The sequence below is a fragment of the Pseudomonas sp. genome (assembly GCF_030698175.1).
Lineage (GTDB): Bacteria > Pseudomonadota > Gammaproteobacteria > Pseudomonadales > Pseudomonadaceae > Aquipseudomonas.
Map to the genome: position 1 here is coordinate 107,302 of NZ_JAUYNT010000005.1, position 91,424 is coordinate 198,725.

The following is a 91,424-nucleotide window of genomic DNA, read 5'->3' on the forward strand; positions in this document are numbered from 1 at the left end:
GGGCCTGGCCGGGATGAATGCCGGCACGCACATTATGAAATAAGCAGGGGCCTGCTTACAAAGCCTTTACGGGGTTTTTCAGGTTATGCGTCGGTTGAGCACTCCCCGCTCAACCCCACTCCCTACTTCCCACTCCCCACTTCCCACTTCCTACAAACTGGCAAAGGCCCGTTCGGCGGCATCCAGAGTCAGTTGCAGCTCGGTTTCGCCGTGCACGATGGAGGTGAAGCCGGCTTCGAAGGCGCTCGGCGCCAGGTACACACCGCCTTCCAGCATCAGATGGAAGAAGCGCTTGAAGCGCTCGGCGTCGCTGGTCATTACCTCTTCGAAGCTGGCAATGCTGTTAAGCGGACTGAAATACAGGCCAAACATGCCACCCGCCTGGGTGGTGACGAAGGGGATGCCGGCAGCTTCGGCGCGTTGCTTGAGGCCGGCCAGCAGGCGGCTGGTGTAATCGGTCAGCTCGGCATGAAAGCCCGGGCGACTGATCAGTTTGAGGGTGGTCAGGCCGGCGGCCATGGCCAGCGGGTTGCCCGACAAGGTGCCGGCTTGATAGACCGGGCCGAGTGGGGCGATCTGCTGCATGATCTCGCGCTTGCCGCCGAAGCAGCCGACCGGCATGCCGCCGCCGATAATTTTGCCGAAGGTCGACAGGTCCGGCGTCACGCCATAGAGGGCCTGGGCGCCGCCGAGGGCGACGCGAAAGCCGGTCATCACCTCGTCAAAAATCAGCACTATGCCGTGCTGGTCGCAGAGTGCGCGCAGGCCTTCGAGAAAGCCCGGCGCGGGCGGCACGCAGTTCATGTTGCCGGCCACGGGCTCGACGATGATGCAGGCGACGGTGGAGCCCGCTTCGGCCAGCAGGCGTTCTACGGCGTCGAGGTCGTTGAAGGCGCTGGTCAGGGTGTGTTTGGCAAAGTCGGCGGGAACCCCGGCGGAGCTGGGTACGCCCTGGGTCAGCAGGCCGGAGCCGGCTTTTACCAGCAGGCTGTCGGAATGCCCGTGGTAGCAGCCTTCGAATTTCAAAATATTGTCGCGGCCGGTAAAACCACGGGCCAGGCGGATGGCGCTCATGGTGGCTTCGGTGCCGGAGCTGACCATGCGCACCATCTCCATCGACGGCACCAGGGCGCAGACCAGGTCGGCCATTTCTACTTCCAGCGCAGTTGGCGCGCCAAACGACAGGCCGTGTTCGAGTTGCGCGCGCACGGCGCCGAGCACTTCGGGATGGCTGTGGCCGAGGATCATTGGGCCCCAGGAGCCGACGTAGTCGACGTAGCGTTTGTCGTCTTCATCGGTGATGTAGGCGCCCAGGGCGCTCTTGATAAACAGCGGCGTGCCGCCGACGCTTTTGAAAGCGCGCACCGGCGAGTTAACGCCGCCGGGGATATGTTGTTGGGCGTTGGCAAATAGGGTTTCGGAGCGGGACATGGGTGGCCTCATCGTCTGGGCAAAGTATTAATTGGTAAACAACTCGCTGAAGGCGCGGGCGCGGCGTTCTACGGCGCTGGCATCTTCAGCGGCAAACAGGTCGTTAATCACCGCGAGCAAGTTGGCGCCGTTGGCTATCAATGCCGGTGCGCGCGCAAGCGTTATGCCGCCAATCGCGGCCAGTGGCAGGGCGAAGCGGTTGCGGGCTTGCTCTAGCAGCTCAAGGGTCGCGGTCGGCACGCCGGGCTTGGTTTGCGAGTTAAAGAAGCGGCCGAAGGCCAGGTAGCTGGCGCCATTGGCGGCGGCCGCAGCAGCCAGTTCCAGCTGGGCGTGGCAGGTGGCGCCAATAATTGCCTGCGGGCCCAGGCGCTGACGTGCGGCCAGTAGCGAACCGTCGCCTTGCCCTAGGTGCAGGCCAACGCCCAGGCGTGCGGCCAGCTCCAGGTCATCGTTAATGATCAGGCTGGCGTCGTAGCGGGCACAAAGTTCTTGCAGGGCTTGGGCGTCGTGCAGGCGTCGGGCGGTGTCGCTGGATTTGTCGCGGTATTGCAGCAGTTGTGCGCCGCCTTTGAGCGCCGCTTCGACATAGGGCAGCAGCTTGCCGTCGGCCAGCAATTGGCTGTCGGTAATGGCATATAGGCCGCGCAGTAAACCAGTGCTCATCAAAACAACTCCAGCGGTAAGCGGCGTGGCAGGTATTGGCCGTGGCCGGGTTGTTCGGCGTCGCGCAGGGTGCGCCAGCAGTAATCCAGCGCCGTGCGCACGGCGCTGACCAGTCCTTCGCCCTGAGCCAGGCGGCCGGCCAGGGCGCTGGCCATTGTGCAGCCGGAGCCGTGATAACTGCCGGGCAGGCGCACGCAGGTGAAGTCGTGCTGGCTGCCATCTTGGCAGTACAGGCGATTGTGGATGTCGCACTCATCGCCATGGCCGCCGGTGATCAGCAGGTGTTGGCAGTAAGCTCGCAACAGAGCTGCGCATTCGTCCGCGCTGCCCTCCGGCAGACCGGCCAGAATGCGCGCCTCAGGCAGATTGGGGGTGGCGATGGTCGCCAGCGGCAGCAGCCGTTCGCGCATGGCGCCGGCTACATCGTCACCGCCCAGGGTGCCGCCACCACCGGCGCGCAGCACCGGATCGCAGACCACCGGTAAATCTGGCTGTTGCTCGCGCAGTTGTTGAATGATTTGCCGGGCGGTTTCGACCATCTCGGTCGAGCCGAGCATGCCCAGTTTGATCGCCGCAATCGGCAGGTCGGCGATCACCGCATGGGCTTGGGCTAGCACCCAGTCGCGGTCGAGCACGCGAAAGGCGCTGACGTTGCGGGTGTCTTGCACCGTTAAGGCGGTGACCGTCGGCGCGGCATGGCAGCCTTGGGCGAGCAGGGCTTCGATATCGGCTTGCAGGCCGGCACCGCCGCTGGGGTCGTGGCCGGACAAGCAGAGAACAACTGGGCGTGAAGAGGGCATATTCATGGCGCGCGAGCTTATCACTTAGCGTCTTTGCCGCCTATTGAGGTCGAGTCGCAATCGACCTCAATAGGCGGCAAGCAAAGTGTTAGAAGCGCCAGGTCGCCTGGCCGGCGAGGGAGTGGGCGGCGTTATTGAAGTCGGCCTGGTAGCGGCCTTTGCCGGCTTCACTGTTGTTGACGCTGACTTCTTCCTCTTGCAGGTATACATAGGCCAGGTCGAGGGTCAGGTTGTCGGTTGGGCTGTAGCCGGCGCCCAGGGCGAACACGTATCTGTCGCCGCTGGGAATGCGTGGCGAGCGGTCGGTGTTGTTGCTGGGCGTGGGGTCGAAGGCCAAGCCGCTGCGCAGCACCCATTGGTTGTTGAGTTGATAGGACAGGCCGGCGGCGTAGCTGCGGGTGTCGTGCCAGTTTTGCTCTTCGACGACTTCCTGGAAGATCGGCGAGCCATTGCCTGGCGATTTGATCACCACCTCCTGGAAGCGGCTCCAGCGCGTCCAGGTGTAGCCGGCGTAACCGGTCCACTGCGAGTCGAATTGGTGGGTCACCGACAGCTCGAAGGTTTCCGGGGTGGTCAGTTCGAGTGAGCCGTCGTATTTGCCGGCCGGGACTATGCCGTTGGCGATGTCGGTGTTTTTCACGTCGCCCTCCAGCGTGTAATCCACTTTTGAGCGGTAGCTCAGGCCCAGGCGGGTGCTGTCGGTGGCTTGAAACATCACGCCGAGGTTGTAGCCGTAACCCCAGTCGTCGCCGCTGACTTTGTACTCGCCGTCGCGAAACACTGCAGGCGCTGGGTTGACCGCGCTGGAAAGCGTGCCTTCGGCGTGGTTGGCGCTGATGCCGGCACCGAACGACCACTGCTCGTTAAGTTTGTAACTCAGGGTTGGCTGGATCGAGACCACGCTCAGATCGCTGTCTTTGGCGAAGCGCCGGCCCTCAAAGTTGTTTTCGTATTCGGTGGCTAGGCCGAAGGGGGCGTACACGCCGATACCGAAGTGCCAGTTGTCATCCAGGGGTTTGACGTAATAGCCAAAGGGGATGGCGGTGAGCGGCACCATGTCGCCGTGGTTACTGCCGTTGAAGTTCGATGAGGCGTTGCTGATATCGCTGCTGGCGCTGATCAGTGCCATGCCGCCGGACACCTGCTCGCCCAGATAGCTCATGCCGGCCGGGTTGCCGTATACCGTTGAGGCGTCCAGGGCGCTGGATGAGCGGCCGGAAAAAGCGGTGCCCATGGCGCTGGCGCTTTGCTCGTTAAGGGCAAAGCCGCCGGCAAAGGCTGGGCTGCTGAGCAGGGCAAAAACTGCAGAAATGCTTAGGCGAGTGGTGATGCAGGCTGGCTTGGTCAAGGCGCTGTCCGTTGTTTTTAATGGACGTGCAAGCCTAATAAGATCGAGACGGATGTCTAGCTATAATGATTTTTCGGGCGGTTTTTGCCGAGGTTTTATTGATTTAATTCCGGCTAATGTCGTCTAATTTCTTTAAATTCCGACAAATTTCTGTAATTGCTGGATATGCATCCTGAAACATTTTACTGGCCGATTGGTCAGCTAGCGGCTCGACTAAAAGTTTTTTTAGCGCGGCTAGCGACCGCCTCAGGCGGTTTTTTGCCGGCCTGCGGCTGTCTCTGACGGGCAATTTAAATGGCCGTTGTGGTTGCGTTCGATTGTCGCTATCGACAGTATTGGCGGGCCTTGGCGCCCAGTCGGAGGCTGCTAGGCTCAGGGTCTTTTGGATTAATTTATGTTGCGTTGCAGCAATCATTCGGGCGCGGTCCTGGTGAATGCTGGCAATGTTGTGAGTGGGTTTGATGCGTTATTTTTTGTTCTTACTGTTAAGCCTGTCGCCGGTGTTTGCCGGCGCTGTTGATTTTGATGAACACACCCGGCAGCTGCCGCTCGGGCAGCAGATGGCGGTGTTTGAAGACGTGCGCGGCGACGTCAGTATCGAGGATGTCAGCTCGCCAGCGCTGGCCGAGGCTTTTCATCGTCATCAAAAGCCGGTGCTGAATGCCGGCTATTCGCGCTCGGTGTACTGGCTGCAACTGGACCTGAATTACCGCCCGCAAACCCGCAGCGGTCAGCAACCCTGGCTGCTTGAAGTGGCCTATCCGCCGCTCGATCAAATCGAGTTATACCTGCCCAATGGGCGCGGCGGTTTTCAGTTGGCCCAGCGCACTGGCGACTCGCTGCCGTTTGCCAGTCGGCAGATCGCGCAAAACAATTATCTGTTCGAGCTCAACCTGCAACCCAATCAGCCGCAGCGCCTGTATTTGCGGGTGCAAAGTCAGGGCTCGGTGATAGTGCCGTTGACGTTGTGGTCGCCCACCGCCTATTTGGAGGAGTTGCCGGCGCGCATCTATGTGCTCGGTATCATCTACGGCGTGCTGTTGGTGATGCTGATCTACAACCTGTTTATCTTTCTCAGCGTGCGCGACAGCAGTTACTTCTATTACATCGTCTATATCGCCGCCTTTGGGCTTTATCAGGTCTCGGTGAATGGCGCCGGCATCGAGTATTTCTGGCCCAATAGCCCCTGGTGGGCGAATGCCGCGACACCGTTTTTAATTGGCTTGGCGGCCCTGTCTGGTTGCCAGTTCGCCCGCAGTTTCTTGCACACCCGCGAGCACAGTCCTTGGGTTGATCGGCTGTTGTTGCTGTTGATGGCGACCGGCCTGCTGGTGATGCTGCTGGCCTTGTTTGCCAGCTACGCCCTGGCCCTGCGTTTGGCCACCGGCTTGGCGCTGCTGTTCGTGGTGGTGATCTTGCTGGCCGGCGTGCTCGCCTGGCGGCGCGGCTTGCGGGTGGCGCGTTACTTTATCTTCGCCTGGAGCGCGTTTTTGCTCGGTGGCCTGGTCAATACTCTGATGGTGCTGGGCTTGCTGCCCAACTCGTTTTTGACCATGTACGCCAGCCAGATCGGCTCGGCGCTGGAGGTCGGCTTGTTGTCGCTGGCCCTGGCCGACCGCATCAATGTGATGAAGGAGGAGCGCGCCGGCTTGCTGCAGCAAAATGCCCGCGAGCTGGCGCAGCTCAACCGCGAGCTGGCCAACAGCAACCGGCTCAAAGATGAGTTTTTGGCCACGGTCACCCACGAGCTGCGCACGCCGATGAATGGGGTGATCGGCTCCCTTGAGCTGATGCAAACGCTGCCGCTGGACATTGAACTGGCGCAATACCAGAAGACCGCCGCCAGCTCGGCGCGCGACATGATGCGCATGGTTAACGATATTTTGGCCTTGACCGAGTTGCAGGCCGGCAAGCTGTACGCACAAAACAGCATGTTCAGCTTGCGCGCCTGGCTGAACAGCTTGCGGGTCAGGTACGCCCCGCAGGCCGAAGAAAAAGACTTGAACCTGCGCCTGGAACTGGATGAAAAACTCCCCGATACCCTGCAGGGCGATGCCGGCAAACTGAGCCAGTGCGTCGGTTATTTGCTCGATAACGCCCTCAAGTTCACCGCTGCCGGCAGCGTCACGCTGCGAATCAAGCGGCGGCCGAGCAAAAACGGCGTATTGGGGCTGCATATCGAGGTGCAAGACAGCGGCATCGGTTTCAATCCGGCGACGGCGGCGCCCCTGTATCAGCGCTTCCAGCAGCTCGATAGCTCGCTAACCCGTGAGTACAGTGGGCTGGGAGTGGGCTTGGCAATTTGTCGGCAGCTGATCGAGTTGCTCGGTGGTAGCCTCAGCCATCAGTCGCAGCCGGGGCAGGGCAGTTGCTTCTTGCTCACGGTGGAATTTGATTTGCTCACCCAGTCGCGCTCGTCTGTCGCGCCAGTGCCGCGCACGCCGGGGCCGCAAGTGCGTCAGCCGGCCGAGTGCAAGGTGCTGATCGTCGAAGACAACGCGATCAATCAGCTGGTCTTGCGCGGTATGTTGCTCAAGCTCGGCTATCAGGTGCGCTGCGCCGACAACGGTGCCGCCGCATTGGATCTGCTGCGTGGTGAGGCGGTCGATGCGGTGCTGCTCGACTGCCAGATGCCGGTCATGGATGGCTTTGCCACCTGCCGCGCCTTGCGCTTGTTGCCCGATTGCAGCGAGCTGCCGGTGCTGGCGGTCACCGCCCATAGCCATAGCGGTGATCGTGAACGCTGCCTGGCCGCCGGCATGAGTGATTACCTGACCAAACCGCTGAAGTTCGACACCCTGCAAGTGGTGTTGCACGACTGGCTGCTGTGCCAGGCCCCCTTGCCTCAGGCCACGACATGAACGGCGTGGCGCGGCTGCTTGGCCGGCGCTTGAATGCTTGGCTGTTGTTGTTGCTGCTGGGGCTGCCATCGTTGGCGGCGGCGGTTAGTTTTGATGAGTACACGCGCAAGCTGCCGCTGGGCTCTGAACTGCAGTTTTTTGAGGATGTTCGTGGCAGCGCGACCATTGCCGATGTCAGCTCGGCGGCGCTTGACGACAGTTTTCGCCAGTCAAAAGCCGCGGTGCTGAATGCCGGCTACACCCGTTCGGCCTACTGGCTGCGGGTTGATTTTGACTATCAGCCGCAGCAGGCCCAGGGGCAGAAATCCTGGCTGCTCGATTTGGCCTACCCGCCGCTCGATCATGTCGATCTCTACGTCCCTGACGGCCAGGGCGGTTATCAACTGGCCAGTCGCAGCGGAGATTTCTGGCCATTTAGCCAGCGACAAATCAAGCAGAGCAGTTTTTTGTTTGATTTGTCGCTGCAGCCGGCGCAACCGCTGCGGGTCTATATGCGAGTGCAAACCGCCGGCTCGCTGCAGACTCCCCTGACCCTGTGGGCGCCCACCGCCTACCTGGAAGACCTCACGGGGCACACCTATTTGCTCGGCATCATCTATGGCGTGATGCTGGTGATGTTGCTCTACAACCTGTTTATTTACCTCAGCGTGCGCGACGCCAGCTACCTCTATTACATCTTCTATATCGCCGCGATTGGCCTCTATCAGGCCACCTCCAATGGTGTTGCCGCACAGTATCTGTGGCCCGATAGTCCGGGCATCGCCAACGCCGCGCCGCCGTTTTTGCTCGGTGCCACGGCGCTCTGTGGTTCGCAGTTTGTGCGCAGCTTTCTGCATACGCGGGCCTTCAGTCGCGGCCTCGATCTGGCGTTAAAGCTGGTGATGTTTTGCGGTTTTAGCCTGATCCTGCTGACCCTCAGTATCGGCTACGCCACGCCGCTGAAGTTGGCGCCGTATGTGGCCTTGCCCTTTTTGCTGGTGTGCTTGACCGCCGGGGTGAGTGCCTGGCGTCGCGGGCTACGAGTGGCACGCTATTTTTTGCTGGCCTGGAGTGCGTTTTTAATTGGCGGTTTGATCTACACCCTGATGGTGCTGGGCTACTTGCCGAATATGTTTCTCACTCTGTATGCCAGCCAAATTGGCGCGGCCATGGAGGTGGCGCTGTTGTCGCTGGCCCTGGCCGACCGGATCAACGTGATGAAGGAGGAGCGCGGGCAGATTCTGCAAGAGTCCAGCCGCAAACTGGAGGGCCTGAACCGACAACTGGCGGTCAGCAATCAGCTCAAGGACGAGTTTTTGGCCACTGTCTCCCATGAGCTGCGCACCCCCATGAACGGGGTAATCGGCTCGCTGGAGTTGATGCAAACCCTAGAAATGAGTACGGAGCTGGCGCAGTACCAAAGCATCGCCGCCACCTCGGCGCGTGACATGCTGCAGATGGTCAGCGACATGCTGATGCTCACCGAGTTGCAAGCCGGCCGGCAGTATTGCGGTCATGCGCCGTTCAGCTTGCGCGGTTTGATCGAACACCAGCGCACCCAGTTTGCCGCCCGCGCGGCGGCCAAGGGCCTGACCTTTAAGGTTGAACTCAATCACCGGTTGCCCGATACCCTGGAGGGCGACGCCAGCAAACTGGGTCAGTGCATCAGTTATCTGCTGGATAACGCGATCAAATTTACCCGCGAGGGTGGCGTTAGCCTGCAGGTCGAGGCGCTGCAGCGCAGCGACTCGGGCCTGCAGCTGGAGATTCAAGTCAGCGACAGCGGCGAGGGTTTTGACACCCCGCCCGACGGCAAGCTGTACCAGCAATTCCTGCAACTGGATGGCTCGCTAACCCGTGAGCATGGCGGCTTGGGCATCGGCTTGGCGATTTGCCGGCAACTGATCGAGTTGCTCGGCGGCACCTTGACGCACCAGTCGACCCCCGGCCGTGGCAGTCAGTTTCAGTTGCGACTGCCGCTGGGTTTGCCCGGCAGTCAGCCGAGTGTCGCCAGTCTCAGCGTATTGCCGCAAGCGCTGCGCCCGCAGGGTCTGGCGTTGCGTACACCGGCAGAGTGCCGGGTGTTGTTGGTGGAAAACCAATTGATCGACCAGCTGTTGCTGCGCGGCATGCTGCTCAAGCTCGGCTATCAGGTGCGCTGCGCCGAAAATGGCGCGGCGGCCCTCGAGTCATTGCGCAAAAGTCCAACCGATGCGCTGCTGATCGATTGCCAGATGCCCCAGGCCGATGCGTTTGCCATCTGCCGGGCGCTGCGTAAATTGCCTGGTTGCGTGACCTTGCCGGTATTGGCAATCAGCCAGAATGCCCAAGGCGGCGAGCGCGAACGCTGCATCGCGGCGGGCATGAGCGAGGTGCTGAGCAAGCCGGTGAAGTTCGACGCCTTGCAAGACTGCCTGCACGACTGGTTGCTGTGTCGCCCGGCGGCACTGCCCGAGCCGCCCGAGCCGCCCGTCACGCCGGCTTAAAACATGGCTCTGTACCAGTTACCTGTTGGATGTCACACACTTCGTAGGAGGGGCTTTAGCCGCGACCAAAGCCATCGCGGCTAAAGCCCCTTCTACAAAAGCTGTAGCCTGCGCAACGCATAACTGGGACATAGCCTAAATCATCGTCCTGGGAGCCTAAAGAGGCGGCTCTTTAGGCACTTATGGCGCTTTTCGTTGCCGCGCAATCCGGTTTCACTGGTTTAACTACTAGGTCAGTACTCAGTGTTGGGGGGCTGGCCAGATTTAATCCTTTGCCGAGGTCGCCATGAGTCTGCAGCCGTTTGCCGAAACCCATGAAGTGTTCAATCAGGTGCCATCGTTGGACGGCGCCAATCTCTACCGTATCGACCTGCCGTTGCAGGAGTGGACTAAGCGCTTCGGCGGTGGCTGGGCCGAACAGCGCCTGGATGCCTATGGCGCCTTGGCCGGTGGCCCGCTGATGGCGGCCGGGTTTCTCGCCAACGAGAACAAGCCGGTATTCAAAAGCCACGACCGTTACGGCAACCGGATCGATCTGGTGGAGTTCCACCCGGCCTATCACCAGCTGATGAGCCGCGCCATCGAACATGGTATTCCGTCTCTGCCCTGGACCGACCCGCGCGATGGCGCCCAGGTGGCCCGCGCCGCACTGAATTATCTGCACAACCAGCCGGAGGCCGGCAATGCCTGCCCGCTGACCATGACCTACGCCAGCGTGCCGGCCCTCAAGCTGCAACCCGAGCTGGCTGAAATCTGGCTGCCGAAGATTCTCTCCGGCCAATACGACCCACGCAATCTGCCGATGGAGCAAAAGACCGGGGTCACCATCGGCATGGCCATGACCGAGAAGCAGGGCGGCACCGATGTGCGCGCCAACACCACCAAGGCCCATCCCGTCGGTGCGGGCGGGCCGGGCCAGGCCTATGAGCTGGTGGGGCACAAGTGGTTCTGCTCGGCGCCGATGTGCGATGCGTTTTTGACCCTGGCCTACACCGACAAGGGCCTGACCTGCTTTCTGCTGCCACGGCATAGGCCGGACGGTACGCGCAATGAGTTCTATATCCAGCGGCTGAAAAACAAACTGGGCAACTGGGCCAACGCCTCCAGCGAGGTGGAGTTCCGTGGCGCCCTGGCCTGGATGGTCGGCGAAGAAGGCCGCGGTGTGCCGACCATCATCGAGATGGTATCGCTGACCCGTTTCGACTGCATGATCGGCTCCAGCAGCCTGATGCGCCAAGCCCTGACCCAGGCCACTCACCACTGCGCCCATCGGCAAGTCAGCGGGCGGCGACTCACTGAGCAACCCTTGATGCAAAACGTGCTGGCCGATCTGGCCCTGGAAAGCGAAGCGGCGCTGGCCCTGACCATGCGCCTGGGCCGCGCCCTGGACCACCCGCAGGACGAGCAAGAGCAAAAGTTCACCCGGCTGGTCACGGCGATTGGCAAGTATTGGATCTGCAAGCGCGCGCCGGCGATGATCAACGAGGCCGCCGAATGCATGGGCGGCGCCGGCTATGTCGAGGACAGCATACTGCCGCGCTTGTACCGCGAAGCGCCGGTCAACTCGACCTGGGAAGGCTCGGGCAATGTGCAATGCCTGGATGTGTTGCGCGCCCTGTCGAAAGAACCTGGCGTACTTGAGGTGTTGTTTAACGAGTTGGGCGATGGCCACGGCGATGCACGCCTGCAAGCACAGATTCGCACGCTTAAGCGCGCCTTCGCCGACCAAGACGACATCCAGTACCGCGCCCGCCAATTGACTGAAGACGTAGCCATCGCCCTGCAGGCCAAACTGCTGCTGGAGGCCGGCAACAGCACCGTCAGCGACGGCTTTATCGCCAGCCGTTTGGAGCACGGCGGCCGCGTTTACGGCACCCTTCCGCGTGGCGTCGATGCCGTCGCCTTGTTGGCGCGCAGCAGCCCACAGTTGGCGTAGGGCGGAGAACCGCGCAGCCGTTGCCCACCGGCTTTGTAGGGGGGGGGCTTTAGCCGCGACCAGCGCAGCCGCAGGTGTTGCTCGGCAGCGCAAAAAGCATCGCGGCTAAAGCCTGTCCCACGTATCCATTTCGCCAGGGCCCACGCATTTCTACGGCGTCGCCAGCTGCCGCCGACGCATCAACCAATACGCCGCCGGGATCACCAGCAACGACAGCAGCGGTGCGCTGAGCATGCCGCCGATCATCGGCACGGCGATGCGGCTCATGACTTCGCTGCCGGTGCCGCCGCTCCAGAGGATCGGCAGCAGGCCGGCGATGATTACCGCCACCGTCATGGCCTTGGGCCGTACCCGTTGCACCGCGCCCTCGCGGATGGCGTTGCGCAGTCCGGCGGGCGAGGCGTCGCCGGCATCCTGTTGTGCCGTCCAGGCGTTCTTCAGGTACAGCAGCATGATCACGCCGAACTCGGCGGCCACCCCGGCCAGGGCGATAAAGCCGACCCCGGTGGCCACCGACAGGTTAAAACCCATCAGGTACAGCAACCAGACGCCGCCGGTCAGGGCGAACGGCAGGGTGAGCATGATCAGCAGGGCTTCATCGAAGCGGCCGAAGGTCAGGTACAGCAGCACGAAAATAATCAACAGGGTGGCCGGTATCACCAACTTCAGTCGCGCATTGGCGCGTTCGAGGAACTCGAACTGGCCCGAGTAGCCGAGGCTCATGCCCGGCGCCAGGGTCACGCTGTTATCCACCGCCAAGCGTAAGTCCGCCACCACCGCCGCCAGGTCGCGGCCGCGCACATCGATATAGACCCAGCCAGAGAGCCGCGCATTCTCGCTCTTGAGCATCGCCGGGCCGGTGTTGATCTGCACCTTGGCGAGCATGCCGAGGGTGATCTGCTGGCCCTGGGCGGTGTAGATCGGCAACTGCTCCAAGGCGTTGAGCGAGTCGCGCCATTCCCGTGGGTAGCGCAGGTTGATCGGGTAGCGCGCCAGGCCCTCGACGGTTTCGCCGATGTTTTGCCCACCGATGGCGCTGGCCACTATGGCCTGCACATCGCCGATGTTCATCCCGTAGCGGGCGGCGGCCTGACGGTCGATATCGATGTCGATATAGCGCCCACCCGTGAGCCGCTCGGCCAGCGCCGAACTGACCCCCGGCACGCTCTTGGCGGCTTGCTCGATCTCCTGGGTGACGCGGTCGATTTGCGCCAGATCGCTGCCAGCCACCTTGACCCCGATGGGGCTCTTGATCCCGGTGGCGAGCATGTCGATACGGTTGCGAATCGGTGGAATCCAGATATTGGTCAGCCCCGGCACCTTGACGGTACGGTCCAGCTCCTCGATCAGCTGCTCCGTGGTTAAACCTGCGCGCCATTGGTCTTTGGGCTTGAACTGAATGCTGGTCTCGAACATCTCCAGTGGCGCCGGGTCGGTGGCGGTTTCGGCGCGCCCGGCCTTGCCGAATACATGGGCCACCTCGGGAATACTCTTGATCAAGCGGTCGGTTTGCTGCAACAGCTGCGCGGCTTTCTGCGCCGACAATCCCGGCAGCGCCGAGGGCATATAGAGCAGATCGCCCTCATCCAGCGCCGGCAGAAACTCGCCGCCCAGGCGCGTTAGCGGCCACAGGGTGGTGAGGAACACCAGCAGCGCCAGCAGCAGGCAGCTCTTGGGATAACGCAGCACGGCTTCCAGTGCCGGCCGGTACAGGCGGATCAGCCCACGGTTGAGCGGGTTGCGCAGCTCATCGGGAATCCGCCCGCGAATCCAGTAGCCCATCAGCACCGGTACCAGGGTCACCGACAGCCCGGCAGCGGCGGCCATGGCATAGGTCTTGGTGAACGCCAGCGGGCCGAACAGCCGGCCTTCCTGGGCCTGCAGGGTAAACACCGGAATAAACGACAGGGTGATGATCAGCAGGCTGAAGAACAGCGCCGGGCCGACTTCCACTGCCGCCTCGGTGAGGACCTGCCAGCGTGTCTCGCCCTCCAGCAATTTGTCGGGATGCTGGGCGTGCCAGGCCTCGATGCGCTTGTGGGCGTTTTCGATCATCACCACCGCCGCATCGACCATGGCGCCGATGGCGATGGCGATGCCGCCCAGGGACATGATGTTGGCGTTAATGCCCTGATAACGCATCACCGCGAACGCCAGCAACACTCCCACTGGCAGCGCGACTATGGCCACCAGGGAGGAGCGCAGGTGGCCGAGAAACAGCAGGCAGACCAGCGCCACCACGGCGAATTCCTCAATCAGCTTGTGGCTGAGGTTCTCCACCGCCCGCTCAATCAGCTGGCTGCGGTCGTAGGTGGTGACTATCTCGACGCCCGCCGGCAGGCTCTTCTTCAATTCCTCCAGTTTGCTTTTGACCGCCGCTATGGTTTCCCGGGCGTTCTTACCACTGCGCAGTATCACCACGCCGCCGACGGTCTCACCCTCGCCATCCAGCTCGGCAATCCCTCGGCGCATCTCCGGCCCCAGCTGGATGCTCGCCACATCGCCGAGGCTAATGGGCGTGCCGGCTTCGGTGAGCTTCAGGGGGATGGCGCGAAAGTCGTCGAGGGTTTTTAGATAGCCCGAGGCGCGCACCATAAACTCGGTCTCGGCCAGCTCCAGCACGCCGCCGCCGGTTTCCTGGTTGGCATTGCCAATGGCCTCGATCACTTGCGCCTGGGTGATGCCCAAACTGCTCAGGCGCAGTGGGTCGAGCAGCACCTGGTACTGCTTGACCATGCCGCCGATGCTGGCGACCTCGGCCACGTTGGCCAGGGTTTTCAGTTCGAACTTGAGGAACCAGTCCTGCAGGCTGCGCAGTTGCGCCAGGTCGTGCTGGCCGCTGCGGTCGATCAGGGCATATTGATAGATCCAGCCGACCCCATTGGCATCCGGGCCGAGCGCCGGTTTGGCCGCCGCCGGCAAGCGGCTCTGCACCTGGCTGAGGTATTCGAGCACCCGCGAGCGGGCCCAGTACAGGTCGGTGCCGTCCTCGAACAACACATAGACGAAGCTGTCACCGAAGAACGAATAGCCACGCACGGTCTTGGCCCCCGGCACCGCCAGCATGGTGGTGGCCAGCGGATAGGTGACCTGGTTTTCGACTATCTGCGGAGCCTGGCCGGCGAAGGGCGTGCGGATAATCACCTGCACGTCGGAGAGGTCGGGCAGGGCGTCAATCGGCGTGGTGCGCAGCGACCAAAGCCCCCACGCGAGTACAAACAAGGTGGTCAACAGCACCAGAAAGCGATTGGCCACCGACCAGCGAATGAGTGCGGCGATCATGGCTGGCGCTCCTCTGGTTGAGTGGTTGAGTGGGGAGTGGAAAGTGGGGAGTGGGGAGTGGGGAGTGGCTGAATAGGAAGTGGGGAGTGGGCAGTAGGGAGTGGGGCTGCTGGCAATGGCGTGGCTTGCAGGCCGGTCAGGCTGGCCTCGGAGTCGAGCAAAAACTGCCCGGAGGCGACCACTTGCTGGCCTTCTTGCAAACCGGCGAGTACCGCCACCTGGCCGGCACTTTCGGCGCCCAGTTGCACCTGTACCGGGCGAAAACGTCCGCCGGCCTCGGCCAGCATTACCAGGGCGCGCTTGCCGGTGCGGATCACCGCTTCGCTGGGCAGCAGTAACACCGCTGCGCTGCTCGGCAGGTTGAGCTGCACCTGGGCGCTCATGCCGGGGCGCAAGCGCCCGCTCGGATTGGCCAGTTCGACGCGCACCCGCAGGGTGCGACTCTGGGCATCGGCGGCGGGCAGCACGCTGGCCACGGTGCCGGTCAGCCGCTCACCGGGAAACGCCGGCAGCTGCGCCTCGGCGGCTTGTCCAAGCTGCACGGCGCCGGCCTGGGCTTCCGGCAGCGCCAGCTCCAGCCAGACCGGATCAAGGCCATTGATGCGGGCCAGCGTGGTGCCCGCGGCCAGGGTCATGCCGGAACGTGCATTCAGCTCTGTAATGACTCCGGCAATCGGGCTGCGCAGGATGGTCAGTGGCTGGGCACGGCCGCTGCGCTCAACCTGGGTGATCAAGTCTGCCGGCATACCGAGTAGGCGCAAACGTTGTCGCGCCGCCGCCAGCAGTTCGGGTTCGAGGCTCGGGCGCAGGGCGAGAAACTCGGTCTGCGCGGCGACCCACTCGGGTATTAACAGCTCGGCCAGTGGCGCGCCGGCCACGACTAAATCGCCGGGGGCATGCTGGTAGGTGCGCTCGACGAAACCGCCCGCGCGGGTTTGCAGCAGCGCCACATCGCGCTCATTGAAGGCCAGCACGGCGCTGGCTTGCAGGCTTTGCGCCAGTGGGCCACGGGTGACGGTTGCCAGGCGCATGCCGAGATTTTGCTGAGTGCCCGGTGCAACCTGCATGCTCGGTTCGGCGGCCACGGCGCCGGCCGTGTTAGCGGCCGCTTGCTCGGCGTAGCGCGGCACCAGTTGCATGTCCATAAAGGGCGACTTGCCGGGGGCGGGGAAGTGCTGTTGCGGGTACATCGGGTCGTACCAATAGAGCACTTGGCGCTCGGCTTGGGTTGACGGGCTGCTTGCTGGCGCGCCTGTGGTCGCGGGGATGGCCTGGTTTTGCGCCGCTAACCAGTAGCCGGCCGTGGCGCCGCCGAGCAGCAACAGGGTCATTAGCAGCGGGGTCTGGTAACCGGAGCGGTTCATAGGCGCTGCTCCCCGGCATTCAGCTCGGCCGTATTGGACTCGCCGTAATTAAACTGCAGGCGCGTTGCCGTCAGTGCCCTGAGGCCTTGCAGGTCGAGCTGTTTCAGCTTGGCCTCGACCCGCTCGCGGCGCGCGCCGATTACGCCGGTCAGATCGCTTTTGCCGGCGCGGTAGCTGGCCAGCGTGAGCCGGACTTTTTCCTCGGCCAGGGGCAGCAGGGTCGACTGGCTGCGGCTGACCGCCCGTTCGAGGCGCTGGTACTCGGCCAAGTCCTCCTCCAGCTGTTGCCCGTGCTCGCGCGCCAGGGCCTCGCGCTCGGCCTCCAGTTGATTGACCTGAGCCCGCCTGGCGGCGATCTTCGGGTCTTGCCGCGAACCTGGAAACAGCGGCAGGTCGAAGGTCAGCTGCAGGCTGACCATGTCGCCAAAGTCGCGGCCGCGCTTTTGATAGTCGACTTCCCAGCTCCAGTCGGAGCTTTTCTCGGCCAGGGCCTCGCGTACCTGCGCCTCGGCCTCCAGGGTCTGGGGCCCGTAGGCGGCGAGTTCTGGATGGTGCTGCAAGGCCTGGGAATAATCGCCGCTGGTGATCGCCCAGTGGGGAAGACTCCCGGTCAACGTCTGGCTGGCGTCCGCGCCTATCCAGCGCTTGAGGGCCGCCCGTGCCTGGGCGCTTTGTTGCAGCAACTGGTCGCGCTGTTCGTCCAGTAACGCCGCTTCTTGCAGGGGGGCAAGCACGTCACTGGCTTGGCCGCGGCCGCCGGCCAACTGGGCGCGGACGGCGGCGGCGAACAGGCGGTTCTCGGCGTTAAACGCCTCGAATTGGGCCAGCTTGCGCTGCTGGGTATAGCTGGCAATCCAGGCTTGGGCGGTGGCCAGGCGCACGCGCAGGCGTTCGACCCGCCCCTGGGCCGCAGCGCTGTCGATGGCCGCCTGCGCCGTGGCCACGCGGGCCTGGCGCTTGTCGCTATTGGGCATTTCCTGCATGAGCCCGACCACCTGCATGGTCATAAAGTCGCGCTCCAGGCTCCAGCGATCCTGCCCCTCGGTGGGCAGGTTCTGCACCCCGAGGATCAGTTTCGGGTCGGGCAATTCGCCGGCGGCAATCGCGGCGCTGCTGGCCGCCTCCAGTTTGGCCGCTTGGGCGCTCAGGCTCGGGGCGTTACGCGCCGCCAACTGCAGCGCCTGCTCAAGCGACAGCGACAGCGCCAGCGCCGGGCTCGGCAGGCTGGCGCACAGGCTGGCGGCGGCTGCCAACAGCGGCCAGGCGCAATAGTGTTGCTGGGATTTCATCGGGACTACTCCGCGGCTATACCGCTACAAACTGCGCACAGCCATAGGCGTGCGCGGACGCCATCCGCCAATTAACGGATGGGGTTTAAGTTAGTGCAGGAGTTAGTTACGCGGAGGTCGCCAGACGCCGTTAGGGCTCTTGGTCGGGAGAAATGCGCTGCTGGCCGTGGCCAGCAAGGGGCTGGTCAGCGGCGCTGCTGCCGGCGTGGCCAGCGACACCAGCAACAGGTTGCTGGTCTGACACTGCTGGCCAGTTTTGCAGCTTGGTTTGTCGCTCTGGTTTTGCTTATCGCAGCAGTCTGGGTTTTGCAGCGGATTGGTCATCGTCATGCCGGCGGCTTGCATCGGGCAAGGCATGCGGGGCGCGGCCAAGCCGGCCAGCGCGTTTAACGGCAGCAGCAGACAGAGCAGCAGAGTCAGGCAGCGGCGACTAATGAGGTTCATGCCCAGCAGTCTAGTCCTTGCCGTGGACGCCGGGCAATTAGCTGTCGTGGACATGTTGACGCAGGACGATTAGCCGCTGATCGTACGGCCAGGATTGTCTGATACTTAACGCGCTGGAGGGCGCTGGCGCGGGTTGGTCGAGCGCGCCGCTATCGCTGTCACACAGGCGCAGGCAAGATAAGGCCATAGGTTGGCTGGAGATAGGGTTATGGCAGTTGCAACAGGTGCTTTTGTTCAAGTTCACAGCCCCAATGAGGCGGTGGATCGTTTGGCTGCATTGCACACTCAGGCCTGCACGGCGCTGAGTCAGGCGCTCAAGCGCTATTTGAAAACCCGTGAGCAGCCCAGCGCTGAGCAGTACCGCGAGTTTCGCTACCCGCTGCTGCGGCTGATTTACCAGTGCGTGGGCGAGGTGCCGAGTACTACTCGCGCCTACGCCAAGGTGCAGAACCCCGGCACTTACAGTGTGACCGTGACCTATCCGGAGGCGTTTCGCGGCTACTTGATGGATCAACTCGGGCCGCTGATGGCGGACTTTACCGTGACGGTCGAGGTGGGCCTGAGCGAGCAAAACATTCCCTATCCCTACGTGGTCGAACATGGCGATGAGTTGGCCGGCTCCGGGGTGACGGCGGCCGAATTGGCGCGGGTGTTCCCCAGCACCGACCTGTCGGCGGCCACCGATGGCGTGGCCGATGGTTTGTATGACTGGCAGGACGCCGACCCGATGCCGCTGGCGCTGTTTGACGCGGCGCGGGTCGACTTCTCCCTCAAGCGCCTGCAGCACTACAGTGGCAGCGACTGGCGGCATGTACAGCCGTGGATTCTGCTGACCAACTACCACCGTTACGTGGACCAGTTCATCCTGCATGGCCTGCACCTGCTGCGCGACGACCCGCGCTATGTGCGCATGGTGTTGCCCGGCAATGTGCTGGTCGAGCGTGGCATGGCCGAAGGCGAGATGCAGGCGATCATCGGCGGCGTGGTCTGGCATCGTTACCAGATGCCGGCCTATCACTTGATTGCCGCCGACGGCCATGGCGTGACCCTGGTGAATATCGGCGTCGGCCCCTCCAACGCGAAAAACATCACCGACCATCTGGCGGTGTTGCGCCCCCATTGCTGGCTGATGATTGGTCACTGCGGCGGCCTGCGCCAATCGCAGACCATCGGCGACTATGTGCTGGCCCACGCCTATATGCGCCGCGACGGCATTCTCGACCGGGTGCTGCCGACCAATATCCCCATTCCGGCCCTGGCCGAGGTGCAGCAGGCGTTGCAGGAAGCGGCGGCGCAGGTCACCGGCGAGCGCGGCGAGGCGCTGAAAAAACGTCTGCGCACTGGCACAGTACTGACCTACGACGACCGTAACTGGGAGCTGCGCTGGGCCCAGGAACGGCCGCTGATCAACCTGGCCCGGGCGGTGGCGGTGGACATGGAAAGCGGCACAGTCGCCGCCCAGGGTTATCGTCTGCGGGTGCCCTACGGCACGCTGCTGTGCGTGTCGGACAAACCGCTGCACAGCGAAATCAAACTGCCCGGCGCGGCGGGCGCCTTCTACGAGCGGGCAGTCAGCCAGCACCTGCAGATCGGTCTGGCCGCGCTGGAATTACTGCGCAGCCAGCTCGACACCCTGCACTCGCGCAAGCTGAGGAGCTTCGACGAACCGCCGTTTCGCTGATCGGGGTGGTGGTGAGTGGGTAGTGGGTAGGATGGGTTAGCCGCGTAGCGGCGTAACCCATCAAGCGCGCCCGGTGTCTTGATGGGTATCGCTGCGCTCAACCCATCCTACGTTTTTGACGAGATTGCGCGTTCAATCGAACTCGCCCGCGCCGCCGCTGTTCAGTGCAACTTCAGCCGTGGCCCCAGCACTTTGTTGATCCGGTCGCTGAGCCAGATCAGCCCGGTGCGCAGCGCGCCGTGCAGCGCCAGTTGGTGCATGCGGTACAGCGACAGGTACACCAGGCGCGCCAGCCGGCCCTCGATAAACAGGCTCTTGCCGGCCAGTTTGCCCATCAGACTGCCGACGCTGCTGTAGCGGCTGAAGGAAATCAGCGAGCCATAATCCTGATACAGATAAGGCCGCGCGCTGCCGCCCTGCAAACGCTGGCGCACGCTGAGCGCCAGGGTCGTGGCTTGTTGGTGGGCCGCCTGGGCGCGCGGTGGCACCGGCTTGTCGCTGCCCGGTTGCGGGCAACTGGCGCAGTCGCCGAAGGCGAAGATATTAGCGTCGTCGGGGCAGGACAGGTCCTGGTTGACGATCAGCTGGTTGATTTTATTGGTGGCCAAACCATCCAGCCGAGTCAAAAACTCCGGCGCCTTGATGCCGGCGGCCCAGACCCGAATGTCGGCGGCCAGGTGCTGGCCATCCTTGAGTAACAGACCGTCGGCTTGCACTGCGGCGACCGGCTGACCGAGCGCCAGGCGAATGCCGAGGCGCTCCAGCTCGCGTTGCGCCGCCGCCGACAGACGCTCGGACAAGGCCGGCAAGATGCGCTCGGCCGCCTCGATCAGGGTGATCTCGACATCCTCCGGGTTGATCCGTTGCATGCCGTAAATTGGTAGCAGTTGCGAGGATTGCCGCAGCTCGGCGGCCAGCTCCACCCCGGTGGCGCCGGCGCCAATAATGGCGATGCGCAACTTGCCGTCATGGCTGCCGATGGGGTCGTAGTTGATATGTAAAAAGGCATTCAGCAGCAGCCGATGAAAGCGCCGCGCCTGTTGCAGGCTGTCGAGAAACAGGCAGTGCTGTTGCGCGCCGGGGGTGCCAAAGTCGTTGGCGGTGCTGCCGACGGCGATGACCAGAGTGTCATAGCTAATCGCGCGCTCGGCGACCACTTGCTGGCCTTGCTCATCGACAATCGCCTCCAGCAGCACCTGACGTTGCTCACGCTCCAGGGTGTGCATGCGCCCCAGTTGAAACTCAAAGCCATGCAGGCGCGCATGGGCGCGAAAATTCACCGCGTTGGCCTCGGCGTCCATGGCGCCGGTCGCCACTTCGTGCAGCAACGGTTTCCACACGTGGGTGAGCACGGCATCGATCAAAATAATCTGCGCCAGTTTCTTGCGCCCCAGGCTGTGGCCCAAACGGGTGGCCAGCTCTAAACCACCGGCGCCACCGCCGACTATCACTATGCGTTGCAGTTGTTCGCTCATCTCGGCGTTCCTTAAATATCGACAGCCAAACCCGCGCTAAAACTACTGCGCTCGGTTATGCGGCGTTGAAAACAGGCTCGGACTGCTCATTTACAACGCGTAAACTCCGCGTCCTCGCCTGTTTTCGCCTTGCCTAACCTTCGCTCGCTACGTTTTCACATGGCCTGCACGGGCTTGGCTGTCCAATACTCGATGATTTATTCAGGTGCTATTTGCCGGTGGAAACGCCGGGGGCGTTCAGCGTTGTGTAGATGCGACGAGGCCGTCTAACGCCAAGGCACGTAGGATGGGGTGAGTGTAACGATACCCATCGCGCAAGCCTGCGTCGCTTGCATGGCCGCTTAATTGGGCGGGTAGCTGCTCAGTGCCTGTTGAATGGTTTTGCGCAGCAGCTTACTGCGTTCAGCTTGGTCGTCGACGCTGATGTTCTCCGCGCTGTTACTCCAGATAGTCTGGCCGCTGGCGGCTTCGGTCAGCTGCAGAGTAACGATCAGCATGTTTTGGGTGTAGGTGCGCCGCAGGGGCACGCTGCCGCCCATGCCGTAACTGTTGCCGTAGGGGCTGTTGCCATAGTAGATGTCACCACGGTCGTAGTCCTGTACCTGGCGACGCTCCATGCGCACGCTGCCGCTCACCAGCAGGTCGGCTTTGGCGCCGCCTTGGGCCGGGCGCAGGCCTTGCTGGTCGAGGCTGCTGGTGAGCATCTCGGCGATTTGTGCCGAGTCCGCCCAGCCAGCACCGCTGGGTAATTGCCCGGCCTGCCAGGCCCAGCTGTGGTAACGACCGTAATCGCGAGCGGCGGCCGGGTAACCACTGCGGTCGAAGGTTTGCGCGGCGGCGGCTGGCGCCGGCGGCATCGGCAGCGATTGGGCGCTGTACGGGTTTTGGCTCTGCCCTTGGCAGGCGGCCAGCGTCAGGCTGCCCAGCAGTAGCGCCATCGATCTGTTCATTAGCCCTCCAATGCGCGCGGCCGGCACAGCCAATGCAGGTAGCGACCCAGGCCGGCAAAGCTCGGGTGACGGCGGTAGGCCAACTCCATCTCGATCAGTTGCGCCAGGTTATTGCTGGCAGCTTTGACTTGAAAGTCGTGGGGCATGTAGTCGTGAAAGACCCGCACGCCACTGTGTGTTTCGACTGTCCAGAGGCCGCTAAGTTGCTCGGCCAATTCGCGCGGGTCGAGGGGTTGTTGCGGGGTCAGACTTTGTTTTTCACCGGCAAAACTCTGCTCGCGCAATTTGCGGAAATGGCCCTTGAGCAGGTTGCGGTAAATCAGCGCGTCCTTGTTGTAAAAGGCCAGGGACAACCAGCCATCGCTGGCGGTGAGCTGGTGCAGCAGCGGCAGAATGCTCTGGGGTTCGGCCAGCCATTCGAGCACCGCGTGGCAGAGCACCAGGTCAAAGGGCTCGCTCAGTTGCGCGCTGAGTTCCTGCCAGGAGGCCTGGATAAAGGTGGCGCTTTGTCCGGCGCCGGCAAAGCGCTCGCGGGCCCCGGCGAGCATCGGCGCGGCGGGCTCGCTGAAGGTGACCTGATGGCCCTGTTCGGCCAGCCACAACGACATATGGCCCAGACCGCCGCCAATATCCAATACCCGCAGCGGGCGCTGGGGTAGCACTTCAAGCAAGTCGGCCTGCAGCACCGCGAGGCGAATCGCGCCCTTGGCGCCGCCGTAGATCTTCTCGGCGAAACGGGTCGCCAGTTGGTCGAAATGCCGGTCGTCTGGCGTGCTCATACCGCGAACCTGCGCTCGTTATCCGCCAGCTTGGCAGCGAGCGCCTGTTCCATATCGATGCCCAGTTCGCTGCACAGCAACGTCAGGTACATCAGGATGTCGGCCACTTCCTGGCCGGCGTGCTCGCGCTGGGCGGCGGACAGTTCACGCGCTTCGGCGGGCTCCAGCCACTGGAAAATTTCCACCAGTTCGGCCATCTCCACACTGGCGGCCATGGCCAGGTTTTTCGGGTTGTGAAAACGCTGCCAACCGTTCTGGTCGCGGATTGCGTGCAGGCGCTGGGTTAATTCGCTGAGATTCATGCGGCACTCCTTGGTGTCGCATAGCTTCAAGCCTTGATCGTCGCGCTGCAAGTTTTCGCGTACGGGTGCAACTCGCGCGGGTTACTAATTGAGCGGCTGCCATTGGCCACTCATATGCACGCCGCCATCGGCGCCCTGCAAGCTCAGCTGGCCATTGGGGGCCTGCGCGCTGGCCAGCAAGCTGACGGCGCCGGGTAGCAACAGTGGTTTTTGAAAGCGCACGGCCAGTTCATAACCGCTAATAGGCAGGTGTTTGGCCAGCTCCTCCGTGGCGCGGGCCTTGTGCCACAGGCCGTGGGCGATGGCGCGGGGGAAGCCAAACAGCTTGGCCGTGGCCGCGTATAGGTGGATCGGGTTGTAGTCACCGGCCACCCGTGCGTAACGCCGGCCCGTATCGGCGGGGGCGCTCCAGGTCGCCAGTTCCTTAAGGGGCAGCGGCGCCGCAGTTGGCTGGTGCGCGGCGACGCCCGGCAGCTGTAAGCCACGGCAGAGCATGCGGCTTTCGCCTTCCCAGAGCAGCCCGAGCTGGTCTTCCAGGCGGGTGATCAGGCTGAACACCGCGCCTTTACTGTGGGGCTGCAACTGGCCCAGGTGCACGCTGACGCTGAACGGCCCCAGACCGCCGAGCGGGCGCAGCACGCGGATGCGGTTTTCCACATGCACCAGGCCCAGTAGGGGCAGTGGAAAGGCCGGGTCGGTGAGCAATTGCATCTGCAGCGGGAAGGCCAAAATATGCGGGTAGGCCGCCGGCAGATAGGCGCTGTCGGCCAGCCCGCAAACCTGGCGATAGCGAGCCAAGTGCTTGGGGTCGACGCTGAGCTCACAGCGCAGGCCCAGGTCGGGCAGTTGCTTGCCACGAATTCCACGGCGCAGGGCTGCGCGCAGAAACAAACCGGGTAAGGCGGGTGGGCTGGCAAGGTCGCGCCATTGGCTGGGCATAGATAAGTTCCTGGGGAAATGTCGCTTGCAGCTTAGCGACTTGCACTGCTGCGGCATTGGCCGTGGGGCTGGGACGATTGGCAAGCCAGTCAATCTGCCGGCAAAGCCAATCGGACCTTGAGCCGTGGCCTTATGCTGCATAAGATGGCCGCGCCTTAGCCAAAACAAGAATTTTTAGCATGCGTGATCTGACCGATGATGTGGCGCTGATGCGTCTAGCGTTCGACGCACTGCGCGCCAGTGGCGCCAATCCCGACCGGGTGCTCAAACGCCTCGGCCTGGCCGATGGCGTATTGCCCAGCGGGCGTTACCCGCACATGGCGCAGGTACTGTTTTGGAAAGCCGCCGCAGAGGAATGTGGCGAGGAACATGTGGGGCTGCACCTGGCCCAGCACCTGCCGGCGTTCCACGGCCTGCTGCTGGAATATATGTTTCTCTCCAGCGAAACCTTCGGCGATGGCCTGCGCCATGCCCTGCGCTACGTGCGCCTGTTGTCCGACGGCCTGAGCGCCAAGCTGGAGGTCGACGGCGAGGTGGCGACCTTGGTGCTGGGGATGAGTGCGCAGGTGCCCCGGCATTTCCCGGAGATGCTCGCCGGTGCGGTGATCCGCATGTTCAGCGCGCTGACCGAAGGCGATTTTATCCCCCAGCAGGTGCAGTTTATGCACGCCCAGGCGGCGCCCACTGAGCGCTATCAACAGGCCTATGGTTGCCCGGTGGCCTTTGAGCAGTCGCGCTACAGCTTGATCTTCGCCGCCAGCGTGCTGCAAAAAGCCTCCCGGCATGCCGCGCCGGAGTTGTTGCAGATGCACGAGTCGATGGCCCGCCGCCAGCTCGCCGAAGTCGAACGGCTGGATCTGGTGCGTAAAGTCCGTGATCTGATCGCCGAGTTGCTGGTCGACAGCGGCGCCACGCTCGAACAAGTGGCGGCGCGCCTGAATATGCCGGCACGGCGCCTGCGCGAGCGGCTGGCGGTGGCCGGCGTGCGCTTCAACGACCTGATTACCGACTACCGCTGCCGCCTGGCCAAAGACCTGCTGCTCAACACCGACGAGCGCATCGAAGTGATAGTCGAACGCACCGGTTTCTCCGAGCCGAGCACCTTCTACCGCGCCTTCAAACGCTGGGTCGGCGAAACCCCGGTGGAGTTCCGCCGCCGTGGGCGGTTACCTAAGGCGCAATGACGCCGAAGGGTAGGGCGGGTGCAACTCGCCGGACTCTGTTGGGCTGAACATAGAAGCGGGTTTCACCCGCCCTACATGATTGTCGAATCGGTGTCGTTCTCTGGCTGGCTTCGCGGCTAAAGCCCCTCCTACAACAGCCCAGCCGCCGCGATTTAACCGGCAACCACTCAACCCGTGGGAGGGGCTTCAGCCGCGATAGGCCCTTGCCGGCAACGCAACTATCGAGACTGGCATTACGCCCCCAACAAACTCTGCCCGCAAACCCGCAGCACCTGGCCGGTGACCGTACCTGAGGTCGGTTGGGCGAACCAGGCCACGGCTTCGGCGACGTCTTGAGGTTGGCCGCCTTGGCTCATGGAGTTCATCCGCCGGCCGGCTTCGCGAATGCCGAAGGGAATGGCGGCGGTCATCTGGGTTTCGATAAAACCCGGCGCCACCGCATTCAGGCTGATGCCGCGCTTGGCCAGCGCCGGTGCCCAGGCGGCGGCCAGGCCGATCAGTCCGGCCTTGCTCACCGCGTAGTTGGTTTGGCCCATATTGCCGGCGATCCCGCTGATGGAGGCCAGCAGCACCACGCGGCCGTTGTCGCGCAGTTTGCCGGCGTCCAGCAGGGCTTGGGTCAGCACTTGCGGGGCGCGCAGGTTGACGTTGATCACCGAGTCCCAGAGCGAATCACTCATGTTCTTCAGGGTTTTATCGCGGGTGATGCCGGCGTTATGTACCACGATATCGACGCCATCGGGCAGGGCTTCAACTAACTGCGCGGCGGCATCCGGGGCGCAGATATCCAGCGCCACGCCTTGCCCGCCGAGGCGGGCGGCCAGGGCATTGAGGGCGTCCTTGGCTTGCGGCACGTCCAGCAGCACCACCTTGGCGCCGTCGCGGGCCAGCACTTCGGCAATCGCCGCGCCTATGCCGCGGCTGGCGCCGGTGATCAAGGCGGTCTGGCCGGCCAGTGGCCGGGTCCAGTCTTTCACTTCTACGGCGCAGGGCGTCAGGCGCAGCACTTGGCCGGAGACGTAGGCGCTTTTCGGCGACAGAAAGAAGCGCAACGCGCCTTCCAGTTGTTGCTCGGCGCCCTTGCCGACATACAGCAGCTGCACGCTACCGCCGCGACGGATTTCCTTGCCCAGAGAGCGGCTGAAACCTTCCAGGGAGCGCTGCACGCTAGCGGCGACCGGGTCTTTCAGCGACTCCGGTGGGCGCGCCAGAATCACCACCCGTGGACACTTGCCCAGGCCTTTAAAGGCCGGCTGGAAGAAGTTACGCAGCTCAATCAGTTGTTCAAAGCTGGTCAGCGCGCTGGCGTCGAAGATCAGCGCCTTGAGCTTGGGGCCGTGCTCGGCGGTCCAGCGTGGCAGGCCAAAGGCGCCCTCGACGGTGCTGAAGTTGTCGCTGGTGAGTTTGTTCAGGCAGCTGCTGGCGGCAGTCGCCAAGGGGCCTTCACCGCCCAGCAACAAGGCGCCATCTACCGGCTTGGCGCGACCGGCTTGCCAGCGCTCCAGACGCAGCGGCGCCGGCAGACCGAGGGCGCCGACCAGGCGGCGGCCAAAGTTGGAGTTGGCGAAGGCGAGATAACGGTCGGACATGCTCGGGCACTCAAGGTGAATGTAGGAAAGTGGCGCCACTCTACGCAGCTAGCCGCACTGCGCAATTGACCGCGCTGACCACCAAGTCGGCGAGCCGGCCAATGCCCGAGCGGCCAAGCCAGCTAGTCTGCTCGGCAGTTAACCAACGATATTCTGCAGGAGTTAGTCATGACCCAGCTGCGTCGGGTCGCCATTGTTGGCGGCAACCGTATTCCTTTCGCCCGTTCCAATACGGTGTATGCCACGGCCAGCAACCAGGAGATGCTCACCAGTGCGCTGGATGGCTTGGTCGAGCGCTTTAATTTGCATGGCGAGCGGATCGGCGATTTCGTCGCCGGCGCGGTGCTCAAGCATTCCCGCGATTTCAACCTGGCCCGCGAGTGTGTGTTGGGCTCGCGTTTGGCGCCAGAAACCACCGCCTATGACCTGCAGCAAGCCTGCGGCACCGGGCTGGAGGCGGCGATTCTGGTGGCCAATAAGATCGCCCTCGGGCAGATCGATTGCGGCATCGCCGGCGGGGTGGACACCACCTCGGACGCGCCGATTGGTGTGCATGAGGAGCTGCGGCATATTCTGCTGGAAGCCAATCGCGGCAAGACCACCGGCGACAAAATCAAAACCATGCTGAAGATTCGCCCACGGCATTTGGCCCCGTCGATCCCGCGCAATGGCGAGCCACGCACCGGCCTGTCGATGGGCGAATCCTGCGAGTTGATGGCGCAGCGCTGGGCCATCCCCCGCGATGAGCAAGACCAGTTGGCGGTACTCAGTCACCAGAAATTGGCCGCCTCCTATGCCGAGGGCTGGCACGACGATTTGATCACGCCGTTCCGGGGTCTGACTCGCGATCAGAATCTGCGTGGGGAAATCAGCCTGGAGAAACTCGCCAGCATCAAACCCTGCTTCGAACGTGGCCCCCATGGCACCCTGACCGCCGCCAACTCGACGCCGCTGACCGACGGCGCCTCGGTGGTGTTGCTGGCCAGCGAGGAGTGGGCCAAGGCTCGTGGCTTGCCGATTCTGGCCTACTTCAAGGACGGCGAAGCGGCGGCGGTGGACTTCGTCAAAGGCGCCGAAGGCCTGCTGATGGCGCCGGTCTACGCGGTGCCGCGATTGCTGGCGCGCAACAACCTGACGCTGCAGGATTTTGATTTTTACGAGATTCACGAAGCCTTCGCCGCGCAAGTGCTGTGCACGCTCAAGGCCTGGGAAGACCCCGATTACTGCCAGAGTCGCCTGGGCTTGGCGCAGCCGCTGGGCGCCATCGAGCGCAGCAAACTCAATGTCAAGGGCAGCTCGCTGGCCGCCGGACACCCCTTTGGCGCCACCGGCGGACGCCTGGTGGCGAACCTCGCCAAGTTGATTTCTGTGGCCGGCAAAGGCCGTGGTTTGATCTCGGTGTGCGCCGCTGGCGGTCAAGGTGTGACGGCAATCATCGAATCGGCATCCAACTGAGGTAATCGCCAGCGGTCTTGCTGCGGGCGCTCACAAGTTACATCGCAATTCCGTGATTTTAAGGTGGCCCACTTTGCTGGTGCCGCCTTTTTTTTGCCTGGGATTTGCTGTGGCTGGCGCTTTTTGGGCGCGGCGGCGCAATGTCGATACTTTTGGCCTGCCAGTAACGCTCATAATCAAGCCTGCGCTGGCGCCCGCAAGTGCGCCCCGACGGCCCGCTTTGCCTTTGGGCTTGCCAAGGGCAGTGACGCTGGCACAATGGCGAGCTTAATAGGCTGTATGAAAACTGCTGCGCGCGGTTATGCGGCGTTTCACCCAGCCTGTAAAGCACCTCGCCTAAGGGCGTCGAGCGAAGAGTTAGGCAGCAGCTATGGCTGATCTGCATCGCCACATTTCAGTTGCACAGGAGCCCCGGTAAAGCCCGATGAAGACGCCAAAACGCATTGAACCCTTGATCGAAGATGGTCTGGTTGATGAGGTGATTCGCCCACTAATGAGTGGCAAAGAAGCGGCTGTATATGTGGTGCGCTGTGGTGAGGAGCTGCGCTGCGCAAAGGTTTACAAAGAAGCTAACAAACGTGGTTTTCGTCAGGCGGCCGAGTATCAAGAAGGCCGCAAGGTGCGCAACAGCCGTGACGCCCGGGCCATGGCCAGTGGCTCCAAGCACGGCCGTAAAGGACAGGAAGAAGCTTGGCAAAATGCCGAAGTGGCGGCCCTGTTTCGCCTCGCCAGTGCCGGCGTACGGGTGCCCAAGCCCTATGACTTCCTCGAAGGCGTGCTGCTGATGGAGCTGGTCACCACCGAAAATGGTGAAGTGGCGCCACGCCTGAATGATGTCGATCTGCACCCGGACGATGCGCGTGAGTTTCACGCCTTTATGATCGAAGAGATCGTCAAGATGCTTTGCGCGGGTCTGGTGCATGGCGACTTGTCGGAATTCAACGTGCTGCTCGGCCCCGAAGGCCCGGTGATTATCGACCTGCCGCAAGCGGTGGATGCGGCGGCGAATAACCACGCCTTCAGCATGCTCGAGCGCGATGTGCGCAATATGGCCGAGTATTTCGGTCAGTTCGCCCCGGAGCTGAAATTCACCAAATACGCCAAAGAAATGTGGGCGCTGTTTGAGGAAGGCAAGCTCACCCCGAGCAGCAAGCTGACCGGCGAGTTTGCCGAGGAAGAAGACGCCGCCGACATCGACGCGGTTATGCGTGAAATCAAGGCCGCCCTGGCCGATGAAGCGCGGCGTATCGCGGTATTGAATGCCGACGACGCGCCCAACGACGAGCCGCCACCGCCGCCTTGGATGCAGTAACCCCCGCCTCAGCATCGCAGTAAATACGTGGTGCCTGGGATCAGCCCAGGCACCACTCAGCAAGCCTTTATCCTTATCCTGAACTCATCGCCTCCGGTCAGCTTTGATCGCGCCAAACACAGTTTTTGTGGCCTTTGCAGCGTCGCAAAACTGCACCATTGTGTCCCCTCAAACCCTTGCCTAAGCGCCGCCTCGGTGCATGTCTGAGGCGGGATTTTCTGTGTTCTTACGCATAGCGCTCAGCTATGTATTGGATAACAAATATACATTTGATAAATGCAAAGCCGTGGCGGATTCTAATTCCGCAACCGCGCCACGGCCCGTATTTATGCGGGGTGGTACGCCTGGTTCCTTCAGTGCGAAACCTGATCCAGAGGAAAATAATATGAATAAGACTCTACGTTCCTTGCTCCTGTCCGCCATGGTCGCCGCCCTGCCGGCTGCTGCGGTCATGGCGAATGAAACGCCCACCTTGCGCATCGCCACGGAAGGGGCGTACCCACCGTTCAACTACTTCACTGCGGACGGCCAGCTGGCCGGTTTTGATATTGAGATTGGCCGCGCCTTGTGCGCAAAAATGCAGGCCAAGTGCTCCTTCGTCGCCCAGGACTGGGACGGCATCATCCCGGCCTTGTTGGCGAACAAGTACGACGTCATCATCGCCTCGATGTTCATCACCGCAGAACGCCGGCAGAAGGTCGATTTCACCGACCCCTACCAGAAATCGGCAATGACCTTCGTGGTGCCGAAAGACTCCACACTTACGGATTTCTCGCCCGCCGCCATGGCCGGCAAAACCATCGGCGCGCAAGGCTCCACCACCCAGGCCGATTATCTGACCGCGGCCTTTCCCGACTCCGACGTGCGCCTGTATCCCACCCAGGATGCAGTGAACCTGGACCTGGTGTCCGGGCGCCTGGATGCCCAGGTGGGCGACATGATTCCGATGCTCGACTGGACCCAGAAATCCGACGACGGCAGCTGCTGCAAACTGGCCGGCGAGCCAATCAGCGATCCGAAATATGTCGGTGAGGGCGTCGGCATGGCCCTGCGCCAGGACGATGACCAGCTGCGCGAATCCCTCAATGTGGCCCTGGCCGCCCTGATTGCCGACGGCACCTACAAAGCCATCAACGACAAGTTCTTCTCGGTCAACTTGCTGACCCTGCAGAAGTAAGGTCGCGCCGCTTGGGCGGCGTGCGTTCTTGATCGTTAAGAGGATGTCCTATGGAGTGGCTCAACTACCTGAGCTTCAGTGATGGCGGGTGGGGCGATGAGTTGCTGAGTGGCCTGGGGGTCACGCTGTCGCTCGCCGTGGCGACCTTGCCGGTGGGTTTGCTGCTGGGCCTGTTGGTGGCTGCGGTAACCATTTTCGGCCGGCCCGTGCCGCGTGCGCTGGCGGTGACTTTCACCACCACCATTCGCGGTCTGCCGGAACTGCTGACGCTATTCATCATTTATCACGGCGTCGGGCTGGGGCTTAACAGCCTGTTGAAGTGGTACAGCCCGCAGTCCGGTTATTTTGAATTGAGCCCGTTTCTGGCCGGCGTACTGGCGCTGGGCATGGTCTTCGGTGGCTATGCCAGTGAAGTGCTGCGCGGCGCCTGGCAGGCGCTCGATCAGGGTCAACTGGAGGCCGCCCAGGCGTTGGGCGTACGGCGCTTCACCATCTTCCGGCTGATCGAGTTGCCGCAGATGTTGCGCCTGGCACTGCCGGGGCTGGGCAACCTGTGGATCAACTTGTTGAAGGATACCGCGTTGGTCTCGGTGATTGCCCTGAATGACTTGATGCGCATGGCCAATGTGGCGGTGGGCACGACCAAGAAGCCATTCGTGTTTTTCCTGACCGTATGCCTGATTTACTGGGCGATTTGCATCCTGTTCGAGTGCTGCCTGGCGCGCATGGAAAAACGGGCCAACCGCGGCTTGCGCGCGGCATAACGGCAGAGGGTAAGCAGCATGTTTGAAATTCTAACCCGCTACGCCAGCCAGTTTCAGGCGGGCGCCAGCATGACTCTGCAGATCACGCTGATTTCGGTGTTGATCGCCTGTTCGCTGTCGTTGCCGTTGGCCATTCTGCGTCGTAGCGAGCACCGCTGGGTGCGTTGGCCGATTCGTCTGTATGTGTCGTTCTTTCGCGGTACGCCGTTACTGGCGCAGTTGTTCCTGGTGTATTACGGCTCCGGGGAGTTCCGTGCCGAGCTGAATGAGCTCGGCCTCTGGTGGTTTTTCCGCGACCCCTACTACTGCGCGTTGTTGACCTTCGTTTTGAACTCCACGGCCTATCAGTTGGAGATTCTCCGTGGCGGCTTGAAGGCGGTGCCTTTTGGCCAGATCGAGGCGGGCGTGGCGTTAGGGCTGAGCAAGTTTCAGCAATATAAAAAAATCATCTTGCCGAATGCCTACCGCATTGCCTTCCCGGCCCTAGGCAACGAAATCATTTTGTTGTTGAAAGGCAGCGCGGTGGTCAGCGTGATTACCGTGCTGGATGTGATGGGGCAAACCCGGCGGATATTTTCCCAGACCTTCGATTTGTCGGTGTACTTCTGGGCGGCGGTTATATATCTGGCCATGACCACGGTATTTGTTTTGCTCTGGCGCCGGCTGGAGAAGTGTTTGACCCGGCATATGCGTTGTCGAGTTGCCGAACCACGTAAAGACTTACCACTCGCTGCGCGGGTATCAACAGGGGTTTCATCATGAACGCAGTTAACAATAACCATGCAGCGTTGCAAGTTGAGGATTTGCATAAGTCCTTTGATGGTGTCGAAGTGCTCAAGGGCGTTTCACTAACGGCGCAAAAGCATGATGTGATCAGCATTATCGGCTCCAGCGGCTCGGGCAAAAGCACCTTGTTACGCTGCATGAACCTGCTGGAGTTTCCCGACAGCGGCAAGTTGCGCGTGCATGGTGAGGAGTTGGACCTGGCGCCGAACTTGCGCGGCGGCCGCTCGCGACGCTTTCAGCGGCAAATCGAGCGGGTGCGTTCGCGTCTGGCCATGGTCTTTCAGTCGTTCAATCTGTGGCCGCATATGACGGTGTTGGAAAACGTGATGATGGGCCCCTGCATCGTCCTCAAACGCCCCAAGGACGAGGTCGAGGCCCAGGCCAAGACCCTGCTGGCGCGGGTCGGCATGCTGGAAAAATGTCATGCGTACCCGGAGTGCCTGTCCGGCGGGCAGAAGCAGCGGGTCGCCATTGCCCGCGCCCTGGCCATGGACCCGGAAGTGATGCTGTTCGATGAGCCGACCTCGGCCCTGGACCCGGAGCTGGTCAACGAGGTGCTGCTGGTGATTCGCGAACTGGCCGAGGAAGGCCGGACCATGATCATGGTCACCCATGAAATGCGCTTTGCCCGCGAAGTGTCGTCCAAGGTGGTGTATTTGCACCAGGGACGGATCGAAGAGCAGGGCAGCCCTGAACAATTATTCAATGCACCGCAATCAACACATTTGCGTCGCTTATTGGCCACACAACACTAATTAGTTAAACAACTATTTAGGCACTGCCCAGGTTATGGATTGCAGGTGTGAGTGGGCTTTTGTAGGAGCGGATTTATCCGCGATGCCGTTTGCCTTGAAAGCATCGCGGCTGAAGCCGCTCCTACAGTGGAACGCTTGCACCGCAACAGTTAGCGGATAGATAGCCAAAATTTAATACTGCCCTTGCATAAGTGAGTAATCAATTATGAGTCAAGTCGTCTCGTTGCACCCCTGGAAAAGAAAACAGCATTTGCAAAGTGCCAATAATCAATTGCTGATCGATGGGGTTAATGCCACCGAATTGCTGGAGCGCTATGGCTCGCCGTTGTATGTCTACTCGCAAACCAAGTTGCGCGAGAATGCCCTGGATATACTCGGCAACTTCCGCCGCGAACATGCCAATACCCGTGTGTGCTTTGCCAGCAAGGCTTGCGCCAATCTGGCGGTGCTCAAGGTGTTCAAGGACTGCGGTCTGTCGATTGAGGTCAACTCCGGCGGCGAGTTCTTCAAGGCGCGGGCCGCCGGTTATGCCCCGGCGGACATGGTGTTCAACGGCGTGGCCAAACAGGTCGGCGAACTGCGCGAAGTGATAGGCGCCGGGATCAAGGCGATCAACGTCGACTCGCTGTCGGAGCTTTCGCGCATCCTCGCCGTGGCCAGTGAGTTGCAGCAGCAAGCGCGGGTGACTCTGCGGATCATTCCGGAAATCCAGGGCGGCGCGGCGGCCGGCTGGCAGACCGGCACCTCGACCTCCAAGTTCGGCATGACCAGCCTTGAACAGGCCGAAGCCATAGCCCTGATAGTGCAGCATCCGGCGGCGCTGAAGATGGTCGGCATCCACGCCCACATTGGCACCCAGGTGAACGACATCGCCGTGTACGAGGCGGAGGCGGACTTTCTGATCGGCTATTTCAAGCAGGTGGCCGAGATGCTGCCGTACCCGCTGGAGCATGTGAATCTGGGCGGCGGTTTTCCGAAAAACTACAGCAGTGCGCCGGATAACTTCGACAAGGTCGCTGCTCACTATTGCGAGAACTATCGCACCAGCATCGACTTCGCCCTGCTGTCCAAACACCTGATCAAACCGATTGGTTTGGCGCTTGGCGAGCAGATCGAAATCATCGTCGAGCCGGGCCGCAGTATGGTCAGCGACACGGCCATTCTGCTCACCCGTATCGAGGCCGAGAAGCAGCGTCAGCAGCGCCCGGTGTATTACCTGGATGCCGGCTACAGCGTGCTGTTCGATATCTATAACGGCTGGTATTTCCACATGCTCAACGCCTCGCGCGCCGATGATGTGCTGACCAAACAATGCCGCATGGTCGGACCGCTGTGCGACAGCAGCGACACCTATTACGACATCGAGGGCGAAGGCGCGCTGAACTCCCTGCTGAATGCCGAGCCGGCGTTGTTGGCGCACCGCGGCTTGCTGGAAGAGGTGTTGGTCAACCAGCCGAACATGCGCGAACTGCCGGCCGATACCACCATCGGCGATGTGATTGCTTTGCTCGATGTGGGTGCCTACGCCCTGGAAAACATGACCGAGTACTGCGGTCGCCAGGCCGCCGCCGCAGTGCTGGTGGACTTGCAACAAGGCAGTCGGCTGATCCGTCGGCGTGCCGAGTACCAGGACCTGCTGGCGTATGACGTCGATTGAGGTTGTTCCGCGTCTGCTGCAGGTTGCCGAGCTGGGTAGGATGGGTTGAGCCTGCGATACCCATCAGGCATTCGCGCGGATCAACCCGGTGATGGGTATCGCTGCGCTCCACGCCATCCTACGGCGTGCGAGCGCGCCAGTGCTATGTTGTGCCCGGAGCGCAGGCCATGACGGCGTGCCTGGGAGAAAATTGTATGTTGTCGCCGCGTGAGCGCTTGTTGCGCAATCTGGACTGGAACCTGCTGTACACCTTTCTGGTGATTGTCGAGGAAAGCAGTATCACCGGTGCGGCGCGCAAACTGGCGCTGAGCCAGCCGAGTGTCAGTAATGCCCTCAAGCGCCTGGAGGGGCATCTGGGCATGCGTCTGATCAATCGCAAGAAAGGCATGTTTTCCCTCACCGAGCAGGGCTTGCGGGTCTACGAATACGTGTCGTCGGCCGGCAGCATCATCGACAATATGGCCGAGCAGTTTGCCGGCGAAGCCGACGCGGTGCTGGGCGAGCTGAACATGCAGGTCGCCAGTCATGTCAGTTGTCAGTCGTTCGATGACAGTCTGGCGCAGTTCCATCGCCTGTACCCCAATGTGCTGATCAGCCTGAATGCCCAGCCCAGCGCCGATATCGTCAATGCAGTGGCCCAGGGGCAGTTGCACATCGGCATCAGCAACAAGAAAACCGCCCAGACCGGCCTGCATTTCGATTTGCTCGGCTATGAACAGATGGCTTTCTACTGTGGGCCTCGGCATCCCCTGTTCGGGCGCAGCGAGCTGACGGCCGCAGATTTGCGCGGCCTGGCCTATGTATCCTTTGAAAGCGACCAACCGGGGGAGGGGCTGAGCGCAGTCAGCTCGGTGCGTGCCGAGCAGCAGTTCTGGGGTCGCCTGGTGGCGGTGTCCTCGAACGAGGAGGAGGTGCGCCGCCTGATTCTGGCGGGCCTCGGCTTCGGTGCCCTGACGGTCGAGGGAGCCAAGCCCTTCGTCAAGCAGAACATCCTCTTTCAGCTGCCGCCCTATGAAAACCTGCCAGTCAACGAGGTGTATCTGGTGACCCCGGAAAACCTGCTGCTCAGCGATGTCGAGCGGCTATTTATCGGGATGCTCAGGGCGGCTGCGGTGGCCGCCGTGCGGGAGAAATACTTCAGCCCATAAGGCCTGCGCTTGAGCGGACGAATTGGCGCTGATCAGCACTCAAACCATTGGCTTAACACTGCTGGCGGCGCGATGGCCATCAGCGCAGCAACCGGACGCCAGTTCTTGCAGGATTGGGCAGTCCGGTTGCGCGTCGCCCTGACAGCTGTGTACCAGCTCTTGCAGGCTGTCGCGCAGGCCGATCAGTTCGACGATCTTCTGATTCAGCTCGCTAATATGCTCGCTGGCCAAGGCTTTTACGTCGCTGCTGGCGCGTTGGCCGTCTTGCCATAACGCCAGTAGTTTGCCGACTTCCTCCAGGGTAAAACCCAGCAGTCGGGCTCTTTTGATAAAACTCAGTTGCTGCAACTCTTGTGGGCTGTAGTGCCGATAACCATTGGCGCTGCGCCCGGCAGCGTGCAGTAAGCCAATCGATTCGTAGTAGCGGATCATCTTCGCCGAAAGGCCGCTGGCCTTGGCGGCTGCACCGATATTCATCAGCTTCCCCCTTAAAAGAATTTTAAAACTTTGTTCAAATTCGTAGCGAGTGCAGTAGAGGTTGGACGAACGGTTATGGCTTCCAGCGTTTTAACAGCAGTGCATTACTGACCACGCAGACGCTCGAGAGTGCCATGGCCGCGCCAGCCAGTACCGGATTGAGCAGGCCGAAGGCGGCCAGCGGCAGGCCGATCAGGTTATAGACGAAGGCCCAGAACAGGTTCTGGCGGATTTTATGGTAAGTCCGCCGGCAGATGGCCAGCGCCGCCGGCGCCAGCCGTGGATCACCGCGCAGCAAGGTAATGCCCGCGGCGTGCATGGCCACGTCGGTGCCACCGCCCATGGCGATACCGATGTCGGCGGCGGCCAGTGCCGGGGCGTCGTTGATGCCGTCGCCGATCATTGCCACCCGGCCGTGCTGCTCGCGGGCGCTTTGTTTGAGGGCGTGGATACGCGCGAGCTTGTCCGCCGGCAATACGTTGGCTTGGCGATCATCGATCTGCAGCGCATCGGCCACCGCATTGACGCTGCCCAGATTGTCGCCGCTGAGCAGGTGGCACTGGATGCCGAGCTGCTGCAGTTGCGCGATGGCGGCGCCGGCGCCGGGCTTCAGGCTGTCGCCAAACGCCAGCAGGCCGAGCACTCGCGGTTGCGGCGCCAGCTCCAGCAGCCAGGCCAGACTGCGACCCTCCGCTTCCCAAGCCGCGGCGCTGGCGGCGAGTGCGCCGGGCGTCAGCGCGTGCTCGTTGAGCAAACGTTGATTGCCCAGGGCCAGTTGCCGTTGCTGCAACTTGGCTTGGGTGCCTTTACCCGGCAGCGCCTGGCTGTCGGTGATGGCGCTGAGGCTTAGCGTGCGGGCCTGGCAGGCGGCTAATACGGCGTGCGCCAGCGGGTGTTCGCTGCCTTGTTGCAGGCTGCCGGCCAGTTGCAGCAGCCTGTCCTCGTCGCCGTCGAGAGCCTGCAGGTGCACGACCTGTGGCTGGCCCGAGGTCAGGGTGCCGGTTTTGTCGAACACCACATGGCGGACCTTGTGGGCGATTTCCAGTGCTTCGGCGTCCTTGATCAAAATGCCGTGGCGGGCGCCGACGCCGGTGCCGACCATGATCGCCGTCGGGGTGGCGAGGCCAAGGGCGCAAGGGCAGGCGATCACCAGCACCGACACGGCATTCAGCAGCGCCACCTCAAGACCAGCACCTTGCAGCAGCCAGCCGAGCAAGGTCAGCAGGGCGATGCCGAGCACCACTGGGACAAACACCTGGCTGACGCGGTCGACCAGCTTTTGCAGCGGCGCCTTACCGGCTTGGGCGTTCTCCATCAGCTGGATAATTTGCGCCAGTTGGGTTTCGCCACCCAGCGCGCCGATGCGGATCAGCAGGCGTCCTTCGCCGTTGATGGCGCCAGTACTGACGGCGTCGCCGGGGTGCTTGGCCACCGGCAGGCTTTCGCCGCTGAGTAAGGCTTCATCGGCATGGCTTGCGCCTTCCAGCACTGTGCCATCGACCGCAAAGCGCTCGCCGGGCTTGACCACGATCAGCTCATTGAGTTGCAGGGCGCTGATCGCCACTTGCTCTTCATGGCCGTCGCGTTGGCGAGTGGCAAACTCCGGGCGCAAGGCTTCGAGGGCGCGCAGGGCGCTGCTGGTCTGGCGTTTGGCGCGGCTTTCGAGGTATTTGCCCAGCAGCACCAAGGCAATCACCACCGCCGAGGCTTCAAAGTAAAGATGGGGCATGCCGCCGGCGGGCGTGATCCACCACAGGTACAGGCTCAGGCCATAACCGGCGCTGGTGCCCAGCGCCACCAACACATCCATATTGGCCCCGCCTGCGCGCAGGGCGCGGTAAGCGGCCCGGTAAAAACGTGCGCCGAGGATAAATTGCACCGGGCTGGCCAGGGCAAACTGCAGCCAGGCCGGCAGCATCCAGTGCACGCCCAAAGGCTCCAGCAGCATCGGCAGCAGTAAGGGCAGCGCCAGGGCGATGGCCAGCAGCAGGCGCCAGCGTTCGTGCTGCAAGGCTTGCGGGTCGGCGGCGATTGGCGGCTCGTTGGCCGCAATTAGCGCGGCCGAATAACCAGCGGCTTCGACTGCCGCGAGCAACTCGGCGCTGCTGACGTCGCTGATTAGCTGCAGGTGCGCCCGTTCGCTGGCCAGATTGACCGCCACGCTCGCGACGCCGGCCACTTTAGTCAGTGCGCGCTCGACGCGACCGGCGCAGCTGGCGCAGGTCATGCCGCTGATGTGCAGCTCCAGGCTGTGGTTGGGGACGCTGTAGCCGGCGCTGCTGATGGCGCTGATCAAGGCGCTGGCTTCGACGCCGCGGCCTTGTACCAGCACGCGCTCGGCCAGCAGGTTGACGCTGGCGCTGAGCACTCCGGGAACTTGCGTCAGGGCCCGTTCGATGCGGCCGGCGCAACTGGCGCAGGTCATGCCGCTGATGGGGAGGTCGATTTGCTCGGCGCTGGTCATGGCTAACTCCTAGAGGACTAGCGCACAGCATCAACCTTGACCTCGCGGTAAGGTCAAGCCCCTATGGTGCGCTGGGGATGGCGACTAAATAGAGGCCGTTACCACCGAGGGCAATGCGGTATTTGCGGATTTCGCCCGCTTTCAGCTCGATGTGTTCGCCGCGAATTTGTTCGAAGGCCGGAATGCAGCCGGTGCCGCCCAGCATGCCCATGCGGATCGACAGCGGGCCAGCGGGCAGGTTGAACGAGGCCGACTGGCCCTGATACAGCCGCGACACCAGGTGGTTTTGCAGGTAAATACCAATGTCGCAGGGGGTCGCCACCTCGAGGCGCTCGCGGGAAATAATCAGCACGCCGTAGTTCATCAATGGTTCGCTGTTGGCGTGCCAGGGTGCGGCGAGCAGAGCCAGTAACAGCAGACGTAAGCTAGGCATGGATGACCTCGCGGTAAATAAGCGGTTAGCAGGCCGTTGAAAAACTACTGCGCTAGCCGTCGCTCGCTACATTTTTCAACGGCCTGTTAGGCGCTGAGCTTGGCTGCTGTTACGCGGGCCGGCAAGTGCTGGCGCGGTCGATTAGCTGGGGGTTGTTGACGACGTAAAACTGGCGCCGCGGCACGCTTGGGCGCAGCGGGCAATATCAGCTTAAACAAAGACGGTTCCAAAGCACTGTCCAGCCCAGTAGCATTCGGCCCATTAGTGCTTTAATTAGCTGAATTTAGCTGTCACGGAGATGACTTTTATGCGTGTGAACCCTCTCCCCTTTGCGCTCAGGGCCGTCGCCCTAGGATTGCTGCTCAGCGCTACCGTCCAGGCCGCCGAACCCGGCGCGGGCACGCCGCCACCACCGGCCGTCAGCGTGGAGTTGGTTAAAGTCGCCACTCAGCCCTTGGTGCTGGAATACCCGGCACTGACCGCCGGCTACCGGCAGGTGCAGGTGCGCGCGCAGGTCAATGGTATTTTGCGCGAGCGCAGTTATGTCGAAGGCAGCAAGGTCAAGCAAGGCCAGGTGCTGTTTGTCATCGACCAGAAACCCTATGAGGCGGCCCTGGCTCGAGCCAAAGGTGCGCAAGCCCAGGCGCAAGCGCGGTTATGGCAAACCGAGCGGGAAATGAAGCGGATTCGCGAGTTGCAAAAACGCGGTTTTGCCAGTGAGAAAGAACTGGATGACGCCACCTCCAACTTCGAGCAGAGCAAGGCCAATATCGAGTCGGCCAAGGCCGATGTGCAGTCACGGCAGATCGATCTCGACTACACCACGGTGGAAGCGCCTATTAGCGGCGCCAGCAGCCAGGAAACCGTCTCCGAGGGCAGCTTGATGGTGGCCGGCGATCCGAATGCCAGCTTGCTGACCAGCATCACCCAGCTCGATCCCTTGTATGTGAACTTCTCTTACCCCGACTCCGACGCCGAGCGTTTTCGCCGCGAGCTGCAGGCCGGCAGCGTGGCGTTGCCCGACGGCAATAAACTGACCGCCGAGCTGAAAATGGGCGATGGTTCGCTGTATCCGATCAAGGGCACGGTGGACTTTATCGACAGCCTGATTAACGCCGGCACCGGCAGCGTCAGTGCGCGGGTGGTGATTCCCAATCCGGACTTGAAGCTGTTTCCCGGCCAGTTTGTGCGGGTGTTGATTGAAGGCTTGAGCATCCCCAACGCCATCTCGGTGCCGCAACGGGCCATCTCGCAAACCGCCGGCGGCACCTCGGTATTTGTGCTTGATGAGCAGAACGTCGCCCAGGTGCGGCCGGTGGTGCTCGGTTCAACCGTCGGCGATCGTTGGATTATCAACTCCGGTCTCAAGGCCGGCGAGCGGGTGATTATCGAGGGTTTGCCCAAGGTCCGCCCGGGCATGCCCGTGAGCGTTAGTGCTGCAGCGGCGGCCCCCGCTGCCGCTAAGCCATAAGGAGCCTTGCCTGTGATTTCGCGCTTCTTTATTGACCGGCCGATCTTCGCCACGGTCATCTCGGTGGTTATTACCCTGGCCGGCCTGGTCGCGATCAAGCAGTTACCGGTCGCCCAGTTCCCGGAAATTCTGCCGCCGCAAGTCTCGGTTACCACCAGCTATCCGGGTGCCAGCGCCCAGGTGATTGCGGAGACCGTAGCGGCACCGCTGGAGCAAAAAATCAACGGCGTGCCGGGGATGATTTACCAGCTGTCGAACTCCTTTAGCAGCGGCGCCATGAGCCTGCAGGTCTACTTCGAGGTGGGCACTGACCCGGATCAGGCCACCATCGACGTTAACAACCGCGTGCAGCAAGCGCTGGCGCAGTTGCCCGAGCAGGTCAGCCGGCAGGGCGTGGTGGTGAAGAAAAAATCCTCCAGCATCCTGCAAGTGGTGACGCTGTATTCACCGGACAATTCGCTGACCCCGACCTATATCAGCAACTACGGTCTGATCAACGTCATTGATGAGTTGGCGCGGCTACCTGGCGTCGGTGATGTCAGCCAGTTCGGGGCGAAAAACTACTCGATGCGGGTGTGGCTCAAACCGGACAAGTTGGCCCAGTACAACCTGACGCCAACTGACGTGGCGGACGCCATCAAGAAGCAGAACTCGCAGTTTGCCGCCGGCTCTTTTGGCCAGGAGCCGATGGCTACGCGGCAAGATTTCACCTACACGGTGACCACCGAGGGACGTTTCTCCGAGCCTGAGCAGTTTGAAAATATCATCCTGCGTACCGATGCCACCGGTGCCAGCCTGTTGCTCAAGGATGTCGCGCGGATTGAGTTGGGCGCCCAAGATTACGGCATGGTCACCGCGATGAATGGCCAGCAAAACGCCGCCTTCGGTGTCTACCTGGCGCCGGGTGCCAACGCGCTGGACACCGCCAAGGCGGTGAAGGACACCATGGAGCGTTTATCCAAGCGCTTCCCGCCGGGGATTACCTACAGCGTGCCCTATGACACCACGGTGTTTGTCAATGTATCGATCGAGGAAGTGCTGCATACCTTTGTCGAGGCGTTGTTGTTGGTGGTGCTGGTGGTCTTTGTGTTCCTGCAAAACTGGCGTGCCACGCTGATTCCGCTGTTGGCGATTCCGGTGGCGCTGGTGGGTACTTTCGCCGGCATGTATGCGCTGGGGTTTTCGATCAACTTACTGACCTTGTTCGGTTTGGTGCTGGCCATCGGCATCGTGGTGGACGATGCCATTGTGGTGATCGAGAACGTCGAACGGGTGATGCGCGAGGAGAAACTGCCGCCCCGCGAGGCCACCATCAAGGCCATGGAAGAAGTCACCGGGCCGATCATCGCGGTGGTGTTGGTGCTCTGTGCGGTGTTTATTCCGGTTGGCTTCCTCGGTGGTCTGGCGGGGCAGATGTACAAACAGTTCGCCATCACCATCGCCATTTCGGTGGCGATCTCCGGCGTGGTGGCCTTGACCCTGTCGCCGGCGCTCTGCGCGATTCTGCTCAAGGCCGATCACGCGGACCATGAGCCGATTGCGCCGTTCCGCTGGTTTAACCGCTTCTTCGCGCGAATCACCGAAGGCTATGGCGCCGGGGTGAGCTTTTTCCTCAAGCGCTCGTTGCTGGGGGTGGTGATGTTCGGCGGCATGCTGGCGCTCATTGTGCTGTTGTTCGGTAAGGTGCCCAGCTCCTTGGTGCCCGATGAAGATCAGGGCTATGTGCTGAATGCCTACTTCCTGCCACCGGCGGCATCGCTGTCACGCACCAGTACCCTGACCGCCGATTTCGACCAGAAACTGCTTAAGCACCCCGCAGTGGCGAACGTGGTGACCTTTGCCGGTTACGATATTCTCACCTCTGGTAATCGCAGCGATGCCGGTGTGTCTTTCGTGACCCTCAAAGACTGGAAGGAGCGCGAGACGCCAGAGCTGAATGCGATGAACCTGACCCGCACCTTTATGGGCATGGGCCAGGCAGAGAAAGACGGGCTGGTGCTGTCGTTTAACCCGCCGGCGATTACCGGCATGAGCACCACCGGTGGTTTTGAGGGCTATATCCAGGACCGCAGCGGCGCTACCGCCCAGCAATTGGCGGCCAAAGCGGCCGAGTTTGTGGCCGCCGCCAAGTTGCGCCCGGAGTTGGTCGGGGTGCGCACCACCTTCGATGTTAGCGTGCCGCAGTATCACGTGGAACTCGACCGCACCAAGGCCCAGGCCCAGGGCGTGCCGATTGCCGATGTGTTTACCGCCATGCAGTCGACCTTTGGTAATTACTACGTCAACGACTTCAATAAATACGGCCGCACCTGGCAGGTGACCTTGCAGTCGGAGTCGGAGTTTCGCAGCAAGCCGGAAGACTTGGGCAAGGTCTTCGTGCGCTCGGTTTCCGGCCATCTGGTGCCCTTGTCGGCACTGATTACGCAAAACCGGGTGCTGGGCCCGAACGTGTTTACCCACTTCAATATCTACTCCTCGGCCAAGGTCATCGGCGGGCCGGCTCCGGGCTTCAGCTCCGGGCAGGCGCTTGAGGCCATGGAGGCGGTGGCGCGGGAAGTGCTCGGCAGTGATTACCAGTTGGGCTGGGTCGGCTCGGCTTACCAAGAGCAAGCGGCGTCGGGCTCCAGCAGTACGGCGTTTATCTTCGGCTTGATTATGGTGTTCCTGATTCTGGCCGCGCAGTACGAGCGCTGGAGCTTGCCGTTGGCGGTAGTCACCGCAGTGCCTTTTGGCGTGTTTGGCGCGGTGCTGGCGGTCTGGCTGGTGGGCCTGAGTAATGACGTGTACTTCCAGGTTGGCCTGTTGGTGTTGATCGGGCTGGCGGCGAAGAACGCCATTTTGATCATCGAGTTTGCCGTGCAGTCACGGGCCGAAGGCATGCCGTTGCTGGAGGCGGCGCTGCACGCGGCGAAGATGCGTTTCCGGCCGATCATCATGACCTCCCTGGCCTTTATCCTCGGCTGCTTGCCGCTGGTGCTGAGCACGGGCGCCGGTAGTAACAGCCGGCATTCGATCGGTACCGGGGTGATTGGCGGCATGTTGGCGGCCACGGTGCTGGCGATCTTCTTTATTCCGATGTTTTACGTGTTGGTGGAGAAGTTTTCCGCGCTACTGAGCCGTAAAAAACCTCAGACGCCCGCCGCCACCGAACCCTTGCACGGCGAATAACCGCCACCAAACAACGCCGCCCAGCACACGCTTGGCGGCGTTGTCGTTTCTGCTGGGTAATCTTTCAATCTTGGCCGTGAGTGTGACGATGAATTTACGAATTTTATTGCTGCTGGGTGCGCTTTGCGCTTTTGGGCCTTTGGCCATCGACTTTTATCTACCGAGTTTTCCGGCGCTGGCGCAGGCGTTCGCCACCGATGTTGAACGGGTGCAACTGACCCTGGCGGTGTATTTCATTGGTTTGGCCGGCGGGCAGCTGATTTATGGGCCGCTGGCGGATCGCTTCGGTCGGCGCCGGCCGCTGATTTTTGGCGTGCTGTTGTTCAGCGTGGCCTCGGCGGTGTGTGCCTTGGCCACCAGCTTGGAGTGGCTGATCGCCGCGCGTTTTTTGCAGGCGCTCGGCGGCTGCGCCGGGATGGTCATTTCGCGGGCGGTGGTGCGCGATCTGTGTGATCCGCTGGCCTCGGCCAAAGTCTTTTCCCAGTTAATGCTGGTGATGGGCTTGGCGCCGATCTTGGCGCCCTTGGCCGGCGGAGTGCTGTTGACGCACTTTGGTTGGCAGTCGATTTTCATCAGTCTGACGCTGTTCAGCGGTCTCTGTGCTTTGGCGGTGGCCTGGTGGTTGCCCGAGACCTTGACTCGGCACTCAACGCCGGCGTCGCTGCGGGCGGCGCCCAGGCAGTATTTACGCTTGCTGGCCGACCCGCAGTTCGTCGGCCATGCCCTGACCGGCGGGTTGGTGATGGCGGGGATGTTCGCCTATATCGCCGGCTCGCCTTTTGTCTTTATCGAACTCTACAAGGTGCCGGCGCAGAGCTATGGCTGGTTGTTTGGCAGTAATGCGGCCGGCTTTATTTTGTTTGCGCAGATTAACTCTCGGCTGCTGCGCCGCCATGGCCCGGCTTACTGGCTGCGCCGCAGCGTTTGGGTGTATTTGGCCGGCGCCTTGGTTTTGTTGGCGATCAGCCTGGCGCAACCCACGCAGTTGTGGCCGCTGCTGTTGCCCCTGTTTGTGGTGGTGGCCAGCTTGGGCTGCATACTGCCGAATGCCTCGGCCTGCGCCATGGCCGGGCAAGCCGCCCATGCCGGCAGTGCCTCGGCGTTGCTGGGGTTTATCCAGTTTGGCTTGGCGGCAGGCGCCTCGGCGTTAGTCGGTGCGCTGCATAATGGCACCGCGCAACCGCTGGCGTTGGTCGTTAGCCTGTGCGCCGCGCTGGCGGTCATTTGTGCGCTGGTTACCGCTCGTTCGCCGCGGGTGGTTTAGCCTGCGGCGCGTTGTTCTACACGGGGTAAAAAATGCGGGGCATGCAAGCGCGCTTCAAGGGTGGCGACGAAGTTGCGCGCCTCACCTTCAGTGCGAAAGCTCACGGCGTGTTGGTCCATGCGCACTTGCCAGCAGGTGCCTTTGGCCATGGTTAGTGGGCGAATGAGAATATTCATAAAGGCCACCTCGTAAATAAGAGAGTGCAGTGTAGGCCCGCATGCTTGCACTTCCATGATCTGGATCAAGCGACCGACTGACGGTGGTTAATAAGCCAGTCGTGCAAATTTTCCAGGCTGAGGGGGCGGCTAAACAAATAGCCCTGGGATTGCTCGCAACCCAATCGGCGCAAGGCCGCCAGCTGGCCGCTGGTTTCCACGCCTTCGGCGATGATGGTCAGATTGAGGCTGCGGGCGAGGGTAATGATGGTGGCGACTATCTCGAGGTTGCCGTGATCCTCGGGTACCCCGTGCATAAAGCTTTGGTCGATTTTCAGCTTATCCAGCGGGAAGCGCCGTAGATAGGCCAGTGACGAATAGCCGGTGCCGAAGTCATCCACCGCCAAACGTAAGCCCAGGCTTTTCAGCGCGCGCAAACTGGCCTGGGTTTGCGCCACATCGTCCATTAGCGCGCCTTCGGTAATCTCCAGCTCCAGGCAACTGGCGGGCAGACCGCTGTCATTCAGGGCGTCGCGCACCTGCTTGAGCAGGTCGGGCTGGCGAAACTGCCGAGGCGACAGATTGACCGCCACGGTGTCCAGCGCCAGTCCTTGATTGCGCAGTGCTTGCGCCTGACGACAGGCTTCGCGCAGCACCCAGGTGCCAATTGGCACAATCAGCCCGGTGTCTTCGGCGAGCGGGATAAAGTCCGCCGGCGAAATCATCCCCTCTGGGCTGTTCCAGCGCACCAAGACCTCGACGCCCAGCGGTGCCCCGCTGTGGGTATCGACCAGCGGTTGGTAGTGCAGGATAAACTCACCGCGCTTGATCGCCTGGCGCAGCTTGCTCTCCATGGTCAGCCGACTGTGGGCGCGGGCGGTCAGTTCTTGGGTGTAAAAGCGGTAGGTGTTGCGTCCTTCGGCCTTGGCTTGATAAAGCGCAGCGTCGGCATTGCGGATCAGCTCGTCAGCGCTCTGGCCGTCGTCGGGGTAATAGCTGATGCCAATGCTGGCGCCCAGGTAGGCGTCGCGCTCATGGTCCAGCGGCAGCGGGCGCTCAAACAGTTGAATCAAGGCTTGGGCAATTTGTGCGGCCTCTTCGGGGCGGGCTAAATTCTCCAGCACCACCAGAAACTCATCACCGCCCAAGCGTGCCAGGGTGTCCTCATTGCGCAGGCGTTGCTGCAGGCGCCGGGCCACGGTGATCAGCAGCTCATCACCGATCGCATGACCGAGGCCATCATTGATGGTTTTGAAGTGATCAAGGTCGATAAACAGCACCGCCACCCGTTCGCCATGCCGTTGGGCGCGCTCCAGGGCGTGACTGAGGCGCTCATGGGCAAACAGGCGATTGGGCAGGTCGGTGAGTGGATCGTAGTGGGCCAGGTGGGCGAGCCGCTCTTGGCTGTCTTTGAACATGCTCAGGTCGGTGAAGGCCAATACATAGCGTGGCTGCGCCGGGTCACAGTCGCGCACCCGACTGGCGTTCAGCCACAGCGGGCAGAGCGAGCCGTCGGCGCGGCGCGCGGTGAGTTCGCCCTGCCAATCATCTTGGGCTTTCAGGCTGCGCCAGATGGTGCGATAGCGACTGCGCTCGGCCGGGGTGCTGAGTAGTAAGGGTAGGCGGTTGCCCGCCGAGGCCTCGGCGGGTTGCCCGGTGATGGCGCTATAGGCCGGGTTACTGGCCAGAATACGCCGCTGTCCATCGACGATCAGCACCGCCTCGCGGGTGCTCTCAAACACCGTGGCGGCTTGGCGCAGCGCCTGCTCCTGTTGTTTGCGTTGACCGATATCTTCAATCAGCGAGATAAAATAGTGCGGCTCGCCGTTGGCATGGCGAATCAAGGTGACGCAGAGATTGGCCCAAAGCAGGCTGTGGTCGGCGCGTAAGTAACGCTTCTCCATGTGATAGCTGCGAATCTGGCCGGCCAACAATTGCTGCATTTGGCTGAGGTCGGTGGGCAAGTCTTCGGGGTCGGTCAGCTCCTGGACGTGCAGCCCAGTCAAGCGCTCCTCGCTGTAACCGAGTAGCTCACAGAGCTGGCGGTTGACCCGCAGCAGTTCGCCGCTGGGTGATACGTGGGCGATGCCGAGGGCGGCATGTTCGAAGGTGGCGCGAAAGCGCAGCTCAACTTCTTGGCGCGCCGCCTCACGCTGCTGTTGCTGCAGGGCGAGTCCGGCGAGGCGGGTGAACTCAGTTACCAGGGCGATGTCGTCGTCACTGGGTAGACAGCACTCACGATAATAAATACCAAAGGTGCCCAGCACCTGACCGCTGTCATTTTTGAACGGCAATGACCAGCACGCCTGCAGGTCGGCGGCGCGGGTGAGCGCGCGGTAATTTTGCCAGTTGGGGTGGCTTTGCAGGTCTTCGGCGATCACCAGTTCACCGCTGGCGGCCGCGGCGCCGCAGGAGCCAACGTCCCATTGCGCGCTGATGCCGTCGACGGCGGTGCAATAGTCGCTGGGCAGGCTTGGGGCGGCAACCAGCTGCAGTTTGCCGGCATTAAGCAGCATGATCGACACGCGCATCTGCGGGTTCAACGCCTCCAGACGCTCGGCGATGCTGCTCAGGGTGTTGTTGAGTGGGGCGTGCATAAGCAGTTGATCGAGCACCAGGTTGCGTGCCAGTTGCAGCTCTTGGGCCTGATGCTGGGCATGGATGTCGCTCAGGCTGCCTTGCAAGCCGCGGCCGCCATTCGGGCTCAATTGCAGCTCGACCCAATGCAGGCGGCCATCGGCGCGGTGCAAGCGGCATTCACCGCTCCAGCCGCTCAGCTGGCCGCTGAGTATTTGCGCGCCGTGGTGGCTGACGTTGACGGCATCTTCGGGGTGCAAAAAACTTGGCAGGGCTTGGCCGAGGCTGCTGCGTTCGGCGTGCCCGGTGATAATCGCCCAGGCCGGATTAAGGAAACTTAACTGCAGTTGCGGGTCGCAGAGGAAAATCGCCTCGTCGAGCTGATTGAGCAGCTGCCGGTAGCGCGCCTCGCTGTTGTGCAGGGCTTGGTGGGCGGCTTTTTGCGCGCCCAGGTCGATATCGACACAGTACAACTCGACCTGTTCATGGCTATTGCGCAGCAGTAAGTGGCTGGAGTAGACCCACACCAGTTCGCCGTTTTTACGCTGCAATTGCAGTTCGGCGGCCGGAATCGGCGCGCCACCGGTCAGCATCTTTTGCACATCGCTGGCCACTTGTGGACGTAGCGGCGGCGGAATAATCAGATTTTCCAGCTGCTGGCCGAGCGCTTCAGTGCGTGAGTAGCCATACAGGTCGCAGCTGGCCTGGTTCCAGTAAATCACCCGGCGTTGGTGGTTGTAGCCCTGCACGGCAATCCGAGGGGTGTGTTCGAACAATTGCCGAAAGCGTTGTTCGCTCTCGCGCAGCGCCTGTTCGTCCCGATGTTGCTGGCTGATGTCCTGCAGACTGCCATAGGGCGCGCCATCTTCATCGACTTCGCCACGTAGCAGCAGCCAGCGGAAATGCTCATCAGCAGTCGGTAGCAGGCGCAGGTCGATCAGCAGGGGCGCATGGCCGTTGAGGAAACGTTGCCAGGCCTGCTCGACGGCTTGGCGGTCGGCTGGGTGCAGCCACTCCAGCAGTGCGGCAAAGCTGTTGGCCTGGCACTCTGGCGGCTGGCCGAGCAGAGCTAAGGCGGGCGCCGACCAGATAAATTTGCCTGGATATTGCCAGTTGCCCAGCTTGGCATTGCGCTGCGCGAGCTCTAGTTGGCGGTTGCTGGTGCTTAATGCGTCGAACAAGCGCCGCTTGGCGTGTTGTTCGCGCAGGCTGAGCACGCCGATCAGTAATGCGCTGAGCAGCACGAAGGCCAGGCCTTTGTAAGTTTGCAGCAGCTGGGTGGCGGCGCTGCCTGGGCCGAGCGAGCCGAGCACGCGGTCGCTGAGCAGAATCCATGTGGAACTAAACAAGATGTAGATGCCGGCTAAGCGCAGCGGCTGGTGCAGATCGGGTTGCATCCTTACCCCCTGGACACAAAAGGCAGGCGGCGGCTGGGCTGCAGCGGCCTACTCAATGGCGACCTGCTGCAGTTTAGTTCCTAGGAGAAAAACGGCGGCAATTCAGTAGAAACATCTGGCTCTGTTGCGGCGCTTATTGCGTGACTATGGGCATAAGGCGCAGCGCCTGAGTCGGGGGCGCTGCGTGTTCTTGGCTTTAGGCCAGCCGTGCATCCAGGCTGTTTTGCGCGAGCTTTTGCGCTTGCTCGCGGCTCATGCCGAGGCCGTCGTAGAGCGCCATAAAGTTCTCGGTGACGTAGCCGCCAAAGTAGGCCGGATCGTCGGAGTTGACCGTGACCTTGACGCCCATTTTCAGCAGTTTGAGGATGTTGTGCTGGCCCATGTGCTCGAACACCTTGAGCTTGGTGTTGGATAGCGGGCAGACGGTCAGCGGGATCTGCTCATCGATCAGCCGTTGAATCAAGCGAGGGTCTTCGGCGGCGCGCACGCCATGGTCGATGCGGCTGACCTTGAGCAGATCCAGTGCCTGCCAGATGTACTCCGGCGGGCCTTCTTCACCGGCATGGGCGACGGCCAGCAAGCCTTCGCTGCGGGCCTTGGCGAATACCCGCTCGAATTTGCTCGGTGGGTGGCCCAGCTCCGAGCTATCGAGGCCGACGGCAATAAAGGCATCGCGAAACGGCATGGCCTGTTCGAGGGTCTTGAAGGCTTCTTCTTCACTGAGGTGACGCAGAAAACTCAAAATCAGACCGCTGCTGATGCCGAGTTGTTGCTGACCGTCTTTGAGTGCCTGCTGGATGCCGGTCAGCACCACTTCGAAGGGAATGCCCCGGTCGGTGTGGGTTTGCGGGTCGAAGAAGGGTTCGACGTGAATCACGTTCTGCGCTTGGCACTTTTGCAGATAGGCCCAGGTCAGGTCGTAGAAGTCCTGCTCGCTGCGCAGCACATCAGCGCCCTGGTAATAGAGGTCGAGGAACTCCTGCAGGTTATTGAAGGCATAAGCCTTGCGCAGGGTTTCCACATCCGCCCAGGGCAGGGCGATCTGGTTGCGCGCGGCCAGGGCAAACAACAGCTCGGGTTCGAGGGAGCCTTCCAGGTGCAGGTGCAATTCGGCTTTGGGCAGGGCATTGAGCCAGTCGTACATGGCGGCCTCTCATCGGCGGGCGGAAAACGCCGAGTTTAACTCCCTGGTCAACAATCTGGCAGCTGCAGTTGTTGGTGAATAAATGATCAGTTCGAGCCGGGCCAAGGCTGGGCTGGCTTTGGCTGAGTAGTGCAGGGCTTATCCACAGCCTTGTCCACCGTCGCCGTGGACAACTAGGGTGGCGGGATAAAGCCTCGATAGAGGCGCTGAAAACGCCGGTATAAAACTGAAAAATTCAATAAATACAGCTTGTTATCTGCAGATTAGGTTTTTTCTTAGGAGCTTGTGCAAAAACTGAACAATAGTCTACAGGCCGCGTCTGGGCAGGGCTGGAGGTGGCTGTCCAAGGTTTATCCACAGCACTGTGCACAGAAGTTGTGGGTTAAGTTTTGGCTATGTACCCGTTACGTGTTGATACCCGCCAAGTTGTTAATTACCTGAGGCTGGGCATTCGTAGGTTGGGTTAGCGGCAGGTGGCGCGCCCTAAGCAGCGCTACGGTTTAAGCCGCCGCGTAACCCAACATCGGGCCTATGTCGCGCTAATTTCGCAAAGAGTCTGAAACCGCTCGGTGGGTTACGCAGCGCACTGACTGTGAGCAAAGGTTTGAGTCTGCGTGGCGCCGCTAACCCACCCTACGAACTGCATTTCCCACATCCATGTGGGTCACCGCTGGCTCTTGCGGATGGCTGCGCGCTGTTAGCCCTTGACCGGCGGCGTCAGGCCGCAACCCTTGAGGATGATTTGCGTCAGGTTGGCGGTGGCCTTGGCGAAGTCTTCTTTGGTCTGGCGCGAACGCCCGCTGACCCGGCAGATCGAGCTGGAGAAGTCGGCGTAATGCTGGGTGCTGCCCCACAGCAGGAAGATCAGGTGCACCGGGTCGATGGGGTCCATCTTGCCCTGGTCGATCCAGGCCTGAAACACCGCCGCCCGGCCGCGAAACCATTCCTGATAGTTCTGGTTGAAGTGCTCGGCCATGCATTCGCCACCGCTGATCACCTCCATGGCGAAGATCTTCGAGGCTTGCGGTTGGCGGCGGGAGAACTCCATCTTGGCGCTGATATAGGCCGCCAGAGCGCTGGCCGGATCATCTTCGGCGCGCAGGTTGCTGAAGGCGCTGTCCCAGAGCTCGAGAATATTGCGCATCACCTCGACATAGAGCCCCTGCTTGCTGCTGAAGTAATAGTGCAGGTTGGCTTTGGGCAGGCCGACCCGCTGGGCGATGCTGTTCATGCTGGTGCCTTTGAAACCGTGGCAGGCGAACTCCTCGGCGGCGGCGGCGAGTATCGCTTCTTGGTTTTTTAGGCGGATGCGGCCGGTGGTTTTTTCAGTTGTAGCGAGGGTGTTGTTGTCGATGCTCATCAGTCTTTCCGTGGCGGTTTTGAGGCGTGCGCATTGATACCGCAGCCGCCTAGACGGGGCAAGCCGGCAGCCGAAAAAACCTGACCGTTGGCAGGCTATAAGTAAAAATAGTCAGGTTTTTTGCTGCTGTGCGCCATGTTGGCGCACTTATGGGCGCGGCTTTAGTTGCTGCTGCTGGCCAAGGCTTCGAGAAAGCTTTCCAGTACCAGGTGCGGGCGCCGACCTTTGCGGGTGACGGCCGCCAGGCTGACCTCATAGAAACACTCGCTGGGTTTGAGGACTCGCAGCCGACCCTGTTGCAGCCATTGCTGGGCGTAATGGTCGGGCAGGTAACCGATATAGCGGCCGGTCAAAATCAAAAAGGCCATGCCTTCGCGGTCCGAGGCGCTGGCGGTGCAATTGAGGGCTTGGTAGCAGGCTTGCGCCTCGGGCGGCAGGCGAAAGGTCGGGGCTATGGCGTCTTGCAGATGCAGGCGGGCATCTGCCAGCTCGCGGTCGTCAACGTAGAACAACGGGTGGCCGACCGCGCAATAGAGTTGCGAGCGCTCGCTGTACAGCGGTTGGTATTCCAGCCCGGCTAGGGCGCTGGTTTGCGGCACCACGCCAACGTGTAGGCTGCCATCCAGCACGCCTTGCTCGACTTCGCTGGGCGGGGTCATGCGGATCTGGATGCGCACGTCCGGGCCGCGCTCTTTCAGTCGTGCCAAGGCATGGGTGATGCGCATGTGCGGCAGGGTGACCAGGTTATCGGTCAGGCCGATATTCAGCTCGCCGCGCAAATGCTGGTGCAGGCCGTTGACCTCGGTGCGAAAACTTTCCAGCGCGGTGAGCAGTTGCCGGGACGATTGATAAACCTCGCGACCTTCTTCGGTCAGGGCAAAGCCGGCGCGGCCGCGCTGGCACAGGCGCAGCCCGAGGCGTTGCTCGAGATCGCTCATTTGCTGGCTGATGGCCGAGCGGCCAATGCCCAGCGCGCTTTCGGCGGCGGAGAAACCACCGCACTCGACCACGCTGCGAAAGATGCGTAACAGGCGGATATCAAAGTCGCTGACTTGGGCCAGCGGGGCGGGGCGACGAGTACTCATTGTTTAGTGCTTGGTTATCTAATGATCGTAAGAGTTGAATTTTACTGACTTTATGCCTGTGGCACCTTTATCTGCAACAGCTGTAGGAGCGAATTTATTCGCGATCCCCGGATAACGGCTCGCGAATAAATTCGCTCCTACACATAAGAACACTGCTCTTCGCCATGAGATCGCCCAATGAATATGCCGCAGAACACCCCTTCGCCAATGGCCAGCCAGCTCAAGTTGGACGCACATTGGGCGCCGTTTTCCGCCAACCGCAACTTCAAGCGCGACCCACGGATCATAGTGGCGGCGGACGGCAACTACTTCACCGACGACAAGGGCCGGCGCATCTTCGACAGCCTGTCGGGTCTGTGGACCTGTGGTGCCGGGCACTCGCGCAAAGAGATTCAAGAGGCGGTGGCCAAACAACTGGGCACCCTCGATTACGCGCCGAGCTTTCAGTACGGTCATCCGCTGTCCTATCAGCTGGCCGAGAAAATCATCGAGCTGACCCCGGCCGGCCTCGACCACGTGTTCTACACCGGCTCGGGTTCCGAGTGCGCCGACACCTCGGTGAAAATGGCCAAGGCTTACTGGCGTTTGAAGGGGCAGCCGAGCAAGACCAAATTTATCGGCCGCGCCCGTGGCTATCACGGCGTGAACATCGCCGGTACCAGCCTCGGCGGCATCGGTGGCAACCGTAAAATGTTCGGCCAAATGATGGACGCCGACCACCTGCCGCACACCCTGCAAACGCATTTGCCTTACACCAAAGGCATGGCGGCCACCGGTGGCGTGGAGCTGGCCAACGAACTGCTGAAACTGATCGAACTGCACGACGCCTCCAACATCGCGGCGGTGATAGTCGAGCCAATGTCCGGTTCCGCCGGTGTGATAGTGCCGCCAGTTGGTTACCTGCAGCGGCTGCGCGAGATCTGCACCCAGCACAACATCCTGCTGATCTTCGACGAAGTGATCACCGCCTTCGGCCGCATGGGGACATGGACCGGCGCCGAATACTTTGGCGTGACTCCAGACATCATGAACACCGCCAAGCAGATCACCAACGGCGCCATCCCGCTGGGTGCGGTGATTGCATCGAGTGAGATCTATCAGACCTTTATGAATCAGGCGATCCCCGAGCACATGGTCGAATTCGGCCACGGCTACACCTACTCCGGTCACCCGGTGTCCTGCGCTGCCGGCTTGGCGACGCTGGAGCTGCTCAAACGCGACAACCTGATCGAGCAATCGGCCAATCTGGCGCCAGTGCTGGAAGAGGCGATTCATGGCCTCAAAGGCAGCAAGCATATTGTCGATATCCGTAACTGCGGTTTGACCGGAGCTATCCAGATCGCCCCCCGTGACGGCGATGCGGTGATCCGCCCATTCGAGGCCGGGATCAAGTTGTGGAACGCCGGTTTCTACGTACGCTTCGGTGGCGACACCCTGCAGTTCGGGCCAACCTTCAACACCAAGCCCGAAGAGCTGGACAGCCTGTTTAACGCCGTCGGCGACGTGCTGAATAATCTGGATTGATCGCCCGTAGGGTGGATGACGCTTTATCCATCCACCGGCTTGAGCCAATACCGCAATGGTGGATGAAAACAGCGTCATCCACCCTACACCTACAGAATTTTATTTGCGAGACATAGCCATGACCCCCATCAAGCACCTGATCAACGGCGAGTTTGTTAACGACAACGGCCGTACCGCCGACGTGTACAACCCGTCCACCGGCCAGGTTATTCATCAAGTCGCACTGGCCAGCCGCGCCACCGTGCAGCAGGCCATCGACGCCGCCCAAGCCGCCTATCCGGCCTGGCGCAAGACCCCGCCGGCCAAGCGCGCGCAGGTGATGTTTCGCTTCAAGCAATTGCTGGAAGCCAACGAAGCGCGGATCGCTCAGCTGATCAGCGAAGAGCACGGCAAGACCCTCGAAGACGCCGCCGGTGAGTTGAAGCGCGGCATCGAAAACGTCGAATTCGCCTGCGCCGCCCCGGAAATTCTCAAGGGTGAATACAGCCGTAACGTCGGCCCGAACATCGACGCCTGGAGCGACTTTCAGCCGCTCGGCGTAGTCGCCGGCATCACCCCGTTCAACTTCCCGGCCATGGTGCCACTGTGGATGTACCCGCTGGCCATCGTCTGCGGCAACTGCTTTATCTTGAAGCCGTCCGAGCGTGACCCAAGCTCCACCCTGTTGATCGCCGAACTGCTGCTGGAAGCCGGCTTGCCAAAAGGCGTGATGAACGTGGTGCACGGCGATAAAGAAGCCGTGGATGCCTTGATCGAAGCGCCGCAAATCAAAGCCCTGAGCTTTGTCGGCTCCACCCCTATCGCCGAGTACATCTACAGCGAAGGCAGCAAACGCGGCAAGCGCGTACAGGCCCTCGGTGGCGCCAAGAACCACGCGGTGCTGATGCCCGATGCCGACCTGGACAACGCGGTCAGCGCCTTGATGGGCGCGGCTTACGGTTCGTGCGGTGAGCGCTGCATGGCCATCTCGGTGGCGGTCTGCGTGGGTGATCAAGTCGCCGATGCGCTGGTGGCCAAACTGGCGCCACAAATTCAGGCACTGAAAATCGGTGCTGGCACCTCTTGTGGCCTGGACATGGGCCCGTTGGTGACTGCCGCGGCCCGTGACAAGGTCAGCGGTTATGTCGACGACGGCGTGCAAGCCGGCGCCAAGCTGGTGGTCGATGGCCGTGGCTTGGTAGTACCGGGCAATGAAGAGGGCTTCTTCCTCGGTGGTTGTCTGTTCGACTTCGTGACCCCGGAGATGCGCATCTACAACGAAGAGATCTTCGGCCCAGTGCTGTGCATCGTCCGCGTTAATAGCCTCGAAGAGGCCATGCAGCTGATCAACGATCATGAGTACGGCAACGGCACCTGCATCTTCACCCGTGACGGCGAAGCGGCGCGCTTGTTCTGCGACGAGATCGAAGTCGGCATGGTTGGCGTCAACGTACCGCTGCCGGTGCCGGTGGCTTACCACAGCTTTGGCGGCTGGAAGCGCTCGTTGTTCGGCGACTTGCACGCCTACGGCCCGGACGGTGTGCGCTTCTACACCAAGCGCAAAGCCATTACCCAGCGCTGGCCACAACGGGCCAGTCACGAAGCGTCCCAATTTGCCTTCCCTAGCCTGTAAGCGGCTAGGTTGAGTCAAACAAAAAGGCCCGTCTTGAGACGGGTCTTTTTGCCTGGAATTTCAGTGCAGCACCGTAGGATGGGTTGAGCGCAGCGATACCCATCAGCAGTAGCTTTACGCAGTAAACCAGCCGCGCGGGCGCGGCGTTGGTGCAGTGACTCGGTTCGCCGGTTGCGGCACCCCTTTGGTCAACGGGCTTGTGGCGCAAAACCGCGAGTTGTCGAGGCCGCTGACCCAAGGGCAGCCCACTTCAACCCACTATGAAGAGGACACCCTTGCAATGAGCAAACCCCTGATTGGCCTTCCCCTGTGCCGCTGGCAGCTGACCGACCGTGATATTGGCTGGTTTCATCTGGTCGGCGAAAAGTACATCAGCTCGGTCACCGGCTATGGCGCCTTCCCGCTGATGATCCCGGCGTTTGCCGATGAGCTGGACATGGACACCGTACTGAACAGCGTCTCGGGCATTATGTTCGGCGGCTCGCTGTCCAACGTGCACCCAAGCTTCTACGGCGACGAGCATCCGGGCCTGGGTCTGGCCGACAAACCGCGTGACGCCACCGTGCTGCGGCTGATGCACGCCTGCCTGGAGCGCGGCATTCCCTTTATCGGCATCTGCCGTGGCGTACAGGAAATGAACGTGCTGTTTGGCGGCACCCTGCACCGCGAAGTACACGCGGTAGCAGGTCGCCTCGATCACCGCGAAGTGAAAGAGGTGCCGGACGACGTCGCCTACGGCCCGATCCACAACGTCACCCTCACCGCAGGCGGCCTGTTGCAGCAGGTGATCGGCGCCCAGCAAATGGCGGTCAACTCGCTGCACGGTCAGGGTATCGACCGCCTCGGCGAAGGTTTGCAAATCGAGGCGGTGGCCGAAGATGGGCAGATCGAAGCCGTCAGCGTAATCGGCGCCAAAGCCTTCGCGCTCGGTGTGCAATGGCACCCGGAATACCGCTACTGGGAAAACCCGCAGTACAACGCATTGCTGCAGGCCTTTCATGATGCGGCCAAGGAGTATCAGGCCAGCAAGGTGGAGAAGGGCGGGGTGGTGGCCTGATTAAAACGCTGCGCTAGCTGTTGATTGAAACAATAAGGCCTGTCGAATGACGGGCCTTTTGCTTGATTGGGTATTGATGGGTATCGCTGCGCTCCACCCATCCTACGGATTGCTGTCATGCAGGTAGGATGTGGTTGAGCGCAGCGATACCCATCAACGGCTGAATACCAATCTCAATCCGATCCACGCTCCCCCGTTCCTATCTCCGCATCTTCACCGCCCGCCCAATCCCCCGCCAATAACCCCGCCCGCACATAGTGGTGAAACGACGACCACGGCCAATCGGCCACGCGCTGTACATGGCCATGCTTGCGTGGGTTGTGGTGGATGTAGTCAATATGCCGGTTGAAATCCGCTTGGTCGCGAATGCGGTGTTCCCAATAACGACGTTGCCAGATAGCGCGTTCGCCCTTGCTCAGACGGCTGGCGCCAATGCGCTCATTGCGGGGCAGGGCGCGGGAAAATCCGGTCTTGATCAAACGCCAGCGCAGGGCGTAATTGGCATCACCGGGAGGCAGGGTGCAGAGGGCGTGCAAATGGTCGGGCAGGATGACAATGGCGTCGATGCGCCACGGGTGTTCGCGCATCACTTTAGTAAAGCTGGCCCGCAGTACATCGATCTGCTCGGTCAATAACGCCTGGCGGCGGTCGGCCAGGTTGAGGGTGAAAAACCAGCAGGCGCCTGGGATGTGGTCGCGGCGGTAGGCGGTCATGGCTACAGTCCTTTGCAGAGCGGGGTTGGTTGAGTGTAGTGGTTGCAGATTGGTGGGGTGCCGGTGATGGGTATCGCTGCGCTCAACCCATCCTACGGGGTGGCGGAGTGCAGGCATTTGTAGGATGCGGTTGAGCGCAGCGATACCCATCACCACGCAGCGTTTGTCACCTCGCGTCATCCACAACCTACGATTTAGTTGATCTGCGCCGGGGTGGGGGCGGGGGCATGTCCTTATAGTCGCCGCTCTAATTCCCGCCCGCTTCAGATATCAGGAAAAGGACTGCCGTCATGCGTTTGTTTGTCTTCGTGTTGTTCAGTCTTCTCGCCGCCCAGGCCTTGGCCAATGAGGAGGCGATGCAGCATTTCAATCAGCTGAATGCCGACCCTATTTTGCGTCAGCAGGCCTATGCCGCCGGGCAGGAGCGGATTCTGTTCTGTGGCAACTGCCATGGGGTGAACGGCAACAGCAAGCGCCCGCATATTCCCAATTTGGCCCAGCAGAATCCGGTCTATCTGTTCAATGCCTTCGAGAAATTCGCCAGCGGTGAGCGTAAGGACTTTGTCATGTCAAAGCTGGCGCCAAGGCTGACGGCGGTGGATCGGGTCAATATCGCCATCTATTTCGGTCAGCAAAAGCTCTTGCCGCACACCGAGCCGGTCGATCCGGCGTTGTTGGCCCAGGGCGAGATCAAGTTCAAAACCGTCTGCACCGGCTGTCATGGTGCCAATGCCGAAGGGCGCGATAACACCCCGCGCCTGGCCGGTCAGCCTGGCGAGTATGTGCGCAAGGCGCTGACCCGTTTTCGTGACCAAGACCCCAGCCGCGCCGGTTCGGTGATGATGACCATCGCCGCCGATTTCAGCGATCAGGAGATCAGCGCTTTGGCTGCGTACCTGCAGCAGTTGCAGCCCTGAGGTTTAGACGCGGCTTGGCTTAAGCGCGCGTCGCTAACGCTTGCCGGCGACGGGTTATTCGGCGTCTGGCTCGGCGGCCAACTCCTGCCAGTCGATTACCCCTATTGAGTCATTGGCGAATACCCCGAGGGTTTTTCCATCACGGCTGCGTTGCAGTATCGAGTGGCCTGCGGAGATGGCTTCGCCGGTGTGGCGGTTGTTGGCCTTGGAGTCTCGGGTTGGGCTGAACAACCAGCTGTGCGGGTTTTGCCAGCGCACCGCGGTGCCGGCGGGGTAGTGCCAGTCGCCGAGGCTGAGTGGCGCGCCCAATTCGCCCTCCCAGCGGCGTAACTGCCTGGTCTCATTGAGTTCTATGCGCAGTTCGCGCAGGGTTAAACCGAGAAAGCTCAGCGGCGGTTCTGCCGGGTTGTCATTGCTCAGCTGCCAGCCCGATTCGTCGGCGTACACCTGGCTGTTTGCCGGCCAGACAACGCCAGCCACCAAGCTGTGAGCCGTCAGGTCGCACTTGGTGAATTGCCATTGGCTGGGTTGCAGGCGGGTTTCAATTTCACGCTTGAACTCCACCCAGCCGCCGGCACCGCAAGGCCAGCCGGCTACCTGCGCATTGTCAGTCAAACGCAAACGCGAGAAGTAGTGATGGGGCGGCAGGTCGATAGCATCCACCCGCAAAGCGAGCACCTCGATTGGCTGGCTCAGTTCGGCATAGACCAGGCTGTCCAGGCCATGCAGCTGTGGCTGCTCTTGCCAGTCGAGCGGTTCGAGGCTGTCGAGTTTGACCTGGCTGCCGGCCGGGAAGCGCAGTTCGCCGAGTTGCAGTTGTTGTTCGAGACGCGGATTCAGCGCCTGCCATTGCGCCTGGGCGACGGCCAGACTGCGCTGGTGCTGCCACTTTATCAGCGCGCCTGGCATCAGCAGTAGCAACAGCAGCAGACTGAGGCCGATATAGCTTTTGGGATGACGGCCCAGATGCTGACGCGAACGGCCAAACAGCAGCGCCAGCAGCATCAGCAACAAACCGCTGGCGGCCAGCAGGCTCAGCAAGATCAGCAGACCTAGCAGGATAAACAGGTCTGGGGAGGGGGCGGGAATCATCAGCAGCGCCGTGGCAGGGCAGCGCAGGCATTGCGCTGGACGAACCTAAGCTAATGCCAATAGCGCAATAAGTCTGCCGGGCGCTGGAGGATTTGTGCGCGGCGGCGGGTTAAACCTTACGGACGAACTCGGATTTGAGCTTCATGGCGCCGATGCCGTCGATTTTGCAGTCGATGTCGTGGTCGCCGTCGCACAGGCGGATGTTTTTCACCTTCATGCCGACTTTCACCACCAGGGAGGTGCCTTTGACCTTCAGGTCTTTGATCACGGTGATGGTGTCGCCATCTTGCAGCACGTTGCCAACTGAATCTTTGATCACGCGGGCGTCATCGCCGGCGGCTTCAGTGGCGGCGGTCGCCGACCATTCGTGGGCGCATTCCGGGCAGATCAGCATGGCGCCGTCTTCGTAGGTGAATTCGGAATTGCATTTTGGGCAGGCTGGCAGAGTGCTCACTAAGTGTCCTCGGGGGTTCAGAAACTAGAAAGCCGCAGATTGTATAAGGTTTTCACCGCTTTGCGGTTTTGCCCGGTCGCGCGGTCGGAGCGCGTCGGGCGATTGGCGACGCCGTACAGGCTATCTATTTAATCGAATGGGGCTTTCAGTATTTAGCATTTGTTGAGGTTAGGTTCGCCCTCTAGTCTCTGGCCGTTGCTAATTTTGTAAAAATTGCTGTACGCAGTATTCAAAATTATGCACGTGATAGTCGGCGGACTCTGCACGTTGCACCGCAGCTGTGCCCAGGGCGAAGTCAGCCGCAACCTAGCGTTCTATACATTCCGATAATAATTACAATGGAGTTTGATAGATGGCACGTACACCTTTACTTCGTCGTTTGATGGCTCTCAGCCGGCTGGCGGGATCGACAGAAAATTCAGACCTGGATTATTCGGCCGCCGTTGCCGCGCAGCATTCACGCCGCGACCTGCTTAAGGCTGCCGGCGTTGTCGGCGCCCTGGCGGTAGGTGCCAGCCTGCCGCGGCTGGTCAAGGCGGCTGCCGCTGGAGGCGGCGCTGCCACGGCCAATATCTGCGTGATAGGCGGTGGTTTGGCCGGGCTGGCCTGCGCCTACGAGCTGAAAAAGTTCGGCATTGATGCGGTTGTTTATGAGGCCGCGACTCGCCTGGGCGGCCGCTGTTTTAGTAACCGCACGACCTTCCCCGGCCAGATTGCCGAAAACGGTGGCGAGTTGATCGACACCTATCAGGTGGAGATCCAGCGTCTGGCCAAAGAGCTTGGTTTGGTGCTCGATGACCTGGCGGCCTATGACCAGGCGGCGGGCGGCGAGGATATTTACTGGTTTCAAGGTGTGCGCTACCCACTCGCCGACGCCTATAACGATTTCAAGGCGATTCAGGCGCAGCTCGACGCCGAGGTTAAAGCGGCGCCCTTTCCGACTCAGTGGAATAACTTTACCGCCCGTGGCCAAGCGCTCGACCGTATGAGCATTACCCAGTGGATCAATGCCTATGTGCCCGGTGGCAGCACCTCGCGCCTCGGTCGTCTGCTCGATGTGGCCTACGAGATCGAGTACGGTGCGGCCTGCAATCAGCAGAGCGCGTTGAACCTGATTTACCTGCTCGGCTACTCGAATAAACGCTCACTGGAGCTGTTTGGTGAGTCCAACGAGCGTTATCACATTCGTGGTGGCAACGATCAGCTAGTTAGCGGCATGGCGGCGCACTTGAATAGCAGCCAGATCAAGCTCGGTCATGAGCTCAAAAGCATTCGGCTCAACCCCGACAGCACTTACACCTTGGTGTTCAACTGCGCCGGTGTGAGCGTCAGTGTGCTCTGTGCGCATGTGGTGATGGCCATGCCGTTCAATATTTTGCGCGGCAGCGTGGATTACAGTGCAGCGGGTTTTGATGCGCGCAAACTCACGGCCATTCGTGACATCCCCATGGGCAACAACAGCAAATTTCAATTGCAGTTTCGCAACCGTATCTGGCGCCAACAGAACAGTAACGGCGCGGTGAACAGCGACGCCAGCTTTCAAGATACCTGGGAGGTCACCCGTGCCCAGGCGGGCCGCGAGGGCATCATCAATAACTTCACCGGCGGCGCCACTGCGGTGGCGATGAACAAGGGGTCGTTGGAGCAACAAGCCGCGCAGTTCTTGGGGCAGTTTGAACAGGTCATTCCGGGTATCACTAACGAGTGGAACGGCAAGCTGATCCTCAATTACTGGCCGGGTTACAAGTGGACCAAGGGCGCTTATGCCTACTTCGCGCCCGGTAACTACACCAGCTTTGTCGGCTACGAAGGGGTGCGACAAGGCAATTGCCACTTCTGTGGCGAGCACACCTCGGTGGAGTCGCAGGGCTATTTGAATGGCGCGGTGGAGACCGGTCAGCGTTGCGCAGCTGAGATCACGGCCGACCTGAAGGCGCGGGCGGTGGCCTAAGCGGCACCGGCTAAAAGCAAAAGGCCAGTCGCGAGACTGGCCTTTTTGTTTTGGCTTTGATGGGTATCGCTGTGCTCAACCACATCCTACTCGGTGGGGTGTGGTTGCGCGGTTATTGGCCGTTTTGCGCATCGCGCCGGCACTGGGCTTGCAACGCGGCCCAGCCCTCGGCGCCGAGGCTTTCGAGTTTTTCGATATTGGCTTCGAAAATCTCCTCGGCCTCCGGGAAGGCAGCCACGGCGCGGTCGATGCTGGCTTCGCGAATCAGGTGTAGGGTTGGGTAGGGCGAGCGGTTGGTGGCGTTGCTGAGATCATCCACTGCGGTGTCGGCGAACTGGAACTGCGGGTGAAAGCTGGCGACTTGCAAAACGCCCTCCAGGCCCAGCTCTGCGACCGCCGCGTCGGCCACTTCGAGAAAATCATTGAAGTCGAGAAAGTCATTCAGCACGCCTGGGTGAATCAGCAGCGTGGTGTCGGTTTTGGTCGGCTCGGCCTTGGCCAAATAGTCCAACTCGTCGCACAGCGCGCTGAGGAGTTCGGCGGTGTCTTTGGCCTCGCACAAGACGTAGCGGACCTGGCCTTTGACCTGCACCGCCTTGGCGAACGGGCAGAGGTTCAGGCCGATGACGGCGCGGTCCACCCAGGCGCGGGTGTGGGCGATGGCGTGGCTGGTGCTGTTGTTGCTGCTGCTGGTGCTCATGGGCGGGCTCGGCTTAACGGTGACAGGTGCCCGCACAGTGCAGGTTGGTGTTACGGCTGTGGCTTATGGCTGCCACGACTCGACTTTGCCCTTGGCTTCGAGAAAGTCGATGACCTGCTCGGCGCGGCTGAGTTTCAGCACTTTGATCATGATCATCGCGTCGAGGTAGCAGTGGATAAAGCAGCGCTTGTACAGGTCGCGGTATTCGGGGATCTGCTCGTGAATCATCACCACCGTGCCGCAGGCGTGCTGGAACATTTTTTCGGTCTGGTCTTCGTCGTCGATGCCACGAAAGTAGGCGGCAATCGCCGGGGCCATTTTGAACAGGTCTTGCTCTTCGATACCGGGGCTGTCGGCGCGGATGGCTTCGGCTTCTTCGAGCGCGTTCAGGGCTTCGCGGGCCCAGGCTTTGAGGGTGTTGGGTAGAGCCTGTCGAGCGGACATAAAAATAACCTAGTGCGAGGGTCGATAAAAAGGCGGCGATTGTAGCGCCGAACAATAGCGCCGGCACGGCTCGTTGGTCGCCGGGCCGAGGCTCACCTTGGAAGTGGGCGCTGAATACCTGTCAAAAATAAACTACTACCCATGGGCGTGAGCATTTTATTAGCCGTCTTAAATCATGTGGTTAGCGTTTGCGTGTGGTGCAAACAATGACCGTCTGTAATTTTTATCCGCTCAAAACACGGTATTTGTTTGACATATTTTACGGCTTAGGCAGACTGCGCCCCCGTAGTGTCCGGCAAGTGGCGTATGCGTTAGGGGGATTTGCCTTGTCCCTGTATCCGCCAGCCAGCCCTTCGTAACTAAAAACAACAATTTCGCCTGTTGTATTGCTCTGCCTCGCGGCCTTACTGGCGCAGGCGCAATCCGACAGGCTCGAGCTTCTGGAATCAAACACATGCTGATCTGGTTTGTTGTCGGTTATCTGCTGATTACGGTGGGTATTGGTCTTTACGCGTCGACGCGCGTACACAACTCCAAAGACTTTGCTGCCGGCGGGCGCAGCATGTCGTTCCCGATTGTGATGGCGATGGTGTTTGCCACCTGGTTTGGCTCGGAAGCCGTGTTGGGCATTCCGGCGACCTTCATTCAGGAAGGTTTCGCCGGCATCGTCGAGGACCCGTTCGGCTCCTTCGGCTGCCTGATGCTGGTGGGGATTTTCTTCGCCCGTAAACTCTATCGAATGAACCTGCTGACCCTCGGCGATTTCTTCCGCAAACGCTTCGGACCGAACGTCGAGCTGATTACCAGTCTGGTGATTATGGCCTCCTATCTGGGTTGGATCGCCGCGCAGCTGACCGCCCTTGGGGTGGTGTTCAATGTGCTGTCCGATGGCGCCATCAGCACCACCCAGGGCATGTTTATCGGCACCGCGATTGTGCTGATCTACACCCTGTTCGGCGGCATGTGGTCGGTGGCACTGACCGATACCTTCCAGATGACCATTATTGTGGTCGGCCTGGGTTATCTGACCTGGTTGATTGGTGACATGGCCGGCGGCCCGCAGAAGGTCATTAGCCAAGCGGCCAGCGAGGGTAAGTTCACCTTTATTCACAGCTTCACGGCCAAAGAGGTCGTCGCCTTTATTGGTGCGGCGGTGACCATGATGCTCGGCTCTATCCCGCAGCAGGATGTGTACGCTCGGGTGATGTCGGCCAAGACCGAAACAATTGCGGCGCGCGCCACCATTGCCGGCGGGATTTTTTACCTGGCCTTTTGCATGCTGCCGATCTTTCTCACCTACGCCGCCTCGATGATCGACCCGGCCATGGTTAGTCAGTTTCTAGAAAGTGATGCGCAGATGATCCTGCCGCAGCTGATCCTTGAGCGCACCCCGGTGTTTGCCCAGGTGTTGTTCTTCGGTGCGTTGTTGTCGGCGATTATGTCCACTGCGTCCGGCACCTTGATGGCGCCGTCCGTGACCTTTACCGAGAACGTGCTCAAACGCTTCCGGCCGAACATGAATGACCGTGAGTTCCTGTTGGCCATGCGGGTGACTATCACCGCTTGCGCCATTATTACCCTGACCTTTGCCCTGTATTCCAATGCCAGCATCTACGAGATGGTCGGCAGTGCTTACAAGGTGACCCTGGTGGCTGCGTCGGTGCCGTTGATTGCCGGTTTGTTCTGGTCGCGCGCTACCACCCAAGGCGCGCTGCTGGCGATAGGCTTTGGTTTGTTGTCATGGTTGAGTCTGGAATACAGCTACCAAGAGACGGACTTCTGGCCGCCACAGTTGGTCGGTTTACTGATGAGCACCTTAGGCATGCTGGCCGGCTCGCTCTTGCCGCAAGTGATCGGCCTCAAACGTGAGCAGGCGGTGCGCAATGCCAGCGGCGCGCAGAATGCCTGAGTGCGTGCTTGGGCGTTAAGCCAATCGCGGGCATGCTGCCTGTTTAGCTAAACCCAAGGGCCAGTCGAGAGACTGGCCCTTTTGGTTGGGGCGTTCTTTACCGCGCTGCGCGGGCAAAAAAAGCCCGGTGTTCAATCCATATCGAGAGTCGCGGTCACGACATTCTCGTGGCTGATGCGGCGGTTTGGTTGGCGCTCGACAAGGGCCTCTGCTGAGGCGCTTGGGGCGTGCAGCCATAAGGGTTTTGCCGTCAATTGAGCGGCGGTCGGCCAAACTTTGGCTGGGTGTTAATTGTTGTTCGGCTTGTGAGCCGTCTTTCGAAACTGTGTCCGCTGCGGTACCTTTGTCGAACAAAAAACCCATCCAGCACGCTGACGGTTCGAGCGACACCGTGCAGTCTTGGGCGTCCCCGGCGTATTTTTCGGCATGTATGTGAGGCAGATTGAGCGTAGAGCGTATAGAGCCTGAGCTGGTGCTCAAGGTCACGCCGCCGAGAGGGCAGAAGTCTGCTTTGGTGCGTCCACGTTTAAGTTTTACTAGTCCGCAATTGCTCGACAAGATGGCCGTTGCGGTGCAAGCCCCGGCCGGTTTCGGCAAAACCCTGCTGTTGGCGCAATGGCGCCGCGAGAGTCTGTCGCGCGGCGCCATAGTGGCGTGGTTGACCCTGGATGCTCGGGATAACGGCATGCGTTTTGTCCAGGGCCTGGCCGCTGCCATGGCCGTGGGCAGCGGCCGCCCGGCGTTTGCCCAATCGGTCGAGCGCCTACTCGGCCACACCAGTGATGAGCTGGAAGCATTGACCGGTTGGCTGGCCGATGTGGTCGATCTGGGCAGTGAAATAGTGCTGATCCTCGACGATGTGCATTGCTTGCCGGAGCAGACTGTTCGCCATTCCCTGACCTATTTGCTGCATAACGCCCCGGCTAATTTGCGGGTGGTGATGGCCTCGCGCGGGCGCCTGAGTTTGCCGGTTGGCGACTTGCTGGCCCATGCGCAATATGCCCAGCTGGGTGTTGATGAGCTGCGTTTTCAACCCGAGGAAACCTTGGGCTTATTGAGCGCGCGCTTTGCTGGACGGGTCGATGCCGACCTGAATATGCGCCTGCATGAAATTACCGAGGGCTGGCCGCTGGGCTTGCAACTGGCGCTCGCGGCCTTGGAAAAAAGCACCGATCTGGCCGCTGCGGTGCAGTCACTCTCAACCTGTCCGGGGAATATTCAGCAGTATTTTGTCGATAGTCTGATCGCCCGTTTGCCGCGCGAGCAGGTGGATTTTTTGATCCGCATAGCCCTGCTCGACATGCTGCATCCGCAGTTGTGTGCGGTCTTGGTGGATAACCCGGCGGCGGGCGAATGGCTGCAGCAGTTGTGTCTGCTGACGCCGATTTTTGTCGAGGGTCTGGACTCCGACTGGCTGCGCATTCATCCCTTGGCGCTGGAGTTTTTACGTGGGCATTTTGTCCGCCTGCCGCTCGCGGAACGCCAGCAGTTGCACCAAAAAGCCGCCGGCTGGCTGGCGGAGCATGGCTTGTTTGAGGAGGCTGCCCGCCAAGCACTGATGGCGGGCAGTGCCGAGCAGGCGCATCAGTTGGTCGAGCACTGCCTCTACGACATCATGCTGCGCGGTCAGTTTGGCCGGGTGCTGGAGTGGATCGAAATTCTGCCGACCCTGGAAGTCGGCGCGCGTCCTGGGCTGCGTCTGGCGGCCGCCTGGGCGTTGTCGATCAGTGCGCGGCATGCCGAGGCGGCGGGCCTGATTGCGCATATTCAAAATGATCCGCAGGCCGAGCCGAGCAAACGCTGTGAGGCGGATGCGATTGCCGCGGCGGCGGCGATGTTTGCCGACCGGCCCGATGAGGCCTACCGCATCATCGCCCCCTGGCTGGACCAGCCAGCCTTCGGCTCGGCGCGCTTGCAGTCGATAGTCGCGGGCCATCGGGCGCGCTTCAGTCTGTTCAGTGGGCAGCCGGAGAAGGCGCGCCATCTTTGCCAGCATGCGCCGAGCTATGAGTGCTCCTACGGCCTGGATGCGATTCGCGGTTTCAATCAGTGGTGCTTTGGCGGCTCCTACCTCTGGGAGGGGCGCATGTTGCCGGCGCAAAAAGCACTGCGTGCCAGCCTGGAGCGGGCCGAGCAGGATATCGGTCGGCGCAGCGCGGTGGCGGTGTCTATTGCGGCGGGCTTGGCGGCGGTACTGCTGGAGTGCGATGAGGTGCAGGAAGCCCATAGCGTGCTGGCCAATCGGCTGGACGCCATTGATCGCGGCGCGGCGCCAGAATCGATTGCGTTGGGCTACGTCACCCTGGCGCGCCTGGCGGTGTTGCAGGGGCAGTTGCAGCGCGCCTATGAACTGCTGGATGCGCTCTTTGCTCTAGGCGAAATACGCCACACCCCGCGCTTTGTGATCGCCTCGCTGTTCGAGCAGATCCGCATGCACAGCCTGCGCGGCCATGGGGATACCTGTTTGGCGTTGTGGCGGCGCTTGGATGCCTTGGTGCCGGACTCGGTGCGTGAGCAGCGCGGTTTGCTCGGGCCGGAGTTGGCGGTGCATGTGTTGCTGGCCAAGGTCTATGTCTGTCTGGCGCGGCGCGACTGGCCGGGCATGCTGTCGGCTGTGGAGCCGGCGGCGCTGCTCGCCGAGCGTTTGCGCCGCGGCCGCGAGAGCGTGCAGATTAAATTGCTCAAGGCGTTGGCGCTGCGCAACGCCGGTGACAACGGGCTCGACATGCTGCGCGAGGCCGTTGGTCTGGCGGAAGACTACGGCATGCGCCGCTCTTTGGAAGACATTCATCCAGAGATTGCCGAGTGGATCAGGGCGCTGCGGGCCGAGGAAGGACAGGCCGCTCTGGCCGTCTCCTTGACCTTGCCGGCGGCTCCTGCGGCACGCAATGAGCAGGGCCATGCGCAGGTGGCGGCCAGTCGCCTGCTGACGCCCAAGGAGCGCGAAGTGCTGCAATTGCTGGCGCGTAATCTGTCCAACAAACAGATAGCCCAGGCCCTGAGCGTTGGCGAGGAGACGGTGAAATGGCACCTGAAAAACCTCTTCGGCAAGTTCCAAGCCGGTACCCGTAAGCATGTGGTCGATCGCGCCTATATGTTAGGGATTCTGCACGCCGCGGATTGACCGGCATGTTAGATGTTAGGGATTCTGCACGCTGCGGATTGATCGGCATGTTAGATGTTAGGGATTCTGCACGCCGCAGATTGATTGCGCCTTTTGTCTCGCTCCAGGGTTAACCCCCCTGCGATTCCCCCCCCAACGAAGGGGGTTCCGATAGCCCCTCTCGACGCCTAGTCTGCAACCCATGTTCAGGGCTGACTGCGTGCGCGTAATAGCTCGGCAAAAAGCCTTTTTTGTTGTTGGCGTATTCGCCACTAATTGCAGCTGACTCGGCTGCGCAGTCGTCCAGGAGCACAGGGTATGGCTCGTAAGGTGCTGGTCGCAGGGGTTGGCATGACTCCGTTTGCGCCCCTGGGCGGTCTGGCCAGCGCAGCCAGCTTGGCGCAAACAGCGATTCGTGCGGCGCTGGATGATGCGCGAGTGGATGTGGATCTGATCGATCAGGCCTACAGCGCCTATGTGTATGGCGGGGTGGGGCTGGGCGATAGCGTGCTGGCAACGGTTGGCCTGGGTGGGATTCCCCTGTTCAGTTCGCGCGATGGCTGTGCGGCTGGTACTGCGGCGTTTCAGCAGGCGCGCCAGGCGCTGCTGGCGGGTGAGGCGGAATGTGCATTGGTGGTGGGGTTTGACGCCATGCCGGCGGGGATTACCAGCAACCAGTTTTTTGCCTTGGGCGAAGTGCCGCCGCCAGAGTGGGATGCGCTGCTTGGCAGCGATGAGCCACTGGCAGCCCTGCAGTGTCGGCAGTTTCCGGCGGCCTTGTATGCGGCGCAAACCCATTGGCTGCTGACGCGAATGGCGATTGATGAGGACAGTTTTGCCCGGGTTGCTAACCGTACACGGCAGCAGGCGGGGCTTAATCCGTTTGCGCTGATGCCGGCGGCAGAAGACGGTACAGGTTGGTTGCCCCCCTACCTGTGTCGTCCTGCGAGCGGGGCGGCAGCGTTGTTGTTATGCACCGATGAGTTTGCTCGGCGCTATGGTTTACGTGCAGAAGTAGCAGTGCTGGCCAGTGTGCGCGGCAGTGATACGGCGGCTGAATTAGAAGGTATTAACGTGCTGGATGTACTGGGGCGGGCAGTAACCCGCCGGCTCGCCCAGCAGGCTTATGAAGCGGCCGGGGTGGGGGCGGAAGAATTGGATTTGGTCGAGCTGCATGACCAGAGTGTCGGTGATCACATGATTACCAGTGCAGCCCTTGGTTTGTGCGCCGAAGAGCAGATTAACGGCTTCGTGCGTGAGGGGCTTAACAGCCAGGGTCGGCGGGTAAGTGTCTGTCCTTCGGGCGGTCTTTTGGGGCGCGGACATGCACCGGGCGCTACGGGTGTAGCACAGCTGGTTGAGATGGTTTGGCAGCTGCGTGGGGAGGCCAAATCACGTCAAGTGGAAGGGGCACGAACCGCTCTACAACAGAGTTCGTCACTGGGTCGAGCGGTATCTGTTTCAATTCTGCAATGCATCAGGTAAAAAACCAGGAGCAATCTACTATTGCACTGCTGGCGAGTGAATGGTGTTTGTTAACCACAATAAGAAAGGGTGAGTAAGAGCCATGAATAACAATAAAAAAATGTACAACCTGCGGCGGGGAGTGCTGGCTACAGCGGTTCTTGCGGCCGTGTGGAATATGCCAGTACAGGCCTTTGAAGTGGATACCGGTAACCCGGATCTGGCCATTCGCTTTGACAACACCGTGCGCTTGAACTACGCCCAGCGCGTGGAGGCAGCCAACTCTAAGCTCGCCAATTCTTGGAACGTCAACGACGGCGACCGCAATTTTTCTTCCGGCTCGCCAGTTTCTCAGCGCGTCGATTTGCTGACTGAACTCGATGTGGTTTATCAGGGCAATAAAGGCTTTCGTGTCAGCGCAGGCAGCTGGTATGACCACGCTTACGAAAATGTCGGCAGCTATAACCCGGCAACCAATCAGGTTGGCAATAATGGTCGGCCGGACTCGGGCACGATCAGCGGCTTTGCTGACCGTTACTACAACGGCCCGTCTGGCGAAATTCTCGATGCCTTTGTGTTCGCTGGCACCGAGTTTGACAACGGCATGCTGCTCAATGGTAAAGCCGGTAAGACCACCAACTACTGGGGTGAAACCCTCTACAACCCAGTACACGGCAATAGTTTCGGCCAGGGTGGCCTGGACTTAGCTAAGGGCGCGGCGGTTCCGGGAACTGAAGCTAAAGAGTTGTTTATTCCGCGTAAACAACTCTACGGTACTCTGATGATCGACGAAGAATTGATCGTTGGCGCGCAGTACTTCATGGGTTGGCAAGGCTCGCGCCTGCCGGAGTCGGGTACCTACTTGGGCTTTAACGACGTTGTGCAATATGGCAATGGGTTAGGAGCCATCGTAGGTGTGAATCCGCTGTCTGGGACTGGAACGTTCTTGGGCCTCATCGCCCAAAATCCAAACGATAATCCGTATTTTTGGCTGCAGAATGGTAAGACCTATGAGCCATCAGATAGTGGTGACTATGGTTTGATGGCCAAGTGGAGCCCGGCTTGGTTGGATGGCACCCTGAGCGCCTTTTACCGTGAAACTTCAGACGTATTACCGTTTGTCGCCGCCTCTGCCGACGCCTCAATTCCAAACTTGCTGGCAAACCGACGCAGCGGTCTTATTGGCACTTACAACCAGTTTTACGCCGACGATATTCATTTGTATGGCTTGAGTCTGTCGAAGAATATCGGTCCGGTCAGCGTGGGTTGGGACCTGAACTACCGCGAAAATATGCCGCTGCAAAGCATTTTGGCGCAGGTTAGAGATAAATCTATCGCTGTTGGTAGTTCTGGCTATGTCGCTCCCGGCTCATTTGGTTATATAGAGGCGCTGCCGACCAGTACTGGCGATATTCCCGGTGCGCGTGGCGATACCATCCATTCGGTCTTAAATGGCTTAGTGACCTTTGCCGATTCGCCGATTTGGGATGCTGCGTCCTTGGGGATGGAGCTGTCTTACGATCACGTGGTGTCGGTGGATGACAAAAACTCAAACCTCTACAAGGGTGATTCCTTGTACCGTGGGATTGATAAAGTTACCCCTAACTACTGGGGTTTCCAGACCACCTTTACACCTACCTGGTATCAGGTATTCCCGAGTGTCGATCTGTCCATGCCGCTGGCATTTAGCCAAGGCATCAGCGGCCACTCGGCAGTGGCTGCCGGTGGTGATGTGGGTACCGGTACTTACTCCATTGGCTTTGCTGCCGACTTCTACAACCAATACCGCTTCGATCTGAAGTACGTTGACTTCTTCGGTAAGTCCGAAACCTGTGAAAGTGAGTTTGATGGCGCCAGCCCTGGAGCTTCAGGTGATTATCGTTGCGGTACATCCAATCGTGTTGCGGGTGCAGGCCTAGGTCAAATCACCTCAAACGCCGGTACCAACTCGCTGTTGAAAGACCGCGGCATGATCACTGCCACCTTCAAGACTACGTTCTGATCCAAGCATTGCTTATGAAATAAGCAGGAGAATAATAATATGAAGTTCGTACACAGTTTGTTGGCCAGCGCTTTGGCGATGACCATTACGGGGGCTGCCCAAGCAGCAGTTTCGGCAGAAGAAGCCGCCAAGCTCGGTGCCAGTCTGACCCTGATTGGTGCAGAAAAAGCCGGTAACGCCGCCGGTACTATTCCTGAATTTACCGGCGGTTTGCCAACCAATACCTCGCCGCCTGGCTACAAGCCCGGCGATTCGGTGCGCCCCGATCCGTTCGCCAGCGAAACCCCGCGTGTGGTAATTACTGGCAAAAACATGGCTGAGCATAAAGACATGCTCACCAAAACCACTCAAGAGCTGTTGGCGCGTTTTCCTGGCTACCGCGTGGATGTTTATCCGACTCATCGTTCGGTAACCATTCCTAAGGCTTACCAGGACAACACGGTTAAAAACGCCACGGGCACTAAAAGTACCGAAGGCGGCATGGCCATGGAAAACGCCCTGCCGGGTGTGCCATTTCCAATTCCGGCCACTGGCACCGAGGTGATGTGGAACCACTTGCTGCGTTATCAGGGCAACACCCTGAGCACCAAGTATGACTCCTGGAACGTTGACGCCGCCGGTGCCGCGACCCTAGCAACCACAGGTTTAGGCTTTGTTGAGTATCCGCTGAGCGATCCAGAGCGGATCAACGTGCCGGCCTCTGAGGATGAGATTTTCTATCGCATTAAACTCTACTACTCGGGTCCGGCTCGTCGTGCCGGCGAAGCCTTGCTGGTGCAAGACTCGGTCAACCCACTTAAGCAGCCGCGTCGTGCTTGGCAATATCTGCCGGGTCAGCGCCGGGTGAAACTGGCTCCAGATATCTGCTGTGATACCCCGAACCCAGGTTCGGTGGGCGCCAGCACCTACGATGACACCTTCGTGTTCAGCGGTGCGATGGATCGCTTTGACTGGAAACTGGTCGGCAAAAAAGAGATGTACATTCCGTACAACTCTTACAAGTTGACCTATGAGCCGGAAACCGCCAAGTACATTGTGCCGAACTACATCGAGCCGGATATGGTCCGTTGGGAGCAGCATCGTGTTTGGGTGGTCGAGGCAACTCTGAAGCCAGACGCGCGGCACATCTACCACAAGCGTACCTTCTATGTGGACGAGGACAGCTGGGTAGCTGTGGCGTCGGATGCATACGATGCGCGTGATCAGCTGTTCCGGGGCTCGTTTGCGTTCCTCACGCCAAGCTGGGATGTACAGGCTTCGAACGCCACTACCCACATGATCTATGACTTGGTCGGCGGTACTTACAACATGACGGGTGTGTACGGTCCCCACGGTGGCGTGAAGTACATCGACAAGCTGAGCAAGGCTCAGTGGTCGGCGGAATCGCTAGCCGGTGCTGGTATTCGCTGATCATTGATCAGTCGTTCGTCACTCAGTCGCCGGATCGCATGCGTGCATGCAATCCGGCGACTTTTCTTGTGAGCAAGCATTATGGAATTCTCCAAGCGGATTGTGCTGTCGGCCTTGAGCCTGGCGCTGTTGCTGCAACAAGGTAGCGGCTTTGCCAGTGAATATGCCGAGATTCTCAATACCCCAGCGATGCAAAGTGAGCTGGCGATTCGCAACCAGTTAGTGGATGTAACCCAGGTTGGCAAGCGTCTGATTGCGGTCGGTCAGCGTGGTCATATTGTTTATTCTGATGATCTTGGCCAAACGTGGCAGCAGGCTAGCGTGCCGCTAAGTGCTGACCTGTTGGCTGTTTATTTTCCTACCAGCACCGATGGCTGGGCGGTTGGCCATTCGGGTGTGGTGTTGCACAGTGGTGATGCCGGTGCGACCTGGACCAAGCAGCTGGATGGTCGCCAAGTGGGCAAGGTGATGCTTGATCACTACAGCAAACTCTCGGCTACGCAACCGGACAATCAGCAACTGCTGACTTTGGCCGATGACGCCAAGCGCCTGCAAGACGAGGGGGAGGACAGCTCCTTTTTGGATGTTTGGTTCGAGAGCGACAAAGTGGGTTATATCGTCGGCACCTTTAATCTGATTTTTCGCACCGAAGATGGCGGCCAAACATGGGCGCCAATCCTTGAGCAGAGCGAAAACCCGCAGGGCTTTCACCTTAACGCCATCAATAAAATCGGCGATGAGCTTTACATCGTTGGCGAGCAAGGCTTGGTGCTGAAATTTGAGCCAGCCAGCCAGCGTTTCGTCGCGGTGCCCACCAGCTATGCCGGGACTTTTTTTGGCGTGACTGGTAAGCCTGGTCTGGTGTTGGTTTATGGTCTGCGCGGCAATGTTTATCGCAGCACCGATGCCGGCGTGAGCTGGAGCAAAATTGAAACCGGATTGCCGGTCAGTATCGCTGCCGCCAGCGTCGATGGCGCCGGCAATATGTATTTGCTGAGTCAGGCGGGCCATGTACTGGTCAGTACCGATGATGGCCAAAGTTTTGTATTGCGCGAGCAAGAACCACTGGCGCCTGTAGCCGGGGCGACAGTAACGACAGATAACCAGTTGGTGGTTGTCGGCAATCGTGGTGTGCGTCAGTTTCCGGTTTCAGCTTCGCGTTAAAAACAGTCATAACAAGAATTAATTAGGGGCATCCCAAGCCATGGCGAGCATCAAGCAAGACGCGATGCCGGTGATCCGCGATTTGAAAGACTTCGACGCGCGCTCCGGTAACAGATTGGAGCGGTTGATTTTTAACAATCGTCTGTTGTTCATCGTCAGTTTCATCATTGTTACGCTGTTCTTGGGCTACATGGCAGTGACTCGGCTGACCCTCAGCCCGAGCTTTGAGAAGATGATTCCTCAGAGTCACCCCTACATCCAGAACTTCATGGAGAACCGCAAGTCGTTGCGCGGCATGGGCAACACCGTGCGGATCGTGGTGGAAAACACCGAAGGCAGCATTTTTGATGCTGGCTACTTAAATACACTGAAAGAAATAAACGATGAGTTGTTTCTAACCCCTGGTGTCGATCGGGCCTGGCTCAAGTCCTTGTGGACGCCGGGTGTGCGCTGGACCGAAGTGACCGAGGAAGGCTTTACCGGCGGGCAAGTGATGCCGTCGAGCTTCAAAGGCACCCCGGAGGACATGGAGAAACTGCGGCAAAATATCGGCAAGGCCGGTATCGCCGGCAGCATGGTCTCCACCGATGGTAAGTCGAGCATGCTGGTGGTGCCGCTACTGGATAAAGACTCCGCCACCGGCAAAGGCATCAACTACTACGAGTTTGCGCATTTTCTTGAAGACCAGTTGCGCGACAAATACGAGTTTAACGGTGACACCAAAGCCCGCTTAGCCGGCAAAGAAGGCACGGGCAAGATCAAGATTCATATCATCGGCTTTGCCAAGCTGGTGGGCGATCTGGTCGATGGTTTGCTGCAGGTGATGATGTTTTTCGCCGCCGCCTTGGTGATCGCGGTGGCGATCATTTATGCCTACACCCGCTGCTGGCGCAGCACCTTCTTGGTGGTGTTCTGCTCGTTGATGGCGGTGGTTTGGCAGCTCGGTATTCTTGGTTTGCTGGGTTATCCGCTGGATCCGTATTCGGTGCTGGTACCGTTTTTGATTTTTGCTATCGGCGTGTCACACGCGGCGCAAAAAATGAACGGCATCATGCAAGACGTCGGTCGCGGCACGCATAAGCTGATTGCCGCCCGCTATACCTTCCGCCGCCTGTTTCTGGCGGGCGTGACGGCCTTGCTGGCGGATGCCGTCGGTTTTGCGGTGTTGCTGGTGATCGATATTCCGGTGATCCAAGACCTGGCGATTACCGCCAGTATTGGTGTGGCCGTATTGATTTTCACCTCGCTGATGCTGATGCCGGTGGCCTTGTCTTACGTTGGGGTAAGCCCAACGGCCGCCGCGCGCACCCTTAAAGAAGAGAACACCGAAGCCAGCGGCAAGGGCTTGGGGGTGATCTGGAATCTGCTGGATCACTTCACCGAGCGACGCTGGGCGACTGTCGCCATCGTTATCTCGATGATTTTGGCGATGGGTGGTTATGCCGTCAGCCTGCACCTGAAGATCGGTGATCTGGATGCTGGTGCTCCTGAGCTGCGCGCAGACTCGCGTTACAACCGTGACAACGCCTACATCACCTCGCACTACTCGATGTCGAGCGATGTGTTTGTGGTGATGGTCAAAACCCCGCCAGAAGGTTGCTTGAACCACCAAACCTTGGTTGAAGCCGACCGTTTAGCCTGGTTGCTGCAACAGCAGCCGGGCGTGCAGGCCACGGTATCTTTGGTGAACGCGGTACGGCAAATCACCGCGGGTACCTACGAAGGCAACCCTAAATTCTTCAGCATTGCGCATAACCAAAATGTGCTGAATTACTCGGCGCAGCAGGCCTCGGTCAACAGCCCCGAGTTGTTTAACGTCGATTGCTCGTTGATGCCGGTGATTGCCTTCCTGAAGGATCACAAGGCGGAAACCCTGGAAAGCGTCTCTAAGGTTGCGGAAGATTTTGCCCTGGAGCACAGCAGCAAAGACCGGCAGTTCTTGCTGGCGGCTGGCAACGCAGGCATCGAGGCGGCCACTAACAAGGTGGTGCATAACGCTAACCGCACCATGCTGCTGTACGTCTATATCGCCGTGTGCATCTTCTGTCTGATCACCTTCCGCAGCTGGCGGGCAATGTTGGTGGCAGTGCTGCCGCTGATGTTGACCTCGATCCTCTGTGAGGCGCTGATGGTGATGCTCGGGATTGGCGTCAAGGTCGCTACCTTGCCGGTGATCGCGTTGGGTGTTGGTATCGGCGTCGACTACGCGCTGTACTTGCTGAGCATTCAGCTGCAGTACCAGCGCTCGGGGATGACGCTGGCGGAGTCTTACAAGGGCGCGGTGGCATTTACCGGCAAAGTGGTGGCATTGGTTGGTGTTACCTTGGCCGCTGGCGTTATCACCTGGGCTTGGTCGCCGATCAAGTTCCAGGCCGACATGGGCATCTTGCTGACCTTTATGTTCATCTGGAACATGATCGGCGCGCTGGTGCTGATCCCGGCCTTGTCACACTTTTTGCTGAGCGATAAGTGGAGTGGGGTCGCGTCGGCTAACACCGAACAGAAGGCTTAAGAGTCGGCCTTGTTTGACGGCTCAGCATGGGTGGCGCGCAGCGCTATTCATGCTGATGCTGAGTTGTAACCGTGGCGCCGCACCCAAGCGGCGCCTCTGGTCAGCCGAATGCAGGCTCCGGCCGGCGACTGACCTATCCTGCGCACGGGCATTTATTTGCCAACTAATAATAAAAATACACAGGAGCAATTGGCTATGCGAGTAGGCTTTTTGTTGGGCGTGTTATTGATTTGTACGCAGGCCAAGGCTGATCAGCTCAACCTGCAATACCTGCATGACGTGCGCACTAACAGCTACTTGCTTTGCGCAAGCTCGATGTTGTATTTCAATCCCACTGAAAAAACTCAAGATCCACGGGCGCTAACCGGCAGCTTCGGTAATTTGACTCAGCTTGATACTCGCGTTGCGCAACTGGGTTTACCGCCGCAACTGGTTGAAATTGAAACCCTGATGAAGGCTGAGTTCAAAGCACTGGACGCCACACCACGGAGCAAAGCCCAGGATTATCCGGCGCATATTCTCAGTCTGCTGCAACTGCAGCAGCGGTTGGACGCTTGGGGGGCCGAGCAGTATCAGCAAGCGCTTCAGCAAGCGCCATTGCCGGTCGCTACATTGCATCAGCAAAGCCTAGATATGGCGCAGTTGCTACTCGACTATCAGGTTCGCCACTATCCCTTGCCGGCAGGCGCACCTATTGCGTTAACCCAGGTGCAGCGCGATCAATTAGATAAGGCCATTGCTGAGCGATTTGAGCTATTGCTTACGCAAAACGCTGCGCAGGCGGTAGAGCTTAACCGGGTACGCAGTAGCTACAGGTTTGTGCGCCCGCAATTGCTGGCCGGCGAAAATTTCCGCGCCAAGGGCGGCGCGGATTTTTATATCGCCCGCAATATTGCCGATCTTGATGAGATGGCCATGCAACTGGTGCTGAGCCCCACCGCCAGCGCTAGCCGGTAACAGCTCAGGCGCTACGAACAACGCCGTGCAGGCCAACCTGTGCGGCGTTGTGCTTTAGCAGGCCGACGTGCTGCAAAGCACTTGATTACGGCCGGCCGCTTTGGCGGCATACATGGCCTGATCGGCCAGTTCGATGAGTTGATTGGCGTTGGACTGGCTGTTGCCTTGCGCAATGCCGGCGCTGAACGTCACGTGAAAGCTGCTGTCATGGGCCATAAATGGCAGCTCGGCAAAGCGTTGGCGAATTTCATCGAGAATGTTTTTGGCTTGCTCAAGGTTGCAGTCGGGCAGCACCACGGTGAACTCTTCGCCGCCGTAGCGGCCAATGCTGTCTATCCGGCGCAAGCGTTGGCGCAACAGGTTGGAGAGGGCGCGAATAACGTTGTCGCCGATGGCATGGCCATAACGGTCGTTGACCTGCTTGAAGTTGTCCAGATCAAGCATGACCACGCAGGCAGAACCGCCATTACGCGCGCTACGTTCAACTTCTACCGCGACCTGTTCTTTGATATCGGCATGTTTAAGCAAGCCGGTCAGGCTGTCACGCGACAGCGCATTGCTGAGCAGGCGCGCGCGCTGGGCTCGGGCCAAGATGCTGGCGACCAAGGCGTGGTCAGAAATCGGTTTGCTGATAAAGTCATCGCCGGCCTTGAGCAGCGCTTTGATTTGATTGCTGATGTCGGTTTCGGCAGAAAGGTAAATGATTGGTACCCGCAGCCAAGCATCGTTAAAACGGATAATTTGCGCCAGTTCAGGCCCCGAACAAAGTGGCATATGCACATCCAGTAAGACCACTTCAGGGTTGAAACGGTGCATTACCTCATCGATGTTCTGCGGCTGGCTGAGCGTCTCGACCTGCATGCCGGCGTTGTCGAGCACCAGGCGGTAGCGCTTGGATAACTCCAGATCGTCATCAATGATCAGAACGCGGTAGGGTTTGCCGCGTTGCTGGACAAAAATGCTGTCCAGACGGCTTTCCAGTGCGCTGAAGTTGAGCGGTTTAGTGAAAAAGCCGGCGACCCCAACCCGCACCGCGCGCAGGCGGGTATCGAAGTCATGTTGCTGGGATATGACCAATAACGGCAGCGGTAGCGGCAGTTGCGCGGCAAGCTCGTGAGCAAATGCCAGACCGTCGGGGTTTTCTTCGTCGAGATGGCTGTCGATGATCAAGACATCGGGCAGTTGCCGGTTAACCGCCGCCCGGAGCGCAACGCTGGTGCGCACGTGCTCGGTGGCGTAGCCAAAGTTTTGCAATGTCGATTGCAGGCTTTCGCCCAGTTGCTGGTCGGGCTCAAGAATGTAGATGCGTCGATTTACTTTACTGTCGCTGCTGTTGAGGTACGGCGCTGTACTGGGTTCGCTGCTGTCACTGATTTGCGCTACGCAGTCTTGTTGGCTAAACAGTTGCAGCGCCTGTGCGTGGGCCTGTAATTGCGCCACCGTACTGGCGTTGAGCAGTGCCACACTGCTGAGCTCTAACGCCCGCGCTTGTATGCCTAGCTCGGCATAGCCAAAGGTGCCCGCAGCACCGGCAAGCTTGTGCAGTTGCTCGCGGATGTCCCGCAGTATCAGTTGTTGCACCGCCGAGTCGTTACTGGTTAACAGTTGTTGCGCAAGAGTGTGCAACTCCGGTAACTCTTTCTCCAAACGTTCACGAAACTGCGTACTAAGCGTCAGCAGCAGTTGTTGCAGTTCGTCGTCACTGGTCGTCATAGGCGATGCTCTGCTGTGCGTTGGGCCGACTGCTTGCGGGTTTGAGACCATGTCGGCCGCGCCCTGATAGGTTTTGCGCTGCACTGTGAGGTTAGCGCAGCTTGGGAAAGTTTCATTTCAGCGGCAATAGATAAGCCCCCGTCCGCCTGGGTGGGTGTACTCGCGAAAATCTCAGCAGGTTTTTGTTGGCGTGTCGTTCTGGCTGCGCGTCCAGATTTCCCGCACCTGATTGGCCAGTTGCATAGGGTCAAAGGGTTTGGTGATCACGTCACGGGCACCCAGACTCAGGTAATGCTCAATTTCCGCCGGTTGTACTTTGGCGGTCATAAAGGCCACTGGTACTCGTTGTATATCCACCAACTCGCGCAGTTGCAGCAGGGTTTGCGGGCCATCCATGTCGGGCATCATGACATCGAGCAGGATAAATTGCGGGTCAAAGGCCAGCACTTGATCCAGTGCCTCTTGGCCGCTGGCGCAGCTCAGCACTTGAAAGCCGCCGACCGCCTCCAGTGCAACCTTGGCTACGGCCTGGATCGAGCGGTCGTCTTCAACATGCAAGATACGGCTGAGTGAGGTCATGGCAGGCTCTTGAGCAAAGGTGACGCAGGGCGGTTTAAGCAAAGGCGGTAAATGCCGTGGCTGCAAGTGGGCGGTGCGGCTAATCAATCGGCCGCCGGTCCTGTTGACGCCGCGCGTGGGTGCAGCCAGGGGGTGATAAGTGCGCGCAGAGTTAAATTTATTGCTGTGCGGATCAATTGCCCAAGAGGCCGCGATCATGGGGGCGGGCTAAACCAAGCATAGCTTTGGTTGATAAAGCGGGGCTGTTTGTTTGCCGCTCGCCGCGGCAAGGGAGGGCGATCTGCCGCGGCGGCCAGCCAAGGACGGAGATGGCTTTGATTGACAGAGTCCGAAGAGCCTCTAGGGTTAAGTTGCTGGTGGAATGTAAACACAAAACGGAAGTGCCGAATGAATGGTTCTGCGCAGCCCGCCTTGGCAAAGCCGCTATCGTGGCCGCATTTACTCTTGGCGCAAGGCTTGCCTTGGTTGTTGAGCATCGGACTGTGGGGGCTGTTTCAGTCCGTGTGGCTGAGCCAGTTGTGCGGCGTGCTGATCAGTGCGGTGGTTAAGCAGATTAATGGCGTGCTCAGCGCCGCCATTGTTGATCTCAATGCCAGTTTCAACCAACTGGCGTGCAGTGTTAACGAGCAGCATGAACTTGCCCAGGAACTGATTGAAAACCATGGTAGTGGTAGCGGTTTGCAAGCCTTTGTGAGCACCACTCAGACCACGCTGGGCTTGTTCGTCGACTCCACCGTCGAAACCAGTCACACCTCCATGCAGTTGGTTGAGCGCATGGACTGCATCAGCGCCAAAATCGGTGACATTCTCAAGCCCACCACGGACATGAATGCCATCGCTAAACAGACCAATTTACTCGCCCTGAACGCCGCCATTGAGGCTGCGCGAGCCGGCGAGTCTGGTTGTGGTTTTGCCCTGGGGCCACGTAAGCAGGTCAACGAGATGCTCGGCGACTTGCAGCTCATGAGCATGCGCCCCCTGCAGATAATTGCCCAGTTGGACGGTATCTTCAGCGTGATCGGCGATGGCATTAATCGGGCGCTCACCGCCTTGCAGTTTCAAGACCTCAGCAGTCAGTTGCTGAGTTCAGATGCATACCGGCAGCCAAGGCCTGCAGGCTTTTTCACCGCGTCTGCAAGGGCATTCACGCGTGTCGGCGGCTAAGCAATTGCAACGCTTAGATGAGGAGCGACTACAGTTCAAACAGCTGCAGTCCGCTCCGGTGTCACAGACCAGCATGAATGCCGGCGGTATTGATCTTTTCTAGGGAGGGCTGCCATGAGCGCCGACAGTTTGGTGACGTTACGGCCGCAGGGCCGCTTTGATTTCAATAGTTTTCGTCATTTTCGCACTGACTATGAAAGCGCCTTGGCGCAAGACGGTGTGCAGTGCGTACGGGTGGATTTACAGCAGGTGCAATACATCGACTCGGCCGCTTTGGGTATTTTGCTGTTGTTGCGCGATAACGCGGCGCCCCAGGGCGTCAAAGTCGAGTTGGCCAACGTGCAAGGCACGGTCAAGGATGTGCTGGAAATTGCCAATTTCCATAAAATCTTCACCATTCGATAGCTCCCTAGCATGCGGCCACTGAGCATTCTCGCCATCGATGACGATCCACTGATCGGCATGCTCATCGCTGCCTATGTTCAGCGTCTTGGGCATGCGGTGGTGCATGTGCTTAGTGGTGAGCAGGCCTTGCTGCGTTACGCCGAGCAGGCTTTTGACTTGGTCTTGGTCGACCGGCAAATGCCCGGTTTAGACGGGCTCGACACCACGCGGGCGTTGCGCGAAATGCAGCAAGCCCGTGGCTGGCTGCCGATCATCATGCTATCGGGCGGCACGGCGATTGATGAGCAGGTACTGGCACTGAACGCGGGTTGCGATGACTTTATCGCCAAACCGATTAATTTTCAGATCCTCGAAGCCAAGCTCAACTCGTTCTGGCGCATTGCGCGCATGCAGCAGCAAATCGCCGGACAGCATCAGCAGTTGCAGCACTACGCCAGCCTTGAGGCCGAAGAGCGGCGGATCTGCAGTTTTTTGATGGAGCGTTTGCTGCACCGCGAGATGCTCGACAGTCAGCACATTAAATACCTGCTGCAACCGGCCGCCGAGGTTTCCGGTGACTTGCTGCTGGCCTGCACCTCACGCAACGGTGATGTCTATGTGATGTTGGCCGATGCCACCGGCCATGGTTTGCCAGCGGCGCTGACGCTGATCCCGCTCTCGCAGGCGTTCTATGCCATGGCGGCCAAGGGCTTTCAGCTCGACACCATCGCTCGTGAGCTAAATCACCAACACCGCAGTTACAGCCCATCCGATCGTTTTGTTGCCGCCACCATGGCGCGGTATAACCCCTACGAGTCGAGCATTGAGGTGTGGAACGGTGGGTTGCCGCCGGCCTTGCTAATCGATTCGCAAGGCCAGGTGCTGCGCAGTTTTCGCTCGCACAACCTGCCGTTAGGCATCTTGCCGAGCCATGAGTTTATCTGCGAGACCGAGACCGTGCAGGTGGCCGAGTGCAGCCACTTGTTACTGTTTTCGGATGGTTTGATTGAGGCTGAGAACCCGACCGCAGAGCCCTTTGGGTTTGCCCAGTTACAGCAATGCGTGGCGGCGGGTGCGGTTGCGGACTGTCTTGAGCGGGTGCAAGCCGCAGTACTTAAACACCTGCAGGGCGCCATTGCGCATGACGACTTGTCCTGCTTATTGCTTGACTGCCGGGCCCCGGCAGTCAGCGCGGGCACTCAGTTAGAGCCAGCACCGGCGGCAACCACAAGCGGGCAGGTACAGAGCTGGGAGTTCAACCTGTGTCTGCAGGCCGAGCAGCTGCGCCGACTTGATCTGGAGCCGTTGTTGACGGAGTTCTGCAACACCCTCGGGCTTGATCCGCAGCGCCAAGGCCCGTTTAGCCTGATTCTGCGCGAGCTGATTACTAACGCGGTGGATCACGGCCTGCTCGGCTTAGGTTCTGGGCTGAAAGATGGCCCCGAAGGTTTTGAGCGTTATGTGCTGGCCCGCATTGAACGTTTAGAGGCGCTCACCAGCGGGCAGATTCAGCTGGATATTTGCCAGGTTGGCTCGCCACAGGGCAATCAGCTGAGTATCGGCGTGACCGACAGCGGCCCTGGATTTGACTGGCCCGGTCTAAAAAACTCGACTGCAGCACCCAGCCTTTATCACGGTCGTGGCCTGCAGTTGGTTCGTCGCTTGAGTAGTCGCGTCGAAATCCATGGTCGTGGCAATCGGGTCACGGCACTGCTTTGCTGGGACTCGATACCGGGAACTAAAGCGGCAGAGCGGTTTTTATAAATTTTAATGGAGGCATTTAACGGATGAGCAAATCCATTCTGATTGTTGACGACTCGGCTTCAATCCGCCAAATGCTCGGCTTCACCTTGCGCTCTGCCGGTTATGAGGTGGACGAAGCCGTGGATGGTCGCGACGGCTTAGGCAAAGCGCAGCGCAAGAGTTATCAGTTGGTATTTACCGACCAAAATATGCCCAACATGGACGGTTTAACCCTGATCAAAAGCCTGCGCGGCTTGCCCAACTACCGCACCGTGCCGATTTTAATGCTAACCACCGAAGCCGCCGACAGCATGAAATTGCAAGGCCGTGAAGCCGGGGCCACGGGCTGGCTGGTGAAGCCTTTCGACCCTCCCAAGTTGCTGGAAGTCACCAAGAAAGTTCTGAACTGAAACTCGACCAGGGCAGGTAATCATGACATTTGGCATGAGTCAGTTTCTCGGAGTGTTTTTCGAGGAAGCAGAAGAGCACTTGGCGGCACTTGAGCATTTGTTGTTGACGCTGGACATTGCCCAGCCCGACCCCGAAGCGCTAAACGGGATTTTTCGTGCGGCCCATTCGATCAAGGGCTCCAGTGGCATGTTCGGTTTTGATGACCTGACGTCGGTCACCCACGTGCTGGAAACCTTGCTGGATAAAGTCCGCTCCGGGCAGATCGCCTTGCAAGCCGAGATGATCGATGTCCTGCTCGAGTCGCGCGACGTGCTGCTGCAACTGTTGGCGGCGCACAAGCATGAAACGCCGGACCCGAGTATCCCGGTCGAAGCCACGCGAGCGCGGCTGCAACGGCTTATCGACCAGCAGGGCGGTGCCGCAGCGGCACCAGGAGTGGCGCACGACAATGATGACAGTTTTGGTTTTTTCACCGATGCACCTGGTGCGCCGGCAGAAACTGCACCGGTGGTTGCCGAGCAGCAGGCTTACGGGTTGTTCGCCGATGAGCCTGCGCCGGTTGCCGCTGTCGCCGTAACCGACAGCGGTTACGGTTTCTTTGATGATGCCCCCGGCGCGCCAGTGACAGCTTCGCTGGTAAACCGCGCGGCACAAACGCCGGCGCCCGCTGCCGAACGGCGCAGTACGGACCGGCGGGGTGTTGGCGGCAGTGCGGCACCCGCCGAGAGTGAGTCCAGTTCGATTCGCGTTAGCGTTGAGCGCATCGACAGCCTGATCAACCAAGTGGGCGAGCTGGTCATCACCCAGGCAATGCTGGCGCAACTGAGTTTGGTGCTTGACCCCAGCGAACACGAGCGGATTTTTCAGGCGCTGAGCCAACTCGAACACAACAGCCGTGAGCTGCAAGAGGCGGTGATGTCGATCCGTATGTTGCCGATTAGCTTTGTGTTTAATCGCTTCCCGCGCTTGGTCCGCGACACCTGCGGCAAGCTGGGCAAACAGGTTGAGTTGGTGTTGCGCGGCGAACATACCGAGCTCGACAAAGGGGTGATTGAGAAACTCACCGACCCACTCACCCATATCATCCGTAACAGCATTGACCACGGTATTGAACTGCCCGCCGAGCGCATCGCTGCCGGTAAGCCGGCGACCGGTACCGTGCGCATGTCGGCATTCCATCAAGGCGGGCGCATCGTGGTGGAAATCAGCGATGACGGCAAAGGTCTCTCACGCGAAAGAATTCTTGCCAAGGCTCGTGAGCAAGGCATGGCGGTCACCGATGAGATGCCCGACAGCGAGGTTTGGCTGCTGATTTTCATGCCGGGTTTTTCGACCGCCGAGGCGGTCACCGACTTGTCTGGTCGCGGGGTCGGCATGGATGTGGTGCGCCGTAATATCACCTCGATCGGCGGGCGCATTGAGATCAAATCGATGGCTGGCCAGGGCACCCATATAGTCATCCGCCTGCCACTGACCCTGGCGATTCTCGACGGCATGATTGTCGAGGTCGACAAGGTGCATTACGTGGTGCCGCTGACCTACATCGTCGAGTCGTTGCAGCTTAAAGATGAGCACATCTACAGCATGAGTGGCAGCAGCAGTGCGGTGATCCGCGTGCGCGATGAGTATTTGCCGCTACTCTCACTGCACTGTCTGCTCAACCAAACGGCGGCTCCGCCCCCCGCAGTCGGCGGCCTGGTGCTGATTCTGGAAGCCGAGGGCAACAGCTTTGCCTTGCAGGTCGATGAGCTGATCGGCCAGCAGCAAGTGGTGATCAAAAGCCTGGAACAAAACTTTCGCCGCATCGACGGCATTACCGGCGCCACCATCATGGGCGATGGCAGCGTGGCATTAATTCTCGATGTCGATGCCCTGCCTCGACTCGCCGGCCAAGGAGCGCCAAGCCATGCATGAAAACACTGAAGCCAAACGCATTAGCGAACCCACCCAAGAGTTTCTAACCTTCACCCTAGGCCATGAGGAGTACGCCATCGACATCCTGCGAGTGCAGGAAATTCGTGGCTACGATCAGGTCACCGCCATCGCCAACAGCCCGGCGTTTATCAAAGGCGTGATCAATTTGCGCGGCGCCATAGTGCCGATTATCGACCTGCGGATTAAGTTCAACCTGAGCACCGTGACCTACGACCAGTTCACCGTGGTGATCATCCTCAATGTGCTCAAGCGCATCATCGGCGTGGTGGTCGATTCGGTCTCCGACGTTATCGCCCTAGCCGACGAAGCCATCCGGCCGCCACCTGAATTTGGCGGCACCTTTAATACCGAGTATCTCAAAGGCTTGGCCACGGTTGAGGAGCGCATGTTGATCTTGGTCGACATCGAAAAACTGATGAGCAGTGGCGAAATGGCCCTGCTCAACGAAGTGGTCGATTAGTGGCACAAGGCGTTAAAACATCCAAAACAAACTGAAGCAACATTGGCCGGCAGCAGCCCCAAGGGACGCTCCACCAATCAGGAGGCAACATGACTAAGGTTCTTGATCGCTTCACGCTGCTGCAGAAACTGTTGTTGTTACTGGTGACTTTTGTGTTGAGCGTTTCGGTGATTGCATTCATTTGCATTACGACTATCCAGTCGCTGCGCTCTGGCGGCGAAATGCAGTCGGGTATCACCACGTCCAATGAGTTGCTGGCCGACACCTTGCCGCCACCGTTGTTCATTATCGAGGCGCGCAATGCCGTCGCACTACTGCGCATCGACAAGTCTGAAGCCAATATCACCCGTATGGCTGAGCAATTGCGTCTGCTGCAGCAGAGCTTCCAGCAACGTTACGATTACACGCTGACAACCCCGCTTAATAGTCAGGAGCGGGAGCTAATTGCCGACGGGATCAGCCTGTATGCCAAGAGCTTTTTCAATCGAGCCCTGGGAACCTATCTGACCGCCCTGCGCAGTGGCGATGAAAGCGCCATTGATCGCGAGTTCCGGGCCTTGCAGGAAGACGGCAGGCTGCAGGAAGAGGCGGTGCATCGGCTCGTTATCGCAGTCACCGCCGCTGCCGAGGCCTACAAAGCCCAGGTCAATGCGCAAGTTGAGAGCAGCCTAAGTCAAGCCTACTGGGTTATAGGTTTGGGCGTGCTGGCCTTCGTGGTGATCTTTAGTCTGAGTCTGCAGTCGATCCGTGCTCAGCTGGGCGCAGATCCGGCGACAGTACGTGACGCCATGCGCCGCCTGCTGGCCGGCGATAGCAAGCTTGACCTGAAGGTTACGAGCAGTGACAAGGACAGTCTCCTGGCTGGTATGTCCGAAGTGGCTAGGCGCTTTACCGACAACTCCCGCGTGCGCAGCGCGCTGGATAACGTCAGCAGCAATGTGATGATTGCCGATAACGACCGCAACATCATCTACATGAACAAGACGGTGTTTGCCATGCTGCAAAACGCCGAGAGCGACTTGCGTAAAGTGCTGCCGAGTTTTGACACCAACAAGCTACAGGGCGGCTCTATTGATCAGTTCCACAAAAATCCTGAACACCAAAAACGCCTGCTGGCAACTTTCACCAGTACCTTCCGCACGCAAATCGTGGTTGGCCCGCGCACCTTTGCCTTGGTCGCTAACCCCGTATTGAATGAGTCCGGGGAGCGGCTTGGCTCGGTGGTGGAATGGGCTGATCGGACTGTCGAGGTTGCGGTTGAGCGCGAGGTTGCCAGTTTGGTGACTGCCGCCGGTGCTGGTGATTTTAGTCAGCGTATCGAAGTGAGTGATAAAGAAGGCTTCTTCCTCAATCTTGCCACAGGCCTTAACCAGCTGATGGCCACCTCCGATAAGGGCCTCAAAGATGTGGTGCGGGTGCTGGGTGCGCTGGCCGAGGGCAATCTGACCCAGCGTATCGATGCCGAGTATCAGGGCACCTTTGGCCAACTCAAAGACTACTCCAATGAAACCGCGCAGAGCTTGTCGAGCATGCTCGGTCAGATCCGTGAATCGGCGGACACCATCTATACCGCCGCCAGCGAAATCGCCACCGGCAACGCCGACTTGTCGGCGCGTACCGAGCAGCAAGCCTCCAGTCTTGAGGAAACGGCCTCGAGCATGGAGGAGTTGACCTCAACCGTGAAACTCAATGCCGACAATGCCCGTCAGGCTAACTCCTTGGCGGCCAATGCCTCCGAGGTGGCGATCACCGGCGGCGCGGTGGTGCAGCAAGTGGTGCACACCATGTCGTCAATCAACGACTCGGCGCGCAAAATTTCCGACATCATTGGTGTCATCGATGGCATCGCCTTCCAGACCAATATCCTCGCCCTCAATGCTGCAGTCGAAGCCGCGCGCGCCGGTGATCAGGGGCGCGGTTTTGCCGTGGTGGCTGCAGAGGTACGAACCCTGGCGCAACGTTCAGCGGCCGCCGCGAAAGAGATCAAAACACTCATCTCTGACTCGGTCGATAAAGTTGATACCGGTAACGCGCTGGTGGCTAAAGCGGGCGTGACCATGGGCGAGATCGTGGTGGCGATCAAGCGCGTGACCGACATCATGTCGGAAATCGCTGCCGCCTCTGCCGAGCAGAGCACGGGTATTGAGGAGGTCAATGGCGCCGTTTCGCAAATGGATGAGATGACTCAGCAAAACGCCGCACTGGTTGAGCAGGCGGCAGCGGCGGCAGAGTCGATGCAAGAACAAGCGTCGGTACTCTCGCAAGCAGTGGCGGTATTTAAGTTCGATGAGGCCGGTTCAGCACATATGAGCGCACCACGTCTGAGTCCGCAGCGCGCTGCACCCAGCATAAGCCGCACGGCGGGGCACAGTGTGTCGCGGGCCAAGGCTCCGGTTAAAGTGTTGCCACGATCAAGCAAGCCTAAAGATGACGAATGGGAGGAGTTCTGAGTCTGCCGCCACGCGTGGTTGATGGGCAGGAGATGCGTGAGTTTCACTACACGCAGGACGATTTCCAGCGAGTCCGAAATCTGCTCTATCAGCGCGCGGGGATTAATCTCTCGGCTAGCAAGGATCAGATGGTTTACAGCCGTCTGGCCAGAAGGCTGCGCAGCTTACGCCTGCGCAGTTTTACCGAGTACTTCAGCTACCTTGATCGGTATGAGGGTGAATGGCAGCAATTCATTAATGCATTGACCACCAATCTCACCTCCTTCTTTCGTGAGCGTCACCATTTCGACATGCTTGCCGCTCATGTGCGCAAGCATGCGCATGAGCGGCGACCGCTACGTATTTGGTGTTCCGCCTCAAGCACCGGCGAGGAGCCTTATTCGCTGGCCATGACCATGATTGAAGCGCTGGGCAGTTTGACGCCGGCTGTTGAAATTATCGCCTCCGATATCGATACCGGCGTGCTCACTACTGCGCGTGCCGGTGTGTATCCCGATCAGCGGGTCGAACAGCTTGAGCTTGCCCGTAAAAAGAACTTTTTCCTGCGTGGTAAAGGCGCGCAGCTGGGTCATGTGCGTGTGCGTCAAGAGTTGCAGGCGCTGATTGAGTTTCGGCAGATTAATTTGCTGGACGCTGATTGGGGGATAGCACCGGGGCTGGATGTGATTTTTTGTCGCAATGTGATGATTTATTTCGATAAGCCAACCCAGAGCAAAATTTTAGAGCGAATGATTCGCCTGCTTCGGCCGGACGGTTTGTTTTTTGCCGGGCATTCAGAAAGTTTTGTGCATGCCACTCATTTGGTGAAATTGATTGAGCGTACGGTTTACCGTCCGGTTGTGAAGGCGCATTGAACATGGAGTTCGATTTCATCAGCTCGCTTGCACCCAACGCCTACTTCGATCGAAATTTTGATTGTGAGGCGGTGAAGATTTTGCCTGGCGAATACTTTGTCACTCAGCGCGACATTGTGATAGTTACCGTGCTTGGCTCCTGCGTGTCGGTCTGTCTGCGTGATCGCGTCAGCGGCATTGGCGGCATGAATCACTTCATGTTGCCGGGTAACGGCGATGGCGGCATTAGCCCCATTTCGGTCTCCGCTCGCTATGGCGTATATGCCATGGAGCTGTTGATCAATCACTTGTTAAAACTTGGTGCGCGGCGCAATTGCTTTGAGGCCAAGGTGTTTGGCGGTGGCAGTGTGTTGCGCGGGATGACGGCCAATAATGTCGGCGATCGCAATGCTGAGTTTGTTCGTGAGTATTTGCTCACTGAAAAAATCCAGGTGGTTGCCGAAGACCTGTTGGATATCTATCCACGCAAGGTTTATTACTTTCCAGCCACGGGCCGGGTGATGGTCAAAAAGCTCAAGAGCTTGCACAACACCACGCTGTTTGATCGTGAGATGGAATACAGCATGCGCATCAAGAAGTCTCCGGTGTCGGGCGATATCGACCTTTTTTAGAGTGAGTGGGTATGCCAATAAAGGTTTTAGTGGTGGATGACTCGGCGCTGATCCGTGCGTTACTGAAAGAAATCATTCAGGCCGATCCCGAGTTGGAGCTGATCGGCGTGGCACCCGATGCCTATGTTGCGCGCGATTTGATCAAACAACTCAACCCCGATGTGCTGACTCTTGATGTTGAAATGCCGCGCATGGACGGTCTGACCTTTCTCGAAAAGCTTATGCACGGCCATCCGATGCCGGTGGTAATGATTTCATCGCTTACCGAGCGCGGCTCAGAGGCCACTTTCCGAGCGCTCGAGCTGGGAGCCGTGGACTTCGTAGCCAAACCAAAGCTGGGGATTCGCGAGGGGATGCAGGCTTACGCCGAAGAGATTTGCTACAAGTTGAAAGCTGCCAGCATGTCGCGAGTCAGTGCTCGACCCGCGATTGCTATGAAGTCTGTTCCGGGGCAGGCAGCAGAGAGTTCATCGCCAGGATTACCGCGGCCGATAATAGGCACGGAAAAGATCATTGCCATAGGTGCTTCAACTGGTGGAACTGAGGCAATTAAAGATGTGCTACTTGGAATGCCGGCAGATAGCCCTGGCATTGTGATTACCCAGCATATGCCCCCTGGATTTACCCGCTCATTTGCCGAGCGGCTTAATCGGCTAACCCGCCTGACGGTAAGTGAGGCGCAAGGTGGCGAACGTATCTTGCCAGGGCATGCCTTTATTGCACCGGGAGACCAACATCTGTTGGTTGAGCGTTCCGGTGCCAACTATGTCATTCGACTATCGGATGCGCCGGCGGTTAGACGTCATAAGCCTGCAGTGGATCCAATGTTTAGCTCGGTCGCGCAGTGCGCTGGCCGCAACGTTATAGCGGCCTTATTAACTGGTATGGGCAAGGACGGCGCGCAGGGCATGCTCGCGATACGTCAGGCGGGCGGCTACACGGTGGCGCAGGATGAGGCCACCTGCGTGGTTTACGGTATGCCACGAGAAGCCGTCAGCATTGGTGCGGCAGAAGAGGTGTTGCCATTAAACGAGGTTGCCACAGCCTTGCTTCAGCAAGCGCGTAAACGTGGCGGCGGCAACCGCGTCTAACGCACCTATATATAGGTGCCGCGCGTGGAATCTTGATCAACTGTAATTAAGCCTTGACGTGTCAATCTGAGGGCCTATAATGCGCACCTCTTACGGCGTAGACCTCTCGTAAAACTCCTTGTAAAACAAGAAGTTAGCTTTAAATGAGGGGTTGCAAAGCAGCGAAATCTGCGTAGAATGCGCCGGGCTGACAGGGTGGTGGTTTGATCCTGT

General features: G+C 60.1%; 66 protein-coding genes and 2 pseudogenes. 39 read left to right on the forward strand and 29 right to left on the reverse strand.

Going from position 1 to position 91,424, the window contains the following annotated elements; translation table 11 throughout:
• Positions 1 to 150: 150 nt before the first annotated feature.
• The 4 genes from hemL to Q8R10_RS02490 all read right to left on the reverse strand — a co-directional run bounded on the left by hemL (position 151) and on the right by Q8R10_RS02490 (position 4,242).
• Positions 151 to 1,431 carry a glutamate-1-semialdehyde 2,1-aminomutase gene (hemL, locus tag Q8R10_RS02475; RefSeq protein WP_305650684.1) on the reverse strand — a complete coding sequence of 427 codons (1,281 nt, stop codon included), beginning with the start codon at positions 1,429 to 1,431 and terminating at the stop codon, positions 151 to 153.
• A 27-nt stretch (positions 1,432 to 1,458) separates the two neighbouring features.
• Positions 1,459 to 2,094, reverse strand: a complete 636-nt coding sequence (gene thiE, locus Q8R10_RS02480; RefSeq protein WP_305650686.1) for a thiamine phosphate synthase — start codon at positions 2,092 to 2,094, stop codon at positions 1,459 to 1,461.
• On the reverse strand, positions 2,094 to 2,900 hold the full coding sequence (locus tag Q8R10_RS02485) for a PfkB family carbohydrate kinase (RefSeq protein WP_305650688.1): 807 nt from the start codon (positions 2,898 to 2,900) through the stop codon (positions 2,094 to 2,096). Before Q8R10_RS02485 ends, thiE begins: the two co-directional genes overlap by 1 nt.
• Before the next feature lie 82 nt (positions 2,901 to 2,982).
• Positions 2,983 to 4,242, reverse strand: coding sequence for an OmpP1/FadL family transporter (locus Q8R10_RS02490; RefSeq protein WP_305650690.1), 1,260 nt, complete (start codon positions 4,240 to 4,242; stop codon positions 2,983 to 2,985).
• A gap of 461 nt (positions 4,243 to 4,703) precedes the next feature.
• On the opposite strand from Q8R10_RS02490, the gene Q8R10_RS02495 reads away from it, so the two are divergent.
• The 3 genes from Q8R10_RS02495 (at position 4,704) to Q8R10_RS02505 (ending at position 11,504) form a co-directional block, all read left to right on the forward strand.
• Positions 4,704 to 7,103: a hybrid sensor histidine kinase/response regulator gene (locus Q8R10_RS02495; protein ID WP_305650692.1), complete on the forward strand. Its 2,400-nt coding sequence runs from the start codon at positions 4,704 to 4,706 to the stop codon at positions 7,101 to 7,103.
• Between the two features lie 29 nt (positions 7,104 to 7,132).
• Complete coding sequence (locus tag Q8R10_RS02500) at positions 7,133 to 9,568, forward strand: hybrid sensor histidine kinase/response regulator (RefSeq protein WP_305650824.1); 2,436 nt, start codon at positions 7,133 to 7,135, stop codon at positions 9,566 to 9,568.
• Positions 9,569 to 9,854: 286 nt separating this feature from the next.
• Complete coding sequence (locus tag Q8R10_RS02505; protein ID WP_305650694.1) at positions 9,855 to 11,504, forward strand: acyl-CoA dehydrogenase family protein; 1,650 nt, start codon at positions 9,855 to 9,857, stop codon at positions 11,502 to 11,504.
• A 150-nt stretch (positions 11,505 to 11,654) separates the two neighbouring features.
• On the opposite strand, the gene Q8R10_RS02510 is transcribed toward Q8R10_RS02505, so the two are convergent.
• The 4 genes from Q8R10_RS02510 to Q8R10_RS02525 all read right to left on the reverse strand — a co-directional run bounded on the left by Q8R10_RS02510 (position 11,655) and on the right by Q8R10_RS02525 (position 17,883).
• Positions 11,655 to 14,786, reverse strand: a complete 3,132-nt coding sequence (locus tag Q8R10_RS02510) for an efflux RND transporter permease subunit (RefSeq protein WP_305650696.1) — start codon at positions 14,784 to 14,786, stop codon at positions 11,655 to 11,657.
• A complete protein-coding gene (locus tag Q8R10_RS02515) occupies positions 14,783 to 16,150 on the reverse strand; it encodes an efflux RND transporter periplasmic adaptor subunit (protein WP_305650698.1) in 1,368 nt (455 codons plus the stop codon). The genes Q8R10_RS02510 and Q8R10_RS02515 overlap by 4 nt, the downstream gene beginning before the upstream one ends.
• Positions 16,147 to 17,439 carry a TolC family protein gene (locus Q8R10_RS02520; RefSeq protein ID WP_305650700.1) on the reverse strand — a complete coding sequence of 431 codons (1,293 nt, stop codon included), beginning with the start codon at positions 17,437 to 17,439 and terminating at the stop codon, positions 16,147 to 16,149. The genes Q8R10_RS02515 and Q8R10_RS02520 overlap by 4 nt, the downstream gene beginning before the upstream one ends.
• A gap of 102 nt (positions 17,440 to 17,541) precedes the next feature.
• Positions 17,542 to 17,883, reverse strand: a complete 342-nt coding sequence (locus Q8R10_RS02525) for a hypothetical protein (protein WP_305650702.1) — start codon at positions 17,881 to 17,883, stop codon at positions 17,542 to 17,544.
• Positions 17,884 to 18,091: 208 nt separating this feature from the next.
• On the opposite strand from Q8R10_RS02525, the gene amn reads away from it, so the two are divergent.
• Positions 18,092 to 19,564 (forward strand): AMP nucleosidase, encoded by a 1,473-nt coding sequence (amn, locus tag Q8R10_RS02530; RefSeq protein ID WP_305650704.1) that lies wholly within the window; start codon positions 18,092 to 18,094, stop codon positions 19,562 to 19,564.
• A 161-nt stretch (positions 19,565 to 19,725) separates the two neighbouring features.
• Here the strand turns inward: amn and Q8R10_RS02535 are convergent, their stop codons facing one another.
• The 5 genes from Q8R10_RS02535 to Q8R10_RS02555 form a co-directional block, all read right to left on the reverse strand.
• Positions 19,726 to 21,039, reverse strand: coding sequence for an NAD(P)/FAD-dependent oxidoreductase (locus Q8R10_RS02535; protein WP_305650706.1), 1,314 nt, complete (start codon positions 21,037 to 21,039; stop codon positions 19,726 to 19,728).
• Between the two features lie 341 nt (positions 21,040 to 21,380).
• Complete coding sequence (locus Q8R10_RS02540; protein WP_305650708.1) at positions 21,381 to 21,989, reverse strand: DUF4136 domain-containing protein; 609 nt, start codon at positions 21,987 to 21,989, stop codon at positions 21,381 to 21,383.
• Entirely contained in the window at positions 21,989 to 22,768 is a 780-nt protein-coding gene (locus Q8R10_RS02545; RefSeq protein WP_305650710.1) for a methyltransferase, read from the reverse strand. Before Q8R10_RS02545 ends, Q8R10_RS02540 begins: the two co-directional genes overlap by 1 nt.
• Positions 22,765 to 23,070, reverse strand: coding sequence for a nucleotide pyrophosphohydrolase (locus tag Q8R10_RS02550; protein ID WP_305650712.1), 306 nt, complete (start codon positions 23,068 to 23,070; stop codon positions 22,765 to 22,767). The genes Q8R10_RS02545 and Q8R10_RS02550 overlap by 4 nt, the downstream gene beginning before the upstream one ends.
• Positions 23,071 to 23,154: 84 nt before the next feature.
• Positions 23,155 to 24,009, reverse strand: coding sequence for a MaoC family dehydratase (locus tag Q8R10_RS02555; protein ID WP_305650714.1), 855 nt, complete (start codon positions 24,007 to 24,009; stop codon positions 23,155 to 23,157).
• 179 nt (positions 24,010 to 24,188) lie between these two features.
• Between Q8R10_RS02555 and Q8R10_RS02560 the strand changes: the two genes are divergently transcribed.
• Positions 24,189 to 25,193 carry an AraC family transcriptional regulator gene (locus Q8R10_RS02560; protein WP_305650716.1) on the forward strand — a complete coding sequence of 335 codons (1,005 nt, stop codon included), beginning with the start codon at positions 24,189 to 24,191 and terminating at the stop codon, positions 25,191 to 25,193.
• Between the two features lie 233 nt (positions 25,194 to 25,426).
• On the opposite strand, the gene Q8R10_RS02565 is transcribed toward Q8R10_RS02560, so the two are convergent.
• Positions 25,427 to 26,782, reverse strand: a complete 1,356-nt coding sequence (locus Q8R10_RS02565; protein WP_305650718.1) for a 3-oxoacyl-ACP reductase — start codon at positions 26,780 to 26,782, stop codon at positions 25,427 to 25,429.
• 168 nt (positions 26,783 to 26,950) lie between these two features.
• Between Q8R10_RS02565 and Q8R10_RS02570 the strand changes: the two genes are divergently transcribed.
• The 8 genes from Q8R10_RS02570 (at position 26,951) to Q8R10_RS02605 (ending at position 35,836) form a co-directional block, all read left to right on the forward strand.
• Entirely contained in the window at positions 26,951 to 28,237 is a 1,287-nt protein-coding gene (locus Q8R10_RS02570) for an acetyl-CoA C-acetyltransferase (protein WP_305650720.1), read from the forward strand.
• Positions 28,238 to 28,661: 424 nt separating this feature from the next.
• Entirely contained in the window at positions 28,662 to 29,549 is an 888-nt protein-coding gene (locus tag Q8R10_RS02575) for a PA4780 family RIO1-like protein kinase (RefSeq protein WP_305650721.1), read from the forward strand.
• A gap of 385 nt (positions 29,550 to 29,934) precedes the next feature.
• Entirely contained in the window at positions 29,935 to 30,726 is a 792-nt protein-coding gene (locus tag Q8R10_RS02580; RefSeq protein ID WP_305650723.1) for an ABC transporter substrate-binding protein, read from the forward strand.
• Between the two features lie 50 nt (positions 30,727 to 30,776).
• A complete protein-coding gene (locus tag Q8R10_RS02585) occupies positions 30,777 to 31,490 on the forward strand; it encodes an ABC transporter permease (protein ID WP_305650725.1) in 714 nt (237 codons plus the stop codon).
• A gap of 18 nt (positions 31,491 to 31,508) precedes the next feature.
• On the forward strand, positions 31,509 to 32,252 hold the full coding sequence (locus Q8R10_RS02590) for an ABC transporter permease (RefSeq protein WP_305650727.1): 744 nt from the start codon (positions 31,509 to 31,511) through the stop codon (positions 32,250 to 32,252).
• The gene (locus Q8R10_RS02595; protein WP_305650729.1) at positions 32,249 to 33,031 is read left to right on the forward strand and encodes an ATP-binding cassette domain-containing protein; all 783 of its coding nucleotides are present in this window, start codon (positions 32,249 to 32,251) and stop codon (positions 33,029 to 33,031) included. Before Q8R10_RS02590 ends, Q8R10_RS02595 begins: the two co-directional genes overlap by 4 nt.
• A 205-nt stretch (positions 33,032 to 33,236) precedes the next feature.
• Positions 33,237 to 34,688 (forward strand): hypothetical protein, encoded by a 1,452-nt coding sequence (locus Q8R10_RS02600; RefSeq protein WP_305650731.1) that lies wholly within the window; start codon positions 33,237 to 33,239, stop codon positions 34,686 to 34,688.
• A 194-nt stretch (positions 34,689 to 34,882) separates the two neighbouring features.
• Positions 34,883 to 35,836, forward strand: a complete 954-nt coding sequence (locus Q8R10_RS02605; RefSeq protein ID WP_305650733.1) for a LysR family transcriptional regulator — start codon at positions 34,883 to 34,885, stop codon at positions 35,834 to 35,836.
• Between the two features lie 39 nt (positions 35,837 to 35,875).
• On the opposite strand, the gene cueR is transcribed toward Q8R10_RS02605, so the two are convergent.
• The 3 genes from cueR to Q8R10_RS02620 form a co-directional block, all read right to left on the reverse strand.
• Positions 35,876 to 36,313 carry a Cu(I)-responsive transcriptional regulator gene (cueR, locus tag Q8R10_RS02610; RefSeq protein ID WP_305650735.1) on the reverse strand — a complete coding sequence of 146 codons (438 nt, stop codon included), beginning with the start codon at positions 36,311 to 36,313 and terminating at the stop codon, positions 35,876 to 35,878.
• A 73-nt stretch (positions 36,314 to 36,386) separates the two neighbouring features.
• Positions 36,387 to 38,777, reverse strand: a complete 2,391-nt coding sequence (locus Q8R10_RS02615) for a heavy metal translocating P-type ATPase (RefSeq protein WP_305650737.1) — start codon at positions 38,775 to 38,777, stop codon at positions 36,387 to 36,389.
• A gap of 61 nt (positions 38,778 to 38,838) precedes the next feature.
• Positions 38,839 to 39,210 (reverse strand): hypothetical protein, encoded by a 372-nt coding sequence (locus tag Q8R10_RS02620; protein ID WP_305650739.1) that lies wholly within the window; start codon positions 39,208 to 39,210, stop codon positions 38,839 to 38,841.
• Between the two features lie 298 nt (positions 39,211 to 39,508).
• Between Q8R10_RS02620 and Q8R10_RS02625 the strand changes: the two genes are divergently transcribed.
• The 3 genes from Q8R10_RS02625 (at position 39,509) to Q8R10_RS02635 (ending at position 45,113) form a co-directional block, all read left to right on the forward strand.
• Entirely contained in the window at positions 39,509 to 40,681 is a 1,173-nt protein-coding gene (locus tag Q8R10_RS02625) for an efflux RND transporter periplasmic adaptor subunit (protein ID WP_305650741.1), read from the forward strand.
• A gap of 12 nt (positions 40,682 to 40,693) precedes the next feature.
• Positions 40,694 to 43,849, forward strand: coding sequence for an efflux RND transporter permease subunit (locus Q8R10_RS02630; protein WP_305650743.1), 3,156 nt, complete (start codon positions 40,694 to 40,696; stop codon positions 43,847 to 43,849).
• Between the two features lie 88 nt (positions 43,850 to 43,937).
• A complete protein-coding gene (locus tag Q8R10_RS02635) occupies positions 43,938 to 45,113 on the forward strand; it encodes a Bcr/CflA family multidrug efflux MFS transporter (RefSeq protein ID WP_305650744.1) in 1,176 nt (391 codons plus the stop codon).
• On the opposite strand, the gene Q8R10_RS02640 is transcribed toward Q8R10_RS02635, so the two are convergent.
• The 5 genes from Q8R10_RS02640 to Q8R10_RS02660 all read right to left on the reverse strand — a co-directional run bounded on the left by Q8R10_RS02640 (position 45,110) and on the right by Q8R10_RS02660 (position 52,831).
• Positions 45,110 to 45,289 carry a hypothetical protein gene (locus tag Q8R10_RS02640; RefSeq protein ID WP_305650746.1) on the reverse strand — a complete coding sequence of 60 codons (180 nt, stop codon included), beginning with the start codon at positions 45,287 to 45,289 and terminating at the stop codon, positions 45,110 to 45,112. The two genes, Q8R10_RS02635 and Q8R10_RS02640, sit on opposite strands and share 4 nt — an antisense overlap.
• A gap of 65 nt (positions 45,290 to 45,354) precedes the next feature.
• Positions 45,355 to 49,242, reverse strand: coding sequence for a PAS domain S-box protein (locus Q8R10_RS02645; RefSeq protein ID WP_305650748.1), 3,888 nt, complete (start codon positions 49,240 to 49,242; stop codon positions 45,355 to 45,357).
• Positions 49,243 to 49,438: 196 nt separating this feature from the next.
• Positions 49,439 to 50,386, reverse strand: coding sequence for an adenosine deaminase (locus tag Q8R10_RS02650; RefSeq protein ID WP_305650750.1), 948 nt, complete (start codon positions 50,384 to 50,386; stop codon positions 49,439 to 49,441).
• Between the two features lie 697 nt (positions 50,387 to 51,083).
• The gene (locus Q8R10_RS02655; protein ID WP_305650751.1) at positions 51,084 to 51,746 is read right to left on the reverse strand and encodes a TetR/AcrR family transcriptional regulator; all 663 of its coding nucleotides are present in this window, start codon (positions 51,744 to 51,746) and stop codon (positions 51,084 to 51,086) included.
• Positions 51,747 to 51,907: 161 nt separating this feature from the next.
• Positions 51,908 to 52,831, reverse strand: a complete 924-nt coding sequence (locus Q8R10_RS02660; protein WP_305650752.1) for a LysR family transcriptional regulator — start codon at positions 52,829 to 52,831, stop codon at positions 51,908 to 51,910.
• 177 nt (positions 52,832 to 53,008) lie between these two features.
• On the opposite strand from Q8R10_RS02660, the gene Q8R10_RS02665 reads away from it, so the two are divergent.
• From Q8R10_RS02665 to Q8R10_RS02675, 3 genes are all read left to right on the forward strand, one after another.
• Positions 53,009 to 54,355 (forward strand): aspartate aminotransferase family protein, encoded by a 1,347-nt coding sequence (locus Q8R10_RS02665; RefSeq protein ID WP_305650754.1) that lies wholly within the window; start codon positions 53,009 to 53,011, stop codon positions 54,353 to 54,355.
• A gap of 118 nt (positions 54,356 to 54,473) precedes the next feature.
• On the forward strand, positions 54,474 to 55,967 hold the full coding sequence (locus tag Q8R10_RS02670) for a CoA-acylating methylmalonate-semialdehyde dehydrogenase (protein WP_305650756.1): 1,494 nt from the start codon (positions 54,474 to 54,476) through the stop codon (positions 55,965 to 55,967).
• 280 nt (positions 55,968 to 56,247) lie between these two features.
• Positions 56,248 to 57,024, forward strand: coding sequence for a gamma-glutamyl-gamma-aminobutyrate hydrolase family protein (locus Q8R10_RS02675; protein ID WP_305650758.1), 777 nt, complete (start codon positions 56,248 to 56,250; stop codon positions 57,022 to 57,024).
• A gap of 173 nt (positions 57,025 to 57,197) precedes the next feature.
• Here Q8R10_RS02675 and Q8R10_RS02680 read toward each other — a convergent pair whose 3' ends face one another.
• Positions 57,198 to 57,737, reverse strand: coding sequence for a transposase (locus Q8R10_RS02680; protein WP_305650760.1), 540 nt, complete (start codon positions 57,735 to 57,737; stop codon positions 57,198 to 57,200).
• A gap of 290 nt (positions 57,738 to 58,027) precedes the next feature.
• Here Q8R10_RS02680 and Q8R10_RS02685 point away from each other — a divergent pair, with 290 nt between their 5' ends.
• Positions 58,028 to 58,654, forward strand: a complete 627-nt coding sequence (locus Q8R10_RS02685) for a c-type cytochrome (RefSeq protein WP_305650762.1) — start codon at positions 58,028 to 58,030, stop codon at positions 58,652 to 58,654.
• A gap of 54 nt (positions 58,655 to 58,708) precedes the next feature.
• Here the strand turns inward: Q8R10_RS02685 and Q8R10_RS02690 are convergent, their stop codons facing one another.
• Both Q8R10_RS02690 and Q8R10_RS02695 read right to left on the reverse strand, forming a co-directional pair.
• A complete protein-coding gene (locus Q8R10_RS02690) occupies positions 58,709 to 59,746 on the reverse strand; it encodes a hypothetical protein (protein WP_305650764.1) in 1,038 nt (345 codons plus the stop codon).
• Positions 59,747 to 59,855: 109 nt separating this feature from the next.
• Positions 59,856 to 60,200, reverse strand: coding sequence for a zinc ribbon domain-containing protein YjdM (locus Q8R10_RS02695; RefSeq protein WP_305650766.1), 345 nt, complete (start codon positions 60,198 to 60,200; stop codon positions 59,856 to 59,858).
• Between the two features lie 352 nt (positions 60,201 to 60,552).
• Here Q8R10_RS02695 and Q8R10_RS02700 point away from each other — a divergent pair, with 352 nt between their 5' ends.
• The gene (locus tag Q8R10_RS02700) at positions 60,553 to 62,151 is read left to right on the forward strand and encodes an NAD(P)/FAD-dependent oxidoreductase (RefSeq protein ID WP_305650768.1); all 1,599 of its coding nucleotides are present in this window, start codon (positions 60,553 to 60,555) and stop codon (positions 62,149 to 62,151) included.
• A 112-nt stretch (positions 62,152 to 62,263) separates the two neighbouring features.
• Here Q8R10_RS02700 and Q8R10_RS02705 read toward each other — a convergent pair whose 3' ends face one another.
• Together Q8R10_RS02705 and Q8R10_RS02710 are read right to left on the reverse strand one after the other, a co-directional pair.
• Positions 62,264 to 62,851, reverse strand: a complete 588-nt coding sequence (locus tag Q8R10_RS02705) for a DUF1415 domain-containing protein (RefSeq protein ID WP_305650770.1) — start codon at positions 62,849 to 62,851, stop codon at positions 62,264 to 62,266.
• A 63-nt stretch (positions 62,852 to 62,914) separates the two neighbouring features.
• Entirely contained in the window at positions 62,915 to 63,295 is a 381-nt protein-coding gene (locus tag Q8R10_RS02710; RefSeq protein WP_305650772.1) for a hypothetical protein, read from the reverse strand.
• A gap of 454 nt (positions 63,296 to 63,749) precedes the next feature.
• On the opposite strand from Q8R10_RS02710, the gene Q8R10_RS02715 reads away from it, so the two are divergent.
• The 8 genes from Q8R10_RS02715 to Q8R10_RS02750 all read left to right on the forward strand — a co-directional run bounded on the left by Q8R10_RS02715 (position 63,750) and on the right by Q8R10_RS02750 (position 77,816).
• Complete coding sequence (locus tag Q8R10_RS02715; RefSeq protein WP_305650773.1) at positions 63,750 to 65,204, forward strand: sodium:solute symporter family protein; 1,455 nt, start codon at positions 63,750 to 63,752, stop codon at positions 65,202 to 65,204.
• Positions 65,205 to 65,646: 442 nt separating this feature from the next.
• A complete protein-coding gene (locus Q8R10_RS02720; RefSeq protein ID WP_305650774.1) occupies positions 65,647 to 68,328 on the forward strand; it encodes a LuxR C-terminal-related transcriptional regulator in 2,682 nt (893 codons plus the stop codon).
• A gap of 297 nt (positions 68,329 to 68,625) precedes the next feature.
• On the forward strand, positions 68,626 to 69,792 hold the full coding sequence (locus tag Q8R10_RS02725) for an acetyl-CoA acetyltransferase (RefSeq protein WP_305650775.1): 1,167 nt from the start codon (positions 68,626 to 68,628) through the stop codon (positions 69,790 to 69,792).
• 82 nt (positions 69,793 to 69,874) lie between these two features.
• Positions 69,875 to 71,773, forward strand: coding sequence for a DUF1302 domain-containing protein (locus Q8R10_RS02730; protein WP_305650777.1), 1,899 nt, complete (start codon positions 69,875 to 69,877; stop codon positions 71,771 to 71,773).
• Between the two features lie 39 nt (positions 71,774 to 71,812).
• Positions 71,813 to 73,183: a DUF1329 domain-containing protein gene (locus tag Q8R10_RS02735; protein WP_305650779.1), complete on the forward strand. Its 1,371-nt coding sequence runs from the start codon at positions 71,813 to 71,815 to the stop codon at positions 73,181 to 73,183.
• An 81-nt stretch (positions 73,184 to 73,264) separates the two neighbouring features.
• Positions 73,265 to 74,347 carry a YCF48-related protein gene (locus tag Q8R10_RS02740; protein ID WP_305650781.1) on the forward strand — a complete coding sequence of 361 codons (1,083 nt, stop codon included), beginning with the start codon at positions 73,265 to 73,267 and terminating at the stop codon, positions 74,345 to 74,347.
• Positions 74,348 to 74,387: 40 nt separating this feature from the next.
• Positions 74,388 to 76,859, forward strand: a complete 2,472-nt coding sequence (locus Q8R10_RS02745; protein ID WP_305650783.1) for an RND family transporter — start codon at positions 74,388 to 74,390, stop codon at positions 76,857 to 76,859.
• 195 nt (positions 76,860 to 77,054) lie between these two features.
• Positions 77,055 to 77,816: a hypothetical protein gene (locus Q8R10_RS02750; protein WP_305650785.1), complete on the forward strand. Its 762-nt coding sequence runs from the start codon at positions 77,055 to 77,057 to the stop codon at positions 77,814 to 77,816.
• A gap of 54 nt (positions 77,817 to 77,870) precedes the next feature.
• On the opposite strand, the gene Q8R10_RS02755 is transcribed toward Q8R10_RS02750, so the two are convergent.
• A complete protein-coding gene (locus Q8R10_RS02755) occupies positions 77,871 to 79,529 on the reverse strand; it encodes a diguanylate cyclase (RefSeq protein ID WP_305650787.1) in 1,659 nt (552 codons plus the stop codon).
• 171 nt (positions 79,530 to 79,700) lie between these two features.
• On the reverse strand, positions 79,701 to 80,108 hold the full coding sequence (locus Q8R10_RS02760; protein WP_305650789.1) for a response regulator: 408 nt from the start codon (positions 80,106 to 80,108) through the stop codon (positions 79,701 to 79,703).
• A gap of 756 nt (positions 80,109 to 80,864) precedes the next feature.
• On the opposite strand from Q8R10_RS02760, the pseudogene Q8R10_RS20795 reads away from it, so the two are divergent.
• The 10 genes and pseudogenes from Q8R10_RS20795 to Q8R10_RS02810 all read left to right on the forward strand — a co-directional run.
• Positions 80,865 to 81,026, forward strand: a pseudogene (locus Q8R10_RS20795) (methyl-accepting chemotaxis protein); the annotation flags it as partial.
• Positions 81,027 to 81,386: 360 nt separating this feature from the next.
• Positions 81,387 to 81,677, forward strand: coding sequence for an STAS domain-containing protein (locus Q8R10_RS02770; protein WP_305650792.1), 291 nt, complete (start codon positions 81,387 to 81,389; stop codon positions 81,675 to 81,677).
• A gap of 9 nt (positions 81,678 to 81,686) precedes the next feature.
• Positions 81,687 to 83,420 (forward strand): fused response regulator/phosphatase, encoded by a 1,734-nt coding sequence (locus tag Q8R10_RS02775; protein ID WP_305650794.1) that lies wholly within the window; start codon positions 81,687 to 81,689, stop codon positions 83,418 to 83,420.
• Positions 83,421 to 83,443: 23 nt separating this feature from the next.
• A complete protein-coding gene (locus tag Q8R10_RS02780) occupies positions 83,444 to 83,809 on the forward strand; it encodes a response regulator (protein WP_305650796.1) in 366 nt (121 codons plus the stop codon).
• 22 nt (positions 83,810 to 83,831) lie between these two features.
• On the forward strand, positions 83,832 to 85,724 hold the full coding sequence (locus Q8R10_RS02785) for a chemotaxis protein CheA (protein ID WP_305650798.1): 1,893 nt from the start codon (positions 83,832 to 83,834) through the stop codon (positions 85,722 to 85,724).
• Complete coding sequence (locus Q8R10_RS02790) at positions 85,717 to 86,205, forward strand: chemotaxis protein CheW (RefSeq protein ID WP_305650800.1); 489 nt, start codon at positions 85,717 to 85,719, stop codon at positions 86,203 to 86,205. Before Q8R10_RS02785 ends, Q8R10_RS02790 begins: the two co-directional genes overlap by 8 nt.
• Positions 86,206 to 87,110: 905 nt before the next feature.
• Positions 87,111 to 88,655: pseudogene (locus tag Q8R10_RS02795) on the forward strand (methyl-accepting chemotaxis protein); the annotation flags it as partial.
• A gap of 32 nt (positions 88,656 to 88,687) precedes the next feature.
• Positions 88,688 to 89,509 carry a CheR family methyltransferase gene (locus tag Q8R10_RS02800; protein ID WP_305650804.1) on the forward strand — a complete coding sequence of 274 codons (822 nt, stop codon included), beginning with the start codon at positions 88,688 to 88,690 and terminating at the stop codon, positions 89,507 to 89,509.
• 2 nt (positions 89,510 to 89,511) lie between these two features.
• Positions 89,512 to 90,120, forward strand: coding sequence for a chemoreceptor glutamine deamidase CheD (gene cheD / locus Q8R10_RS02805; protein ID WP_305650806.1), 609 nt, complete (start codon positions 89,512 to 89,514; stop codon positions 90,118 to 90,120).
• A gap of 11 nt (positions 90,121 to 90,131) precedes the next feature.
• Entirely contained in the window at positions 90,132 to 91,211 is a 1,080-nt protein-coding gene (locus Q8R10_RS02810) for a chemotaxis response regulator protein-glutamate methylesterase (RefSeq protein WP_305650808.1), read from the forward strand.
• Positions 91,212 to 91,424: the final 213 nt, after the last annotated feature.

What these genes read in the sequence shown, in the direction of transcription:
- hemL (WP_305650684.1), bottom strand. Translation starts at nt 1,431, where the DNA reads ATGTCCCGCTCCGAAACCCTATTTGCCAACGCCCAACAACATATCCCC.
- thiE (WP_305650686.1), bottom strand. Translation starts at nt 2,094, where the DNA reads ATGAGCACTGGTTTACTGCGCGGCCTATATGCCATTACCGACAGCCAA.
- Q8R10_RS02485 (WP_305650688.1), bottom strand. Translation starts at nt 2,900, where the DNA reads ATGAATATGCCCTCTTCACGCCCAGTTGTTCTCTGCTTGTCCGGCCAC.
- Q8R10_RS02495 (WP_305650692.1), top strand. Translation starts at nt 4,704, where the DNA reads ATGCGTTATTTTTTGTTCTTACTGTTAAGCCTGTCGCCGGTGTTTGCC.
- Q8R10_RS02505 (WP_305650694.1), top strand. Translation starts at nt 9,855, where the DNA reads ATGAGTCTGCAGCCGTTTGCCGAAACCCATGAAGTGTTCAATCAGGTG.
- Q8R10_RS02510 (WP_305650696.1), bottom strand. Translation starts at nt 14,786, where the DNA reads ATGATCGCCGCACTCATTCGCTGGTCGGTGGCCAATCGCTTTCTGGTG.
- Q8R10_RS02515 (WP_305650698.1), bottom strand. Translation starts at nt 16,150, where the DNA reads ATGAACCGCTCCGGTTACCAGACCCCGCTGCTAATGACCCTGTTGCTG.
- Q8R10_RS02520 (WP_305650700.1), bottom strand. Translation starts at nt 17,439, where the DNA reads ATGAAATCCCAGCAACACTATTGCGCCTGGCCGCTGTTGGCAGCCGCC.
- Q8R10_RS02525 (WP_305650702.1), bottom strand. Translation starts at nt 17,883, where the DNA reads ATGAACCTCATTAGTCGCCGCTGCCTGACTCTGCTGCTCTGTCTGCTG.
- amn (WP_305650704.1), top strand. Translation starts at nt 18,092, where the DNA reads ATGGCAGTTGCAACAGGTGCTTTTGTTCAAGTTCACAGCCCCAATGAG.
- Q8R10_RS02535 (WP_305650706.1), bottom strand. Translation starts at nt 21,039, where the DNA reads ATGAGCGAACAACTGCAACGCATAGTGATAGTCGGCGGTGGCGCCGGT.
- Q8R10_RS02540 (WP_305650708.1), bottom strand. Translation starts at nt 21,989, where the DNA reads ATGAACAGATCGATGGCGCTACTGCTGGGCAGCCTGACGCTGGCCGCC.
- Q8R10_RS02545 (WP_305650710.1), bottom strand. Translation starts at nt 22,768, where the DNA reads ATGAGCACGCCAGACGACCGGCATTTCGACCAACTGGCGACCCGTTTC.
- Q8R10_RS02550 (WP_305650712.1), bottom strand. Translation starts at nt 23,070, where the DNA reads ATGAATCTCAGCGAATTAACCCAGCGCCTGCACGCAATCCGCGACCAG.
- Q8R10_RS02555 (WP_305650714.1), bottom strand. Translation starts at nt 24,009, where the DNA reads ATGCCCAGCCAATGGCGCGACCTTGCCAGCCCACCCGCCTTACCCGGT.
- Q8R10_RS02560 (WP_305650716.1), top strand. Translation starts at nt 24,189, where the DNA reads ATGCGTGATCTGACCGATGATGTGGCGCTGATGCGTCTAGCGTTCGAC.
- Q8R10_RS02565 (WP_305650718.1), bottom strand. Translation starts at nt 26,782, where the DNA reads ATGTCCGACCGTTATCTCGCCTTCGCCAACTCCAACTTTGGCCGCCGC.
- Q8R10_RS02570 (WP_305650720.1), top strand. Translation starts at nt 26,951, where the DNA reads ATGACCCAGCTGCGTCGGGTCGCCATTGTTGGCGGCAACCGTATTCCT.
- Q8R10_RS02575 (WP_305650721.1), top strand. Translation starts at nt 28,662, where the DNA reads ATGAAGACGCCAAAACGCATTGAACCCTTGATCGAAGATGGTCTGGTT.
- Q8R10_RS02580 (WP_305650723.1), top strand. Translation starts at nt 29,935, where the DNA reads ATGAATAAGACTCTACGTTCCTTGCTCCTGTCCGCCATGGTCGCCGCC.
- Q8R10_RS02585 (WP_305650725.1), top strand. Translation starts at nt 30,777, where the DNA reads ATGGAGTGGCTCAACTACCTGAGCTTCAGTGATGGCGGGTGGGGCGAT.
- Q8R10_RS02590 (WP_305650727.1), top strand. Translation starts at nt 31,509, where the DNA reads ATGTTTGAAATTCTAACCCGCTACGCCAGCCAGTTTCAGGCGGGCGCC.
- Q8R10_RS02595 (WP_305650729.1), top strand. Translation starts at nt 32,249, where the DNA reads ATGAACGCAGTTAACAATAACCATGCAGCGTTGCAAGTTGAGGATTTG.
- Q8R10_RS02600 (WP_305650731.1), top strand. Translation starts at nt 33,237, where the DNA reads ATGAGTCAAGTCGTCTCGTTGCACCCCTGGAAAAGAAAACAGCATTTG.
- Q8R10_RS02605 (WP_305650733.1), top strand. Translation starts at nt 34,883, where the DNA reads ATGTTGTCGCCGCGTGAGCGCTTGTTGCGCAATCTGGACTGGAACCTG.
- cueR (WP_305650735.1), bottom strand. Translation starts at nt 36,313, where the DNA reads ATGAATATCGGTGCAGCCGCCAAGGCCAGCGGCCTTTCGGCGAAGATG.
- Q8R10_RS02615 (WP_305650737.1), bottom strand. Translation starts at nt 38,777, where the DNA reads ATGACCAGCGCCGAGCAAATCGACCTCCCCATCAGCGGCATGACCTGC.
- Q8R10_RS02620 (WP_305650739.1), bottom strand. Translation starts at nt 39,210, where the DNA reads ATGCCTAGCTTACGTCTGCTGTTACTGGCTCTGCTCGCCGCACCCTGG.
- Q8R10_RS02625 (WP_305650741.1), top strand. Translation starts at nt 39,509, where the DNA reads ATGACTTTTATGCGTGTGAACCCTCTCCCCTTTGCGCTCAGGGCCGTC.
- Q8R10_RS02635 (WP_305650744.1), top strand. Translation starts at nt 43,938, where the DNA reads ATGAATTTACGAATTTTATTGCTGCTGGGTGCGCTTTGCGCTTTTGGG.
- Q8R10_RS02640 (WP_305650746.1), bottom strand. Translation starts at nt 45,289, where the DNA reads ATGAATATTCTCATTCGCCCACTAACCATGGCCAAAGGCACCTGCTGG.
- Q8R10_RS02645 (WP_305650748.1), bottom strand. Translation starts at nt 49,242, where the DNA reads ATGCAACCCGATCTGCACCAGCCGCTGCGCTTAGCCGGCATCTACATC.
- Q8R10_RS02650 (WP_305650750.1), bottom strand. Translation starts at nt 50,386, where the DNA reads ATGTACGACTGGCTCAATGCCCTGCCCAAAGCCGAATTGCACCTGCAC.
- Q8R10_RS02655 (WP_305650751.1), bottom strand. Translation starts at nt 51,746, where the DNA reads ATGAGCATCGACAACAACACCCTCGCTACAACTGAAAAAACCACCGGC.
- Q8R10_RS02660 (WP_305650752.1), bottom strand. Translation starts at nt 52,831, where the DNA reads ATGAGTACTCGTCGCCCCGCCCCGCTGGCCCAAGTCAGCGACTTTGAT.
- Q8R10_RS02665 (WP_305650754.1), top strand. Translation starts at nt 53,009, where the DNA reads ATGAATATGCCGCAGAACACCCCTTCGCCAATGGCCAGCCAGCTCAAG.
- Q8R10_RS02670 (WP_305650756.1), top strand. Translation starts at nt 54,474, where the DNA reads ATGACCCCCATCAAGCACCTGATCAACGGCGAGTTTGTTAACGACAAC.
- Q8R10_RS02675 (WP_305650758.1), top strand. Translation starts at nt 56,248, where the DNA reads ATGAGCAAACCCCTGATTGGCCTTCCCCTGTGCCGCTGGCAGCTGACC.
- Q8R10_RS02680 (WP_305650760.1), bottom strand. Translation starts at nt 57,737, where the DNA reads ATGACCGCCTACCGCCGCGACCACATCCCAGGCGCCTGCTGGTTTTTC.
- Q8R10_RS02685 (WP_305650762.1), top strand. Translation starts at nt 58,028, where the DNA reads ATGCGTTTGTTTGTCTTCGTGTTGTTCAGTCTTCTCGCCGCCCAGGCC.
- Q8R10_RS02690 (WP_305650764.1), bottom strand. Translation starts at nt 59,746, where the DNA reads ATGATTCCCGCCCCCTCCCCAGACCTGTTTATCCTGCTAGGTCTGCTG.
- Q8R10_RS02700 (WP_305650768.1), top strand. Translation starts at nt 60,553, where the DNA reads ATGGCACGTACACCTTTACTTCGTCGTTTGATGGCTCTCAGCCGGCTG.
- Q8R10_RS02705 (WP_305650770.1), bottom strand. Translation starts at nt 62,851, where the DNA reads ATGAGCACCAGCAGCAGCAACAACAGCACCAGCCACGCCATCGCCCAC.
- Q8R10_RS02710 (WP_305650772.1), bottom strand. Translation starts at nt 63,295, where the DNA reads ATGTCCGCTCGACAGGCTCTACCCAACACCCTCAAAGCCTGGGCCCGC.
- Q8R10_RS02715 (WP_305650773.1), top strand. Translation starts at nt 63,750, where the DNA reads ATGCTGATCTGGTTTGTTGTCGGTTATCTGCTGATTACGGTGGGTATT.
- Q8R10_RS02725 (WP_305650775.1), top strand. Translation starts at nt 68,626, where the DNA reads ATGGCTCGTAAGGTGCTGGTCGCAGGGGTTGGCATGACTCCGTTTGCG.
- Q8R10_RS02730 (WP_305650777.1), top strand. Translation starts at nt 69,875, where the DNA reads ATGAATAACAATAAAAAAATGTACAACCTGCGGCGGGGAGTGCTGGCT.
- Q8R10_RS02735 (WP_305650779.1), top strand. Translation starts at nt 71,813, where the DNA reads ATGAAGTTCGTACACAGTTTGTTGGCCAGCGCTTTGGCGATGACCATT.
- Q8R10_RS02740 (WP_305650781.1), top strand. Translation starts at nt 73,265, where the DNA reads ATGGAATTCTCCAAGCGGATTGTGCTGTCGGCCTTGAGCCTGGCGCTG.
- Q8R10_RS02745 (WP_305650783.1), top strand. Translation starts at nt 74,388, where the DNA reads ATGGCGAGCATCAAGCAAGACGCGATGCCGGTGATCCGCGATTTGAAA.
- Q8R10_RS02750 (WP_305650785.1), top strand. Translation starts at nt 77,055, where the DNA reads ATGCGAGTAGGCTTTTTGTTGGGCGTGTTATTGATTTGTACGCAGGCC.
- Q8R10_RS02755 (WP_305650787.1), bottom strand. Translation starts at nt 79,529, where the DNA reads ATGACGACCAGTGACGACGAACTGCAACAACTGCTGCTGACGCTTAGT.
- Q8R10_RS02760 (WP_305650789.1), bottom strand. Translation starts at nt 80,108, where the DNA reads ATGACCTCACTCAGCCGTATCTTGCATGTTGAAGACGACCGCTCGATC.
- Q8R10_RS02770 (WP_305650792.1), top strand. Translation starts at nt 81,387, where the DNA reads ATGAGCGCCGACAGTTTGGTGACGTTACGGCCGCAGGGCCGCTTTGAT.
- Q8R10_RS02775 (WP_305650794.1), top strand. Translation starts at nt 81,687, where the DNA reads ATGCGGCCACTGAGCATTCTCGCCATCGATGACGATCCACTGATCGGC.
- Q8R10_RS02780 (WP_305650796.1), top strand. Translation starts at nt 83,444, where the DNA reads ATGAGCAAATCCATTCTGATTGTTGACGACTCGGCTTCAATCCGCCAA.
- Q8R10_RS02785 (WP_305650798.1), top strand. Translation starts at nt 83,832, where the DNA reads ATGACATTTGGCATGAGTCAGTTTCTCGGAGTGTTTTTCGAGGAAGCA.
- Q8R10_RS02790 (WP_305650800.1), top strand. Translation starts at nt 85,717, where the DNA reads ATGCATGAAAACACTGAAGCCAAACGCATTAGCGAACCCACCCAAGAG.
- Q8R10_RS02800 (WP_305650804.1), top strand. Translation starts at nt 88,688, where the DNA reads ATGCGTGAGTTTCACTACACGCAGGACGATTTCCAGCGAGTCCGAAAT.
- cheD (WP_305650806.1), top strand. Translation starts at nt 89,512, where the DNA reads ATGGAGTTCGATTTCATCAGCTCGCTTGCACCCAACGCCTACTTCGAT.
- Q8R10_RS02810 (WP_305650808.1), top strand. Translation starts at nt 90,132, where the DNA reads ATGCCAATAAAGGTTTTAGTGGTGGATGACTCGGCGCTGATCCGTGCG.